This window comes from Armatimonadota bacterium (genome assembly GCA_013359125.1).
In the GTDB taxonomy this organism is placed as follows: Bacteria; Armatimonadota; Fimbriimonadia; order Fimbriimonadales; family GBS-DC; genus JABWCR01.
The window spans coordinates 1-113,815 of sequence record JABWCR010000001.1; the positions used below are offsets into that span (position 1 = coordinate 1).

112 protein-coding genes, 1 other RNA gene and 1 pseudogene (1 of these 114 cut by a window edge) are annotated in these 113,815 nt (G+C 58.7%); 60 read left to right on the forward strand and 54 right to left on the reverse strand.

Annotated features, from left to right (window positions below; genetic code table 11):
• Window positions 1-174 precede the first annotated feature (174 nt).
• Complete coding sequence (gene recR, locus HUU60_00005) at window positions 175-771, reverse strand: recombination protein RecR (GenBank protein ID NUL81090.1); 597 nt, start codon at window positions 769-771, stop codon at window positions 175-177.
• 12 nt (window positions 772-783) lie between these two features.
• Window positions 784-1,116 carry a YbaB/EbfC family nucleoid-associated protein gene (locus tag HUU60_00010; protein ID NUL81091.1) on the reverse strand — a complete coding sequence of 111 codons (333 nt, stop codon included), beginning with the start codon at window positions 1,114-1,116 and terminating at the stop codon, window positions 784-786.
• A gap of 108 nt (window positions 1,117-1,224) precedes the next feature.
• Here HUU60_00010 and HUU60_00015 point away from each other — a divergent pair, with 108 nt between their 5' ends.
• Genes HUU60_00015 through HUU60_00030 form a run of 4 tightly spaced genes read left to right on the forward strand, consistent with a single transcriptional unit; the run spans window position 1,225 to window position 5,532 of the window.
• Entirely contained in the window at window positions 1,225-2,010 is a 786-nt protein-coding gene (locus HUU60_00015) for a triose-phosphate isomerase (protein NUL81092.1), read from the forward strand.
• Between the two features lie 43 nt (window positions 2,011-2,053).
• Window positions 2,054-3,385, forward strand: a complete 1,332-nt coding sequence (locus HUU60_00020) for a UDP-glucose/GDP-mannose dehydrogenase family protein (GenBank protein NUL81093.1) — start codon at window positions 2,054-2,056, stop codon at window positions 3,383-3,385.
• 11 nt (window positions 3,386-3,396) lie between these two features.
• Window positions 3,397-4,314, forward strand: a complete 918-nt coding sequence (locus HUU60_00025; protein ID NUL81094.1) for a tetratricopeptide repeat protein — start codon at window positions 3,397-3,399, stop codon at window positions 4,312-4,314.
• Window positions 4,315-4,323: 9 nt separating this feature from the next.
• Window positions 4,324-5,532 carry an acetylornithine transaminase gene (locus HUU60_00030; GenBank protein NUL81095.1) on the forward strand — a complete coding sequence of 403 codons (1,209 nt, stop codon included), beginning with the start codon at window positions 4,324-4,326 and terminating at the stop codon, window positions 5,530-5,532.
• 1 nt (window position 5,533) lies between these two features.
• Here HUU60_00030 and HUU60_00035 read toward each other — a convergent pair whose 3' ends face one another.
• Window positions 5,534-6,724, reverse strand: coding sequence for an alpha/beta hydrolase (locus HUU60_00035; GenBank protein NUL81096.1), 1,191 nt, complete (start codon window positions 6,722-6,724; stop codon window positions 5,534-5,536).
• Between the two features lie 60 nt (window positions 6,725-6,784).
• On the opposite strand from HUU60_00035, the gene ssrA reads away from it, so the two are divergent.
• Window positions 6,785-7,133, forward strand: a transfer-messenger RNA (tmRNA) gene (ssrA, locus tag HUU60_00040).
• Window positions 7,134-7,144: 11 nt separating this feature from the next.
• On the opposite strand, the gene HUU60_00045 is transcribed toward ssrA, so the two are convergent.
• The 5 genes from HUU60_00045 to HUU60_00065 all read right to left on the reverse strand — a co-directional run bounded on the left by HUU60_00045 (window position 7,145) and on the right by HUU60_00065 (window position 9,694).
• Complete coding sequence (locus tag HUU60_00045) at window positions 7,145-7,387, reverse strand: hypothetical protein (protein NUL81097.1); 243 nt, start codon at window positions 7,385-7,387, stop codon at window positions 7,145-7,147.
• A 42-nt stretch (window positions 7,388-7,429) separates the two neighbouring features.
• Window positions 7,430-8,494 (reverse strand): glycosyl hydrolase, encoded by a 1,065-nt coding sequence (locus HUU60_00050; GenBank protein ID NUL81098.1) that lies wholly within the window; start codon window positions 8,492-8,494, stop codon window positions 7,430-7,432.
• A gap of 5 nt (window positions 8,495-8,499) precedes the next feature.
• Window positions 8,500-8,778 carry a MoaD/ThiS family protein gene (locus HUU60_00055; GenBank protein NUL81099.1) on the reverse strand — a complete coding sequence of 93 codons (279 nt, stop codon included), beginning with the start codon at window positions 8,776-8,778 and terminating at the stop codon, window positions 8,500-8,502.
• Between the two features lies 1 nt (window position 8,779).
• On the reverse strand, window positions 8,780-9,145 hold the full coding sequence (locus HUU60_00060) for a VOC family protein (GenBank protein ID NUL81100.1): 366 nt from the start codon (window positions 9,143-9,145) through the stop codon (window positions 8,780-8,782).
• Window positions 9,146-9,217: 72 nt separating this feature from the next.
• Window positions 9,218-9,694 carry a hypothetical protein gene (locus HUU60_00065; GenBank protein ID NUL81101.1) on the reverse strand — a complete coding sequence of 159 codons (477 nt, stop codon included), beginning with the start codon at window positions 9,692-9,694 and terminating at the stop codon, window positions 9,218-9,220.
• 94 nt (window positions 9,695-9,788) lie between these two features.
• On the opposite strand from HUU60_00065, the gene rfbB reads away from it, so the two are divergent.
• From rfbB to HUU60_00080, 3 genes are read left to right on the forward strand one after another with little or no spacing between them, the layout of a single operon-like run.
• Window positions 9,789-10,787 (forward strand): dTDP-glucose 4,6-dehydratase, encoded by a 999-nt coding sequence (rfbB, locus tag HUU60_00070; GenBank protein NUL81102.1) that lies wholly within the window; start codon window positions 9,789-9,791, stop codon window positions 10,785-10,787.
• Window positions 10,788-11,879 (forward strand): glycosyltransferase family 9 protein, encoded by a 1,092-nt coding sequence (locus tag HUU60_00075; GenBank protein NUL81103.1) that lies wholly within the window; start codon window positions 10,788-10,790, stop codon window positions 11,877-11,879.
• Window positions 11,880-11,914: 35 nt separating this feature from the next.
• Window positions 11,915-12,622, forward strand: a complete 708-nt coding sequence (locus HUU60_00080; GenBank protein ID NUL81104.1) for a DUF481 domain-containing protein — start codon at window positions 11,915-11,917, stop codon at window positions 12,620-12,622.
• On the opposite strand, the gene HUU60_00085 is transcribed toward HUU60_00080, so the two are convergent.
• Window positions 12,619-13,677, reverse strand: coding sequence for a hypothetical protein (locus HUU60_00085; GenBank protein ID NUL81105.1), 1,059 nt, complete (start codon window positions 13,675-13,677; stop codon window positions 12,619-12,621). The two genes, HUU60_00080 and HUU60_00085, sit on opposite strands and share 4 nt — an antisense overlap.
• 84 nt (window positions 13,678-13,761) lie before the next feature.
• On the opposite strand from HUU60_00085, the gene HUU60_00090 reads away from it, so the two are divergent.
• From HUU60_00090 to HUU60_00105, 4 genes are read left to right on the forward strand one after another with little or no spacing between them, the layout of a single operon-like run.
• On the forward strand, window positions 13,762-13,998 hold the full coding sequence (locus tag HUU60_00090; GenBank protein NUL81106.1) for a type II toxin-antitoxin system HicB family antitoxin: 237 nt from the start codon (window positions 13,762-13,764) through the stop codon (window positions 13,996-13,998).
• Window positions 13,995-15,614: a fibronectin-binding domain-containing protein gene (locus tag HUU60_00095; GenBank protein ID NUL81107.1), complete on the forward strand. Its 1,620-nt coding sequence runs from the start codon at window positions 13,995-13,997 to the stop codon at window positions 15,612-15,614. Before HUU60_00090 ends, HUU60_00095 begins: the two co-directional genes overlap by 4 nt.
• A gap of 46 nt (window positions 15,615-15,660) precedes the next feature.
• A complete protein-coding gene (locus HUU60_00100) occupies window positions 15,661-16,242 on the forward strand; it encodes a sigma-70 family RNA polymerase sigma factor (protein NUL81108.1) in 582 nt (193 codons plus the stop codon).
• A complete protein-coding gene (locus tag HUU60_00105) occupies window positions 16,239-17,024 on the forward strand; it encodes a hypothetical protein (GenBank protein NUL81109.1) in 786 nt (261 codons plus the stop codon). Before HUU60_00100 ends, HUU60_00105 begins: the two co-directional genes overlap by 4 nt.
• A 1-nt stretch (window position 17,025) precedes the next feature.
• Here HUU60_00105 and HUU60_00110 read toward each other — a convergent pair whose 3' ends face one another.
• From HUU60_00110 to HUU60_00125, 4 genes are all read right to left on the reverse strand, one after another.
• Window positions 17,026-17,718: a DUF1559 domain-containing protein gene (locus tag HUU60_00110; protein ID NUL81110.1), complete on the reverse strand. Its 693-nt coding sequence runs from the start codon at window positions 17,716-17,718 to the stop codon at window positions 17,026-17,028.
• 86 nt (window positions 17,719-17,804) lie between these two features.
• On the reverse strand, window positions 17,805-18,392 hold the full coding sequence (locus tag HUU60_00115; protein NUL81111.1) for a PEP-CTERM sorting domain-containing protein: 588 nt from the start codon (window positions 18,390-18,392) through the stop codon (window positions 17,805-17,807).
• A gap of 3 nt (window positions 18,393-18,395) precedes the next feature.
• Window positions 18,396-19,322, reverse strand: a complete 927-nt coding sequence (locus HUU60_00120) for a hypothetical protein (protein ID NUL81112.1) — start codon at window positions 19,320-19,322, stop codon at window positions 18,396-18,398.
• Window positions 19,323-19,401: 79 nt separating this feature from the next.
• Complete coding sequence (locus HUU60_00125; protein ID NUL81113.1) at window positions 19,402-19,689, reverse strand: hypothetical protein; 288 nt, start codon at window positions 19,687-19,689, stop codon at window positions 19,402-19,404.
• A 320-nt stretch (window positions 19,690-20,009) separates the two neighbouring features.
• On the opposite strand from HUU60_00125, the gene HUU60_00130 reads away from it, so the two are divergent.
• The 3 genes from HUU60_00130 to cax are packed head-to-tail and all read left to right on the forward strand — an operon-like array spanning window position 20,010 to window position 24,187.
• Window positions 20,010-21,938 (forward strand): ATP-binding protein, encoded by a 1,929-nt coding sequence (locus HUU60_00130; protein NUL81114.1) that lies wholly within the window; start codon window positions 20,010-20,012, stop codon window positions 21,936-21,938.
• Window positions 21,935-23,050 carry a metallophosphoesterase gene (locus HUU60_00135; protein NUL81115.1) on the forward strand — a complete coding sequence of 372 codons (1,116 nt, stop codon included), beginning with the start codon at window positions 21,935-21,937 and terminating at the stop codon, window positions 23,048-23,050. The genes HUU60_00130 and HUU60_00135 overlap by 4 nt, the downstream gene beginning before the upstream one ends.
• The gene (gene cax, locus HUU60_00140) at window positions 23,051-24,187 is read left to right on the forward strand and encodes a calcium/proton exchanger (GenBank protein NUL81116.1); all 1,137 of its coding nucleotides are present in this window, start codon (window positions 23,051-23,053) and stop codon (window positions 24,185-24,187) included. It abuts the gene before it with no gap.
• Between the two features lie 30 nt (window positions 24,188-24,217).
• Here the strand turns inward: cax and HUU60_00145 are convergent.
• Window positions 24,218-25,108: pseudogene (locus HUU60_00145) on the reverse strand (DUF1385 domain-containing protein).
• 11 nt (window positions 25,109-25,119) lie between these two features.
• Entirely contained in the window at window positions 25,120-25,341 is a 222-nt protein-coding gene (gene rpmE, locus HUU60_00150) for a 50S ribosomal protein L31 (protein ID NUL81117.1), read from the reverse strand.
• A 33-nt stretch (window positions 25,342-25,374) separates the two neighbouring features.
• Here rpmE and mutY point away from each other — a divergent pair, with 33 nt between their 5' ends.
• Window positions 25,375-26,472 carry an A/G-specific adenine glycosylase gene (mutY, locus tag HUU60_00155; GenBank protein ID NUL81118.1) on the forward strand — a complete coding sequence of 366 codons (1,098 nt, stop codon included), beginning with the start codon at window positions 25,375-25,377 and terminating at the stop codon, window positions 26,470-26,472.
• 212 nt (window positions 26,473-26,684) lie between these two features.
• Here mutY and argJ read toward each other — a convergent pair whose 3' ends face one another.
• On the reverse strand, window positions 26,685-27,863 hold the full coding sequence (gene argJ / locus HUU60_00160) for a bifunctional glutamate N-acetyltransferase/amino-acid acetyltransferase ArgJ (protein NUL81119.1): 1,179 nt from the start codon (window positions 27,861-27,863) through the stop codon (window positions 26,685-26,687).
• A gap of 63 nt (window positions 27,864-27,926) precedes the next feature.
• Here argJ and HUU60_00165 point away from each other — a divergent pair, with 63 nt between their 5' ends.
• The 6 genes from HUU60_00165 (at window position 27,927) to HUU60_00190 (ending at window position 33,507) form a co-directional block, all read left to right on the forward strand.
• Entirely contained in the window at window positions 27,927-29,135 is a 1,209-nt protein-coding gene (locus tag HUU60_00165) for a hydroxyacid dehydrogenase (GenBank protein ID NUL81120.1), read from the forward strand.
• 48 nt (window positions 29,136-29,183) lie between these two features.
• A complete protein-coding gene (locus HUU60_00170) occupies window positions 29,184-30,413 on the forward strand; it encodes a type II/IV secretion system protein (GenBank protein NUL81121.1) in 1,230 nt (409 codons plus the stop codon).
• Window positions 30,414-30,416: 3 nt separating this feature from the next.
• Window positions 30,417-30,854 carry a D-tyrosyl-tRNA(Tyr) deacylase gene (locus HUU60_00175; protein NUL81122.1) on the forward strand — a complete coding sequence of 146 codons (438 nt, stop codon included), beginning with the start codon at window positions 30,417-30,419 and terminating at the stop codon, window positions 30,852-30,854.
• 196 nt (window positions 30,855-31,050) lie between these two features.
• Window positions 31,051-31,731, forward strand: a complete 681-nt coding sequence (locus HUU60_00180; GenBank protein ID NUL81123.1) for a PEP-CTERM sorting domain-containing protein — start codon at window positions 31,051-31,053, stop codon at window positions 31,729-31,731.
• Window positions 31,732-31,785: 54 nt separating this feature from the next.
• Window positions 31,786-32,520, forward strand: a complete 735-nt coding sequence (locus HUU60_00185) for a hypothetical protein (GenBank protein NUL81124.1) — start codon at window positions 31,786-31,788, stop codon at window positions 32,518-32,520.
• Between the two features lie 63 nt (window positions 32,521-32,583).
• A complete protein-coding gene (locus tag HUU60_00190) occupies window positions 32,584-33,507 on the forward strand; it encodes a hypothetical protein (protein ID NUL81125.1) in 924 nt (307 codons plus the stop codon).
• Between the two features lie 49 nt (window positions 33,508-33,556).
• Here HUU60_00190 and HUU60_00195 read toward each other — a convergent pair whose 3' ends face one another.
• Window positions 33,557-35,485, reverse strand: a complete 1,929-nt coding sequence (locus HUU60_00195; GenBank protein ID NUL81126.1) for a protein prkA — start codon at window positions 35,483-35,485, stop codon at window positions 33,557-33,559.
• 244 nt (window positions 35,486-35,729) lie between these two features.
• On the opposite strand from HUU60_00195, the gene HUU60_00200 reads away from it, so the two are divergent.
• The gene (locus tag HUU60_00200) at window positions 35,730-36,617 is read left to right on the forward strand and encodes a sugar ABC transporter permease (protein ID NUL81127.1); all 888 of its coding nucleotides are present in this window, start codon (window positions 35,730-35,732) and stop codon (window positions 36,615-36,617) included.
• 276 nt (window positions 36,618-36,893) lie between these two features.
• Complete coding sequence (locus tag HUU60_00205; GenBank protein NUL81128.1) at window positions 36,894-37,304, forward strand: hypothetical protein; 411 nt, start codon at window positions 36,894-36,896, stop codon at window positions 37,302-37,304.
• Window positions 37,305-37,383: 79 nt separating this feature from the next.
• Here HUU60_00205 and HUU60_00210 read toward each other — a convergent pair whose 3' ends face one another.
• A complete protein-coding gene (locus HUU60_00210; protein ID NUL81129.1) occupies window positions 37,384-38,301 on the reverse strand; it encodes a type II restriction endonuclease in 918 nt (305 codons plus the stop codon).
• 55 nt (window positions 38,302-38,356) lie between these two features.
• Window positions 38,357-39,241, reverse strand: coding sequence for a site-specific DNA-methyltransferase (locus tag HUU60_00215; GenBank protein ID NUL81130.1), 885 nt, complete (start codon window positions 39,239-39,241; stop codon window positions 38,357-38,359).
• 537 nt (window positions 39,242-39,778) lie between these two features.
• On the opposite strand from HUU60_00215, the gene HUU60_00220 reads away from it, so the two are divergent.
• From HUU60_00220 to HUU60_00255, 8 genes are read left to right on the forward strand one after another with little or no spacing between them, the layout of a single operon-like run.
• A complete protein-coding gene (locus HUU60_00220) occupies window positions 39,779-41,611 on the forward strand; it encodes a hypothetical protein (GenBank protein NUL81131.1) in 1,833 nt (610 codons plus the stop codon).
• Window positions 41,608-42,405, forward strand: a complete 798-nt coding sequence (locus HUU60_00225; GenBank protein ID NUL81132.1) for a hypothetical protein — start codon at window positions 41,608-41,610, stop codon at window positions 42,403-42,405. Before HUU60_00220 ends, HUU60_00225 begins: the two co-directional genes overlap by 4 nt.
• Window positions 42,406-42,430: 25 nt before the next feature.
• Window positions 42,431-43,357 carry an ABC transporter ATP-binding protein gene (locus tag HUU60_00230; protein ID NUL81133.1) on the forward strand — a complete coding sequence of 309 codons (927 nt, stop codon included), beginning with the start codon at window positions 42,431-42,433 and terminating at the stop codon, window positions 43,355-43,357.
• 9 nt (window positions 43,358-43,366) lie between these two features.
• On the forward strand, window positions 43,367-44,857 hold the full coding sequence (locus HUU60_00235; protein NUL81134.1) for an ABC transporter permease subunit: 1,491 nt from the start codon (window positions 43,367-43,369) through the stop codon (window positions 44,855-44,857).
• 59 nt (window positions 44,858-44,916) lie between these two features.
• Entirely contained in the window at window positions 44,917-46,647 is a 1,731-nt protein-coding gene (locus HUU60_00240) for a hypothetical protein (protein NUL81135.1), read from the forward strand.
• A complete protein-coding gene (locus HUU60_00245) occupies window positions 46,644-47,651 on the forward strand; it encodes a MoxR family ATPase (protein ID NUL81136.1) in 1,008 nt (335 codons plus the stop codon). The genes HUU60_00240 and HUU60_00245 overlap by 4 nt, the downstream gene beginning before the upstream one ends.
• Window positions 47,652-47,653: 2 nt before the next feature.
• Window positions 47,654-48,490, forward strand: coding sequence for a DUF58 domain-containing protein (locus tag HUU60_00250; protein ID NUL81137.1), 837 nt, complete (start codon window positions 47,654-47,656; stop codon window positions 48,488-48,490).
• A 44-nt stretch (window positions 48,491-48,534) separates the two neighbouring features.
• Entirely contained in the window at window positions 48,535-49,359 is an 825-nt protein-coding gene (locus HUU60_00255; GenBank protein NUL81138.1) for a phosphate ABC transporter ATP-binding protein, read from the forward strand.
• Here HUU60_00255 and HUU60_00260 read toward each other — a convergent pair whose 3' ends face one another.
• From HUU60_00260 to HUU60_00275, 4 genes are read right to left on the reverse strand one after another with little or no spacing between them, the layout of a single operon-like run.
• Complete coding sequence (locus tag HUU60_00260; GenBank protein NUL81139.1) at window positions 49,360-50,739, reverse strand: NTP transferase domain-containing protein; 1,380 nt, start codon at window positions 50,737-50,739, stop codon at window positions 49,360-49,362.
• A 15-nt stretch (window positions 50,740-50,754) separates the two neighbouring features.
• Entirely contained in the window at window positions 50,755-51,972 is a 1,218-nt protein-coding gene (locus HUU60_00265; GenBank protein ID NUL81140.1) for a GNAT family N-acetyltransferase, read from the reverse strand.
• Window positions 51,969-52,919, reverse strand: a complete 951-nt coding sequence (locus HUU60_00270; GenBank protein NUL81141.1) for a hypothetical protein — start codon at window positions 52,917-52,919, stop codon at window positions 51,969-51,971. Before HUU60_00270 ends, HUU60_00265 begins: the two co-directional genes overlap by 4 nt.
• Window positions 52,912-53,805, reverse strand: coding sequence for a TIGR00159 family protein (locus HUU60_00275; GenBank protein NUL81142.1), 894 nt, complete (start codon window positions 53,803-53,805; stop codon window positions 52,912-52,914). Before HUU60_00275 ends, HUU60_00270 begins: the two co-directional genes overlap by 8 nt.
• A gap of 121 nt (window positions 53,806-53,926) precedes the next feature.
• On the opposite strand from HUU60_00275, the gene HUU60_00280 reads away from it, so the two are divergent.
• The 10 genes from HUU60_00280 to HUU60_00325 all read left to right on the forward strand — a co-directional run bounded on the left by HUU60_00280 (window position 53,927) and on the right by HUU60_00325 (window position 64,454).
• Window positions 53,927-54,607: a CPBP family intramembrane metalloprotease gene (locus HUU60_00280; GenBank protein ID NUL81143.1), complete on the forward strand. Its 681-nt coding sequence runs from the start codon at window positions 53,927-53,929 to the stop codon at window positions 54,605-54,607.
• Between the two features lie 8 nt (window positions 54,608-54,615).
• Entirely contained in the window at window positions 54,616-56,364 is a 1,749-nt protein-coding gene (locus tag HUU60_00285; GenBank protein ID NUL81144.1) for a family 10 glycosylhydrolase, read from the forward strand.
• A gap of 11 nt (window positions 56,365-56,375) precedes the next feature.
• Window positions 56,376-58,355, forward strand: a complete 1,980-nt coding sequence (locus tag HUU60_00290) for a hypothetical protein (protein ID NUL81145.1) — start codon at window positions 56,376-56,378, stop codon at window positions 58,353-58,355.
• Complete coding sequence (locus tag HUU60_00295; GenBank protein ID NUL81146.1) at window positions 58,352-58,975, forward strand: cyclase family protein; 624 nt, start codon at window positions 58,352-58,354, stop codon at window positions 58,973-58,975. The genes HUU60_00290 and HUU60_00295 overlap by 4 nt, the downstream gene beginning before the upstream one ends.
• Before the next feature lie 41 nt (window positions 58,976-59,016).
• Entirely contained in the window at window positions 59,017-59,391 is a 375-nt protein-coding gene (locus HUU60_00300) for a phage holin family protein (protein ID NUL81147.1), read from the forward strand.
• Window positions 59,392-59,399: 8 nt separating this feature from the next.
• Entirely contained in the window at window positions 59,400-60,281 is an 882-nt protein-coding gene (gene rapZ, locus HUU60_00305; protein NUL81148.1) for an RNase adapter RapZ, read from the forward strand.
• Window positions 60,282-60,287: 6 nt separating this feature from the next.
• Complete coding sequence (locus HUU60_00310; GenBank protein NUL81149.1) at window positions 60,288-61,589, forward strand: YvcK family protein; 1,302 nt, start codon at window positions 60,288-60,290, stop codon at window positions 61,587-61,589.
• Between the two features lie 23 nt (window positions 61,590-61,612).
• Entirely contained in the window at window positions 61,613-62,428 is an 816-nt protein-coding gene (locus tag HUU60_00315; GenBank protein NUL81150.1) for a transketolase, read from the forward strand.
• Window positions 62,429-62,489: 61 nt separating this feature from the next.
• Window positions 62,490-63,671: a hypothetical protein gene (locus HUU60_00320; GenBank protein NUL81151.1), complete on the forward strand. Its 1,182-nt coding sequence runs from the start codon at window positions 62,490-62,492 to the stop codon at window positions 63,669-63,671.
• Window positions 63,672-63,677: 6 nt separating this feature from the next.
• On the forward strand, window positions 63,678-64,454 hold the full coding sequence (locus tag HUU60_00325) for an RDD family protein (GenBank protein ID NUL81152.1): 777 nt from the start codon (window positions 63,678-63,680) through the stop codon (window positions 64,452-64,454).
• Here the strand turns inward: HUU60_00325 and HUU60_00330 are convergent.
• Window positions 64,445-65,842 carry a multicopper oxidase domain-containing protein gene (locus HUU60_00330; protein NUL81153.1) on the reverse strand — a complete coding sequence of 466 codons (1,398 nt, stop codon included), beginning with the start codon at window positions 65,840-65,842 and terminating at the stop codon, window positions 64,445-64,447. The two genes, HUU60_00325 and HUU60_00330, sit on opposite strands and share 10 nt — an antisense overlap.
• 139 nt (window positions 65,843-65,981) lie before the next feature.
• Between HUU60_00330 and HUU60_00335 the strand changes: the two genes are divergently transcribed.
• From HUU60_00335 to HUU60_00345, 3 genes are read left to right on the forward strand one after another with little or no spacing between them, the layout of a single operon-like run.
• Window positions 65,982-67,394 carry a hypothetical protein gene (locus tag HUU60_00335; protein ID NUL81154.1) on the forward strand — a complete coding sequence of 471 codons (1,413 nt, stop codon included), beginning with the start codon at window positions 65,982-65,984 and terminating at the stop codon, window positions 67,392-67,394.
• A gap of 4 nt (window positions 67,395-67,398) precedes the next feature.
• Window positions 67,399-69,573 (forward strand): FdhF/YdeP family oxidoreductase, encoded by a 2,175-nt coding sequence (locus HUU60_00340; protein NUL81155.1) that lies wholly within the window; start codon window positions 67,399-67,401, stop codon window positions 69,571-69,573.
• Window positions 69,563-69,946 carry a hypothetical protein gene (locus tag HUU60_00345; GenBank protein ID NUL81156.1) on the forward strand — a complete coding sequence of 128 codons (384 nt, stop codon included), beginning with the start codon at window positions 69,563-69,565 and terminating at the stop codon, window positions 69,944-69,946. Before HUU60_00340 ends, HUU60_00345 begins: the two co-directional genes overlap by 11 nt.
• 60 nt (window positions 69,947-70,006) lie before the next feature.
• Here the strand turns inward: HUU60_00345 and HUU60_00350 are convergent, their stop codons facing one another.
• Window positions 70,007-70,495, reverse strand: a complete 489-nt coding sequence (locus HUU60_00350) for a hypothetical protein (protein NUL81157.1) — start codon at window positions 70,493-70,495, stop codon at window positions 70,007-70,009.
• A gap of 76 nt (window positions 70,496-70,571) precedes the next feature.
• Window positions 70,572-72,728: a DNA polymerase gene (locus tag HUU60_00355; GenBank protein NUL81158.1), complete on the reverse strand. Its 2,157-nt coding sequence runs from the start codon at window positions 72,726-72,728 to the stop codon at window positions 70,572-70,574.
• A gap of 24 nt (window positions 72,729-72,752) precedes the next feature.
• On the opposite strand from HUU60_00355, the gene HUU60_00360 reads away from it, so the two are divergent.
• A complete protein-coding gene (locus HUU60_00360) occupies window positions 72,753-73,367 on the forward strand; it encodes an aminoacyl-tRNA hydrolase (protein ID NUL81159.1) in 615 nt (204 codons plus the stop codon).
• Here the strand turns inward: HUU60_00360 and HUU60_00365 are convergent.
• From HUU60_00365 to HUU60_00375, 3 genes are read right to left on the reverse strand one after another with little or no spacing between them, the layout of a single operon-like run.
• Complete coding sequence (locus tag HUU60_00365; GenBank protein NUL81160.1) at window positions 73,336-73,923, reverse strand: hypothetical protein; 588 nt, start codon at window positions 73,921-73,923, stop codon at window positions 73,336-73,338. The two genes, HUU60_00360 and HUU60_00365, sit on opposite strands and share 32 nt — an antisense overlap.
• Complete coding sequence (locus HUU60_00370; GenBank protein NUL81161.1) at window positions 73,917-74,321, reverse strand: zf-HC2 domain-containing protein; 405 nt, start codon at window positions 74,319-74,321, stop codon at window positions 73,917-73,919. Before HUU60_00370 ends, HUU60_00365 begins: the two co-directional genes overlap by 7 nt.
• On the reverse strand, window positions 74,318-74,863 hold the full coding sequence (locus HUU60_00375; GenBank protein NUL81162.1) for a sigma-70 family RNA polymerase sigma factor: 546 nt from the start codon (window positions 74,861-74,863) through the stop codon (window positions 74,318-74,320). The genes HUU60_00370 and HUU60_00375 overlap by 4 nt, the downstream gene beginning before the upstream one ends.
• Before the next feature lie 119 nt (window positions 74,864-74,982).
• On the opposite strand from HUU60_00375, the gene HUU60_00380 reads away from it, so the two are divergent.
• Both HUU60_00380 and HUU60_00385 read left to right on the forward strand, forming a co-directional pair.
• On the forward strand, window positions 74,983-75,810 hold the full coding sequence (locus tag HUU60_00380; GenBank protein NUL81163.1) for a PspA/IM30 family protein: 828 nt from the start codon (window positions 74,983-74,985) through the stop codon (window positions 75,808-75,810).
• A 3-nt stretch (window positions 75,811-75,813) separates the two neighbouring features.
• On the forward strand, window positions 75,814-76,248 hold the full coding sequence (locus HUU60_00385; GenBank protein ID NUL81164.1) for a hypothetical protein: 435 nt from the start codon (window positions 75,814-75,816) through the stop codon (window positions 76,246-76,248).
• Window positions 76,249-76,282: 34 nt separating this feature from the next.
• Here HUU60_00385 and HUU60_00390 read toward each other — a convergent pair whose 3' ends face one another.
• Window positions 76,283-78,028, reverse strand: coding sequence for a hypothetical protein (locus HUU60_00390; protein NUL81165.1), 1,746 nt, complete (start codon window positions 78,026-78,028; stop codon window positions 76,283-76,285).
• A 133-nt stretch (window positions 78,029-78,161) separates the two neighbouring features.
• Here HUU60_00390 and HUU60_00395 point away from each other — a divergent pair, with 133 nt between their 5' ends.
• From HUU60_00395 to HUU60_00405, 3 genes are read left to right on the forward strand one after another with little or no spacing between them, the layout of a single operon-like run.
• Complete coding sequence (locus HUU60_00395; protein NUL81166.1) at window positions 78,162-78,812, forward strand: hypothetical protein; 651 nt, start codon at window positions 78,162-78,164, stop codon at window positions 78,810-78,812.
• Window positions 78,812-79,756, forward strand: coding sequence for an ABC transporter permease (locus HUU60_00400; protein NUL81167.1), 945 nt, complete (start codon window positions 78,812-78,814; stop codon window positions 79,754-79,756). The genes HUU60_00395 and HUU60_00400 overlap by 1 nt, the downstream gene beginning before the upstream one ends.
• 10 nt (window positions 79,757-79,766) lie before the next feature.
• The gene (locus tag HUU60_00405; GenBank protein ID NUL81168.1) at window positions 79,767-80,588 is read left to right on the forward strand and encodes an ABC transporter substrate-binding protein; all 822 of its coding nucleotides are present in this window, start codon (window positions 79,767-79,769) and stop codon (window positions 80,586-80,588) included.
• Here HUU60_00405 and murJ read toward each other — a convergent pair.
• The 3 genes from murJ to HUU60_00420 form a co-directional block, all read right to left on the reverse strand.
• Window positions 80,556-82,121, reverse strand: coding sequence for a murein biosynthesis integral membrane protein MurJ (gene murJ / locus HUU60_00410; protein NUL81169.1), 1,566 nt, complete (start codon window positions 82,119-82,121; stop codon window positions 80,556-80,558). The two genes, HUU60_00405 and murJ, sit on opposite strands and share 33 nt — an antisense overlap.
• 43 nt (window positions 82,122-82,164) lie before the next feature.
• Window positions 82,165-84,570, reverse strand: coding sequence for an endopeptidase La (gene lon, locus HUU60_00415; GenBank protein ID NUL81170.1), 2,406 nt, complete (start codon window positions 84,568-84,570; stop codon window positions 82,165-82,167).
• Between the two features lie 62 nt (window positions 84,571-84,632).
• Window positions 84,633-85,046, reverse strand: coding sequence for a hypothetical protein (locus tag HUU60_00420; GenBank protein ID NUL81171.1), 414 nt, complete (start codon window positions 85,044-85,046; stop codon window positions 84,633-84,635).
• A 115-nt stretch (window positions 85,047-85,161) separates the two neighbouring features.
• Here HUU60_00420 and HUU60_00425 point away from each other — a divergent pair, with 115 nt between their 5' ends.
• Entirely contained in the window at window positions 85,162-87,339 is a 2,178-nt protein-coding gene (locus HUU60_00425) for an SBBP repeat-containing protein (GenBank protein NUL81172.1), read from the forward strand.
• Complete coding sequence (locus tag HUU60_00430; protein NUL81173.1) at window positions 87,339-87,917, forward strand: HEAT repeat domain-containing protein; 579 nt, start codon at window positions 87,339-87,341, stop codon at window positions 87,915-87,917. The genes HUU60_00425 and HUU60_00430 overlap by 1 nt, the downstream gene beginning before the upstream one ends.
• Window positions 87,918-88,088: 171 nt before the next feature.
• Here the strand turns inward: HUU60_00430 and HUU60_00435 are convergent, their stop codons facing one another.
• The 4 genes from HUU60_00435 to HUU60_00450 all read right to left on the reverse strand — a co-directional run bounded on the left by HUU60_00435 (window position 88,089) and on the right by HUU60_00450 (window position 91,725).
• Window positions 88,089-89,384, reverse strand: a complete 1,296-nt coding sequence (locus HUU60_00435) for an acetyl-CoA hydrolase/transferase family protein (protein ID NUL81174.1) — start codon at window positions 89,382-89,384, stop codon at window positions 88,089-88,091.
• Between the two features lie 195 nt (window positions 89,385-89,579).
• Window positions 89,580-90,131 (reverse strand): hypothetical protein, encoded by a 552-nt coding sequence (locus tag HUU60_00440; GenBank protein NUL81175.1) that lies wholly within the window; start codon window positions 90,129-90,131, stop codon window positions 89,580-89,582.
• Complete coding sequence (locus HUU60_00445) at window positions 90,065-90,745, reverse strand: hypothetical protein (GenBank protein NUL81176.1); 681 nt, start codon at window positions 90,743-90,745, stop codon at window positions 90,065-90,067. Before HUU60_00445 ends, HUU60_00440 begins: the two co-directional genes overlap by 67 nt.
• A 236-nt stretch (window positions 90,746-90,981) precedes the next feature.
• Window positions 90,982-91,725, reverse strand: a complete 744-nt coding sequence (locus tag HUU60_00450) for a hypothetical protein (protein NUL81177.1) — start codon at window positions 91,723-91,725, stop codon at window positions 90,982-90,984.
• A gap of 96 nt (window positions 91,726-91,821) precedes the next feature.
• Between HUU60_00450 and HUU60_00455 the strand changes: the two genes are divergently transcribed.
• A complete protein-coding gene (locus tag HUU60_00455) occupies window positions 91,822-92,388 on the forward strand; it encodes an antibiotic biosynthesis monooxygenase (protein ID NUL81178.1) in 567 nt (188 codons plus the stop codon).
• 164 nt (window positions 92,389-92,552) lie between these two features.
• On the opposite strand, the gene glmS is transcribed toward HUU60_00455, so the two are convergent.
• Genes glmS through HUU60_00475 form a run of 4 tightly spaced genes read right to left on the reverse strand, consistent with a single transcriptional unit; the run spans window position 92,553 to window position 97,474 of the window.
• Window positions 92,553-94,385, reverse strand: a complete 1,833-nt coding sequence (glmS, locus tag HUU60_00460; protein NUL81179.1) for a glutamine--fructose-6-phosphate transaminase (isomerizing) — start codon at window positions 94,383-94,385, stop codon at window positions 92,553-92,555.
• 3 nt (window positions 94,386-94,388) lie between these two features.
• Window positions 94,389-96,056, reverse strand: a complete 1,668-nt coding sequence (locus tag HUU60_00465; GenBank protein NUL81180.1) for a SurA N-terminal domain-containing protein — start codon at window positions 96,054-96,056, stop codon at window positions 94,389-94,391.
• Between the two features lie 10 nt (window positions 96,057-96,066).
• On the reverse strand, window positions 96,067-96,897 hold the full coding sequence (locus HUU60_00470; GenBank protein NUL81181.1) for a sugar phosphate isomerase/epimerase: 831 nt from the start codon (window positions 96,895-96,897) through the stop codon (window positions 96,067-96,069).
• A 4-nt stretch (window positions 96,898-96,901) separates the two neighbouring features.
• A complete protein-coding gene (locus HUU60_00475; protein ID NUL81182.1) occupies window positions 96,902-97,474 on the reverse strand; it encodes a response regulator in 573 nt (190 codons plus the stop codon).
• Between the two features lie 88 nt (window positions 97,475-97,562).
• Between HUU60_00475 and HUU60_00480 the strand changes: the two genes are divergently transcribed.
• Window positions 97,563-98,147 (forward strand): hypothetical protein, encoded by a 585-nt coding sequence (locus tag HUU60_00480; GenBank protein NUL81183.1) that lies wholly within the window; start codon window positions 97,563-97,565, stop codon window positions 98,145-98,147.
• Between the two features lie 3 nt (window positions 98,148-98,150).
• On the opposite strand, the gene HUU60_00485 is transcribed toward HUU60_00480, so the two are convergent.
• The 4 genes from HUU60_00485 to HUU60_00500 form a co-directional block, all read right to left on the reverse strand.
• Window positions 98,151-99,584 carry a SpoVR family protein gene (locus HUU60_00485; GenBank protein NUL81184.1) on the reverse strand — a complete coding sequence of 478 codons (1,434 nt, stop codon included), beginning with the start codon at window positions 99,582-99,584 and terminating at the stop codon, window positions 98,151-98,153.
• Complete coding sequence (locus HUU60_00490) at window positions 99,581-100,744, reverse strand: DUF444 family protein (GenBank protein NUL81185.1); 1,164 nt, start codon at window positions 100,742-100,744, stop codon at window positions 99,581-99,583. Before HUU60_00490 ends, HUU60_00485 begins: the two co-directional genes overlap by 4 nt.
• Window positions 100,745-101,119: 375 nt before the next feature.
• Window positions 101,120-101,308: a hypothetical protein gene (locus HUU60_00495; protein NUL81186.1), complete on the reverse strand. Its 189-nt coding sequence runs from the start codon at window positions 101,306-101,308 to the stop codon at window positions 101,120-101,122.
• Between the two features lie 435 nt (window positions 101,309-101,743).
• Complete coding sequence (locus HUU60_00500) at window positions 101,744-102,757, reverse strand: aminotransferase class I/II-fold pyridoxal phosphate-dependent enzyme (GenBank protein ID NUL81187.1); 1,014 nt, start codon at window positions 102,755-102,757, stop codon at window positions 101,744-101,746.
• Window positions 102,758-102,994: 237 nt separating this feature from the next.
• Here HUU60_00500 and HUU60_00505 point away from each other — a divergent pair, with 237 nt between their 5' ends.
• The 3 genes from HUU60_00505 to HUU60_00515 are packed head-to-tail and all read left to right on the forward strand — an operon-like array spanning window position 102,995 to window position 105,099.
• Window positions 102,995-103,243, forward strand: coding sequence for a zf-TFIIB domain-containing protein (locus tag HUU60_00505; protein ID NUL81188.1), 249 nt, complete (start codon window positions 102,995-102,997; stop codon window positions 103,241-103,243).
• Between the two features lie 5 nt (window positions 103,244-103,248).
• Complete coding sequence (locus HUU60_00510) at window positions 103,249-104,256, forward strand: TerC family protein (protein ID NUL81189.1); 1,008 nt, start codon at window positions 103,249-103,251, stop codon at window positions 104,254-104,256.
• Window positions 104,257-105,099: a universal stress protein gene (locus HUU60_00515; protein ID NUL81190.1), complete on the forward strand. Its 843-nt coding sequence runs from the start codon at window positions 104,257-104,259 to the stop codon at window positions 105,097-105,099.
• A 9-nt stretch (window positions 105,100-105,108) separates the two neighbouring features.
• Here HUU60_00515 and HUU60_00520 read toward each other — a convergent pair whose 3' ends face one another.
• Both HUU60_00520 and HUU60_00525 read right to left on the reverse strand, forming a co-directional pair.
• Window positions 105,109-106,476 carry a sugar ABC transporter ATP-binding protein gene (locus HUU60_00520; GenBank protein NUL81191.1) on the reverse strand — a complete coding sequence of 456 codons (1,368 nt, stop codon included), beginning with the start codon at window positions 106,474-106,476 and terminating at the stop codon, window positions 105,109-105,111.
• A 3-nt stretch (window positions 106,477-106,479) separates the two neighbouring features.
• On the reverse strand, window positions 106,480-106,743 hold the full coding sequence (locus HUU60_00525; protein NUL81192.1) for a septum formation initiator family protein: 264 nt from the start codon (window positions 106,741-106,743) through the stop codon (window positions 106,480-106,482).
• Window positions 106,744-106,829: 86 nt separating this feature from the next.
• Here HUU60_00525 and HUU60_00530 point away from each other — a divergent pair, with 86 nt between their 5' ends.
• Window positions 106,830-107,186, forward strand: coding sequence for a hypothetical protein (locus HUU60_00530; GenBank protein ID NUL81193.1), 357 nt, complete (start codon window positions 106,830-106,832; stop codon window positions 107,184-107,186).
• Here the strand turns inward: HUU60_00530 and HUU60_00535 are convergent.
• From HUU60_00535 to HUU60_00560, 6 genes are read right to left on the reverse strand one after another with little or no spacing between them, the layout of a single operon-like run.
• Window positions 107,183-107,599: a cell division protein SepF gene (locus HUU60_00535; protein ID NUL81194.1), complete on the reverse strand. Its 417-nt coding sequence runs from the start codon at window positions 107,597-107,599 to the stop codon at window positions 107,183-107,185. The genes HUU60_00530 and HUU60_00535 overlap by 4 nt on opposite strands.
• A 23-nt stretch (window positions 107,600-107,622) precedes the next feature.
• Window positions 107,623-108,300, reverse strand: a complete 678-nt coding sequence (locus HUU60_00540) for a YggS family pyridoxal phosphate-dependent enzyme (GenBank protein ID NUL81195.1) — start codon at window positions 108,298-108,300, stop codon at window positions 107,623-107,625.
• Entirely contained in the window at window positions 108,287-108,994 is a 708-nt protein-coding gene (gene phoU, locus HUU60_00545; protein ID NUL81196.1) for a phosphate signaling complex protein PhoU, read from the reverse strand. Before phoU ends, HUU60_00540 begins: the two co-directional genes overlap by 14 nt.
• 46 nt (window positions 108,995-109,040) lie before the next feature.
• Complete coding sequence (locus HUU60_00550) at window positions 109,041-110,189, reverse strand: homoserine dehydrogenase (GenBank protein ID NUL81197.1); 1,149 nt, start codon at window positions 110,187-110,189, stop codon at window positions 109,041-109,043.
• Window positions 110,176-110,589, reverse strand: coding sequence for an acetyl-CoA carboxylase, biotin carboxyl carrier protein (locus HUU60_00555; GenBank protein ID NUL81198.1), 414 nt, complete (start codon window positions 110,587-110,589; stop codon window positions 110,176-110,178). Before HUU60_00555 ends, HUU60_00550 begins: the two co-directional genes overlap by 14 nt.
• A 46-nt stretch (window positions 110,590-110,635) precedes the next feature.
• Entirely contained in the window at window positions 110,636-112,822 is a 2,187-nt protein-coding gene (locus tag HUU60_00560) for a hypothetical protein (GenBank protein NUL81199.1), read from the reverse strand.
• Window positions 112,823-112,908: 86 nt separating this feature from the next.
• Here HUU60_00560 and HUU60_00565 point away from each other — a divergent pair, with 86 nt between their 5' ends.
• Entirely contained in the window at window positions 112,909-113,667 is a 759-nt protein-coding gene (locus HUU60_00565) for a patatin-like phospholipase family protein (GenBank protein NUL81200.1), read from the forward strand.
• On the opposite strand, the gene HUU60_00570 is transcribed toward HUU60_00565, so the two are convergent.
• Window positions 113,650-113,815: the end of a hypothetical protein gene (locus HUU60_00570; protein NUL81201.1), read on the reverse strand. It continues 401 nt past the right edge of the window; the window shows 166 of its 567 coding nt (coding positions 402-567); the start codon falls outside the window, past its right edge — the gene reads right to left on this strand; its stop codon occupies window positions 113,650-113,652. The genes HUU60_00565 and HUU60_00570 overlap by 18 nt on opposite strands.

Below are 113,815 nucleotides of genomic sequence, written 5' to 3' on the forward strand. Positions count from 1 at the left end.
CTCCCCAAACTCTGGCGAGTTTAGGGAGGGGAGCGAAAGCCATCGGATCGGACGGGCCAGGCAGAAGCCTGGCGTTCCGAACGACGGGTGTGGGGATCGGACCGGGAGGGCGAGCGTCCCCGCGAGCCGAAGGGGAATCTGCGCGAATGTAGCACAAAACTGAGTACGAATCGGCTACATCTCGCGGCGCCATTCGAGGGCGGAGGCGATGGTGGCCGCGTCGGCATAGTCCAGATCGCCGCCCACGGGCATCCCGTAGGCAATTCGAGAGACCTTGACGCCCGTCGGCTTCAGCATTCTCGCCGCGTAGAGCGCGGTCGTGTCGCCCTCGACGGTAGGGCTGGTGGCAATGATCACTTCGCTCACTTCGCCGTCAGACGCCCGCGCTATTAGTTCGTTCAATCGCAGTTTTTCCGGGTTCACGCCGTCTTGGGGCGATATCAGCCCGTGCAGCACGTGATAGAGCCCGTGATACTCGCCCGCCCGCTCCAGTGCCACCACATCGCGGGCGTCCGCCACCACGCAAATCTGGTCGCGCCTTCGTCCGGGCGATTGGCAGATCTCGCACACGGCGCCCTCGGCCAAAAAACCGCACAGCGTACAAAACCCGACTGTCGAGCGCATGGTCAGCAGTTCTTCGGCAAACTCTTGAATCTCCTCGACTGGGCGGCGCAACAGAAAGAGCGCCAGGCGCTGGGCCGATTTGGGACCCACGCCCGGCAGGTTCTCCAATCGGCGCGTCAGTCGCTCCAGAGTGCGGGGAAAGAGCATTCTGCGCGGGCGCTAGAAAGGCAGGCCGCCGCCTAATCCGCCGGTCAGCGCGCTCGTCCTTTCGGCTCTCACTTTTTCGGCGTTGGATTGCGCTTCGCGCACCGCGCCCACTATCAGGTCTTGCAGCATCTCCACGTCGTCCGGGTCTACGGCATCCGGCTGGATAGAGAGCGCCACCAGTTCGCCCTTGCCGCTGACGGTCGCTTTGACGACGCCTCCGCCGGCAGTAGCCTCCACGCGCTCTGCGTCCAATTCTTCTTCCAGGCGCTGCGCGTCTTCCATCATCTTCTGCGCCTGTTTCATCAGGTCTTGCATATTGCCCATTCCGCCGGGCAGCTTTGGCATTTTCATGGTCGTCCTCCCGAGAGTTCGTTCAGATTTATACCCCGAACGGCCTCTCTCTCGAAGGATTCTTGCCAATGTCGCATAATAACGCTAACAGGAGACCCTTCTATGAGGAAGCGCTTGATCGCCGGAAACTGGAAGATGCATCTGACCCCGCCCGAGGCCGCGGCCTATGCCGAGCAGCTCTTGCGCCACATTCCGGACCTGGATCACCAGGATGTGGCCGTTTGTCCGGCGTTCCCGGCGTTGGGCGCGGTCTCGTCGGTCTTGTCGGGCACGCACATCGGACTGGGAGCGCAGAACCTGTTTTGGAAGGAGCAGGGCGCCTACACGGGGCAAGTCTCGCCCTCGATGATCGTCAGTTGCGGTTGTCGGTATGTCATATTAGGGCACAGCGAGACGCGGGGGCGGTTCGGCAAAACGGACAGCGAGGACGATTTGGCCTACTTTGCCGAGAGCGACGCGACGATCAACCGCAAGATAAAGGCGGCTTTGCCGCACGGTTTGACGCCGATTTTGTGCGTCGGTGAAACTTTATCCGAGCGAGAATCTGTCAAAACGGATGAGGTTATCGCGAATCAGTTGGAAGGCGCGCTGGCAGGGATCGACGGCGAGGAACTCTATGGCCTGGTCGTGGCGTATGAACCTGTGTGGGCTATCGGCACGGGCCAAGCGTGCGAGCCGGACGAGGCGGAGCGGATTTGCGGGCAGATTCGGGCAAAACTGGCAGATATGCTTGGAACCGAATGCGCCGAGTCTTGCCGGACGCTTTATGGCGGCAGCGTGAACGGCGCCAATGCGGGTTCGTACTTAAAACTGCCCAGTGTGGACGGGGCTCTGGTAGGCGGCGCGAGTCTGAAGTCCGAGGAGTTTGCTCGCATTGCAATAAGTTAAAAGAACGGGAATGCCGACAATCAATTAGCGTGGAGGAGCGTTTATGAACATCGCTGTCTTGGGCAGCGGTTACGTGGGCTTGGTTACGGGCGTTGTTTTTGCAGACTTGGGCAACGATGTCTGGTGCGTGGATACCGATCCGGCCAAGGTCGAGGCGATCAATGCGGGCCGGGCGCCTTTCTTCGAACCGAGCATTGAAGAGTTCCTTCAGCGCAACTTGGCCGAGGGCCGATTGCGAGCGACCACCGATGTGGACGGGGCTGTGGCCAAGTCCTCGGTCGTTTTCATCACCGTAGGCACGCCTCCCCGCGATACTGGAGAGCCCGATCTTCGATATGTCGAAGAAGCCGCGGCAACGATCGGACGAAATCTAAACGATTACAAGATCATTGTAACAAAGTCCACCGTGCCGGTAGGCACAGGCGACTATGTGCGGCGGATCATCGAGAAGCATCGCACCGACAGCATCGATTTTGATGTGGTTTCGAACCCAGAGTTCCTGCGAGAAGGCTCCGCCATTTACGACACGCTTTATCCCGATCGAATCGTGATCGGCGCGGACAATCAGCGCGCGGCGCTGCGGATCGTCGAACTCTATGCGCCGCTCGAAAGGCCGATGATCATAACCAACCTGCCGACCGCGGAGATCATCAAGTACGCCTCCAACATCTTCTTGGCCATGAAGATCAGCTTTGTCAACACCATTGCCGACCTGTGCGAGCGCGTAGGCGCGGACATTACGCAAGTGGCCAAGGGCATGGGTGCGGACAGTCGGATCGGCAATCAGTTCTTGCAGGCCGGGCTCGGTTTTGGCGGCTCCTGCTTCCCCAAAGACTTGAAGGCTCTCATTCACTCGGCCGAGATGTTAGGCGTGGACGTTACCTTGATGCGCTCCATATTGGAGATCAACGACCGCCGTCCGGCGGAGTTCGTGGACCGCATGGTGGCGGATATGAACGGCTTGGACGGCAAGACCATAGCCGTGCTAGGGCTGGCCTTTAAGCCCAACACCGACGACGTGCGCGATGCTCGGTCGATCGAGATCATTCGGGAGCTGTTAAAGCGCGGCGCAAAGGTTCGGGCCTATGATCCGGCGGCAACGGTAAATATGCAGGAGATTCTTCCGAAGATTACATATTGTAGAAACTCGTACGACGCGGCGGAAGGCGCAGACGCTCTCGTGCTGATCACCGAGTGGAACGAGTTTAAACAGTTGAACATGGAGCGGATCAAGAAAGTCATGCGGCAGCCGTATCTATTCGATGGGCGGAACATCTACGATCCGGTGCGCATGAGCAAGATCGGATTCCATTATCGCGGCATTGGGCGGCTCGCAGACGCACCTATACACGCCCACGCCGTGCAGCACATTTAGGGAGGCATCAGATGTCTTTTTTTCAGCGCTTCTTTGGGCAAGGTCGCAGTCCGGCCTACGATGAGGGGATCAAGCTTTTTGACGCTCAGCGCTTCTCGGACGCGCTGCCGCTGTTCCAACAGGCTGCATCGGAAGCCAAGGATCGCATGGTGGCCAAATTAGCCCGATTCTATGTGGCCGAGACGCATACGCACCTGGGGCAGACTTGCTTTAAGCACGGACAGTACGATCAGGCGGAGAAGCACTTCCTGCAAGCGCTGGAGATTCAGCCTCAATACGCCGACCTGCACTTTCAGCGCGCCGATGCCCTGAGGCGACTGAAGCGGTTTGAGGACGCTCAAACCCACCTGAACGAAGCGCTGAGCATCAATCCGCAGTTTGCCAAGGCGATGCTTTGCGACGCATTGCTAAAGTACGAGTCGGGCGATCGAGAGACTGGCCTTCAGCGTCTGTACGAGGCGATGGCGGTCGAGCCTTCGTTTAAGAACGGCCGATTCTCCGAGGCGCTTTCGTTGCACGAGGCAGATCGGTACGAAGAAGCCCTCTCCGTTTTCGAGACCATCCCGTGCGCCGCGGCGGACGACGCTCTGGTCCATGCCCAGCGAGGCGATGCTTTCTACCGTCAGCGCAACTTCGAAGAGGCGGCGGACGAATATCGGCGCGCCTTGGCGCTGAGCCCCGACTATGCCGACATTCGCAATCACTACGGCATGGCGCTGGCCGCGCTGGGAAAGGAGCTCGAGGCGATTGCTGAGTTTGAGCGGGCGGTCGAGATCAACCCGAAATTTGTGGACGCGCGCCTCAACCTGGCTATCACCCTTCGCGATCAGGGTAGACTCGAGGAGGCGAAGAGGCACTTCGAGGTCGTGTTAGAGCTCGAGCCGGACAATCCGCTCGCTCGGCACAATTTAGACTCCTTCGCCGCCTGAAGGAGGAACATGCTCGACGTTAAGACAGCCCAGTCGGTCGGCGAGATCGACCAGCAATGGGTGATGGGGACCTATTTGCGCCAGGCGCCGCTCTTTGTGAGGGGCGAGGGTGCTCGCCTTTACGACTCCGAAGGCAAGGAATATCTCGATTTCATTGCCGGAGTCGCCGTCTGCAGCATCGGCCACTGTCACCCAAGATTGGTCGATGCGATCTCGCGCCAAGCCGCAACCCTGATGCACGTCAGCAATCTCTATCTGACGGAGCCCCAGGCGAAATTGGCGGAAAAACTCTGCGCCATATCGGGCATGGACAAGGTCTTCTACGTTAACAGCGGCGCAGAGGCCGTGGAGACCTCTATCAAGATCGCGCGCAAACACGCCCAGACCCGGAGCATCGAGGAGCCGGAGATCATCGCCTTTCACGGCGCGTTTCATGGTCGATCCATGGGCGCGCTGTCGGCAACCGCGCAGCCCAAGTATCAGGACCCTTTCAAGCCGTTGCTTCCAGGCTTTCGATACGTCGATCCGAACGACGCCCGCGCATTGAACGAGGCTTTCAATGCCAATACCTGCGCGGTTTTGGTCGAGCCGATCCAAGGAGAGAGCGGGGTCAGGCCGATCAACCCGCTAATCCTGCACGAGGCCCGCGCACTGTGCGACAAGCATGGGGCGCTGCTGATTTTGGACGAGATTCAATGCGGGATGGGGCGCACCGGTCGATGGTTCGTTTGCCAAAAGTTAGGCATAGCGCCTGACTTAATGACGGTGGCCAAGGGCTTGGGAGGGGGATTCCCGATCGGCGCCTGCTTGGCGAGAGGAGAAGTTGCCGATCTGCTGAAGCCGGGAGAGCACGGCTCGACCTTTGGCGGCAACGCGCTGGCCTGTACAGCGGCTCTGGCGGTCATTGAGACTATCGAGCAAGAGAACCTGCTTGTCAGCGCAGAACGAGTCGGCCATGAGCTTCAATCGGGGCTCAAAAAGCTGACAGCGGCTGGCTTGCCCATATCGCAGGTGCGCGGCGCCGGGCTTCTCATTGGCATCGGTCTTACTCGCCCGATTGCTAAAGCCGTCTGCAAGGCTGCGTTAGAGCGCGGATTATTGGTGAATCCGGTCGGCGAGGATACGATTCGCATGGCGCCGCCGCTGATCATAACCGAGCGCGATGTCGCTCAAGCGATGGACATTCTGCAGGCGGCGTTCTCCGCGGTTTCTGATTGAATCAATCGGGCCATTTTAAAAGCAGCCTGACGCGGACCCTTGTCAACGGGTCGCTCGTCGCGTAAAAATCGATCTCGACCAGATTGCCGAGCGGTTCGGTGTCCGATGGATAAACCGCTTTGACATAAATCGTCTGGCTTTCGCCGGGGCTCAGCGATCGAGCAGGGTTGGGCGAAATGCTGACCAGCCAGCCCGAGTTGGCCGCTTGCGCCGCATAGTGGGCCGGCTCGCGCGCCGTGTTGGCAAGTTGTAGCGCGATTTCGCCTCGAGATTTTTTTATAATCTGGACTTCGGCCGATGACGGTTGCACAACGAGGCCGGGATTGGATTGTCGAACGACCTCGGCGCTGTTGGGCGCGCTCCAGACGTTTGCCGCCAAAGTCGCATCGCCCTTTAGATAAAGATTGAAAAACTCGGTCAGAAGCCTGCGCGTTATTTGAAGCTGAACCGCTCTTGAGAGCGGGCCGCTGTCGCATCCAAACGAAGAAGAATCCTCAAACCCGCAGTGCCATCCGCCTTGAATGACGGGCAGCGTCTTTGGCGCAAAACCCGCGTCGTACATTCTTTGTCCGTTGGTCGAGACGGGCACAATGGTGTCGCTGCTTCCCGAAATGAGGCTCACGGGCGCGCGAATGCCCGGCATGGCCGCAATCGCAGAGGGGTTCGTCTCCGCGGCGGCGAGGTTGGCAACCGCGCGAATCCGAGAGTCGCCCGATGCCGCCAATAGGCTGCATCCTCCGCCCATCGAGTGTCCGCTCAATCCGAATCGGTCGATCGCTAACTGGCCGAAAAGCCACGATGCGGGGTTGCCGTTTTGTTGCTCCAACCAAGTCAAACATAGCCGCATGTCGTTTGCAAAGTTCGCATGGCTTGGGAAGAGCGAGCCTTCCGACTCGGAGGCGATTACGAAATAGCCGTGCGTCGCCAGATGCTCCAAAGTCGATTGATATCTTGTAACCGGTTGCAAAAAACCGTGGCCGAACGAAATCGCCGGGTAGGGCGCGCCGTCCGACCGATACGCAGCGCCGGACCCCCTGGCGAGAGCCGGGTAGAACAGGTAGGCGGAAAATGTGGTCGAATTGGGGCGGGCGACGGAGACTCTCTGCCATCCGGCCGCGTAAGGGCCTGGCTGCGAGAGATCGGCCCAAGAGACGGCGGGCAACAGAGCAGCGAGCAGAAGAAGAACTCTCATAGGCAGATTATAGCCTTAGATTGGAACCAAAAGCGGCCAAGGATGGTATAATTATGTTGCGGGGGCGTCAGGGTTCGACAGAGACGCTTCAGGCGCAGGTTGCGAGCCGAGGCGCCGCTGGCCTCGTAAAAAAGCGGCAAACAAGAAGTGCGAATAACTATGCACTCGCTGCCTAATTAAGGCAGCCGTCTCGCTGTGCCCCGGTCGGCCGGGTACGGCTCAGGCGTGAAAAAGGTCGACTTGCTTCCAAAGGCTCGGCTCTTGGCCCAGGAAGGAGATCAAGAGGGCTGGCGACGCAAAGCCCCGTTCGTCGGGACAGCGGCGCGAGACAATAAAGGCGATCTACGCTCGTAGAGGCTTGCGAATCTGACGGCTTTGGAAGGGGGTTCAATTCCCCCCGCCTCCACCAATCTTCCGCCTTTACATCCGGCAGATTACGTCCAGTACCACGTCGCGCACGCCCTGCTTCTGGCGCAAAATGCGACGGATCAGCTCCATCTCGGCCTTTAGATCGAAACTGTGGCCGCGAATGCCGCGCACCGTGCCCCTCATATAGACCACGCCGTGCATCACCATCACGTCCATCAGAGAGGTATCGACGTGTCGTTTCGAAACTTCTCGCAAAACCATCCTTCTGATTTCAGCATCGCCTCCAGCTGCCATGTCTCTTCACCTCTGTACAGATGATAGCACGGATTGGCCCAATTACCACTCGGCAAATCGCACGGAATAGATCGGCGGGAGGTAGTTGCTCAGACATTTCCAACTTTCGCCTCCGTCCGTCGTGTAAAACGCGTTCCCTGTCGTGGTGCCAAACGCCAAGTGATCGCCCTTCAAATCAAGCGCATGTCGATAGACAATGTCGTACGCGCCTTGTTGGGGCAGGCCGTTGCTCAATGTCTGCCAGGACTGTCCGCCGTCGCGCGTACGGGCGATACAGATTCCCCGTTCGTAGGCCACGCGCACCTCGTCGCTCTTAGCCGGAGCCACATATGCAATATCGGGATCGTTGGCGTCCACACAGATAGGGAAGCCAAAATGCGCCGCATCGCCCGGCGTCGATACGCGGGACCAAGAGGCGCCCGCATCGTCCGAACGAAAGATGCCGCAATGGTTCTGCTGCCACATGCGCGACGGATCGGAAGGGGCGGCGACCAACAAGTGCGGATCGTGCCCCAGTTCGGCATGGGGGTCGGGCAAAAACTCTGCCAGCAAACCCTTGTTCTTGGCCGCCCATGTCTCTCCGCCGTCATAAGTCTCGTAAACGCCCGCGCAACTGACGCCGATGTAAAGATGATCGGGGTTCGCTTCGTCCACCACGACCGAATGAATGCCGGGGTCGTCGCGTCCGCCTCCAAACCAATGCTTGCCGTCCTTCTCCTTCTGCGCCCATTGGCCTGGGCAGAGGCTCCAATTGTCCCCGCCGTCGTTCGTAATGAACAGGCCCCCAGGACAAGTGCCCATGTACAGCCGATCGGGTTTGCTTTTTGGTCCGGGCTGGATGACCCACTGATAGGTCAGTTTTGTGCCCGTTTCTTCGGGATAGGCCGGTGTCGGAACTTCCTCCCAACTCGCGCCATAATCTCTCGAGCGTACTAACTTTGGCCCCCAATGCTCGTGGCTGGGCGCCGCCCACAGCGTGTGGTTCCGGTCGTCATAGCAGGCGTAAGAAACCGGATCGCCGACATACGCCTCGCTCTCCATCCGCCATTGACCGTCAAACCCGTATATCTGAACGCCTTTGCGCGTCCCAATAATCATCCTCAGCATTCCCGTTATCCTCCCGAAAGCGCCTGCATGATGACGACCTCTTCTGCCTTTTCTACGCTGTCGCTCAGTTTTGCCCGGTCCATCGCCATCTCGCCGTCGATAAAGACGTTTACATGCTTGCGCAGAGAGCCCTGCTCGTCTACCAAATAGCCCGCGATGCCGGGATAGAGAGCGTCTAGCGAGCGGATCAGCTCGGCTGCTGTGCTGCCGTCAACCTCGAATCCGGTTGACGGCAGATGGGGAAAGAACTTTTGCAAGTGGCGCGTGATTCGAACGACCGGCATTCTACGTCCTTGCTTCAAAGCTGATCAGATTGCCTTCCGGGTCGCGCGCGTTGACGATCCAGATGCCCGGCGCCACCTCGTGCGGTTCGTTGGGCGTTATGCCTAAGCCCTGAAGCCAGGCGTGCGCCGCGTGGATGTCCTGCACTTTGTAGACCAGTTCTGGATTGAAAGAGCCGTTGAGAGGCTGCTCCCATTTGTGCAGGCAAAGCGTGCATTGGCCGGTATCGAACATTATCCAGTGCTGATCGGCAAAATCCTCGACCCCCTGCGGAAATGTGAGGGTCAATCCCAGCGATCCGCGATAGAAATCGACCATCTTGGCCATGTCGTTGACGTAAAGCACTGCCTCGCAAAGCCCTTGAAGCATGATCGGCCTCCTTTAAGCCCGCCAATGTTCGGCAAGGGCGGAGGAGCTCCTGCCGCCCCGCCGCATTTGCGCTTAGTGCATATTCTTGTCGCCGTACAGCGTCTGGACATAGGCCACCTGCCCAGTGTGATAGGTCGTGTTCCAATGCTGAAGCATGGCGATCTGCTCGAAACTGAGGGTCATGCCCTCGCCGAAAGGCAACGTGATAGTCTCTTTGAGGCTCTCGACAGGAAAAGCCCGCAGAGCCGAGGCCAACTGGGCCATGTTCTCGTTGCACTTCTGCTCGCACGCTTCGAGGGTCGTCCATTGAGAACGTTCTCGGTTGTACTCTTCGAACATCGCCTCGTCGAACTTAGGCGCCTCGCGCGTGGCCAGCATTCCGGCGCCCCATGTTGGCGAATGGGCGACCTCTTGCGCCATGTCCAACACCGATCGGCCCTCGTCTAGCGGCTTCCAACCGATCTTGTCTGGCTTGGTCGCTTTGGCCATGCGGAAAAACGTCTTGTTCGCCTCTTCGGTCATCTTCAAAATCACTTCTCGAAAGTCCATCGTCAGCCCTCCTCCTGGTTACACAAATGTATTCTAAATTATACCCCGCCTCTGCGTCCAAATACAAGAGGTCGCGGCTGGTATCATCTTAGCGATGAGAAGGGTCGTGGTAACCGGGGGCGCGGGGTTTATTGGTAGTTGGCTCGTGCGCCGGCTCTTAAGCGACTACCCCGATTATCAAGTGGTCGTTTTGGACGCGCTGACCTACGCTGGACGACGAGAAAATCTTGCTGCAATCGAATCCCAGATCGAGTTCGTTCACGGCGATGTGAGAGACCGGGATTGCGTCCGCAAGACGCTGGCAGGCGCTACCGATTTGCTCCATTTGGCCGCCGAAACCCACGTAGACCGGTCCATCGTCAATCCCGATAACTTTGTAACCACCGATGTATACGGGACTTATGTGCTCCTAGAAGCGTCGAGAGAGATCGAACGCTTTGTCTACGTCAGCACCGACGAAGTGTACGGCTCTATCGAAGAGGGCGAGTTTACGGAAGAATCGCCTTTGCGACCCAACTCGCCCTATGCCGCCAGCAAGGCCAGCGCCGACCTCATGTGCCGCGCCTTTTTCGTCACTTATGACCTGCCTGCTATCGTAACTCGAGGCAGCAATACGTTTGGGCCAAGGCAGTACCCAGAGAAAGTCTTGCCCCTGTTCGTTTCGAATGCTATCGAGGGCAAACCCTTGCCCCTTTACGGCGATGGCAGGCAGCGGCGCGACTGGCTGTACGTGGACGACCATTGCTCGGGCATCCTGACCGCATGGCAAAAAGGGAAGCCGGGGGAGGCCTATAACATCGGCGGAGGCAACGAGCGCGAAAACATTGAGATTGCGAGGCGCTTGCTGACCGTATTGGGCAAGCCTGAAAGTCTGATCAAGAGCGTCGCCGACCGGCCGGGTCACGATCGTCGCTATGCTCTGAACTCGGATAAGCTGAAGGCGCTCGGCTGGGCGCCGAAAGCCGACTTCGAAAGTGCATTCGAAGAGACCGTGCGATGGTACGCCGAAAACCGCGATTGGTGGAAGGCCATCAAAGAGCGCCAGCCAGAGTTCAAGCAATTTGCCGATGCCTGGTACAAGGATAGAGCCTGAGTGGAAGCCTTCAACGATCACTCTTTGCGACCATCGCCCCACATCGCCGTGCTCTTTTACGATGCCCTGGGCGACTTTGTGATCATTACGCCGCTATTGAGGGGGCTTCGAGAGAAGTATCCCGGCTGCACGATCGACTACTTCGGCGGCGACCATACCAAGGAGTTCGAGGAAGCGTCCGACCTGATCGATTCGCGCGTTTCAGTCTTTGGCGCAGGCGACCGAATGAGCGAACTGATTGGCTACGTCGAACGCCGGAAGAGGGAGGCGGGCGAATACGATCTGGCCATCAATGCCGATTTTCATCCCGCGCTTGCTATGGCAGCCCGGCTGATCAACGCTCGTTTCGTGGTCGGCAACTGCTGGACGCAAGACCTGCGCGCCGAGATTCCAAAGCCCCCAGGCAAAGTCCACGAGCTTCATACCGCCTACTGGTCGGAGCTGGACTTTATGGAGAGGTTCGGCGATGTCTTGGACAGCAACTTCATCGGCGAGATTTGGTGCCGAATGTGCTTTGTCCAGACCGACTTTCATAAGTGCGAGCTTCCTCAGGCCGATCCGGAATGCGAGATTCCAGACGTGCTAATCTCGACCGGCGGTCGCCGCTCTGCCAAACTCTGGTCCGCCGATCATTGGATAGCGTTCCTTCGGCTCTGTTCTACGCATGGCTTAAGCGTCGGACTGTTGGGAAACAAGCCGGCGATGCAGAGCGCGGTCTACAACACAGGCGACGCGGAGACAAGGCTATTGGCCGAAACGGAGCTGATCGATCTGCGCGGTCGCTTCGCTCTGCCCCAAGTGGTCGGCGCATTGGCTCGTTGCCGAGCCTGCGTTACGGTTGACAATGGCATCATGCATATGTCCTATGCATCGGGCACAAAAACTTTGGCGCTGTTCGGAGCCAGCAACTACGAGCTTTGGACGCCTCGAGCGAACAACTTGATTGTTTTGCTGCCGGACGAACCGTGCGACCTGTGCCGACAGAATCGCTTTAAGAACGCGGACTGTCTATTGCCGGTTCATCAATGCATGAACAGTATCCGTCCCGAGGCTGTGATGGAAAGACTGCTGGCGGAGTTGGGCGCCAGGTAGAATCCTTCTCGCATCTTGATGATACGGAGGTCGTCATGAGGATTCTTCTCGCCGTTTCGCTCGTCGCGCTCGTCATCTGTTCCTATGCTCAGGACGGCCAGTGGAAAGGCTCGGTCGGTCTCAGCCTCTCCGTCAGCCGCGCCACCAAGAACAGCGAAGGTCTGGACTTGATCTTTGGCGCCCAGCGCGAGCAAGGCTCCACAAAAACCATCGTCTCGGCCGCCTATCTGTTTGCCAAGCAGGACGGTGCGACCACCACCGACGCCTGGTTCGCTAACGCCGATCAGAACTTTGCCTTGCGCGACGTTTGGTACGGCTTTGTGGCGCTGGGCCTTCGCAATGATCGGATCAACTTGCTGGATCTGCGAACTCTGATCGGCGGAGGGCTAGGCTATAGGGCGATCCGACGTTCCGACATGAACCTGAGCCTCGAAGCGGGCGCGACATGGGTCAAGGAGGACTTTGTCGGCGCCGCAGGCACCAGCACGCTCAATGGTCGGGCGGGCTATTTGTTCGATATGGCTTTGTGGAACGGCGCCATCCTCAAGCACGACCTGACCTTCCTGCCCAAACTGAGCGATTTTGACGACTATTACTCCATCGCTCGGGTGGTAATCGAGCAGGAGTTGGGCGGCGCGTTCACGGTCAATTTGCTGGCGATTTTCGACTACGATTCGACCCCGGCGCCCGGCGCAAAGAAGGCGACCAGCCGTTACATCTTGGCGTTGGGGAAGAAGTTCTAGAGGCCCTGTATCCTCTCCCGTACCTGGGCGTAGAACCAGTGGTTGTCGATGCGGCGGCGGTCCAGATCCATCTGAGGCGCGGGCAGGCCCAACAGATGCAAAAAGTGCGCCTCTAAAGCGCAGGCTGCCAAACGCAAATCCGATCGAACCAAGTACCGCGCCGAGCAGTCGGGCCATTTCACATCCCCCTCTGGCTTGGCGCAAGCCATAATCAGACGATAAGCTTCCTCCCGCCCCATCTTCAATCCGCCCCACTCGCTCTCAATGCGCAGGGCTGCCTCGTAATCTCGATCCAAGTACTCCCCAAAGCCCTTTTCAAAGGTGTCGATAAAGTCGGCCAGCGCAACGCCCGCCGCAACGCCAACTCCCCAAAGCATCCCGGCCGCCACGATCGCCGCATCGTCCGAAGCCCCGCGCCCGCGACGGTAGCGAACGAACATCGGCGCCACTCCGGGCTGCCCGTATTCGCCCAACAAGCCCTTCTGCCGATACTCGTCGATTCGGGCAAAATGCTCGCCGTGAGCCAGTTCTGCGCCGTCCAGCCCTAAACGATCCAGCGCCTCCAAAAAAACCGGCAGCATCCGACCCGCGCCGATGTCGCAGTGATAACGGCTCTCGGCCTCCGATCGCACCTCCGCCGCATCCCGCAAACCGCCCAAGTACAAGCCGCGCAGCACATCGTCCGGATCAACGTCCAAAAAGTAGAACAAAGGCAACCGAAACAGCGGCTCGCCGTCCGAGTTCAGCAAGCTCCGTCCTGCCTTCCCACTCATCGCCAATGTAGCGAACTGCTCTACTTCGTCGATCAAGTTGGCCTGCGCCTGCTGAACCGCCCGAGACGACAACCGTAGCGCCTCGGCAACGTCCCGAAAGGTCGTGTTCGGGTAGCGACGGTCGCCATATCGCACATGGCCCTCGTGCGAGTGGCTGAGCGCAGCGTACAGATGGATCATCTGGCGCGCCTCCTCGCCTATGCGCAGGTGCTCGGTCGCGGTCATCGCCTCGTAGTCCGCTCGGATCGCTTCGGCAGGGGCAATCTTAGAAGATCGGCGCACGTGGACGAGTCTACCTGTGCCGAAACGCCAAAACCGCTGTATAATCTATTGGGCAACGCGCCCGCTTGAGGGAGAAAACAAACAATGCGACTATACGTTCATATCCAGCCGGACATGGACGGCGGTTATATCGCCACAGTGCCGGGTCTTCCCGGATGTATCACAAAAGGCAATAGCAAGCAAGAGGCTATCGCGTTAGCCCAGCGCGCTATCGAAGGCTATATCGATCTGTTGCGCCGGAATGGCGAGCCGATCCCATTTGGCTTAGGAGAGAGCCATGTGGAAGAGGTGGACGTGCGCATTCCCCACATGCCTGCGTGAGCCCGAGACCGATCTTCGACTCCGTATCGCTCTATGCGATCGTCTGCGAGCTTCAGAGCTGGGCAGGCGGCGAGATTCAAGGCGTCGACCAGCCAAAGCCGACCGAAGTTTCGCTCGTCGTCAATTGCCAAAACTCTATCCGTCGCTTGCTGGTCTCGCTCGACCCCCGGCTGCCGCTTATGCTTGCTTCTACAATCCGTCCGCCCAAAGGAACCGGCCATCTTAGTACATTCCTGCACAAACGGCTAAAAGGCGCGCGCATCACGGCGATCCGACAGTTAGGATTCGATCGCATAACCCTCATAGACGTTGAAACAGCCGAGGGAGACAGAGAGCGATTAGTAGCGGAACTGACGGGAAATCGCTGCAATCTCTTCTATCTCGACTCGGAGGGCCGCGCGCTGGCGGCCGCCCGCTGGATCCCGCCCGCCAAGAGCAAACATCGTCCTATGCAGCCCGGATCGCACTACTCCCCGCCGCCCGGATACGACCCAGATCGCAAGACGCCCCTTGATGCGCAGACCTTAGAAGCGTGCAAAGGCTGGCTGAGCCCGTTCTCGATAGAGCAAGCAGAACAAGACTTCCAAGCCTGGCAAAATCGCTTGAAAAACCTCGAGTTCTCTCCAGTGGCCATCTATGACGAGGAAAAGAAGCGCATCATCGGCGCATACCCGTTCCCCGTCGGCACAATTCCAGCGCAGCAGCAAGTCTCCCGCGAATCGCTCAGCAATGCCTGGGAGCAAGCCGCTAAGGCCATCCTGACGGCGCGAGAATCCGAGCAAACCCTTGCAACGCTCGCTGGCCAGATTGCCAAAGCCCTCGATGCCCGTCAAAGCGCATTGCAAGACGTGCGCATGGCGGCGCAAGACGCCTCCGAAGCCGATAAATGGCAGCGATACGGCGAACTCATCCTTGCGTACGGCTATACGGCTAAGGCAAAATCCTTTCTCGAAGCGCCCGATTATGGCCTGGAGGGCTCGCCCATCGCCCAGATCGATCTAGACCCAGAAAAATCTACGCCCGAGAATGCCGCCTTCTATTTCGACAAGGCCAAACGATCTCGAGAGAACCTTGAAGGCCTCCAACGACGGGCCGAGGCCATCGAGCAAGAAATCGAACGCCTGCAAGCCTTCCTGCTCAAGCTCGAAGGCTCGACCGACCTGGACAAGCTGAAAGAAGAGGCCGAGCAACAGGGCTGGCTCAGAATCCAAAGGCAGCAAGCCAGGCGCGACGAAGAGAAGCCATTCGGAGGGCATCGCGTCAGGCAATTGCTAAGCCCGGACGGTTATCAGGTGCTGATGGGCGAATCGGCGCAAGCCAACGACTATCTGACCACAAAAGTCGCCTCGCCCAACGACATTTGGCTGCACGTTCGCCAAGCGGTCGGCGCGCATGTCGTCATTCGTACGGAGAACCGACCAGAGCGAGTGCCTCGTCGCACCATAGAATTCGCCGCACTGGCCGCCGCTCGAAACAGCGCCGACAAGCACGCGGGAGCGGTGCTGGTGGACTATACGCTCAAGAAACATGTTCGCAAGCCGAGGAAATCGGCCCCAGGCATCGCGCTCTACACGAGAGAAAGAACCATCACCGTGAATCCTCGCCAAGGGAACTAATCCGCCTCGTTCTGTGTTACAATTCCCCGTAGCCTGATTGAACCTGATGTCCCTTTTTAATCGAAACCGAGAGCACGAAGAGTTCGAGCGGCTCAGCGCCCGCGTCGCGCCCGATCTGTACAACATGGCGCTGCGCCTAACGCGCAACGTCGACGGCGCCAAAGATCTCTTGCAGGACGCGCTGCTCAGAGCCTTCGAAAAGTTCCATCAATTTCAAACCGGCTCGAATTTCAAAGCGTGGTCGTTTAGAATCTTGTTCACGATCTTTTACAATCAATATAAGCGGCAGAGGAAGGAGCTTCGCTCCGTCTCGCTCGATCAACTGATCGATCAACAAGACTCCACATGGGAGCCCCGAAGCTGGGAGCGGACTCCCGAAGAGTGGCTGTTAGCCTCGATGATGGACGAGCCTGTCGAAAGGGCCTTGCGCGATCTGCCCAATGAGTATCGCGACGTTGTGCTGCTGGTCGATGTGCAGGGATTGAGCTACGAGGATGCTGCCATCGCCCTGGACGTGCCTATCGGAACTATTCGGTCTCGCCTCTTTCGAGGCAGGCTTCAGCTTCGATCCGCCTTGCGCGAACATGCGGCTCGCTTGGGATACCTGGACGAGGGCGCGCGGCCATGAAAATCTGCGGATACAGCAACGAGCATCTTTCGGACTTTGTCGATAATCGGCTGACCGACGTTCAGTCGAGCCAAGTACAGTCGCATATCTACGAATGCGGCGAATGCCGAGCCATCGTAACCGACCTGGAAATGGCCAAGAAAGCCATGCTTCGGCTGACAGCGGCCACGCCCCTCCCATTAGATTGGGAGTTCTCGATGCCCGCGTTCGATCAGACGGTCTTCGGCCTGAGAAAGCCAAGGCTGATGACGGCGACCTTGATTCTGGCTCTGCTTACGCTCTTGTCCGCACTGGCCTACTTGAACATCGCAGACAAAGCGCCGCCGCCGGCTCTGCCTCTGGGATTCTTAGAGCAGGACTACCTTCGCACTCAGCTGAGCGCCGGGGCCTCGCCCGATCCTTATAGCCTGACGATGATGCTGACCCAGAAACTGAACGACGACCAAATCAACCTAGAGCCGCCGCCGCGCAAAGTCGGCGATTACGAACTCAACAGAGGCACCTGCGTCAAACTGCCCGAAGGCAGAAAAGCCGCAAAACTGATCTACCGCAAGGGCAACAGCGTGCTAACAGCCTACTGGGCGCCGGGAGAATGGGACTTTGGCGTCCTCAAACCGGTGAACGAAAACTATGCCAAAGAGGGCCCTTGGAACCACCCTTGTGGCGTGGCGGCCAGCATGGTCTGGATGCGCGAAGGCTATGCGATGGTACTGCTTTCGCGAACCGAATCAGCCAAACGACTGTTAGAGTTGGGCACAGAAATCGGCAAGCACTGCAAATAGGCTAATCGCGCCTCGGGTCAAATGCGTCGATCCTGCCGTCGTCCGTCCAGAGTTGGCTGAACTTTGACCACTTGACGTGCCCGTCCACATAAACATAGTTCGCGCCCTCGTCGTGCCATTGACGCGCCATCTCCTGCTCAAGATCGACATACGTGCCGCAGTTGTTGGGAAAAGACCATGCGGCGGGATGAAAGTGGTCCGCTCCGCCCGACATGTTCTCCTTAAGCTCGGCAATGTAGACCACGTTCGAAGCCGCCTTTATCAGCGCTAAGTGGTTGTAGCCCGTGCAGTGCGTGGTCATGTCGTCCACCATCAGTCGGGGCAGCATCCAAAAGTTGGTGCCGTACGAAGTCTTCCGCGTCGTAACATAGCCCTGCAACGGTTTCTCGAAGTTGATGCTCGGATCCGTCGGACATCGGTATAGCAGGCCTGTCTTGACATAAGGCTCGATCGCCCGAATCCAAACCCACGGCGCATTGGTGCCCGTGTGCGAATCGAGCGGAAACGTCTCGTCGTAATCCTGCAGATACATCTGCACACCGATGCCCATCTGCCGCATGTTGCTGGCGCATTGGGTCTGCCGCGCCTTCTCTCTCGCACGGGCAAAAACCGGAAACAGAATAGCCGCCAAAATGGCAATGATCGCGATCACCACCAACAGCTCGATTAAGGTAAAACCAACCTTCCTCTTCATTGGATACTCCCACCAACTATTATGGTTCTTAGGATTGGGATTCGCGGCCCGACGTCAGGAGCCGCCGGGCCGCGATTTTCCCTCCTTTACTTGCGGTTAAGGCGTCGTCGAGCCAGAGCCAAGCCTCCAAGACCCGTCGCAAGGGCAAACATCGAAGCCGGTTCTGGCGTTATGGCTATCCAGTAGTCTTTCGAATCGAACAGTCGGGTTCCATCGGCAGCAAGGCCGCCCTCCAATCGAAATCGAAACCATTTCTCGCCCAGTTGGGTTGTCGTAAAGACCACGTGAGCGTGGTCGCGGTTCTGGTCGAGCAGCAACGAGCCGGGCAATCCCTCGCCAAATATCGGGTCGATCTCGCCCTCGATCGTGCCGAACAATCCAGGCGCGATCCAGCGCTGCTGAACCATGGCGCGCTGCAAGGTCGGCAGGCCGTTGCTGTGAAAGATCTCGAAGCCGAGTTCGACGCCCCACAAAAGGCCGGGGATCAACTCCTCAAACTCCAGCTCCAGAATGTTGTCGTCGGTGATCTCGTCGGGTTCGACGATCTCCAGCCGAATGCCATCATGGCTCAGCTGCAGGTCGTCGTCGTGCTGGGCAAGCCCTGGCGAAACGGTCAAAGCCAGGGCGGTCAGTGCGGCCATAGCAATACGCATATGCATAGTGAACGTCCTCATTTTTTAACGAGCCTCCCCTGCCTGTCCAAAGTTAGATAGAACGATGGCCAGGTCTACGTCGTCCACCAAGCCGTCTCCATCGAGATCGGCGGTCGAGTCGTTCGTGCCGAAACTGGCCAAGACTGCGGCCAAATCGGCATCGTCGATGATATCGTCGTTGTTAACGTCTCCCAAGAAAGGAAACGCCCAGTTGAGAGAAGTTTCAACGTTGCCGAGGGTTTGAGCAGGCGCCAGTCTCGACAGGTGCTTGCTCAGCTTGGCAGCCACGTCGAACGTGCCCGATGCGTCGAATCCAACCAGATAGTCCCGTACAGCGTGCTTGTTGATCGGCTGAGAGTCGGAATGCAGCACGGTCGAGCCGTTCTTTAACTGAACGGTGATCCAAAGGTTGTATGGGTCGCCGCGATAGTGGCCGCTCGGATCGGCTTGGCCGCCGATTCGGGCCGTCCCAGGCGTCAGAAAGTAGACCCGATAAACCTGAGGGTCGTCCACCAACGGGTTGCCGCCGATGTCTCGCGCATTAACGGCGCGAAAGTCCCAAACGTAGACCTTGCGCTGACTGGTCGAAAAGATAAAGTGGTGGTGCGCCGTTCCGTTGAACGGTAGGACAAACTGGTTGGGGCAGCCGGACGCGCAGAACACGTTGCCCACGCCCGACTTGTTGCCCGTGATGCCCGGCGCAATGTAAACCGTCCGCACAGTGCACGTCTGTAGCATGGGTTGATTGGCGCCGTCGGGATAGTAGAAGTCCATCCCCACATCGGACAGAAAGAAGCCCTGCACGCTGCTCATGGTGCGAATCGGATGCGGCTGCGGCTGGACGACGCGAACGATCGCATTGCCTGCGCCAAAAAGTATGTCCGTATCGTGCTGAGCGATGCCAATGACCGGCGTCGACAGAGCCAATACTGCGATGAATGCTCGATGCATTGTTTGTTGCCTCCTTGTTAGAAAATCGCTGGTCGGTGGCCGCCGAGGCGGCACAGAGCGCTGTTAAGAAAACAAGGACTTAGGCAACCGGGGGCGCGCGGGGTACAGCCGGGCGAGCGTCTTCGACGCTCGCTTCTCGCTCATAAGCAAAATAGACGGGAGCGGGCTGTTCAATGAGGATCGTAAGGGCGCAGACATCGACGATAATGGGCGCGTCGACGATCTGGCTGTGAACGATACAGAGTTGGCACGAAGGCTTGGCCTCGTGGCCGTCATGATGGATGAGGCCGTGCGCCAGGTCGCCGCCCAACAGGGCGACCGCCCAAACGAACGTCCAAACGACCATAATCCGGCGAAGGCTACTCATGCCAAATGCATTATAGCACGATTTCGAGGATTTGTGGCGGCTGTCGGAGCGCGTTTTGAATCGCCGTGCCGGCAGTCATCCTTTGCGTATCTTAGTGCCCTTAGCGTGAAACAATACCGTTTCGAGCGGGCTTTCAGTCAGACTCAAGGTCTAAGCGCGCCTGCGTTGGCTGGAGTCAGAATCCGCCGCAAGCTTCTGAACGGCCTTTCGAGAAAATGTAGCGCAACCCTGTGCCGAACGCCGGGATCGAGAGTTGGGCCCTGTAAGACGACTTTGTGCAATCGTAGGTACAAGGCAGTCGGTATACTCTGCTACTCATCATGGACGAGCGACCTATCGGACGGGTCATAGGGACGGAGAGCAAACCCAACACCGCTTACCGCTTTTACTTCTGGGCGCCGCTCGACGCCCGCATCGGCATCGGTTCGCTGGTCGTCGTGCGCCATGGCGAATTGAGAGTTTGGGGCGTGGTGGAGGAAGGCCACGGTTACAACGACGCTCAGACGCCCTTTTACGACTATTTGGGTTTTGACGGCGACCCGAATGCGTTGCCGCCCACTCAAAGGCCAGAGATGCGACTGTACGAGGCCGCCGTGCTGCGGCGCGACCCCGATTCGCCCGTCCAGCCCGTACCCATCGCGCCCGTCTATCTCTCGAGCGGCGAGGACGTCTCGCTTTCGCTGCGCATGGACGACATCCCCGAAGCGCGGCGCATTCCCGTCGGTGCGCACGACAACGACGGCGTTATCTCGCCGATTTGCGTCGATGCCGATTTTCTGATCGGCCCGGAAGCCGGGCATCTAAACGTTACCGGCGCCAGCGGTTTAGCGGCGAAGACGAGCGCGATCCAATTTGTGCTGGCGTCCCTCTTTCAAAAGGCCGCTGGGAGCCTTGCTGTGGTCTGTTTCAACGTTAAGGGCGGCGACTTGCTATTTCTGGACCAACCGCCTGCGGAAGCGCTGCCGGAAGAGGACTTGAAGATTTACGAGGCGGTGGGAATTGATCCAAAGCCGTTCGAGAAGGTTCGCTACTATGCGCCGCTTCGAGAGGATTTGGTGAATCTGGCTTCTTTGCGAACCCATCCCGATCTTGTCGGCGATGTCAGGCCCTTGCAGTGGGGCTTGCGCGAGGTGATGCGATACGCCGAGATCACGATGAATCGGGACGATGTGGATGCCCGCGCCGATGCTTTTTTGAGCTTCTTGCGCCAGCGCGTGGTCGATCCGGGCGAGTATGAATTTGACGATGGGTTCAAGTTGCCGGTTACGAACTTCGAGGAGCTTAAAGTCTGGTTCGACCGGGCGCTGCGCGAGATCGAGCAGAGCCGCGACGAGCGCTGGCATTCTCACGCCGTGCAGACGATACGAAAGGTCTTCAATCGCGTCAACAATCTCACCGTTCGCTATGCGGGGCTGGTGTCTTCGGGCAACGAGACGCTCGACTTGCCGTGGGGCGAGTTCGAGGATCGTGCGATTTACGCGATCGATATGGCCAATCTTCGAGCCGAAGCCCAAGATTTGATTTTTACCCGCGTGATCAGCGAGCTTCGCGAGCGGATGGAGAATCAGGACTTGGGCGTGGATCGGGTGGTTGTGGTGGTGGACGAGCTGAACCAGTATGCCGAGTCGAGCGGGCAGGAGACTTACATTCTGCGCACTCTGCGCGACATATGCGCCCGGGGACGATATTTAGGCTTGACGCTGTTTGGCGCTCAGCAGTTTCGCAGCCGTATCGATCGGCAGATTGTGGGCAACTGTTCGACCGCCTTTTATGGCCGATCCGAGATGGAGGAACTGGCGCAGGCGCCCTATCAGATATTTACGCCCGCTATCAAGGAGAAGTTGGGCACATTGAGGGTGGGCGAGATGTTGGTGCGGCATCCGTACTTTGCTCAACCGGTTTGGGCGCGCTTTCCCAGGCCGCCGGTGATGTCGGGCAAGGACGGCATGGCCAAATATCCGCCTGAGAGGCTTCCGTTTGCCGATGCGGTCGTCGCGCGGCTTCGAGCGGAGTATCCCAACCTAAGGCCGAACGAGGTTTACGACGCATTGTCGGGAAGACAGAACGATCAGGCGGCGGTCAACGCGCTTGTCAAGACCCTGAGCGCCAAGCCAAAAGCGGACGAGGCGCTGCGGTTTTTTGCCGGTTTGTTAGGGAAGCCCATTGTAGAAACCTCGCCTCGGCCGCCCATTGCCGACTATCCGACGGACGACCCGACTTCGCTTTCGGAGGACGATCCGTTCAAATGAAGATCGCCCATCTGAGCGACGTTCATTTGGGCTATCGGGATTTCAACCGCACCGATCCGACCGGCATCAACCAGCGGCAAAAGGATGTGGAGCAGGCTTTTGTCAACGCGCTCAAAGTCTGTTTGGAGATCGAGCCCGACCTGATCATTATCGCGGGCGACCTGTTTCATGCCGTGCGCCCCACCAACTACACTGTGGTAGCGGCGTTCAACCATTTGGCTCGGTTTCAAGACCATCGCAACCATAAGCCGCTTCTCATCGTTGCGGGCAATCATGAGACGCCCAAGACGGCCGAGGCGGGCAATATTCTCGCCCTGTTTCGCAATATCCGGGGCATTACCGTCGTTACGGATCGAATTGAGCGGGTACGGCTCGAAGAGTTTGGCGCGTCCGTGCTTTGCGTGCCTTCTCGCGGCGTGCGAGACATTCAACCGACCTCGCTGGCGCCCGACCCCAAGTCTGCGGTGAATTTGTTGTGCGTGCACGGGCCTCTGCAGGATGTTGGGCGGTATCGATCCGACTCGTCGCTTCCCCAGAGCCATGTGATCAAGGCGGGATGGGACTATATCGCCCTGGGCGATTATCACGTGTTTCAGCAACTGTCTCCCAATGCCTGCTATTCGGGTTCGACAGAGTACACGACCACCAACATTTGGGAAGAGTTGACCGTGTCCAAAGTGGTCGTCGAGTACGACACAGACACTAAGGCGCTGACCAAGCATGAGATTCCCCAGGCTAGGAAGTTTCTCGATCTGCCGATCATCGATGCCTCGGGGCTAGAGCCTGCCGAGGTTTTGGAGGCGATGGTCGGCAATGCCAAAGAGATCGACGATGCGGTGGCGCGGCAAAAGATTGTCGAGATCGATTTTGAGAAGCGGCGGCGCGTATCGGGCGAGATTGTGCGTCAGCTCAAGTCTCGCGCGCTCCATTACAAGATGATTTTCGAGGCGCCGCACTCGCTCTCAGTGGCTGCCGGCCGTTCTCTTACGCACGGTCGCACGCTTGAGGAGTCATGGTCGGAGTTTATGGCGACGGCAGAGTTGCCGAAGACGATCGACCGTCGGGCTGTGGTGGCGCTGGGCACGAAGTATCTTCAGGAGGCTGCCGAATAGATGTTGAAACAGCTCGCAAGACCCTCGCTCAACTGGCTGCTCGTCTTCTTCCCTCTGGCTATCGTGTTGGAGGTCGCGCACGCTCGCTTTCATGCTTCTTGGTCGACGCCGACGCTCATCTTCGTCGCTTCGTGCATCGCCATTATTCCTATGGCCGGATGGATGGGGCATGCTACAGAACGGCTTGCGGCGCGGTTGGGAGAAGGCATCGGGGGGCTATTGAACGCGACCTTTGGCAATGCGGCGGAGATGATTATCGCTATCGTCGCGCTGATCAAAGCGGCCCAAGATCCCTCTCGCGCGGAGTTTATGCACGGCATCATCAAGGCGTCGCTCACCGGCTCGATCATTGGGAACGCGCTGCTCGTTTTGGGGTTAGGGCTGTTAGTGGGGGGCGTCCGGCATCCGTCTCAGCGGTTTAATCCGACAGCGGCTCGGGCGTCGGCCACTTTGCTGACGTTGGCCGTTGCCGCGCTCTTTATGCCTGCGCTGTTTCATCACTTTGGCAATCGCGAGGCGGCCGTCGTACAGGATTTGAGCCTCGAAATCAGTATTGTGCTTTTGCTGGTTTACGGGCTGAGCCTTGTGTTTGCGCTCAAGACCCACAAGCATCTTTATGTAGGCGAGACGGCGGAAGTGGAAGAGGGATTAGCGCATCATCATGGCGAGGCGCAATGGTCGGTCGGCAAGTCGATGACCGCGCTAGTGCTGGCTACTATCGGCGTATCGATCTTGGCGCATATGATGGTCGGTTCGGTCGAAAGCACGGCAGAGGCGGTCGGGTGGAGCGAACTGTTCGTCGGCGTGATCGTTGTGGCGATCGTCGGCAATGCGGCGGAACACAGCACGGCGGTGATAGCGGCCTATCGCAATCGTATGGATTTGAGCATGACCATTGCGCTCGGCTCGTCGATCCAGATTGCGCTCTTTGTCGCGCCGGCGTTAGTCCTGCTCGGGTACGCGCTGGGCCGGCCGCTCGATCTGCTCTTCACCGTGCCCGAGATCGCGGCCATCTTCCTTTGCGCTTTGGTCGTCAGCCAGATTTCCGTCGACGGGGAGAGCAACTGGCTGGAGGGGGTCATGCTGCTCACCCTCTACCTCATGATGGGCGCCCTCTTCTTCTACCTGCCGTCGTAGGAAGGGATCGACGTCGTTCTCCATATCGATCACGGCCTGCAGCGAGGCGACGGAGACCTCGATCTGGTCGTCCGTCGGTTCGCGCGTGGTCAGGTATTGGCTCCAAAGCCCCGGCGCCAACAGATATTTGGCCAGAAAGCCATCGCGGTACTTGCCTGCAAAGCGGATGATTTCGTATGTGAAGCTGGCGATCCAAGGTAGTACGGCCAGATGCATCGGCAGACGGATATAGATGGGGGGCCGTCCCATGAGCGAAAAGACGAAGATTGCGACCACCAGGACTAATAGCACGAAGCTGGTGCCGCAGCGCGGGTGCAGGCGCGTTTGGGCGCGAGCGTTTTCGACCGTGTTTTCTAATCCGGCTTCCAGCGCGTTGATCGCTTTGTGTTCGGCGCCGTGGTATTGAAAGACGCGGCGAATGTCGGGCATGAGGCCGATGGCGCCGACGTAGCCCAAGAAAATGCCGATACGGATCGCGCCTTCGGCCAGATTGATTTGAAAGTTGTCCCAATGCGCTCGTTTGAGCACATCGGCCAGATAGGTGGGCAGCGCGAAGAAGAGCAACAGCCCCAGCCCAATGCTGACAAAAATGGTCGCGCCGATGGCCAGGTCGTTGAGCGACTTGGGCATCGGTTTGGCGTCAGGGTCGTTTTCTAGTTGAACCGTGCTGGAGAAGTTGAGCGCCCGAATGCCCAGCGCGAGGCTGTCGATGAGCATCAGCGCTCCGCGCAGGAAGGGCTTATTGAGAAATTGCAACCGACCCAGCCAGCCTTTGGCGACGGGCTCGGCGCGCAATATGATCTGGCCGTCGGGCGCGCGGCAGGCGACGGCAAAGTAGCGCGGGCTGCGCATCATCACCCCTTCGATGACCGCCTGCCCGCCGTATCGCCAATAGGCTTGCTTACCGCTTTCTGCCGGCATTGACCGTGCGGCTACTTCTTGGCCTGGCCAAAGTTCTGATACTTCTTCATGAACTTCTCGACCCGGCCCTCGGTGTCCACAATGCGCATGCCGCCCTCGCCCCGAAAGACGGGATGGCACGCCGCGCATATTTCAACCCTCACCTCGTCCCGAACGGAAAGGGTCTGAAACGTATTGCCGCAACCGCAAGTAACCGTAACGGTTTGAACCGTTGGATGGATTCCTTTCTTCATTCTTGATCTCCGAGCGTACTATTATACACGACCATGGATCGGCTGCGCGCCTTGCTGTTGGATTGGTACGACCGCAACAAGCGGGCGCTGCCTTGGCGCGATTCGAACGATCCCTATCGCATTTGGCTGGCCGAGGCGATGCTTCAGCAGACGCAGACCGCGACCGTGCTTCCTTATTACGAGAGGTTCGTTCAGCGGTTCCCAACGATCCAAACTCTGGCCGATGCCGATCAGAGCGAGGTGGAGAAGGCGTGGGAGGGGCTTGGCTACTATTCGCGGGCGCGAAATCTGCGGAAGGCGGCGCGTATGGTGATGGAGGAGCTTGGCGGCGAGCTTCCCCAGGAGGCGAGCGATTTGCAGGGTCTGCCGGGCATTGGTCGATATACGGCGGGGGCGGTTTCTAGCATTGCTTTTGGTCGGCGTGAGCCTGTGGTGGACGGGAATGTGGAGAGGGTTATATGCCGGGCGTTTGCGTTGGACATGCCGGCCGGGAGCGCGAGGAATCGTCGGTTGTGGGAGATTGCCGCAGAATTGGTGGATCCGGAGCGACCGGGGGATTTTAACCAAGCGTTGATGGAACTGGGCGCGACGGTCTGTACCAAGCACAATCCTTTGTGCGGCGAATGTCCTTGGCGCGATGCGTGCAAGGCGTTTGCCGATGGGGTCGTTGAGGATTTGCCCAGGCCTAAGGAGCGGCCTGCAGGGGTGAGGATGACTGTGGCTTGCGCAATCGTGCGCCGAGGCGAGGAGATTGCGGTCGCGCGGCGCGTTGAGGGCGGGCTGTGGGGCGGTTTGTGGGAGTTTCCGCAGGCGAGCGTTTTTGAAGGGGAGGACGCTGAGAGCGCGGCGCGGCGGGCTGCTTTGGCTATCGGGCTGACGGCAGGTCGGTTGTCTGCAGTCGGACGGTTTCGGGCTCAGGCGACGCATCGGAGGATCGAGCTTTGTGCTTTTTTTGGGCTGATGGAGAGCGGCGAGATGGAGGCGGATTTCGGGCCGGAGTCTCAGAGAAGGCCGGACACTGTGCTGCCCGGGCCTTATTCGGATGCGCGTTGGGCATCTCTGGATGAACTCTCTTCGTTAGCGATGTCGGCTCCGATGCGAAGGGTTGTCAAGGCGATTTCAGGGGGCTGATTCGTACTCAAAATTGTGCTACATTTGCAAAAAATCCCGTTCGTTTGGCTCGCGGGGACGCTCGCCCTCCCGGACGGTTTGTGGCGTTTCGGCTCGCCCTCTCTTTGTTCTCGGTTGGAGTTGAACGGGAATCTCTCGATCTGTAGCACAATTCTAAGTACGAATCAGCCCAAGTCTTTTAGCTCGCGGGGACGCTCGCCCTCCCGAGCGCCCTAAGTTCTGTAGGCCGAGTTGATCGTTACATATTCGTGCGACAGGTCGCACGTCCAGTAGACCGCGCGGCCGTCGCCCGGGCCGATCGACAACTCGATCGCGATCTCGGAAGCTTTGAGCGCCTCGGCCATCGGTTCTTCCGCGCCTTCCACTGGCGTTCCCCGTTCCAGCGCCAAAATGCCCTGGATGGAAAGGCGGCAGGCGTTCAGATCGAAGGGCACGCCCGCTCGACCGGCCGCGGCCAGGATGCGCCCCCAGTTCGGGTCCTCTCCGTGCAGAGCGGTCTTGACCAACGGCGATTCGGCAATGGTCTTGGCGATCTGCTTGGCGGAGGCCTTGTCGGCAGCGCCCGTTACTCGAATCTCCGCCAACTTGGTCGCGCCCTCGCCGTCTCGCACAATCATCTTGGCCAATGCTTGGCAAACCTCCAGCAGCGACGTTACGAAGAGGTCGTGATTGGCCGCTGCGACGCCCGAAGCGCCGTTAGCCATCACAATCGCCATGTCGTTCGTGCTGGTGTCGCCGTCCACCGTGATGGCGTTGAAAGAATCGTCCACGGCGCGGCGCAGAGCGGCATCCAGCGCTTCTCGCTCTACCATGGCATCGGTGGCGATAAAGGCGAGCATGGTGGCCATGTTGGGCGCTATCATGCCGGCGCCCTTGGCCACGCCGCCAATGCGGTAGACGCCTTCTGGCGTCTCCACATCGATGGCGGCGCGCTTGGTGTATCGGTCTGTGGTCATCATTGCTTCGGAGAGAGCGGCGTCGTCCGTGCTCAACTTAGAGAAGAGATCGGGAAGCGCGGCTTCGATCTTTTCTATCGGCAAGGGCGCGCCGATCAGACCGGTGCTGGCCACGGCAACTCCCAAGGGCATGCAGTTGAGGCGCTCAGCCGTCGCCTCTGCCATTCGCCGAGCGCGCACCAGCCCCGATTCGCCCGTAACGCAGTTGGCGTTGCCGCTGTTGACGATCGCCGCATGGCAGCCGATGCCAGATCGAACGGCGCTCTCCGTCCAAATCACCGGCGCGGCGCGAGCAACGTTCTGGGTGAAGACTCCCGCGATCTGCGCCGGAGGTTCCGATACGATTAGACCGAGGTCCAGCAAACCCGGCTTCTTGATGCCGCACCAAACGCCCGATGACCGAAAGCCTTGCGGATGGCACACGCCCTTGTTCAGTATCACACCTGAGCGATTCGACAAGCCGTCCGCCGGTTCCTACGAGATTCGGTAGAATCGGTCATGCCTGTTATACTGGTCGCCGACAAGTTTGAGAAGTCCGGTCTCGATGGTCTAAACGCGCTGGGCTGCGAGGTTGTCTTTCGCCCGGATGCAAAGGACGATGAACTGGTGGAAGCGGTGCGTTCTTCAAGCCCGTCGATCCTGATCGTTCGGGGCACAAAGGTCTCCGAAGCCGCCTTGTCCGCCGGTCCGCTAGAGTTAGTCGTGCGCGCGGGCGCCGGATACAACACTATCGATGTGGCCGCCGCGTCGCGTTTGGGCATTTTGGTGGCCAACTGCCCCGGTAAGAACGCCATCGCGGTGGCGGAACTGGCTATGGGGCTGATTCTGTCGTTGGACAGGCGGATACCCGACAACGTCGCCGACTTGCGGCAGGGACGCTGGCGAAAGAAGGCCTACAGTGAGGCGAAAGGTCTCTATGGCAGAACCCTGGGGCTGATCGGCCTGGGGAATATCGGGCTGGAAACGCTCGCTCGCGCTAAAGCGTTCGGGCTGAAGTGCATCGCCTGGAGCCGTTCGCTGACTCCCGAAAAGGCGGAGCTCTTGGGGGTTGGGTTCGCAGAATCGCCCATTGACGTTGCCCGGAACTGCGACATCGCCAGCGTGCACCTTGCTTTGAATAACGAGACGCGCAATCTCTTGGGACGCGACTTTTTTGCCGCAATGAAACCCGGCGCGTTTTTTATCAACACTTCTCGCGCCGAGGTGATCGATCAGGCTGCGTTGACGGACGCCGTGCGCGAGAAGGGCCTTCGTGCAGGGCTGGACGTGTTCGACGAGGAGCCGACATCGGGCGAAGGCGAGGTCGATGCGCCGATCTTTCAGATGGAAGGCGTCTACGGCACGCATCATATCGGCGCCAGCACCGAGCAGGCGCAGGAGGCCATCGCCGCCGAGACCGTGCGCATTGTGCGCGAATATCTGACGACCGGCCATGCGCCTCACGCGGTCAATTTGGCCAAACGCTCGCCCGCGGTCGCAATGCTGGCGGTTCGCCATTTCGATCGCGTTGGGGTCTTGGCGCACGTGTTCGATTGCTTGCGCGATGCGGGGATCAACGTGCAAGAGACAGAAAACGTCGTCTTTGAAGGCGCGGAGGCCGCGGTCGCTCGGATTCACTTGGATCGCAAGCCGGACGAGCGGGCGCTGAGCAGCATCAAAGAGTGCCAGGACATCATCTCGATCAGCCTGGTCGATCTGAAGCCTTAGGTTATAATATCCAGCATGAATCCTGCCGGCACGCGCGGATCCGGCCGCGTGTTTCGCATCCTGATGCGCCAGTCCGGAATGCTGCGCGAGATGGGCGGCGAGCTGTCGCAAGCGGTCCAACGCGTCGATTGGATGTTTATACAGGCCCTCGAACAGGGCGTTTCGGACATTCACCTGCACCCCGAACGCACCGCGCTCCGCATTCGATTCCGAGTGGACGGGGCGCTTCATGAGTTTGAGGTCATCAACGACTTGGAGCTGACTCAGGCCATGCTGGCGCGCATCAAGCTGGCGGCCAACATGCACCTGGACGAGAAGCGCGACACGCAAGACGGGCGCATCGACATGGAGTATCTGGATCGCAAGCTGAGCGCTCGCGTCTCGTGCATTCCGTCGCTCAATGGCGAGCGGATCGTCATGAGAATTTTGGACCCGGCTCAGATGCGGGTCGATCTGGACAAATTGGGCATGCCGCCCGACGTGCTGCAGGGCTGGAAGCGGTCGCTGATGACGGCGCACGGGATGCTGGTTGTAACCGGCCCAACGGGTTCTGGAAAAACTTCGACCCTCTATGCATCGATCAACACGCTGGACAGAAAACGCCGTAACATTGTAACGGTCGAGGATCCGGTCGAGTACGAGTTTAGCGACAATATCATGCAGGTGCCGGTTTCGGAGAAGATCACCTTCCCCCGCGCCCTAAGGGCGATGCTGCGGCACGACCCGGACGTGATCATGATCGGCGAGATTCGAGACGGCGAATCGCTGGAGATCGGTATTCAAGCGGCCTTGACGGGGCACTTGGTGCTTTCGACTCTGCACACCAACGACGCCGTGGAGAGCGTCAGCCGAATGATCGACATGGGCGCCGAGCCTTACTTGATCGCCGCGGTGCTCCGCTGTGCGATGGCGCAACGCTTGGTGAGGATGATCTGCGCGGAGTGCCGCACTCAAGGCACGGCCACGCCCGAAGAGCTGGCCGCGCTGAAGATTCCACCAGAAGCGGCCGCCCAGACGAAGGTAGCGGTCGGTCGCGGCTGCCAATCGTGCCGGGGCACCGGTTTTCGGGGTCGAGTGGCGATTATGGAGCACATGAACGTTTCGGCGGCGCTGCGCGAGGCTATTGTAACCCGCGCATCGGGCGACGACGTGGCGGCGATCGCCAAGAAAGAAGGCATGACGACGATGCTGGAAGACGGGCGGGACAAGGTGTTGCGCGGCGTAACGACGCCGGGAGAAGTGATCCAGGCCGTCTATGCCGGTTTGGCGCCTGGTTAGCCCATGCGAGCGATCGTTCAGCGCGTATCGCGAGCCCGCGTGGTTGTGGACGACGATGTATCGGGCGAGATCGGGCTAGGCATTCTGGCTTTGGTCGGCGTGAGCAAAGAGGACGACGAATCGAACGCGCTGGCCTTAGCGCGAAAGGTGGTCGGCCTGCGCATTTTCAACGACGACCAAGGCAAGATGAACCTTGATCTGGCCGCTGTAGGCGGTGCGATCTTGGCAGTCTCCAACTTCACTCTCTATGGCGATACCAGTCGCGGTCGGCGGCCGGGCTTCGATCAGGCGGCGGGATACGAGCAGGGCGAGCGGCTGTACGAGCGCTTTTGCCAGGCTTGCATCGAGTTAGGGGCTGCTGTCGAGCGCGGCGTCTACGGCGCGGACATGCAGGTCGAACTGGTCAACTCCGGTCCAGTAACGCTGATTGTGGAGGGTTGATTCTTACTGTCAAAATTGCAGGAAACAATTCTCACGCGGGCATCGTCAGAGATGCTAAGTCTTATCATCTTTCGATAGGAGGGTATCTCGTCATGCGCGCACTTGCATTTGTCTTTTTTCTCTTGCTTGCTTTGCCCGCGCCGATTTGGGGCGCGTGTTCATCGACCTTTCTGGGCCTTTCGCAGAACCGCCCCCGTTGAGCGAGCAGACGCCTCATTGGGCGGGGATTCCTATCGACACGCTGCACGTGCTGCCCGGCTGCTACTTTCGAATCACGGTCGGGATAGAGTTCGACTTTCGCGCGTCCCGAACGCACTGGAACATCATGAACGTGTTCCTTGACTTTCGAGACGACTCGCCCGACGGCTCGCTCGAAGAGTTGCTGTCCGTTCATCAATACGACCCGACCAACGTAAGAGGCAACGCCCGTTTCCATACAGATATCGATCACATGGGAAGCAACCGTGTTGTGGCGGCAGCAGGCCGCCTTCATGCCGATTCTGTCAATCCTGGCAACACCGACGTGCCGATAGCGACTGAAAATGGAGCTGCCTTCAAGTTCATCTATCCGGGTACTCAGGCCATTTATCAACCGCCAGTTTTTGTCGGCCACTTCTTGGTGCGGGTCAGTCCTGATGCGCCAGAGTACGAGGAGATAACTATCTCGACCACTCGGCAGAGCCCTGTCGGCAGGCCGGGAGTTACACTGAGATCGTGCATGGTCAGCTATGATTCCACCTACTACTTCCACGACGATGGCATCGTCGAGTATGGCGGAGGAAACGTCGTGCCCGAGCCGGCCAGTCTGACGGCATTAGCAACGGCACTGATGCTGGCTGTGCTTCGAAAGAAACGGCTTCCGGGCATTGCAAAATAAGCGATTGCGTGCTATACTTAGTAATAGATCGTCAACTACTGTAAGGAGACCATCATGAATCTTGTCATTGCGGTGGCCGTCAGTAGCATCTGGGTTTCATCTTTTGCGGCTATCCTCCCTAGTCTATCGCTCACAAATCCTTCAGTTTGCTTTGCTACTAGCGCACATCAAATCCAGGCTAGTGCCGACTTGATTGCACTATTTGACTTTGAGCCAAAGATGCAAGTCGGCATCGGCGCTGACATGAACTTAAACTATGGATCGTTTCAGGATTACAGAGTCACGCCCAAACGCGAAACGGCGGAACCGCACGATCACTATGCGGACTTCAGAAGATCAGAGCCGCGGATTGACGATTTCGCTTGGGTTCATTTGCTATTATCTTCGCTTGACGATCCTATATGCGATGGTTGCGAGCCAGTGCAGTCGCAATTCTATGAATGCGGCCACTATACTCCTAATCCTTATGAGCCCTGCGACGACGAGAAGTGCATCATTAACACCATCGATTCTGCTACCTGCGAGTATAATCCGGCTGGCGATCCGGGTAACAACAAGTGTGAGGCGAACCCCATACCGAACACCATAGGCGTGTCCCAAGAACTTGTCCTCAATTTCTACTGGAAACCAGATTGCCAGGAAGTTGAATACCACCACTGGATAACTACTTATCAAGGATGCGATACATGTTCGTTTTCCTCATGGTTTGTTCGATGCGATGTATCGGGATGTTACGGCATCTCGCTGGGGAGCAGTATTCGGGCGGTCAAGAATGAGTGCGGCTGTTGATGCTATTTGGTTTGAGGCAAATATGACTTAGAAATAGTAAGCACAACCCATTAAGGAGGCTGAATGATGAGAAACCTTATGTCGATTAGTATCGCGGTAGCTTTGGCGCTGCCGTCTGGCGCAGACCTGCTCGACCAGCTTAAAGATGTCGATCGATCTAGCGTTACTTTGATCGGTCGCCTGACCCAGCCAGCGGACTTGCTCGTTGCGGAGTTCGGGCGCGTAACGTTCTCCGTGAGTTGGACCACGGACGGCAGTCGATACGGCTACTGTCTGTCCGATGCGACCTATCCAGAGCCGCCGATCTATTTGGCGCCTCAAAATCGGGCCGCCAAAATCACCTACGACAAGAACTCCGCCATGCAGATCTTCCGATCCGTCGAGGAAGCGGGCGTCTTGGAGATTGACGGCGGATACCACCTTCAGATCGCCCGATTCATGGCTGTCGAACCATCGGGCCAAATCAACGACTCTGGCCAAGAATCGAGGCTGCAAACTTGGCGCAGGCGCGACGAATTCGGATGGCTGGCCAAGAAGGCGCTCTGGATGGCCGGTCGCGGCTTCTCCGAGATGCTGAGCTCTATCGACAGCCAGACGATCGAGAATGGTCTGACCAAAGCGGAAGGCCCCGCATCGTGGGCCGGGATTGCCGGCAACCTTACGATCTGGGTCGAGCCGACGTCCTTCTTAGTCAGACGCGCCGAGTTTCGCCGCACTGGGCAGACCGAGGTCTCTATCAAGATGACTACCAGCGGCACGTTGAGCGACGGCGCGGCCAAGGCGGCGCAATCGGGCCGATTAGAGAACCGAATGGGCGCCGGAACTTGGTTCGTGGACGAAGCTTCTTTCACCGGTCTCCAGGCAAGGTTCGACGGCGAACTGATGCTGCGCGCGATCGATAAGACGCGAGGGACGCCCGAGCAGAAGACCGTGCGGCACGACTATCGGCACAACTCTTCCAAGCCGATGATCGCTCGCCTGCCTTAAGACGCAAAGCCGCCCGGCAAGCCACTAACTTGCCGGGCGGCTTTCATGCTTATCGATTCAGCAGGGTTCCGACGTATCTCAGCGCTTCGTTGGCGCAGGTCGCGCAGTAGCCGCCTTCCTCTGCCATACGGTTTACCACGTCGTTAATCTTTCTCAGTTGGTCGGGGTCGGGCGTCTTGGCCGAGGTCGTGATCTTGACGATGTCCTTTAGGTCGGCAAAGAGCTTTCGCTCGATCGCTTCTCTCAGGCGCTCGTCGCTGCCAATCTCGAATCGCGCGCCGCGTCGAGCCAGCGATGCCACGCTTCTTAGCACGCCCTCGCGAAACTCGCGCTTGGCGTTATCGCTGACGCCGATCTGCTCTTCGATGCTGCGCATCAGCTTCTCGTCGGGGTCCAGCTCTTCGTCGGTTATCGGGTCGTTCACCTTCGTCTTGTTGCAGTAGGCGTCCACGTTGTCCAGGTAGTTCTCTACTAGGGTCTTGGCCGCCTCTTCGTACGAGTAGACGAAGAAGCGCTGAACTTCCTTCTTGATCAGCTCGTCGTATTCTTTTCGAGCGTCGTCCAGCATGGTCAGAAGCTTCTTGCGCTCTTCCTCGCTGCTGGTGTGCTCTACCAGGCCGTCGCGCAAGGATCGCAGCACATCGATAGGCGTGATGCAGGCCTTGCTGGTTACCATCGATGCCGATAGCCGATTGAGAATGAAGCGCGGCGAGACGCCGTTCATGCCTTCGTCGCCGTACTCTTCTCGAAGCTCTTTAACGTGCCGCTGGTCCCAGTCGCCCACTTGTCGCTCGCCGTCGTACAGTTTCATCTTGGTCAGCAGCGACATGCCGCTCTTCTTGGGCGGCTTCAGTCGGCTCATGATGGCGAACATGGCGGCGGAGCGCAGCGCGTGCGGCGCGATGTGCACCTTGGCCAGCTCGTTGGTCTCGTCGTTCCATTGAGACTGGTGGATCAGCTTGTCGTAAATGCGCACCTCTTGGCCGACTTGCAGGTTGTAGGGCACCTTCACCACGAACATTCGGTCGATCATTGCCTCGTTCTCCTTGTTGGAGAAGTAGCTATTGAACTCGTATTCGTTGGTGTGCGCCACCACTACAGTGTCGGTGTAGATGAGCGAGAATCGACCGATCTTGATCATTTGCTCGCCCGCTACGGTGTTCAGCTCGTATAAGAATCGCTTGTCGGCCTTCAGCATCTCGATGAACTCCATGATGCCGCGGTTGGCCTTGTTCAGTTCGCCGTCGAAGTTGTAGACCCGCGGGTCCGATTCGACGCCGATCTGGGTCAGCAGGTTGAGGTTGACGCTGCCGGTGAGTTCGGAAACGTCCTGAGACTTGGGGTCGCTGGGCTTAAACGTGCCCACGCCGACTCGGTCTCGCTCGGAGAGCAAGATTCTCACGACGGGCACCGATTCGAAATTATCGCCCCATTCGTGGCTCATGCGCCAGCGGCACACAGGGCAGAGGTCGCCTTCGATGTGCACGCCGTATCGCTTCTTAAACTCGGCGCGAAGCTCCTCGGGCACTAGGTGGAGCGGCTCTTCGTGCATGGGGCAGTCCTTAATGGCGTAGACCGCGCCCGATTCTGCCTTGGAGAACTTCTCCAGTCCCCGCTTAAGCATGGTTACCAAAGTCGACTTTCCCCCGCCCACCGGGCCGACCAGCAGCAGAATTCGCTTCCGCACATCCAGCCGCTTGGCCGCCGGAGCCAGATACTCCTCGACCAGATGCTGCAGCGTACGATCCATGCCGTACAGCTCGGTGGTAAAGAACTTGTAATCCTTTGGGAGATCGTCCCCGCGCTCTATCATGCCGTCTGCCGCCACCATCTCGTAGAGGCGCGCATGGGCGAGGCTGGCGACCTTTGGATCTTTGGCCACAGCCTCCAGGTAGTCGGCAAAAACGCCTTCCCACTGGACCTGCTTGGCCAGCCGCCTCTGTTCGTCCATCTGCTTCAGAAAATCAGCAGTATTCATTTTCTTCCTTAAACCCCCTTGATTGACCTCCCGTGGGTGCGGGTTCCCCCATTGGGGGATCATCGGTCTGTCAGCGCCTCATGTTTTGCACAGCGTCGCCACGAACGGTTTGACGCTCGCCCGAGGTTTATGTTCCACATCCTTTGGGCGGGTTTGAGAAGCGTCCCATAATCTATATGCAACGGGCCAGAAGTTTGTAAAGCCTGCAGGGAGTCAACCTGGTTTAATAGAATGTTGGAGCTGGATGCGCTCCTCTATTAAGAACGATCTTTCGGGCTACGCGTTCGTCGCGCCGTGGCTGATCGGATTCTTCGCATTTGCGCTCTATCCCGTTTTGTCAACGCTCTATCTCAGCTTCACCGATTTCGACGCGCTGTCGCCGCCGCGATGGGTCGGCCTGGACAACTACATCGACCTCGTTGGAGACGCCGACTACTTCTGGCGCTCGTTATATAATACGGCCTTCATGCTCATCGAGGTTCCTTTGAGCGTGATATTGGGGCTGTTTCTGGCGATATTGCTGAACGCGAATCTGCGGGGACAGGCGGTGTTTCGAGCGCTGTTCTACGTCCCGGCGGTGGTTCCGACTGTGGCGGCGTCGTTTCTTTGGCTGTGGACGCTGAACCCGGTGAATGGTTTGGCGGCGCCGGTCAACCAGGCTTTGGGTTCCGTAGGACTGGAGCCTGTCAACTGGTTTACCGATCCGGCTACGGCCAAATGGGGCTTCATTGTGATGGACCTGTGGATGATCGGCGGAGCGATGGTGATCTATCTGGCCGCGCTGCAGAACGCGCCGATCGCGCTTTACGAGGCGGCGGCGCTGGACGGCGCGCGGCCCTGGCAGATGCTGCGCTATATCACGGTGCCGTTCATCTCTCCGGTGATCTTCTATATGTCGGTGATGGGCGTGATCGGCGCGTTTCAATACTTTGCGCAGACCTTTGTGATGACGCAGGGCGGACCGGAGAACTCGACCCTGTTCTATTCGCTCTATCTGTTTCAGAACGCCTTTTCTTACTTTAGGATGGGGCATGCCTGCGCGATGGCCTGGATGCTGTTTCTGCTGTCGGCGCTCTGCGTCTGGCTGATCTGGCGCTCCTCTCGACGCTGGGTCTACTACGCGGGGGAATGACAAGAGCGGGCGATTGTGCCCCTCCCCTGTATCCCCTCCCCAAACTCTGGCGAGTTTAGGGAGGGGAGCGAAAGCCATTTTGCTCCCTGAACAGGTCGCCGTTTGCGCGTTCAGGGAACCGTCGGACGCGCTAATCGGGAGGGCGAGCGTCCCCGCGAGCCGAAAGCGTTCCGAATGGCGGGCGCGGAGGGATTTGAAGAGGGCCGGCGAGGACGCCGGGGGCGTTTTATCTGGCTCGGGGCAGGAGCCGCCCTCCTTGCCTCCAATAATCCCTGCATGAGACCTGCGCGGAAATATCAATACGACGCCGTCGAGGAAGCGCTGCAGAGGCTCGGCGGTTATGCTGCGCTTGCCGACATCTATCGCGAGGCGCTGAAAACGCCCGGAATCGAATGGGGCACACAGACGCCTTTCGCCAGCATTCGACGCATCGTCCAGAAGATGCCCGATCGGTTCTTCAGAATTCGCTCAGGCGTTTGGGGCCTAGTTGATCAGAGGCAACGGATCGAAGGGCTTTTTGGCGCGGAAGCCGAGACGCCGACCCCATCGCAGTCCGAGTTCACGCACACTTTCTACCAAGGATTAGTCGTGGAACTGGGCAAGCTGAAGCAGTATCAGACCTATGTGCCGGCTCAGGACAAAAATCGAAGCTTCAAGGGCGCGACGCTAGTGCGGTCGCCGACATGACGGAGCTCCCGCCTTTTACCTATCCTTGGATACTCAACGAGGTGAAGAGCATCGATGTCATTCAATGCGCACAGCCACCCTAATACCACTCGCATTTAATTAGAATATCTTCTAAAAGCCCATCTTCGCAGAAATGCAGGTTTAAAATATACGGAAGTTGGTCAAAAGCTTCCCGCAATGGCTTTTGGCTGCTTTTCCAACCTTCCCCGTCGGTTATCCACACAAAGCCAACCTGCTGATTTGCAAGGTGATCGTGTAACACCTTCAACTCACCCGCTACGGCCTTTAGCTTGCTACCGCCTCCACTATAGTAATTGGTTTCTACTAATATCAGTTTTCCCATCGACTTTACTGCAAAATCAAATCTCCTGTTGGCTCTGTCAGGTTCCACCTTTATGCAAAACTTCTCCCATATAGCCGAGTAAGTCGCCCCGGAAAGGAAGTGAATATCTCCCTTGCATGCGATCTGATGAAGCTTCGCCTTGACCAATTCTTCCATTGAAGTGCCTGCCCGATTCTTTCGACCATTGGAGTCAAGTCCGACTTCAACACCTAAAACATAATCAGGAACATTTTTAATGTTAATTAGTAAGTCAATAATGCCTGTCTTCCTGGAAAAGTAAATCGCCTCGTCAACAGACAAGTTCGAATCAAATTTATACGCTAATTGTTGCTCACAGCCAGCACTATCAATATCAGTCACGAGAACACTTTTGTTCTGGGATCTGAGTGCTACAAGCACAGGTAGCACTTTAGACACACTAGGGTGGTTTTTGATGACATAACGCAGGCGCGATTCGGCATCTGGATGTCCTGCCGCATAATTGAGAATGTTTAGATCCAAGTCTAAATCAGATAATGATTTATATACTTTTTTCCAATTTACGAAGTACTCCCAGGTCATAATTGATTTGCGAAGCGTTGAAATCAGCTTATCAAACACAGCGTTGGGATCGTCTGTTCTCAAGCGTGATACCCATAGATCGGTCCGGTTCATATCTAAACTCTAAGCCCCCAGAGTTGACGCCGAATTAAGCTCCAATGCAACTTGGCTATCGATAAGCGATATCGTCTCTCAGCCTAGCAACGGCCACGGCTGTAAAATCTTCTTCTATTTCAAATCCCACAAACCTGCGACCAAGCCTCACCGCTGCGACGCCGGTCGTGCCGCTGCCGCAGAAGGGGTCCAGCACCAGGTCGCCTGGTTTGCTGGCGGCCTGCACGATGCGCATCAAGAGTTCCTCCGGTTTCTGGGTCGGATGTTTGCCGTATCGCTTTTCCCATGGTTTAGGCGGCTGGATGCGCCAAAGGCTCAGCATCTGCTTGCCGGGCGCCGGGTCGCCGATCGACTTCATCGTTTCGTAGTCAAAATAGTGCTTCGCTTTTTTGTCCTTCTTGGCCCATAGCACCGTTTCGGTAGCGTGGGTAAAGTAGCGGCACGAGAGGTTGGGCGGCGGATTGACCTTGAACCAGGCGATGTCGTTTAGGATCGCGTAGCCCAGCTGCTGCATGGCAAAGCCGACGCTGTAGATGTTGTGGTGGGTACCCGAGACGAAGATCGTGCCGTTAGGCTTCAAAACCCTTCTGCACTCGCGCAGCCACTGCACGTTAAAATCGTGCACCTCGTGGAAGCTTCGCGCGGCGTCCCATTGGCCTTTGTCCACCGAGACCATCTGGCCCGCATGGCACGTGATGCCGCCATCGGACAGAAAGTAGGGCGGATCGGCGAAGATGAGGTCGAACGCCTCGCTGCGGCACTGTTGAAGCAGTTGAAGCGCATCGCCCGCATAGAGCCGGACGCCCTTATCGGCGTGATAGAAGGAGGGCTTCGGCGCGTCGTACTGGGCGTTCCCGTCCGCCAGGATCAGCGCGCCTTTGTCCAAAAGTTCTTCTTTGGAAAGGAAAAGGTCGTCCGCGGGCGGGGCAGTCCCAAGCATCGGGATCGATCCTACCAGATCGGATCAAGGGGGGTGAAGATCGTTGCGACGCCCAGTTTCCCCTAGGCCCTCGGCTCGCGGTCTCTGGACCTCGTCCGTCTTCAGTCCCCTCCCCAAACGCGGAGCGTTTGGGGAGGGGATATAGGGGAGGGGCGCCTTTCATCCCTCAACAACCGTTCGAACCAGACTGGGCGAGCCGAGGCTAGCCCACTTGACTTTTCAAGACGGTATCTCCACACCTCTGGGTGTCGAGGGATGCCAGGCCGGCGGGGACGCCGGCGGTACTTTTTGTCTCTCCGCGCCCACAGGCGCGGAGGGGTCGGGAACCTTTCGACCACCATTTGTCGGGCGTTGCGAACGGTCTAGACGGGAGGGCGAGCGTCCCCGCGAGCCGAAAGCGCGGGCCAGGCGGGAGCCTGGCGTTCCGAACGGCGTTCCGTTTGAACGGGATTTTTTGAGAATGTAGCACAATTTTGAGCACGAATCGAGCCCCAGATTCGGCCATAAGCGCGATTCGGCTATAATGGCGCATCGATCATGCGACGCATCGCGATGGCGCTCGGCTTCTGTCTGTTCGCCTGTTCGGCAACGCTCTCGCAGCAGGTTGAGATCAGCGCTCAGCCGGTCTTCGGTCGCGCTCATATGGCCGTATTCAGAGAGCCGATGGAGCCGCTCTGGATCGTCCTCCAAAACAAGGGGCCGAGCCTTAAGGGCTATATCGAGGCAAACTCCGGCTCGAACCTCTATCGAATGCCCGTCGATCTGCCTTCCGGTTCGACCAAGCGCGCGCTCATCTATCCTCCGGGCGGCCTCCCCGACAGCGTCGCCTATGTCGCCGGGCGCCGGCGATTCGTCGTTAAATCGGCCTACGCTCCGCCTCAATTAGGGATACCGTTAGTGGCGATCGGCGATGAGTTCGGCGGTTTGGAGGCTTTTGCGGCGTCGTCCGTTGGGACGGACGCATTTGCAAAGTGGATTCCCGATTATGTGCGGCCAGAGAACGCGCCCGATCGATCCATCGGCTATGCCGGCCGTCCCGTACTGATCGTCGGCGCTGGCGCCGAAAGGCTGGCCGAGGCTCAATGGGGCGCGATCCTGCTTCATACGGCGAGGGGAGGCAGGCTTTATCTATTGGGCGGTCCGGGCGCGGTCTATTTGTCGGTGCCCGGGTTGGCCGACGCGCTCCCGGTCGAAAGGCTGCGCGTAAAGAGCGGCCTGAATCTGGCGCCCTTGGCGCGAGCTTTGCAGGGCCGACCGTTTTCCGACCGGGCGACCGGCACCGTCGGCGCGTTGCGTTCGGGAGCGGCGCTGCTGGCGGGGACGGATGAAGAGTGTTTGATGGCCGTTCGATCGTATGGTCTTGGAACGGTTTGCTTTGTAGCCGTCAGCCTTTGGGATCGCCCTCTGAGCCAGTGGCCTGACAAGCACAAACTGATCGATGTCGCGAACTGGAGGGAAGCCGAGCGCGTTTCGATCGAGAGTCTGGCAACCGCTACCTATTGGTCGACTAGCGCCGACACCGTCGCCTCTAAAATCACCTTGCCGTCGGCCAATACGGTCGTGGGGGCGCTCTTTGCTTACTTTGTGCTCGTCGTGCCCGTGAATTACTTTGTGCTAAAGAGACGAAAAGCCCTTCATAAGAGCTGGCTCACGGCGCTGATCTGTTCGCTGGCGTTCGTCGGGGTTGCGTATGCCCTGATGGCCGATCTGCGCTCTCTGCATACAATGGTCAAGACGCAAGGCGTTCTCATCGTTCCGACTGGGGCCGAGATCGCGCTGCTTTATGCTACGGGCACGATATTCTCGTCTGCGCAGGGTCGATACGAGCTGAAGGCGCCTGCCGCAGAGATGTATCGAGCTGATGATTCGGCTTACGCGCCTGTGCTCGCCAGTGTCCGCGTGATCGACGACGGGCGCGACATCTCTGCACAGGTAGACGCTAGAAACCTCTCCTTTATGCGGATGCATTTGGACGGCCGCATCGATTTGGGGGGCAAGGTTTCGGCCACGGTACGGCACGTCTCTGGAAAGCGGTATCGAGGGAGCATCGTCAACGGCACGACTTTTGAACTGCAAAACGCGACCGTTATCTATCCGAACGTTTCTATGGGCTCTCGGCCATTGACTATTCGCCCTGGAGAGACCGTAACGTTCGAGGCTGATCTAACCTGGGCGAGCGGGGCGCAAGTCGATCGACAGCATCCTTCGAGCCCTCAAGAAGCGTTTGGCGCGGCAGGCGATCGGCTCCCGCGCTTCGTCGCCCTTCGCGCAAACATCAATCTGAGCGATCCCTTGGTCAAAGCGGAAGGCCACTATTCGGAACAGGAAGTCGTCGCCTACCTTGTTGTGCCCGTGGGGCGAACCCAGTGATACCTATCGACAATCCCCTGCTTTGGTATCACTTGGTCGGCCAAAGCGCTGGAAAGTTGCGGAAAGAGCCGGCCTTGGCGGTCGCGGCGCTGGCCATTGTCGTCATCGCGGTCGCTCTGATCGCCATCCCGCTCAAGCAGTCGGGCGGGTTTGAGCCGGGCGCGCTGGTTGTGCTTCAATTAGCGATTGCCACAATCGCGGCGCCTCCGCTCTGCGGCCCGATATTTGCCGCCGATTACGAAAAAGGCTCCTGGGACGCCATCGTCGTTACGCGGCTGACCGCTAAACAGATCCTTATCGGCAAGGTCGGATCGCGCTTCTTTCTGATCGGCGCGCTGCTGGCCTGCTTTTTTGTCTTTCAGGCGTTGAACTTAGGGGCGGCAGGCGGGCAGCCGCCATTCTTGAAAGTTGCTTTGGCAAACCTCGCTGTCTATTCTTGGACGGCGTTGGTTGTTAGCTTCTGCTGCTGGATTTCTTACCGCTCGCGCACCGCTATCAGCGCCCTTATCGGCAGCTATTTAACGCTTTTCATTCTCTTGCTGGCTTTGCCGTTCGTCGTTTCGCTGATCGAGGCGATCTTCAGCGGCTTCGGCGCGAGCGAGTTTGCGGCTAGCCGTATCGTCGAGAGCGCCCATCCATACAACGTCGCAACGGCCGCGATGGACAGATACAGCGATCCTATCAAGCAACCGATCGACAGCGGGCTCCTGCAGTCGCCCGCCTATGCCGGTCTATCGATGCTGTTCGCTTATTCGACCCTTCGTTCGATTCGACGGCAGTGGAGAAAGTCATAATCATGCCGTTGGGAGGCTTGCCCGCATGTTAGAGGTTCAGAAACTACGCAAACAGTACGGCCTATTGGAAGCCGTCCAAGGCATCGAGTTTCAGCTTCATCCTGGAGACGTTTTCGGCTTTATCGGACCCAACGGCGCAGGCAAGACCACCACCATCAAGATGCTGGCGACCCTGTTAGAGCCGACCTCGGGCACGGCAACGTTGAACGGCATTGACATGATCGCGCATCCCGAAGAGGTGCGCCCGTTGCTGGGCTACATGCCCGATTTCTTTGGACTTTACGAGGGTATCACGGTCGAAGAGTATTTGGAGTTTTTCGCCGCCGCCTATCGCCTGCCTCGCGCGGACCGGCCACAGATCATCGATAACGTTTTGGAGCTGACCGACCTGACGGTGAAGAAGACCGCGTATGTAGAGACCCTCTCTCGCGGGATGCAACAGCGGTTGTGCCTGGCCAAATGCCTGGTGCACGATCCGACTCTGCTGCTTCTGGACGAGCCGGCATCGGGGCTCGATCCTCGCGCGCGGATCGAGATCAAGGAGCTGATTAAGGAGTTGGGCGCGATGGGCAAGATCGTGCTCGTCTCGTCGCACATCTTGCCCGAGCTGGCCGATTTTTGCAACAAGATCGGCATTATCGAGAAGGGCGAACTGTTGGTGTGGGGGCCGGTGGATCAAATCGTCCGACAGCTTCAAGCGCATCGCACAATAGAGATCCGGTCTTTGAGCGACAGGGACGCGCTCGTCAAGCGACTGGAATCGGCGCCGCACGTGCTGTCGGCCCATCCGCGAGACGGCGCCATCGAGGTGAGCTTTGAAGGCGCCGTGGAGGATCAGGCGGAGCTGCTTTCGACGCTGATCGCCGACGGGCACAAGATTATCTCGTTTAGAGAGACCGAACTCGACTTGGAGGACGTCTTTATGCAGGTTACCAAGGGCGTGGTGAGCTGATTGCGCGGAATGGCCGCGCCGATTCGGGCGGTTTTTGCCAATCCGATCGTCGGCCGGGAGTTTAAGACTCGGCTTCGGTCTAAGCGCACCTATGTCGCTCAGGGCGTTCTGATCGGACTGCTGTTCGGCATCGTCGGTATCGTCTATATGTTGGCGCTTGGCGTTCAGCGCGATTTTGGGATGACCGACGTGCAGATGGTGTTGCAGACGCTCTATCTGGGCATTTTGTCCGGCCAAACGGCGCTGGTTTGTCTGGCCGCGCCGACGCTGACGGCGACCGCGATTGTGGGCGAGAGGGAGCGAAAGACCCTCGATCTGTTGACCAGTTCTCCGGTTCGGGCGGGCGATCTGCTGGTCGGCAAGCTGATGGCGGCAGCCTCTTACATGGCGCTGCTGTTGGCAATGACGCTGCCCGCCGCGAGCATCGGCATTTTGGCCGGTGGCGCCACGCCGATCGAGGCGGCTTTAGCCTACCTGATTATCCTGACGGACGCGACCCTGCTGGCCGCGATCGCGCTGTTTATCTCCGTCTACGCCAAAAGCAGCGGCAACGCGATCGCGTTCAGTTTCTTCGCGGCGTTCGTCTTTTTGGCGGCTACTTTTCCGTTGGCGGCGATGTCTTTCGGTAGTGCGTTCTGGGGCATGGGGTACGTCATGGCGCCTTTGGCCTCGCTCAATCCATTTGCGGCGGCCATGATCGCCGATACGCAATCGGACATTCTTGGTCTCTCCGTGCCGGTTTGGGTCGTAACCGTTGTCGTTGCCTTGGCGCTGATCAGGCTTCTGGTAACGTTGGGGAGCATTGGCACGGGGTTGCAGAGCGGCAACGCCGTTGGGAGCGCCAGACGACAAGGGCTTTTAGTTTTTCTGTTGCTGATATTGGTCGGCGCGGCGCCGATCATGCGGACCCATTATGCAGAAACAGCGACGACGAGCGCGGCGGTCGGCATTGGACTGCTGACGGCCGTTTCGCCTTGGATTGCATGCCATGCCGAGCGACGGCCCGGGTGGTTTCGAGGGTCGGGCGCTTTTCGAGCGGACCCGACGGGGTCGCTGCCCTTTTTGCTGATTGCGGCGGCTTGGTTGACGTTTTGGTCGTTTGCCATCCCTAGCATCGGGGCGGGCAAGATTGTGGACTCGCCATTAGCGTCGTTCATGTTGGGAATGGCGCTCTTTGCTTGGGGGCTGTGCCGGTTTATTAGCGCGTTCGATTTGGGGTTGGGGGTTAAGCGTTTTGCGGCGCTGTTCTGCTTAACGGCGATATCGGCTTTGCCGGCGACTATCGCATCGGCTACGGCGGGCTATCAATGGCGAGAGCAGTGGCTGTATCAATGGTCCGTGGTCGGGACGATCGATAGGGCGCTGGAAGCGGCCTATAGCGGCCCTATCTCTGTCGGGCCGTCGATCGGCGGCGAGATTTGGTCGGTGTCGATAGCCTACGCCCTGGCAGGGCTGGGGATGGCGCTCTTAGCCCAGCGCGTTAGGATGCATCAGGCCTAAGCCGCGAGTGGCGCAACTCTCGTCCCATTCCTTGCGTATAATCAGGTAACCTCAGGCTCATGGCGATCGATTCGCAGGCAGTCGCGCTACAGGATCAGCTGACCCCTTTCAGAAGGCGGGTGCGGTTGTTGCTGGTTTGGCGTTATGGCGCGTTTATGGGCGCGGGGGCGGCGATTATAGCGATCATTCTCGAAGCGATCGACCTTAGAGGCGCGTTGTTGCTCCATCCGCTCATCTCGCCGCTTGTCGTCGCTTTCGGCGCAGGCGTTGGCATCCTTTGCGCGATTTTGAGGCCGATTTCGAGCCAATCCTTGGCCATGTTGCTGGATCGCCGCGCCGGCCTCAAGGATCGCCTTGCGACTGCGCTCGATCCCGACCGGCCGCCCAGCCCTATGGACGGCGCTCTGATCATCGACGCCAGTATCGCCGCGCAGGCCGCCGACCCCAAGAGAACGCTGCCCCTTCGCTTTGGCCTGCCCCAGACGCTCTTCGTTGCCGCGCTGCTCTTGCTCGCCCTCGTCCGATTTCTGCCGTCTCTTATTGCCATCGTGCAGCCCGAAATCAAGAAGGCCAACGCCGAGGTTCGCCAACTCAGCGAGGATGTGAAGCGCGTCGCCGCTCCTGTGTTAGAGGAGGCCAAGAAGCCCGACGCCACCGAACTGGAAAAGCGGATCGCCCAGAACATCGAGATGATGTCGCGAAAGGCCCAGGCGGGCAAACTCTCCAAAACCGATGCGCTGGCGATGAAGAACGAACTGGCCGAGCAGATGAAGAAATTGGAAAGCCAGCGCGCTGAGACCCTCAAACAGAGCGCGCAAAAACTGCCCACCGGCGCAGACGCCATGAAGAAACTGCAGGAGATGCAGCAAGCGTTGGCCCAGCAGCTCCAGAACATGCCGGCCAGCAAAGCCGAACAGAAGGAGACGCTCCAAAAGACGCTTGAAGCCGCCCAGCCCAATGCCAGCCCGCAACAGACGCAAGAACAGATAAAGCGCATTCAAGAGAACATTGAGGCGCTGAAGCGGCAATTGGAGCAACAGAAGTCGCTAACGCCCGAACAGCGACAGGCCTTAGAGCAACAGATGGAGTCTCTGCAGCAGCAACAGGAGGCGCTGGAACTCTCTCAGCAAGCCAGGGAGTTCATGCAAAAGTTAGCCAACAATCCCGAGCTTCAGGAAGCGATGCGCGAGTATGCCGAGTTTCTTGAGCAGATGATGAAGCAGGCTGAAAGCAACCAACAAGAGAGAGAGCAGAATCAGCAGAATCAGATGTCGGCCGAGGAGCTCCGCGAGATGGCCGAGCAGCTTCGGCAACAATTGGAAGAGTTGGCCGCTAACAACCAATCGGACGAGCAGATTCAACAACTGGCACAGGAAATGGCCGATCAGATCCGCGAGATGATGGCCAACGCGCAAGGGATGCGGGCCGCGCAAGGTTTTAACTTTCGGTTCGGCGCTGGCTTGGGTCGGGATGGTCAAGGCGGCAGCGATAAGGGCGACTATAGCGGCCAGCGCGACCGGCTCAATCAGGGCGATCCCCAGGAAGAGCTGAAGATCAAGATGAAGGACGCGCCCGTGGCCGGCCATGTGCCCAAGGACGCTAAATCGACCCAATACATGGAGTTCGACGCGCCGCCCACGCCCGGCGGCAGCAACGTGCCGCTCAGCAAAGCGCTTCCCAAATACCAGAAGAGCGCCGAGCGAGCGGTCAACAGGCCCAATGTGCCGCCTGCCGAGCGACAGCGGGTCAAGCGATATTTCGAATCATTGTCAGGAGGCAAACCAGAGTGACGGACGGACGAGAGGACGCGGCTTGGTTCAGGGACAAGTTCAACACCTTGCAAAACGAGGTCGGCAAGGTCATTGTGGGGCAAGAAGAGGTCGTCGAGGCGACGCTGGTCGCGGTGGCGGCCGGCGGCCATGTTTTGTTAGAAGGCGTGCCGGGACTGGGCAAGACCATGCTCGTGCGGACGCTCGCTCAGGCGCTGCATCTCGACTTCAACCGAATCCAGTTCACGCCCGATCTGATGCCCGCCGACGTTACTGGCTCGAACGTATTGGCCGAAGGAGACGACGGCCAGCGCGCGTTCGTCTTTCGCCCTGGGCCGATCTTTGCCAACATCGTGCTGGCCGACGAGATCAACCGCGCAACGCCCAAAACCCAGTCCGCTTTGTTAGAGGCAATGCAGGAACAGGCCGTTACGACCGGCGGCGCGCGCCGACCGCTCGGACCGCCATTTTGGGTAATGGCGACTCAGAATCCCATCGAGCAAGAGGGCACTTATCCTCTGCCCGAGGCCCAACTCGACCGGTTCTTCTTCAAGATTCTTGTCGGCTATCCGTCGTTGGAGGAGTTGCGCGACATCATAGCGCGAACGACCGGTACCGAAACGCCAATCGCCGAAGCCGTTGCCGATAGAGAAGATCTGTTGCGGATGCACCGGATCGTGCGCGAGGTGCCGATAGCGAGCCAAGTGCAGGACTTCGCGCTACGTTTGGTGGTCGATAGCGATCCGGCCTCGCCAACTGCGCCAGAGGCCGTGAGGCGGTATGTGCAGTACGGTTCCAGCCCCCGCGGCGCTCAGGCGCTGATCTTGGCGGCTAAAACTTTTGCGCTGATAGAAGGCCGCTACAATGCATCGCAAGAGGATATTATCAAGGTTGCCAAGCCCGCTCTCAGGCATCGAATTCTGTTGAACTTCGAGGCGGATGCCGACGGCAAAACGCCGGATCAGATTGTCGAAGCCTTGGTCGATCATGCTCGGCACGGCCAGCCCGAGCCGCTTAAGGTGTAGCCATGTCCGACTGGTCGCCGCCTTCTGCCGAACAGTTAGCCGCGCTCAACCGCTATCGCCTTAAACCCGGCAAGAGCATGGCCGGTCGCATTCGCGGCGAACGCATCTCGCCTCGGAAAGGCGTTTCGATCGAGTTTGCCGACTATCGGCATTATGTCCAGGGCGACGACTTGAGGCACCTGGATTGGAACATCCTGGCGCGGCACGATCGCCCGGTGATGAAGACTTACCGAGACGAGCAAGAGCTGCTCGCGCATCTCTATGTCGATTCGTCGGCATCGATGGGCTTTGGCGCGCCGTCAAAACTGGACCATGCCCGGTCGATCGCGGCGGCATTGGCCTATATCGCTTTGCTTGGGGGCGATGCGGTCTTTCTGGGTTCGGGCCCGGGCATTCGAGGACGGGCGGGCTATCGCAAGCTTGCGGAGATGCTGTCCTTGCTAAAAGCAAAGGGCGCGGGCATTGAAGAGAGACCGAACCAGGCGCCGGGGTTGACGTTCGTTCTCACCGATGGACTTGATCCGAACATGGCCGACTTCATCCGACGATTGGCGGGACGAGGACATCAGATAGCATTCGTCCAAATCCTTTCGGACATTGACCTTGACCCGGATTTAGAAGGCGATCTGCGCCTTATCGACAGCGAATCGTCTAGCGCTATGGAGATCACCGCAACCAGCGGCGCGCTCAAGACGTACAAAGAGAATCTATCGCGCCACTGCGACGAGTTGAGCGCAGTGTGCCGACGGACAGGAGCGACCTACGTCCGTCTCGACGCGCCGGAAGAGCCGATACGCCAAGCCGTGATCGCGCTCCGTCGAGCGGGTCTGATCGCTTAGCCTTTAACAATTCCTTAACAATTGCGAAGGGTAGACTCGATTCGATGGTGATCGCCGACGCGCCTCCGCCTATGGTTATCGACACCGAACTCGAGACGCGCCATGCTCCGGAACCGCCCGTAATGGCGGCCGCGGTGGGCGTCAACGTTTTTTACGGCAACTTTCAGGCGCTCAAGAGCGTCAACATCGAGATTCGATCCAACCGTATCACCTCGCTGATTGGCCCCTCCGGATGCGGCAAGACCACGTTTCTGCGCTGTTTGAACCGCATGAACGATCTGATAGAAGGCGCTCGCGTCGAGGGCCGCGTGCTGATCGATGGCATCGATGTCTACCACTCGTCGGTCGATGTGGTCGAGCTTCGAAAGAGCGTCGGCATGGTGTTCCAGAAGCCCAACCCCTTTCCGATGAGCATCTTCGACAACGTTGCCTATGGTCCGCGTCTGCACGGGTTGAAGGAGAAGAGCCGTTTGTCCGAGATCGTAGAGACCAGCCTGCGGCACGCGGCCCTATGGGACGAGGTCAAGGACAAGCTGAAGGAATCGGGTTTGAAGCTTTCCGGCGGACAGCAACAGCGGCTTTGCATCGCGCGCGTTTTGGCCGTCAGCCCGCAGGTCATCCTGATGGACGAGCCGACCTCGGCGCTCGACCCGGCAGCGACCTACCGGATAGAAGAGCTGATGCAGACGCTGAAAGAGGATTACACCATCGTGATCGTAACCCACGGAATGCAGCAGGCAGCGCGAGTTTCGGACTACACGGGGTTCTTTTTGAACGGCGAGATGCGCGAGTTTGGCACCACCGAGCAGATCTTCACGGTGCCCGCATTGAAAGAGACCGAGGACTACATCCGCGGTCGATTTGGCTGATTACCAGCCGTACTTCTCCGGTCCCCATTCCTTCTGAACCAGTTCTTGCTTCACGGTCAGCAGCGTGCGATTGGGCACGTCTTCTGTTACGATCACGCCCGGGCCGACGCACGAATAGGCTCCGATCTTGCGTCCCGGCAGCGTGATCACGTTGACCCCCGTGCGGCAGTAATCTCCAAAGTAGGTGGCGTTGGAGAAGTTGGGCGGCGTCTCGCGCCGACCCTGCACCCAATGGCTCGTCTCGCCGTCGTCAAATCGCAGCGTGCCGCAAACGGTCGCCGCGCCGATATCGACCTTCTCGCCCACCACGCCCGAAATCTCGCAATAGTGATAGAGATAGGCGCCGTCGAACATCGCGCCGTCCATCTCGGCGCCGTGTCCCACGATGCAGTCGGAGCCAATGACAGTGCCCGCATCGATAAGGCAGTAGTCCTTTAGAACCGAGTTGCGCCCGACCGCGCAGGCGCCGTTGACGATCGCGCCGTTGATAGCCTGCGCGCCTTCCCCTAGAAACAAAGGGCCCTTGATGACGGCTCGTTTGCCGATTCGGGCGTTCTTGCCCAGCGAGACGAAACCGTCGATTTCTGCAGAATCGTCGATTTGGGCGCCGTCCGCTATTGGGTTCTGTGCCAGGCTAGCCGCCTCGTGCTCAAGCCACTTTCGATTGGCTTCCAAAATGTGCCAAGGCTTATCTAAGTCGATCCAGAAGCCTTGAGTCTCGATCGCTTGAACGTGCTCGCCCTTTTCGATCAAGAGTTGGATCGACTGCGCCAGTTCGGGTTCGCTCGGCGGCATTCCGCCGATCGGAACCGATTCCATACGGCCTGGATTGGCCTCCAGATGCGCTATGGCTTGCGGCGTTAGAAAGTAAAGCCCCGCCAACCGATGATCGTTATCGGTCGAGTGGCCTTCGATCTTACCGATCTCCCCGTTAGAGACCACTGCGCCGATCCAATCCCTCGGGTCGTCGTTCGGTCCAAGTTTGCACACGACCGCGCCTGCAATCGCGCCCGAACTCGCAAACGCCGCCAATGCTTGGCGCATGGCCTCGGGCGGACAGCAAACGTCTCCATAAGCGACAGCGATCGTCTCGCTTGCGACCAACGGCCAGCCAGAGAGCACGGCGCCATTGGTTCCGCCCTCTTGTCCGGGCCGATAGAAGGCGATCTTGGCCTCCGATCCTTCCAATGCGCTTCGCACCGAGCCCTCTTGATGTCCTACGGCGACCGCGATCTGGCTGATACCTGCCGAAACGAGCGAATCGACCAAGCGGCGGACGTTGGGCACGTTCATCACGGGCGTGGCGACCTTGTTTCTGGCCTCGTCGTAAGGCCAGATTTTTTTGCCTCGTCCGCCTGCCAGCACGATTGCTCGGGTCATGTTTATGATTGTGGCCTAAAAGTAGTCGGCGAGCGTCAAGCAGGTCGGCAGTCGCGGAAAGAGCCGATCGATCGCTTCGACTGCTTCTGCATCGCCTCTTATCGCTCCCTTCGCCATCGCCTCCACAGGCGTTAGCCCGCCGCCCAGCATCGCCGAAAAGGCCCCTATCTCCATACGAATCTGCGCCCGTCCGTCGACGCGCTCCACCTGGTCCGACAGCGCCCACGGCCCTGCATTGTGATTAAGCAACGGGTCCTTGATCTCGATCGTAACCGTCTGAGAAGGCGCCCCGCGAACCGCAACGGCCTGCTCAAGCGCGGCGCGCGCGTTGAGCGTTCTCAGCATCAAGTTCGGCATTGCCTGGTAAGCCGACATCGCCTGGTCTGGAGCCGCGTGCCGAGCGTCGACTAATTGGGGGAACGTCTTTGAGACGGCCTCTATTGAACCGACCATTGAAACCTCTTTCGCTCTTTCTGGGTTTCTTGCGAGCCAGCCGATCAGCGCCCTTCGAGCAAACTCGCTGGTATAGAGAAACTCCCGCGCTCGAAGCCGCTGGCCATGCTCGACGAGATCGTAAAGCAAATACCCTTCGATGCCTTGGCCTCGCTCGGCCACCATGCGGCGCCGATTGTTCCAGATGATGTAGTTCCAGCGTTCGCCTCGTCTTTCGACCGCGCCTGCGCGACGAGCGCCGACCGCCGCATGAACGGCTTTCAGCCCAGTCAAATGCTTGTTTTCCCAAATTTGCGCACAGGCAGCCTCGGGATATTTGGGCAGTGTTTCAGGCTTGATCCTTGCTTCATAGGCGACGGCGCACATTTCGAAGCCATGCTTTCGATAGAACGCATAGTCAAAGGGAATCAGTCCCGCTGCAACATAGCCCGCTTCGGCCATGCGGGTGAGCGTTGCGTCCATCAATATCCGGGAAAGGCCTCTGCGACGATGATCTGGATGCGTCGTTACTCCCGAAATGCCCGCAAGATCGATGCGGAGACCGCCCAACTCCATTCGACAGGGCAAGACAGTCAGGATCGAGGCCAAATCCCGACCCTTCGAAGTTGGCTTCCATAGCCCTAAGCGAATGTAGACGTCCCGTTGCGGGTCCTGCTGAAACAGTTGAAACGCCATGTCTGGATTCAGACCGAAACCCTCGCTCAGCACGTCCACAAACTCGCGAAAGTCGGCCGTCTCGATCAGTTCGACCTGGTTCGTCGGCGCGCGACGACCGATCATGGCTCTGGGGGCGGCTCGACCGTTGCGATGCGCACCCGAATCGTAACGCTGCGGCGACCCTCGATCTGAACTCCCGGTGGTGCAACGAGGGGGGCGGTCAATGTTGCATCGGTCTTTAAGCTGGCCAGGGAGACGGGCATCGTTTCGACCACCGAGACCTTTGCAACTGCGTTCGGCTCGCCTCGCACTCGAACTTGGCTGGGTTCGACAAGGGTTGAGACTATCCGATACGGGAAGGGCGGCGCGTCTCGCCACTGCACGCTGACCGGCGCGATCTTGGACGAAGGTTGAGGCACCATCCGCACGCGCAGTCGCACGGTCTGTGGGTTGGTCTGCAGTCGGCTGAGAGGTTCGCCCTTCGCATCGACGCAGGTTGGGGCTAAGTCCATCTCCAAATCGCTCTGGAGGTTGGCCACGTCGAAGGAGACCAAGACTTGCGCCGTTTTTCTCACCGCTTCCGACCAACCGCTGATGGTAACGGAAGAGGGCTCGACCCAGGCTTCCGGCATCGCCTGATCGGGAGACGGCGCCCCGGTCAGCTGTATCGAAACGTCCATTTTGCGATCGGCGCGAGGATAGAGGTTGACCTCTATTTCGCCAGGAACGGCTTTCAGTTCTATCTCCTGCTTCCAACTGGCCGGAAAGGTCAGCTTGATCGGAAGCCTTTTTGTCCCAGCCACCATTTTGGAGAGGTCCACTACTGCTCGGATGTGGTTGGCGCTGATGGCTTCGACGGTCTCTCGGCTGCCCTTGGCCACAACCGTGATCGATGGAAACGGCAAGGCGTCCAATTCCAGTCCGCTCGGGCGATTGACCGCTTGGATTGCGACGGAAAACTCTCGGTCGATGATGGGATGAAGTTGTGCCTGAACATAGAGGGTCATCACCGTAGCCACCAGTACGGCGACCACTTTCTCGGTCAGGTTATTGCGCCAATTTCTAAGCATCGGTCGTCTCGGCAGGTTGTTGAGTTCGCTTTACGGCGGAGTTCTTTCGGTTGAACCGAACTCTGCCTAGCGCGGTGCCCATCTTTCGATAGAAGGGCGCGTCTTCGGGCCCTATGAACAGGTCCTCCAGCGACCGGCGCAGCCGGCCTGCGTCCAGTTCGGTCGTCCACGATCCGCCTTGAGCCATAGTGATGGCGCCGCTCTCTTCCGACACGATAATCGCCACACAGTCGAAATGTTCGGTGACTCCGATGCCGGCTCGGTGTCGAGTATGAAAGTAGTCGGGGATCTGTTCGTTCTTGCTCAGTTCGGGAAAGTAGACCGCGGCCTGCACGATCTTGTTCTCTCGGATCAGTACCGCGCCGTCGTGCAGCGGCGAACCCGGATGAAAGATCGTTCTGAGCAGCGGCGCGGAGACCTCGGCATCGATGGCCGCGCCCTTTCCGATCTCTATGGTCTCCGATCGTTCCCAAACGATCAGCGCGCCAATGCGATCTTTGGACATTCTAGTAGCCGCCTGAACGCACTCTTGAATCGCCTTGCGCATGGGGTCCAACTCGCCGACGGAGAAGCTGGTGCGCCAAAACTCCATGCGGCCAAAGCTCTCCAGCACGCGTCGAAGTTCTGGGAAGAAGAGAATGACCAGCGCGACCGGGCCCAAGGTGGTCGCTCGATCCAGCACCCAGTGGAGCGTCTCCAGTTGAAAAACGTCGGTCAGATAGAGAGCGAGGGTAAAGACAATGAGGCCGACCATAAGCTGCCATGCCCGAGTGCCCCGAGCCAGCAACAATACACGATAGACGATAAAGGAGACGATCGAAATGTCAACGATCGTCAAAAACCAGCGGGACGCGACCTGGCGCCCAAGCTGGATAAGCTCTTCCAAGATTCTCGACCCCTTGCTTGAACTAATACTATTATGGCCGACCGAGAGCGCGAACCCGCGCGACCTAAGTCCCGAACTTTGGCAGGACAGGCCGGTCGGACGGACGAATCGGTCTGAAAGAATGGATCGAGAGCCGAACGCAAACCGTCCGCAGTCGCCCTATCTAATCGCTGCGCTCGGTTTGCTAACCCTGGTCTTTCTCTTTCTTTACAACCGTCAGCCGATGTCCTTTGCCAGTTGGATCGCACCTGGCGGAGCGCAAAACTATCGCACGTTGGAGGAATACCTGCTGATCAACTGCATCGCGCTGCTAGCGCCCATATTCGTGTGCTGGCGGTCGAACGAACAGGCTTTTGGTTTGCAGGCGTTCGATCCTCGAACGGGATGGGGGTTGGCGGCGGTCATGGTTGCCGTCATGTTGCCCATTGTCTGGTTCGCAGCGGGCCGTCAGGAGTTTCAAAATTACTACCCGATCGACCGCCGCGCGCTGCAAGGCTGGCAATTCGCGATATACTTTTGGGCAGTCTACGGATTTTACATGTTTTGCTGGGAGTTCTTTTTTAGGGGCTTCCTAGCGCTTGGACTGTACCCATCTTGGGGCGTTTGGGCAGTGTTGGCGCAGGCCGTTGCATTTGCCGTCATGCACATCGGCAAGCCGTGGCTGGAAGTTTTCGGCTCCTTTGGCGCCGGGCTTGTGTTGGGGATGGTCGCGGTAAGGACCAAGTCGTTTTTGCCCTGCTTTATCGCCCATTGGGCGGTCTCGATCTGGATGGACGTTTCGGTAATGCTGCAGCGCGGTTAGGAGGAAAAATGAAAACGGTTATCGTCTCTTGTATTTTGCTGTTGGTTTCGGCGGTCGGCCATGCACAGCCGCCGGAGATGCGCGCTTTTTGGGCGGACACCTGGCACGAAGCCTTGAACAATGCGACCCAAGTCGATCAGATGCTGCAGCGGGTGCGGTCGGCTAACTGCAACGCGGTGGTCGTGCAGGCCCGTCGCCGAGGAGACGCCTTCTACAACTCGCTCTACGAGCCCAAGAACTCCAACGTCGCCTCGGGCTTCGATCCTCTAGCCTACTTAATCTTAAGAGCTCGCACAGGCTTTCCTCGAATCGAAGTCCACGCTTGGTTCGTCGTTCATCTCGTTCATAACACAACGACTTGGCCGACCCAAGCGACCCATGTGCTCAATCGAATCCCCGAGGCTGTAACGCAGAACAACGCGGGCAGCACAGACACGGGTTCTGGCCTTGCAATCGATTTTGGCCATCCGGCGGGCGCCGATCAGTTCTTTCGCGTCGTGATGGACGTGCTGCGCCGATACGACGTGGACGGCGTCCATATGGACTATATTCGATACATGGGCACGGCTTGGGGCTATAACCCCGTTAGCGTCGCTCGGTTCAACGCCAAGCACGGTCGATCCGGCTCGCCCGCGACCAACGATCCGCAATGGCTACAGTGGCGGCGCGACCAAGTAACCGCGCTGATGCGCCGAATCTACGCCAACAGCCTCGCGATCAAGCCCTATGTCAACGTCAGCGCGGCGCTGATCACATGGGGCAACGGACCGACGAGCGACAATGGCTGGCTTTCTTCTTCGGCCTACAGTTCGGTGTTTCAAGATTGGCGATCCTGGATGCAAGAGGGCATCCTTGACACCGGAATGCCGATGTGCTACTACAATCAGAGCCAGTATCCCAACTACTACGCCAACTGGATCGCCTTCATCAAGGACCGGCAATACGGCCGCCAAGCGACCATTGGGCTGGGGAACTACCTGAACACGATCAGCAACACCATGACGCAGATCGACCAGGCGAGGCTGCCAACGGCTGGCGGCAATTCGCCCGTTGGCCTGACCTTCTACTCCTATGCCGCGTGCAACACTTTGAACGGTAACACGCAATGGTACAACTCGACCTTCTACTCTGCGCTGGCGCAAAAGTTTGGCAGCTTTGTTCCGACGCCCGAGATGCCATGGAAGACCAGCCCGACGAAGGTCGCGCTAAGGGGATGCGTCGTGCAAGCCTCCGACATGAGCTGGGTCGATAACGCGACGGTAACGCTCTATCGCAACAGCGTAGCCGTTCGGACCCTGACGACCGACGGATGCGGCCAATACGCCGCGGTCGATTTAGAGCCGGGCAGTTACATGATCTCGGTTACCAAGGCCGGGGTCGGATCGGCCATCGCCACCAAGAACGCTCCCGAGCCGGGGCAACTATGGAACACCGACTTTGTCATAGGTTCGACCGGCAGCGCCATTCGGGCAGCGAGCCTCAAAGAGGCTGAGCTTTTATCGGACGGGACGCGCGTTATCGTAGCGATGTGCAACGTCATGACGGGCAATAACGGTTCGGGCGCTATCTGGGTCAGCGATCAGTATAGAGGACGGAATGTCCGAGTTTTGCCCCAGGCAACCGCTTTGCCTTGGGTGGCGGGAGATGTGGTCGCTATTTCGGGCGTGCTGGCGACGGACGGCCAAGGCGCAAGATACCTGACCAGCGCCACGGTAACGTACACAGGAGCCACAGCGCCCTTGGCTTTGCTTAGATAAGGAGATGAGGAATGCTGCTCGCATGGATGCTGGCAATGGCGATTGATCGCGCGACCTTCAAGACGGAGCCCTTTCTTCAAGACATCGCGGCGATCTACACCATTCGCGATGGGCTGCCTTCGAACGTTTGCTCCGGGATCGGCCTTGCCGAAGAAGGCGTGATTGTTCAGACGGACGCTGGACGAGCGGTTTTGAAGGGCGATCGGTGGCAACCGACTCAATCATCATTGCCGGCGCCTCTCGTTGCGTCGGGCAAGCTTGTTTGGGAAGGGCGAGAGATCGCGCCGCCGGACAAGCGCGCCTACCGATTTGCCTTTACCGACCATCGTCAACGGCTCTTCGCTTTTTGCGAAGGCGAACTGATGAAAGAACTGTACCGAAGGGACGGCGAGGATTGGGTCTTAGTCTCCATCAACGACCATCGCAATCGCTTTTACGACGACAACTTTCTCTGCGCAGCGGCCGACCCGGCCGGCTTCGTCTGGATCGGCACGCGAGACGGGCTTCTGATGGCGGATGGAGACGGTTGGTGGAAGACGTTTCGCGGCGAGGACGGCGTACCTATCAAAGAAGTTAGATGCATTGCCGTCGGCCCGAACGGCGACGTGTGGATCGGATCGTCCGACGGAGCGGCGCGGCTGCGCAACGGGCGCTGGAGCTTCTTCTGGGGTCGCCGTTGGATGCCGGGGAACGATGTGCGCAGCATCGCGATAGACTCCTCGGGCGTCGCCTACTTGGCGACCGAGGGCGGCGTCGCTCGCATCGAATCTCGCCCCATGACGCTGCAACAAAAGGCCGATCATTACGAAGCGATCACCGCAGCCCGCCACAATCGCAACGGCTACGTTACCGTTTGCGAGTTCGAAAACGCCGACGACCCGTCCAAGTTCAAGATCGAAGCCAGCGACAACGACGGCCTATGGACGGCGCTCTATTGCGCCGCTCAAAGCTATCGATATGCCGTAACGGGCGACCCGACGGCCAAAAGCCTAGCGCAAAAGTCGATGCGGGCGATCCGGGATTTGGAGCGATTGACCGGCATCTCCGGCTTTCCCGCCCGCTCCGTCATCCGCAAAGACGAGACTAACTACTTTCAGTCTCATGGCGAGTGGCACGAGTCGCCCGTCGACCCGAACTACATTTGGAAGGGCGACACCAGTTCGGACGAGTTGGACGGGCATTTCTACGTATTAGGCGTCTATCATGATCTGGTGGCCGATGATCGTGAGAAGTCGGAGTTGCAGGCGCTGGTCCGGCGCATCATCGACCATCTGCTATCCAACAACTATCGATTGATCGACAAGGACGGCAAGCCCACGCGCTGGGCAATCTTCGACCCCGAATCTATCAACGACGACCCGATCTGGGAAGAGGAGCGCGGGCTCAATTCGCTCTCCATGCTCAGTTATCTGTTGACCGCGCATCATATGACCGGCGATCCCAAGTATCGCGCCGAGTACGAAAAGCTTATCCACAAGCACCGCTATCTGCTTAACGCTATCCATCAGAAGGCGCTCGCGCCGTTCGAGATCAACCACTCGGACGACGAGCTGGCTTGGTTGGGCTACTACCGAGTCGGCCTGTCTGAGAAAGCCCCGGCTTATCGAAAAATCTGGATGATGAGCTTAGAGCGAAGCTGGCAGATCGAGCGGCCCGAGCGCTCGCCCTTTACCAACTTTATCTTTGGCGCCATTACCGGCCAAGCGTGCGATGTTGAAGCCTCCGTGCGAACCCTGCAAGAGTGGCCTTGGGACTTGCGCGATTGGGCGGCCAAGAACAGCCACCGCGCCGACGTTACGGTTGCCAACGGTCCGGGCCGATTTGGAGAGAAGCAATCAGTCGTTCCCGTTTCCTATGCCGAGCGCGCCGTTATGCAATGGAACGGCAATCCCTATCGACTGGACGGCGGCGGCAGCGGCAAGCGCGAGCACGACGGCGCGGCCTTCTTGCTGCCCTATTGGATGGGTCGCTATTACAAGATCATCGAATGAACTGGATCGACATCACAGCGCTACTGAGCGGAGAAACCCCGCTCTATCCCGGCGATCAGCAGTTTGAACTGATTGAATCGATGAGGATTGCCGACGGCGACATCTGCAACCTTTCGGCGCTCAAGATGAGCGCTCATGCGGGCACGCACGTCGATGCGCCGTTCCACTTCGATGATTCGGGCATCAAGATGCACGAACTTTCTCTGGACGCTCTGATCGGACCGGCCTATGTCCTGGACGCTCGGGGCCGAATTGAGATTGACGCGGAGAGGATAGAAAAAGCGCCCGAATGCGAGAGGCTACTGTTGAAGACGGACAACGAGGGCGGGATGTCGCGCTCCGAATTCGACAAAGATCACGCCTATCTTTCGCCCGATGGCGCGGCGCTGCTGGTCGAGCGCGGCATTCGTCTGGTGGGCATCGACTATCTGTCCGTCGAGAAGTTCGGCGCGCGTCCTGAGACTCATTGGACGCTTTGCAAGGCGGGCGCAATTATAGTCGAGGGATTGGACCTGGGCCAACTGAACGAAGGCTGGCACGACCTGATCGTCTTGCCCCTTAAATTGAAAGACGCCGACGGGGCGCCCGCGCGCGCTGTGGCCAGGCCGATACAAGGTTGACCCTGCGCGGGTAAAATGCCCTGTTAGATGGGGGAAAAGAGTTGAAAACCATTCTAAAGTGGATCGTAATGGCCGTTGCCGTCTACGCCGCATTCTGGATCGGGGAGAAGATCGGCCTCGACATGCGGCCCAGCGAAAAGTGGCAGGAAAACTTACTGGTCGCTTTGCTTTTGGGATTGGTCAACGCGTTCGTTGCGCCCATTGTCAAACTGCTAACTATACCGATCAACTGCATGACTTTCGGCATCGCGGGATTGATCATCAACGTGCTGCTCTTTTGGATGGTGTTCGCCGTGAGCCCGTTCGATTTCAAGATCGGCAACTTTTGGGCTGCGCTGTTTGCCTCGATCATGGTTACCGTGATCAACGGCATCCTGAAGAGCATTCTCGGATTCGACGACGAAAAGAAACAATAGGAGCCTAAATGCCAAAGAAGTCGGCGGCGACAATATCGGGCGGTCTGGTTGTAACGGGCGTCTCTGGAGCGGGCAAAACAGCCGCGCTGCACGTGTTGGAAGACCTGGGCTATTACTGCATCGATAACCTCCCGCCCGCGCTGCTGGCCTCTTTGACCGTAAGCGCAACCGACAAGACAGGAATCGCCGTCGTGGTGGACACGCGCAGCGGCAGCGATCTGGATCGGTCGCCCGACATATTGGCGCAGTGCCGCGCCCTAGGCATCGAATGGAAGGTGCTTTTCTTGGACTGTGCGGACGACATCCTTTTGCGCCGGTTCAAAGAAACGCGCCGCCCCCATCCATTGGCGGCCGAGCAACCCGATATTTTGAAGGCGATCGAGCTAGAGCGCGACCGTCTCGCTCCGTTGCGCAGCATCTCCAATTTGGTCATCGACACCTCGACTCTATCGCTCCAAAAGTTGCGAGAGATCATGCTCGCTTTTCTCTCGCCGACCAGCGCGCTCCATCCGCTTCGAGCGCGCATCGTCTCGTTTGGCTTCAAGCACGGCTTGCCGCTCGATGCCGATCTGATCTTCGATGTTCGTTTTCTCAGCAACCCGTACTACGAGCCTAAACTCTCGGCGTTAAACGGCACGCACGATTCGGTCGTCAAGTTCGTCATGAAAGACCCGCGCTCGCGGGCGCTCTTGGACAAGTTGATCGATCTTCTGAACTTCACTCTTCCCGAATACGAGCGCGAGGGCAAGGCCTATCTGACCATTGCGGTGGGATGCACAGGCGGCAGGCATCGCTCGGTCGTCATAGCCGATAAACTTAAGAAGCACATCGATGAGCGCGGCTATCCTGTTACGGTCGAACACCGAGACGCCGACATGGACGGACGGTAGGCTCTCATGCGCAACGTCGAATGGCGCTGGCTACTGCCCGGCACTGGCGTTAAGCGATGGCTAGCGCTGGTGATCTTGGGCCTGGCCATCATGATGGCCGGGCTTTTCTTGAGTCTGGGCGATGCCGCACAAAACCTGATCCAGCAGACCTCTGCATCGTTGATCAAGAGCGTTGCGGATACGATGCCGGGCGAAAACCCGATGCGCAGCGCTCGGATCGCGGTCGGTGCCACCTTCATTCTGGCCGGACTGGCGCTCGCCTGGTTCTCGACTTTGCGCCTCTGGCACGCCTTTGTCAGAGTGCTCAATCCTCGATCGCCCGGCAAGCCGAGCGAGATAATGGCGCGTCATGGCTTGATCGCCCAGGGAAAGCGCATCGTCGCGCTGGGCGGCGGCACCGGCATGAGCACCCTGTTGCGCGGTCTGAAGCGCCATACGGCCAACATTTCGGCCATTGTAACGGTTACGGACGATGGCGGCTCGTCGGGCAAATTGCGAGAGGAGCTAAACGTCTTGCCGCCGGGCGACATTCGAAACTGTTTGGTCGCGCTGGCCGATGTGGAGCCGACCATGACCGCGCTCCTGCAGTTTCGATTCGACGCCGGCTCGACGCATCTGGCCGGGCACAGTTTTGGCAACCTGCTGATTGCGGCGATGACGCAGATCACCGGCGACTTTGATCTGGCCGTGCAGGAGATCGGCAAAGTTCTAGCCATCCGAGGCCGTGTGTTGCCCACCACGGTGGACCATGTAACGCTAAGGGCCGAAATGGAGGATGGAGCCTTTGTAGAAGGCGAGACCCGAATAGTGGCCGACCCTCGCAAAATTCGCCGCATGTATCTTAATCCGCCCGACGCCAAAGCCGTCGATCAAGCCGTCAAAGCCATCCGTCAGGCCGATCTGGTCGTCATCGGCCCGGGCAGTCTCTTTACGAGCGTCATCCCGAACCTCTTGGTGCAGGGCGTGGCCGATGCGCTTGCTTCGTCCGATGCGATTCGCGTCTATGTGTGCAACGTCATGACGCAGCCGGGCGAGACCGACAACCTGACCGCCTCGGATCACGCTCGAACCATCGAGGCGCACGCCGGCAAGCGCGTGTTCGACTATGTGTTGATGAACAGCGCCCAGCCGAGCCAACAGATCCTCCAAAAGTACGAAGACGTAGGCCAGCGCCTGGTCGTCGCCGACCAAGACCGGGTGCGCTCGATGGGATGGCGACCGATCGCGGGCAACTTCATATCCGAAAGCGACCTGGTTCGGCACGACCCTCTGCGCGTCTCCGAAGCGCTCTTGAGGCTTGCGCGTTGACGCAGCGAGTAGAATCAAGCCCCATGTCCATCGCCGAACTCCAAGAGACCGCCCGCCGCATGCGCGTCCACTGCATCCGTATGATCGCCAACGCCAACTCCGGTCATCCGGGGGGCTCGCTTTCTGCCGCAGACATTGTAGCCGCTCTGTTTTTTTATGCCATGCGCTGGGATCCAAAAGACCCGCACTGGTCCGCTAGAGACCGCTTTATTCTCAGCAAGGGGCATGGATGTCCGGCGCTTTACGCCGCTTTGGCCGAGGCAGGCGTGCTGGCCGAGCAGGAACTGCTTACCTTTCGAGTCATCGATAGTCGATTGCAGGGCCATCCTTCTAGAAAAGATTTGCCCTATTGCGAGGCCTCCACCGGCAGTCTAGGTCAGGGGTTGTCGATCGCGATTGGCGAGGCATTGGCCGCGCGAAACATGCCGGAGCGTTACCGCGTCTACACGCTTATTGGCGACGGCGAATCGCAAGAGGGCCAAATCTGGGAAGCCGCCGCGGCCGCATCGCACTTCAAAGCAGACAATTTGACCGCGATCCTTGACTACAACCGATTTCAGCTGGACGGCGCCATCGGCCAGATCATGTCGATCGAGCCTGTGGCCGATAAGTGGCGCGCCTTTGGATGGAGCGTGAAAGAGATCGACGGGCACGATATGGAGCAGATCGTCGAGGCGCTCGACTGGGCAAAGACCGTCTCTGACAGCCCCCAAATGATTATCGCCCACACGGTCAAAGGCAAAGGCGTCAGCTTCATGGAAAACGATAACGAGTTTCACGGCAAAGCCCCCACGCCCGAGCAGACCGAACGAGCGCTGGCCGAGCTGGGCGCGGAGTGATTCGTATTTGCCGGAACGATAGGCCGCACTGGGGCGTCATAGAGTGGACGGAGGTCGATTGATGCGTTTCTTTCTTTCCCTGATCGCGATCGTTGCAATATTGGCCGTGACTGGCTGCACCACCGATGGCGGCGGTCGCGCGCCAACCGGCTCGACCTGGACGATCATGGTGTTTCTGAACGCAGCCAACGATCTGGACGAGTTTAGCGATCTAAACGTTAATCAGATGGAACGGGCCGCCATCAACGACGAAGTCAAGATGGTGGTGCAATGGAAGCGCGCCAGCCGATTTGTAAAGCCCGGAACCTGGACTGGAACTCGCCGCTACCTGGTTAAGCACGATCAGACCGACGCGATCGGATCGCAGTTGTTGCAGGACATGGGCCAGGGCGTGGACATGGGCAATGCCGATGTGCTCAAAGAGTTCGTGCTTTGGGCCAAGACCAATTTTCCGGCCGATCGGTATATGCTGGTCGTTTGGAACCACGGCTCCGGTTGGCGGTCGCATCGTCCTGCTCCGCTTGGGCGCGGCGTGTCGTTCGACGACGAGTTGGGCACTTCGATCAACACATGGGAGCTGCCTGGCGCTCTGGCCGATACAAAACCCTTGGACATTTTGGCCTTTGACGCCTCGCTGATGCAAATGCTGGAGGTCGCTTACGAGTGCAAGGACGTTGCCCAACTGATCGTCGGCTCCGAAGAGAGCCCCCCTGCAGCCGGTTACCCGTATGACCTTTTCATGCGTCCCTTGGCGCAAAACCCGGCCATGTCTACCATCGAGTTTGCCGAGACGATCGTCAACAAGACCATCCAGCACTACGGGCAGAACAGCAACATCACGCACTCGGTGTTGGACGCCTCTAAGCTTCAGAGCGTTGCCGACGCGCTGGATCAGTTGGCCAGTCTGCTGATTGCAAAAAGGCCCCAGTACCAATCAGAGCTGGCGCTGGCGCGTCAGCAGGGACAAAGCTACTCGTCTTACACCGAATATAAGGACCTTCGGCACGTTACCGACTTGGTCAGACAGCGCACAGGAGATGCCCAGATCGGTGTTGCGGTCGGCATGTTGCATCAGCGCATCGATGCCGCAGTGTTGGCCGAAGTTCATGGCAACAACGGCGTTCAGAACTCTCATGGAGTCTCCATCTATTTCCCATCTGCCGGCGAGTTCTTGCGACGATATAAGAATTTGGCGTTAGCAAGGGCGACCTTATGGGATGAGTGGTTGGAGATTGCGCCATAATCTGGCGTGCCTTACTACTACACGATACTAAGCCCCGAACGGGTTGAGATTCGCTATCGTTTGGCCGGCTTGGGCACTCGCGCCATTGCCGCCGCAATCGACGATACCATTATCGCGCTCGTCGCCGGCCTTGCTTTGGTTGGGATCGGCCTATTCTTAGGAATCTTTGAGAGTTTGGCCTGGGACGCGCCGACGCAGGCGGTATTGGCCTTCTGGACGATGGGCGCCTTTGTTGCGTGGTTCGCCTATTACATCGGGTTCGAGATCGCCTGGAACGGTCAGACGCCCGGCAAACGATGGATGGGCCTGCGCGTCATCCGCTTGGACGGCAGCCCGATCGAGCCTTTCAACGCATTTAGCCGCGAACTGTTGCGACTGGTGGATTTTTTTCCGCCCTATTATGCCCTGGGCGGCACGGTCGCGTTCTTTAATGGCTACTGGCAACGGATTGGCGATTTGGCCGCTGGAACCATCGTCGTGCGGGAAGGTCGCGAAGTCCAAACGAGCAGTGTCTCGATCTGGCGATTGCCGCCCGAGCCGACCCCGCAAGAAACGACCGTTTACTCGGTTTCAGGAATATCGCCTCAAGAGTATCGCGCGCTTCGAGACTACCTGAATCGCCGTAGCGAACTGAACCCGGAGGCCGATGTGCGTCTGGCTCGCCTGTTTTGGGACGACGTCAAGTCCAAGATTGTGCTGCACGGATCCGAGCAGTTCTCGCCCGCCCTCATGATCGAGGCGGTGGTCGCCAAGTACGAGCGCTCGATGAGCGATCAGCGATAGACCAGATAGTTCCGCATCATGCCCTGATCCTCGTGCTCTAGCATGTGGCAATGGTAGAGGAACAGGCCGTCGTAAGGACCAAAGTTGATCAGGATCTTGGCCGATTCGCCCGGCATGAGCAGGATCGTGTCCTTCCATCCTTCGTCCGTATAGCCTTCGCGCATGGCCTCCCAGTTTGCCCGGTGCACGTTTTGAATCGTGCGCTCGATAACGCGGAACGACGGTCCGTGCAAATGGATCGGATGCGGCATGATCATCGTGCCCGTCGTGTTGGCAAACGTCCAGACCTCGGTGTCTTTTAGTCGGACACGCTCGTTGCTGGCCACTTCGGTCAGCCGGAAGGCAGCGCCGTTTAATAAAAACCGCCCGCGGTCGAAGCTGATGGGCAAGGCCCTTGGATTCGTATAGTTGACGGCTTCCTTCTGATCGGGAGTCGGAATCTTCGATGCGAGCGGCCGAGGAAGTCGCGTATAGCCTCGGTGTCCCGGCCGGATGTCGAACCGCATAACTTCGAATCCCGCGCCGTTTGGCAACGGGCCCTGTCCGATGCCCGTCGCGCTAAAGGGCAGGCTCCGGAGCGGCACTGACTGCCCGGGATGGAATCGACTGAAATCGACCCAGAGATCGACTCGTTCGCCAGGCGCGAGGGCGATGTACGGTTTCTCTACCGCCTGGTGGAGCAAGCCGCCGTCCGTCCCGATCGCCACCATCGGCATGTTATCAAAAGCCAGTTTGTAAATCCGCGTGTTGGAACCGTTTAGAATCCTAAGCCGATAGCACGATGGAGTTACCTTTGCGGCGTAGTTGGGGCGGCCGTTGACCAGGATGCGGTTGCCCAGAGCGCCCTCCATGCCAACGATGCTGTAGACGATCTGATTGCTGGCGTTGAACGTGCGGTCTTGCAAGATGATCGGCATGTCTTCCACATCGTCCAGTTGCTCTATGGGCTCTTCGTCGTCGCGCACGATCAGCATCCCGGCCAAACCGTTCCAGACGTGCCGACCTGTGCGCATGTCGGGGTGCGGATGGAACCAATAGGTACCGGCGCGATTGATGATCTCAAACTCGTAAACTCGCTGGCCGCCCGGAGGCACGGAGTCCTTAGGATGGCCGTCCGCGTGCTCCGGCACGTTTAGCCCGTGCCAATGCACGGTAGTGGTCTCGGAAATCTGGTTGATGAACCGAGCAATGAATCGTTGACCCCGTCGAACCCGAATAACCGGCCCGACAAACGAGTCTAAATGCTTGATCGATACGTCGCCGCGAATGCGGCGAGCTTCGTACGTCCAGACCGAGGTCGGCTGACCGGACAGAAGCTTCACCTGCCGCTGGACGGCTCTCAACTCGATCTCGACGGTGTTGTCCTGGCGCAACAGAGTTTTAACCATATGGCGTCGAGTACGATCTCCCTTTCAAAAAGATGCTCCCAATATTATAGGCGAGATTCGCGCCAAAAACACTGGGGCTTGTGATGGATTTCACAAATTCATCGGCGAGCGCGGTCGGAGGCAGGAAGCGCCTGCCCTCTTGAGGAACTATAAGGCCGTGAAGAACCGTGTCGCATTCGTTGTTTCCATACTCCTTTTGGTCGCAACCTGGGCCGTTGCCGACTGGCAAGCGAGCGAAAAAGTGCGCCAAGAGGTCGCCGCGTCTCTGCTCAGCGATGTCAAAGAGGCCAAAATCGGCGCGCTGGACTGGCTATTGAGAGATGCTAAAGCACGGTCTTCCGAAATGGGCGCCCGGATTCTAGAGCTTTGCAGCGATCCGGCGCCCGAAGTGAGATCGAGAGCGGTCAAGAACCTCCGATGGCTGGCCGAATCGAACCCGGAAGCGAAGAAGAAGGTTTATCAACTGCTGACCGGCGAAGACAAGACCGCCCGTCTGGAGGCTCTCTCGCTAGCCAGAGAGTGGGCCAAGCAAGGCAGCGATCTGACGGCCTATTTGCCCGCTTTGATCCAACATGCCGATGCCGATACCGCCATTGCAGGCCTTGCCGCAATGCGAGAACAAGCAGGATTTCATCTCGATCCCGACCTGCCGGCCGCCGCGATGGTCGCTTCAAAGTCCAATGATCCTCGCGTGCGCAATGCCGCGGCCGAGACGCTCATGGAGTACGTTCGGCGATTAGACGCCGACAGAACGAAAGCCTTTGAGGCTTTGAGCGACACGGCCAAGGTCGAGCCGAGCCTAGGCCCAAAGATCGCTGCGCTAGCGCCGAAGACCGATCAGGCGCCGCCGACCGAAAGCGCGCCGCTTTTCGTTACCATTCCTAGCGACGCGCCCGACCTCACCTACTTTGCGGCCTTCATCCAGCCCGATTTGGCCGCAGAGCGCGATGGCGAGAGTTGCATGAGCTGCCACGGTGAGCGAGGCAAGGGAGGCCGGTATCTGATAGCGGCGCCGGACGAGCAGGGCCGCTATAGCCTTCAGCAAACGCTGACCAATTATCAATCGACCCTGGCTGTTAAGGCCAAATTCCGGGAGATGGCGACTGCGCCTCACGGCGGTTCGAAGGTTGTCTGGTCGGCCGAAGCGCTGGACGCCTGGATCCAGGGCGAGAAGCTGACAGCCGCCTTGCAGGGACTTTTGGACTACGACTACTATCGCGAGAAGGTCGAACCGCTCTTTGTCGAGCTGGGTTCGGACGGATCCTCCTGCGCCACCTGCCACAACACGCACGCCGTCTTCAATCTCAAGCCGCTGCCCTCTAACGGCCAGTATGGCCTTGCAGAAAGCCGCCATAACTACGCCAACGCGCTGAAAGTGATCGATGTGGACGACCCCTCCCGCAGCCTGATGCTGCTCAAGCCGATCTCTCCCCGGCAGACAGACGAGGATACTGGATTTGGCCATGCCGGAGGCGTCAGATGGCAGCAAGGCGCCAACTCGGAGCAGTGGAAGTTGGTGTACGAATGGATTCGCCGGCGCACCGTGCGCTAAAGCCATGAGCCTCAAGCGCGCCTTCGAAAGGCGTTATGGTTCTTTCTTCGAGATCGTTTCCACCGCTTGGGAGAATCGCGATCGACTGCCCTACGCTTGGCGCATTCTGAACCAAGGCGTCTGCGACGGTTGCGCTCTGGGCACGGCCGGAATGAAGGATTGGACAATCCCCGGCATTCACCTTTGCTGGATTCGGCTGAACCTGTTGCGGCTGAACACGATGCCCCCGTTCGAGCCGGAGATTCTATCGGACGTTTCGCAGATGGTCCGCCTTAAGGAAAAGGATCTGAGAAAACTGGGTCGGTTGCCCGCCCCCATGGTGAGGCGCAACGGAGACGCAGGCTTTCGACGGATCGATTGGGACGAGGCGATCTCGATAGGGGCTGAAAGGCTTGCTCAGACCGATCCCCATCGCATCGGGTTCTACGTCGTTTCTCGCGGTACGCTGAACGAGTCGTATTACGCGATACAGAAAGCCGCGCGAGCGCTGGGTACGAACAATGTCGATAACTCCGCTCGCATCTGCCATGCTCCCAGCTCTGTCGCGCTCAAGCAGATGATCGGCTACGGCGCCACGACTTGCAGCTACACGGACTTGTTCGACACCGATCTGATCGTGCTGATCGGTAGCGACGCTGCGAACAACCAACCGGTCTTCATGAAGTATCTGGAACAGGCCAAGAAGAAAGGCGCGAAAGTTGCAGTGATCAACCCCTATCGCGAGCCCGGGCTGGATCGATACTGGGTTCCTTCCAGCGTCAAGTCGGCCCTCTTGGGCACAAAGATTGGCGATTTCTTCTTTGGCATTCGGGTCGGCGGCGACATCGCCTTTATGACCGGGGCGCTGAAGAGTCTGATCGAAAGCGATCTGATCGACCAAGGCTTCATCCAGTCCCGCACCCAAGGCTGGGAAGAGATTCGTGCGAGCATAAGTTCAACGCCGTGGGAAGAGATTGAGCGCGGTGCAGGCTGCTCTCGTTCGGAGATCGAGCAGTTTGCCGAGGTCTATGGCAGGGCGGAAAAGGCGATTCTTGTCTGGTCGATGGGCGTTACTATGCATTCGCACGGTACCGACAACGTGCGCTCGATCGTTAATCTTGGTCTTAGCCGCGGCATGGTGGGGCGTCCTGGATGCGGGCTGATGCCGATTCGCGGACATTCCGGGGTTCAGGGCGGCGCAGAGATGGGTGCTGTGCCCAACGGATTGCCCGGCGCGATCTCGCTGAACGAAAGGGCCCATTTGGAAGCGCTCTGGGGCTTTGACATCCCGTCCGAACCCGGACTGTTCGTGGCCGACATGGTGGACGCCGCGCACAACGGCGATCTGGACGTTCTTTACTGCGCGGGCGGCAATCTCACCAGCGTTTTGCCCGACCCTGGCCATTGCCGCAGGGCGATCGGCAACATCCCGCTGCGAATCCACCACGACATCGTGCTCAATCCGCAGATGCTGGTCGATCCCTCCGACACTGTGCTCCTGCTGCCCGCCACCGCTCGATACGAGACCTATGGCACCGAAACTTCTACCGAAAGGCGGGTCATATTCAGCCCAGAAGTCTCCGGGCCGCGCGTGATCGAAGCCCGCGAAGAGTGGAGAGCCGTCTGCGCGATGGTCTCAAAGGCGCGCCCCGAGATCGCCAAGGCTCTAGCCTTTTCGTCGCCGGCCGAGATCATGGCCGAGATTGCGCAAGCCGCCCCTATGTACGACGGCATCCAGCATCTAAGCAAGGCGGGCGATCAGTTTCAGTGGGGCGGACCGATGCTCTGCGAGCGCGACTTCTTTGGCCGGGCAGACGGCCGAGCTCGGTTTGTCGTCATATCGATGCCGCAAAGCGAGGCGCGTCCTGGCATGCTTCGCCTGACCACGCGCAGAGGCAAGCAGTTCAACAGCATGGTGTTCAAAGATCGCGACTCGACCGCCGGCGCCGATCGAAACTCTATCCTGATGAACGAGCAGGATATGATGAGCAAGGGTATCGAGCAAGGCGATCTCGTCAAAGTCTCGAACGAACAGGGAGCGCTGCGCCTAGCCGTGCGGGCCTCTGAGATTCAACCGGGCCAGGTCATGGCCTTCTGGCCCGAAGCCAATGCGCTCATTGCAAGGGGCGAGCGAGACCCCGAGTGCGGCATTCCCGCATACCGCGATTGTTGGGTTACAATTGAGCGAGATGATCTCTGAAAGCCCGCCCCTTTTGCTGCCGGTCGATTGGAAGCACCCGCAGTGGCGCGGAGCCCCCGATTATTGCAGCCGATGCGGCCAGTGCAAACCGATGATCTACATGCGCGTCGGCTTCGAGATCTGCCTTTTGGCCTTTCGAAAGGGGCGATTGGAACGCCGATGGCTCTGTCGAGAATGCGCTCTGCGATTGTGCTACCGCTGGACCTGGGCGACATGGCTATTAGGCTGGTGGGGGCTTCCAGGAATCTACCGAGCGGCCATCTGCATTGCGTGCAACTGGGATGCCATCGACTTGGCCAAAAAACTGCCTATCGAGCCGGTTTCGGCCAAAGCGGCGATCATTGAGCGCCAATGCCCAACCGGCAGAAACTAAGAAGGCCGCTCAACGCCTTTATAGCGCGGAGCGGCCGATGCTTGAGTCTGATCTCTGGTCTTAGCGGCTAAAGGTTCGATGGAACACTTCGATGTTACCGCGAACGACGGGGCCGCGGAACGCATACGGCTCGCCGCGCTCAGGCGTAAAGGTGAATCCCAGATAATCCGGATCATCGCCCTCGCCGGCATCATGGGCTCGACCTTGAATGGCTCCGGTCGTTCGTCGAACGCCCTGAGGGGTTCGAACGACCATCGTGCCATGGCCCGTCCACTCGGCTGTGTCCTCGCCAACGCCCAATCGACCCAGACGCACCATCGTAATCTCGATGGCGGCTCGGCGGTCTCGATTGACTGTTCGGAACACAAAGTGCCCGTCGATCTGCGACCGATCGCCACAAGTTACTCGCTTGGCGGCCAGACGAAACTCGCCATGTCGATCTTCCGTTCCCGCCACGCCAAAACCGTGCACGCCGTCAACATTGCACTCGATGGCGAAAGCGAACGTCGCCATGGCCACAAGGCCCAAGACTAAGCTTTTTCGAAACATAACCTACCTCCTTTGGTGTGGGGACAAAAATTCTCCCATGTTGGGTAGACGATGAGTTCGCCTGTTTGTTCACTAATTATAACTCGAAAAGGCTCTGTTGCTCCGAGAAAAGCGCTTTGGGCGGCGGAACCCGCTTGTCGAACTCAGGGATCGCCTCCTCCAGCCGCTTGGCGAAACGGTAAAGCTTATCCAGATACTTTTCGCGATCCTCGTCGTTCTTGTATTCCTCGATCCTTGCCAGCACGTTGCCCTGCCGCACATAAACCCTCAAAAACTCGCCTACGCTGGCATCGCCGACCACGGGTCGAGACCGCTTGCTTTGAAAGGTCTTGGCCGTAACCCTCTCTCGCTTGGCCAAGGAATCGACTGGAAACTCGCCATTCTTGATCTTGGTCGCATAGTTGCGATAGATAGTCGTAATTCCGTCAAGGTCCTCTCGAAAGATCGCATCGACCATCTCGGCGATAAAGTCCCGTCCAAATCGCTCGTCTGCTCGGTTTCGCAACGAGGCGCCTTTGAAGATCTTGTGGCCCAAGTAGCTTTCTAAAACGTAGTTCTTGATCTTTAGCGAGAGCATGCCTTTGTACCGCCCGTCGTGAACCAGCCGGATGGACTCAGGCAAGCCTTCCGCCGCCTTGGCGATGAGTTCTCTTTCTTGCGCCTCTGTCGTTGCAGCGTCGGGCGGTCGGAAGTAGATGCCGTCCGTATCGATTTCGACCACCTGACAACCCAGTTTCTCTAGTCGCTCTGCCGCGTCCTTAACGATCTGCTGGCCGTGCACGGTAACTCGCGCTGCCGCGTTGTAATCATTAAACCGAAAGGGGCCGCCCAAGTAGCCATAGAAGGAATTGATCAGAACCTTCAAAGAGCCTTGCAACCCGTCCCAATAGGCTGCCTGCTCGCCTTCCTCCTTGGCCTTTCGCTTGGCTTCCAATCGCTGCTGGGTCAGAGTCTTAAGAGCCGGCAAGAACGCGTCCAAACTGTCCACGCTCGGCTTGATTCCGTACTCCAACATGATGCTGGGATACAGGCTCTCCACGTCGGCTTTGACGATCGGTCTTGCGAGGCCGATGATCCGCGCCTCGGTGTATCCGCCCGGAAATCCTCTTGGAACATCCGGCAGCGGCATGGCGGTGCCTTGGCTCAAGTAGGCTCGGGTCAGCAGGAGATCGACCTTCTCGCCCGTGCCCGTAACCGCGACGTTTTGCAGACTCTCGGGCAGCGCTTGGGTTTGATAGAACTCTGTGGCCAGCGTCAGCTCGGCCAGTCTTGCGGTCTCTCTCACGTCTTGCACGGCGTACTTTGTAACCTTGTCCGGGTCGCTCTTGTAGATAGCGGCCAGTTCGGCGCCTTCCAGATAAACCCGATCGGGTTCGGCCAGTCCCAAGGCGATGGTCGCCGGCTTCAAGCCATAGGACGCCAGGTCGCCCCGCGCCGCATCCCATCGCTGCAGCGATAAATAGGTATCCAAGAGATGCCGGCCGTGCACGTATGCAGGCACGAAAGAACGAGTGTACGGCCCGATCGGGCAGTTGCGTCGTTGACCGAAAGTCATGGCCGAACCGTCTCGCCCCAAGGCGAGCGGCACGCCGCACTGTCGCGCCCGCTCGGCCAGATACCCGACATCGAAACCAAAGAGGTTGTGCCCCTCGATGGTATCCGGGTCGCGCTTCTGTATCAGGTCGACAAACCTTTCCAGAATCTCGGTTTCCTCGCCCACGAGCGCTTCTTCGAACCCTTGAGTATCGCGAACAGCGATCATAAAGATTCGGTTTTGGGGCGGTTTGGGGTTTAGATCGACCGTCTCAAGATCGACTTGCATACGAAGCAGATTGTCGAACGCCATTCCCTTGAACAGCGTGATGCCTGTTCGCGCCAGGAAGTTGCGGGCGGGCGAGGCATAAGCGATCATCTCCGCGCGCAGGTCGCTCAGAGCGCGGCGCCCGTTCAAGAATGCGTCCCAATCTTCGAACTCGGCCAGCTGTGCGATATATCCACGGTCTGGTACAGGCGCAGTGGGCATTGACAGCTCCGTCCAGGCGCACTTGGGCAGGTCGGTTCTTCTGTCCGCAATCAGCCAAGGCACGAAGCGCGCCGTTTCCTTCGAAACAACCCCTTGCTCGCGCCGATAGAGAATCGCCTCGCTGCCGTTTGGCTCGACCGCGACGATTCGCTCGCTCGAATCCTGACCGTACAAAAGCGCGTCGGGGTTCATATCGCCAAGTGTACCCATGGCCGCCTCGGTATAATCGCCGCCATGCGCCTTGGCTTCAAACGACGCGAGACTGTCGATCGCCTCATTGTGGGATTGGGCAACCCCGGCCCCGACTATGCGGGCACGCGGCACAATGTCGGATTCTGGGTCGTTTCCGCTTTGGCCAAGCGTCATGGGATCGCTTTAGACCAACATCGATGCCGCAGCCGATATGGCCTGGGCAAGATTGGCGACAATAAAGTAATCCTTGCTCAGCCGATGACCTTTATGAACCTGAGCGGGGAGGCGGTTTCGCAATTGATGAAGCATTATTCGGTCGGCCTGGACGCGCTTCTAATCGTTTACGACGATGCGGCGCTGCCCGTCGGTACGCTTCGCATCCGCGCATCCGGCTCGTCCGGCGGACAAAAAGGCATGAAGTCGATCATCTCTTGGGTTGGCGGAGAAGAGTTCGCCCGGCTGCGGGTCGGCATTGGCTCTCCGGGGCAGTCCGATGAGATGGTCGATCATGTGCTGTCGCAGTTTTCGGAATCGGAGCGCCCCATTGTAGAAGAGACGATCGAGCACGCCGCCGATGCCGTCGAAGCCTGGCTTTCGACGCCGATCGATCAGGCGATGGGTCGATTTAATCGTTCGTTTTTGCCGGAATCGGATTAGAGCGCCCGCCCCACCAAGCGCCCGCGGCCAGACAGAGCCAGTAGGCCATCAACGCCCAGCCGATCACCGGTACGCCGCCGATCAGCGCGGGCACTATCGAGCCTAACAGAACCAGTGCCCCGGTCGATGCGTCGGATCGCCCAAACGCCCGAGCCATCCCCTCGCCGATCGCGGTGGCTACTGCGCCCCAGCCCATCAAGACGATGCTCAACGCCCCGAACCACGTCGCCAGACCGAACAGCGCGGGTAAACCCGAATTGCCGCCCTGCCCCTTGATCTGTTCCGAAACCATGATAAGCGCGATTCCGATCAAGATCAGCACGGCGAGCAGACCCAGGCCTACGTAGAAACTCTTGCTGCCGTCCTGAACGACGCGCTTGAACTCGAGATGGTGGCGCTCCGAACGCAATGAAACGCTTAACAGCCCAAAGCCGACCATGATCGGATAGGCCAAGAATGGGAAGAGCCAGATCAGCGCCCCCGCGCCGTCGGATTGGGCGTTCGCGCTCGAAACAAACCCGGCAAAAGCCACCACCAGTAGAAGTCGGTTTACCATTGAGAGATCAACCTCCAGGCGTGATTGGCGCCGTTGCTGACCCATTCGAAGGGCGCAGCGACCGATCGTTGAGGGTCTGCCGCTATCCCGGCGATCATTTGGCGATCTGGCGCAAACTGTATCGACAACGCAACCGGCAAAGCAACTAACAGCCAAAGCGCGGCGGCTCGCATCGGTGCCCAAACTTCTGATCTTGCTGTCCAATATGGCCGTGCGGGCGGAGCGTTCAATACGGGCATGCCCGCGATAAAGTCGGACACGGCTTGCCACTCGCGCATTGCCTCGCGACAGCTCTCGCACGATCGCAAATGCTCGGCTGCTCGCGCTACCTCGGTCGGGTCGAGATATCCTTCGGCGTAGTCGTGAATGCGCTGCAAATCGCATCTATCGTTCGTCATTCTTGCCACCCTTCTTCCTTCAGCCAGATTCTCAAATTCTCTCTTGCTCGGAACAGCCAGGTCTTGATCGTTCCGACCGGCGCGTTCAGCGCTTGGGCTACTTCTGCCACGTCCAAACCCTCCCAATATCTCAGCAGAGCGGCTGCGCGATGATCCGGCTGCAAGCGAAGCAACAACCTCTGCAGAGTTCTTTCCCGCTCGCGCTGCTCAACGCGCTCGTCCACGCCTGTTTCGGGCCGCCAAGCCTTGCCATATCGCTCGACTTTGGCGATGTCCGACTTGCGATCCCTGATCGCGTTCAAGCACAGGCGCGCCGTCAGGTTTAGAAGCCACACTCCGAACGGCCGCTCGGGATCGTACATAGCCAGCCGTGTGTACGCCCGCATCAGCGCATCCTGGGTCAAGTCCTCGGCTTGACTCGCCGAGCCTAACATTCTGAACGCCAGGGTGTAAACCCGGTCGCGATAGCGTCGCGCCAATTCGTCAAAGGCTTCCCTGTCCCCATTGGCGCACAGTACGGCCAAGGCGCGGTCGTCTTTCATTCTCTGTCGCTAAGTCTACACGGCGTCGCCCGGTCGGGTTTCACCCTCAATAGCGCCGGATTCAAAGCGCCCATCTGCCATACTATCTGGGTTATCTCGCTTCAGAGGAGCATCGATGCATGTTTAAGGCGATTGGAAGGCTGTGGCGCTACTTAGTAGCGTGGTTTACGGGCAAGGTGGAGAGCCTGGAAGACCCGGACGTTTTGTTGGACCAGGCACGGCGCGAAATGCAAGAGGCCCTGGCCAAGAATCGCGAGCGCGCAATCCAAGCGATCACCCAGAAGAACCTGTTGCAGGCCGAGGTCGAGAAGCTTGAGAAGGTAACGCGCGACCTAAATGCTAAAGCCGAACTCGCGCTCAAACAGGGCAATCGAGAGCTTGCCATGCAACTGGTGAGAGAAAAGAAGGCTCAAGAGGGCGCGCTGGTCAGCATGAAGGAATCGCTCCAGACGGCCGCCCAGACGGTCGAGTCGGTCAAAACCGCGATCAGACGACAAGAGGAAGAAACCCGCGTCAAGACCGCTCAAGCCTTGGCCATGAAAGCGCGTTGGAAGCAAGCTCAGGTTCAGACCGCGATCAACAAGGCATTGGAAGGACTGAGCGTCGAGAACATCGAATCGAGCTGGGAGACCGCTTCTCAAAAGATTCAGCGCGCCGAAGCCGAAACAAAGGCTCGCTCCGAAATGGCGTCTAACAGTCTGACCGGCCGCCTCGCAGAGCTTCAAGACGCTCAAGTCGACGTCGAAGCCGAGGAAGAACTGAAAAAGATGGAAGAGCGGCTTGGTCTCCGAACCGCAGAAGCGGAGGCCGTCGTCGAGCAGACCGTCAGCGTTGGCGGCGACGCTCCGGCAGCGGCTCCCAACATCGCCGAATCGGACGTGCTGAAGGAATTGGACGAGCTGGAACAGAAGATTCAGAGCGGACAAAGCGAAACGAAAGAGCCATAGAAAATGTCGATAGGCAAGCGCATCGGCCGGATCGCCTCTGGCTACTTGGATCAGACGTTGCGTCGTCTTGAGGACTTAGACTCTGCCATGGACCCGACGGGGATCCATCGCGCCGAGGCCGAGAAGGAGTTCCTCGATTCGATGGAACAGCCTCGACCGTTGCCCGAAAAGCCAAAGACTGTCGAAGCTCCCGACCCAACGACCACCGAGACGCTCTGCTACAAAACCTTAGGGTTGAAAGAGGGCGCCGCGCTGACCGAAGTCCGTACGGCCTATGCCGAGATTGCGCAACGAGCCGACCCATCGAAGTATGAGGAAGGAACGGAAGAGCGCGCGAAGGCCGAATCGATTAGGGATCGGGTGGATAGAGCCTATCAGTACCTGTTAAAAAAGCTCGACCCTTCGGTCGAGCGATTTAGCGAAATCGACATCCCATAGCCCGGAGCTATTAGCCCCGGGCCATGGATTTCTCTTAGTCTCCGGACGTGCCGAAGTTCTCTAGAACGATCGCCAGGTCCGTGTCGTCCACAATACCGTCTCCATTCAGATCAACCGGATCGCCGGTAACCTCGCCAAAGCGCTCCAACACCAAGGCCAGATCGGTGTCATCGATGACGTTGTCGCCGTTCACGTCTCCCAGAATCAGCGACAGATTTACGACAACGTTGCCCAACAGGGTTACCGAAGAGAAGCGCTTGATCAAGAAGCGAGGCGCGCTGTACTTGAGATTGTACAGTCCCGGATCGTTGACGTTGACCGAATAGCCGGCAGAGCCGTTCAGCGCTCCGCTCGCCGTCTGACGAACCGAGTTATTGAACGGGTTGATCATATCGACCGTCAGGTTAACGGTCGTCGGGCTGGCTGCATAGCCGTCCATCGTTACGGTACCGGACAAGTTGGTGGCCGCTTTTGGCGTAGACAGCCACACTTGGAAGGAGCCGTCGCCCATCATCGCGCCCCACAGCATCTGTCCAGCGGCGTTGATCGCCAGAGGGAACGATTCGACGCTGACGCCGATGGCCGCCATGGTCAAGTTGGTATTGGCGCTGCCGTTGAAGAAGAACAGGTGATACTTTTCGCCTGTGGTCGGCAGGCTCTTGCCTTGCCACAGCACGTTGCTACCGGTTCCTAGCCAAAGGCCGTAAGCGTCTCGCGCGTTGGTGCCCAAAGTTGGCCGAGAGATGTTTACCGTAGTTGTGCTTCCTGCCGCTGTAATGAGCGCATCCCAGTAGTAGGAGGTATTGGCGCCGGAGCCGTCCCAAATCGCAGCGCCGGCGGCGTTTAGCATCACGGGCATTGCGTCGTGGTCGGCGGTGCCCAAGGGCGTTCGGCTGATATTGGTCGAGCCGCGAAACACGTCAAAGTAGTTGGTCGTGGCGGTTCCGAATCCGCGCCAAAGCGAGGTGCCGTCCTCCGAAATCATGCCGCCTTGCGCGTCTCGCGTCGTGCCGCCCAGAGGCGTTGATGAGACGTTGGCCGCATCGACGAACACGTCGTTAAAGTTCGATGTGGTCGCTCCAAAGCCCTCCCACATCATTTGACCGGCCGTGTTCACATCGATCGCCCGGCTGCTTCTTCCGGCGCCCAGGCCAGAGCTCATATTCGTCGTACTAGAGCTTGCCAAATTGGTCTTGAAGGCGTCTCTCAAGCCCGAAGTGTTTCCGCCGTAGCCGTCCCAGGCCAAAAAGTCGCCGGCTATCGAGACGGGAAAAGCGTCCCGATTGTTGCCCAGCACAGCCGACGAGAGGTTGGTAGAGCCTACGAACACATCGTAGAAATTGCCGTTGTTCGCTCCCCGTCCGGACCAGATGGGCGTCCCGTCAGACTTGAAGCCAAAGGCCAGGGCATCGCGGTTGTTACCCAGTACCGTTGCAGATACGTTGCTGGCGTTCACAAACACGTCGAAGAAACTGGAAGTCGCAGGGCCGCGGCCTTCCCAGATCAAATTGCCGTTCGGAGCCATCTGGATAGGCCGAGCCTCTCGCGATCCCGAACCCAAAATCGACTCGGTGTAGTTGTTATTCTGGGTAATCCAATAGATATCGAAGGTCGTGGGCGTTGTCGAGAGCGAAGCGGACCATGCAGGGATGCCACTCTCGCTCAGGACGCCGTTCAGCACGTCAAACAGGTTCTCCCCAAGTTTTTGGTGGGAGTAGGGTTGGGCACAGACGGAGGCGACTAAAGCGCTCGCGCACGCACAGACAAGGGCAATTCGCATTCCTTTACACCTTCCTTTCCGGGTCAAGTTGGTACAGGATAGTATATCACAGTTTGGGCCGATGCAGGCCCGTGGCCTTGACGGGATTCTTCACAAATGCGCTCCTCGGGTACACTTGCCCAGGGGTCGCGGGTTGCAAAGAAAGCGAACGGTCAAGATAGTCTTCGGAGTCGTCCTGATCCTCATCATTGTTTGGGTGGCGGACGCGGGCCTTGCCGTCCGAAGGATGCAGAGCGCAAAGTTTGAAGCCCTCGAACCGTCAAACTTTACAATCCTTGGATTTGACGCGCAGATCGCAGAGGAGAAGAAGTGGCGCGTGATCGTTCAGAATGAAGTTCCTGCGATCTACGAAGCGCGCGAAGAGGACTTTCGGGCTCCGGACAATCCCGACACACGAGGGGACGCCGAGCGCAAGCGAATAGAGGCGAACGATGTGCTGCGAGCTATGCCGACAGTTCTGACCGAAGCCCACATCGCATCCGGACGAACCAAACTGAAGGGTCGAGACGCGCTTAGAGGCGAATACTACGCGCTTTCGCTCCGTTTGACCGAGGAGGGTCGCAGCCGCCTCTGGACCTATTGCCGAAACCGGGTCGGCCAACAGATGCTTCTATATGTCGGCGATCAAGCATGGTCCGCGCCCGTCATCACCAACGAGATCGCCAGCCAACTTTGGCTCATCTCGCGCTTCTCTCCCTTCGAATCGTCCGATCTCGAGATCGGCCCCTTCTTCGACGAGGAGATTCCCGAAGAACTTCTGAAAGCCGCGCTCAAGAAGCCGTGATGCGAACGCTGGCGCGCCTTTGGGAGCGACACCAAACATGGCTCGCGCCTCTCTCCTCGCTCTTGATCCTGATGACGGCGTTTGCCATCATCGAGCCGCGATTCTCCGACCCGGACAACTTGCGCACGGTCGCCCTGCAGACCGCGACCGGCGGCGTTCTGGCTATCGCACAAACTCTGCTGATCGTCTGCGGCGCGATCGATCTCTCGGTCGGCTCGGTCATGGCGCTCAGCGCTGTGATGGGCGGCCTGACGCTCAAATCCGGCCATCCCGCTTTTGTCGCGGCGCTTGCCTGCCTAGCCACGGGCCTTGCCTGCGGCTTTGTCAATGGTTGGATCACGGTCAAGCTGCGCGTGCCCGCCTTCATAACGACATTGGGCATGATGGGCGCCGCGCGCGGTCTCGCTCTTCAGTTTTCTGGCGCTTCCACGGTCTACTGGTCGCAGCCGGCGCTCTCGACCTTAAGCGACGATACTTATCTCGGTCTTGCTCTGCCCGTTTGGATGCTGATCGCGGTCGCCTTGATCATTGGCGTCGGGCTTGCGAAAACGGTTCCGGGCAGGTACGCTTATGCTATTGGGAGCAATGCCGAAGCCGTTCGGTTGGCCGGAGTGCGCGTCTCCCGTTACCAGATCGGGTACTTCATGATAGCCGGTTTGCTGGTCGGACTGGCGGGTCTCATGACCATGGCCCGCACCGGCGTGGCCGAGCCGACCGCGGGCGAGGGCGACGAGCTAAAGGCCGTCGCCGCTTCCGTTATAGGGGGCGCCTCGTTGATGGGCGGACAAGGAACCGTGCCCGGCGCTCTGTGCGGAGCATTTTTGATGGAGGCGCTGCGCAACGGATGCAACTTGCGCGATGTGTCGGTAGAGTGGCAGAAGGTCGTGATCGGCGCGCTCATCGTGGCCGCCGTCGCAAGAGACCGTTTTAGACGAAAGGAATAGCGGAGGAGCGATGACCATAAGAGTGGGGCACAGCCCCGATGCAGACGATGCTTTCATGTTTTGGGCGCTGGCCAACGGCCAGGTCGAATCGCCCTTTCAGTTCGAGCACATACTGAAAGACATCCAAACGCTGAACGACTGGGCGCGCGAAGGACTATTGGAAACGACCGCCGTCTCCGTTCACGCTTATGCCCATGTGGCGGATAAATACGCCGTGCTGCGGCACGGCGGCAGCTTTGGAGACGGATACGGACCGATGCTGGTCAGCCGCGAGCCGCTTGACAAAGAGGCTATCGCCGGCCTGGAAATCGCGGTTCCCGGCCCGCTCACCAGCGCTTATCTGGCTCTGCAGCTCTATCTTCCCAATCCCAAAGTCAAGTTCCTGCCGTTCGATCAAATCGTGCCGGCTGTGCAAAGGGGCGACATTCCGGTCGGCCTGATCATTCATGAAAGCCAATTGACTCACCAACAAGAAGGGCTTCATTTAATCGAGGACTTGGGCGCATGGTGGAAGCGAGAGACCAACGGGTTGCCCCTGCCGCTCGGCGTTAACGTTGTGCGAAAGGATTTGGGCGACGAGGCAATGCAAGAGATCGCCCGCTGTATGAGAGAGACCATCCGCCTTGGACTGGAGCGGCGAACCGAAGCGCTGGCATACGCCATGCAGTTTGGACGAGGACTGGACGTTGAGACGGCCGATCAGTTTGTCGGGATGTACGTGAACGAGCTGACCCAGGACATGGGCGAGCGCGGACTGCAGGCTATTCGCCTCTTCCTCCAGATGGGCGCAGAGAGAGGCTTAGTCCCTCCCGTCGCCCTCCGCCTGGCCTGAGCCTTTTCGAGCCAAGAACTTACGCACGTACTGGGCTTCGGACAAGCCCAGTCGCTGGGTTGCCTGCCAATAGAGCGCCATGCCTGCGCCGCCCAGCGCAAGCAGGATAAAGAGCGAGGCAAGATTCGGCTGGAAATCGCTCAGCCAATCGGCTACGGTATCACGGGCGAAGAAGCAGCCGCCGCCGATCAGAAGCGACGCTCCGGCGCATATGCCGATATGCCTGAGCAACGGTTGGGGCTCGACGCTCCCCTCCGACGCGGGCACGCGCCGCCCCAGCACGATCAACATGCTGACCATCTGCATCGTCGCGGCGATCGAGACCGCCAATGCCAAGCCTGTCGGCCCCATCTCCATCTTGATCATCAGAAGCCATGCCAAAGGCACAAACGCCAATGTTGCAATGCTGCCGATAAGGGTCGGCGTCAACCCGTCTTGAAGAGAGAAAAACGCCCGCGCTACCAAGGCTTGGCCCGCCCAGGCGAACAGCCCCAGCGAAAACGCGCGCAGCGCTGAGGCCACCAACTCGGTGTCCGATGGCTTAAACTTTCCGTACTGCAAAAACAGCCGCCCTACATCGTCCGCCAGCGCAAAGAGCAGAGCGGTCGCCGGAAGACAGAGATACCAAACCAAGCGCAAACCGTTCCGAAGCACAAGCCTAAACGTCTTCCAATCCTGCTCTGCCGCCAATCGAGACATCACCGGAAAGATCGCCAACCCGACCGCCTGGCCCACAATCCCCAACGGCGCCTGCATTTGACGGTTGGCGTTGTCCAATGCAGAGATAGAGCCTTCTGGCAAGTGCGAGCCGAACATCCGCAAGATCAGCATGTAGATGCCCGGTAATGACAGCCCGAACATCACCGGCAGCATCATCTTGAAGACTTGTCTTGCGCCGGGGTCCTTCAGATCGATTTTTCGGTTCAATCTCGACCCGAGCCGGCGCATCGCCCACAAGGGCAACAAGACGTTTCCGACAAATGCCCCCAGTAAGGCGCCCCAAGCCAAACCCGCAATGCCAAACGGTCCGGCCAGCGCCAGTCCGCCAAAGATGATGCCGACATTGTAAACGTTCGGGCCTAGCGCGGGAACAAGATACTCATTGCGGGAATAGAGCGTGGCCATCATCAGGCCGCCCGCCAAGAAGAAAATCTGCGAAGGCAGCACGATCCGCGTGAGCGATGTCGTCATCTCCAAACGTTCCGAATCAAAGCCCGAGAACATGACCGACACCAACCATGGCGCGAACACCTCTGCGACGACGACCAACACGCCGACGACCGACATCATCAGGATAGCGACCGTTGAAAAAATCCTCCAGGCGGCCTCTTCTTGCTTCAGCTGCAAATGCCTGGAAAAGACTGGAATCAGCGCAGACGAGAGCGCGCCGCCCGCAACCATAAAGTAGAGCAGGTCGGGCAATTGAAAGGCTGCGCGATAGGCGTCGGTTTGCTCGTTCTGGCCGAACTGAAACGCAATGACGGTATCGCGCAGTTGGCCGAGCACGCGGCTCATAAAAATGGCGAACATCATGAACGCCGACGCCCTTAGCCAACCTTTGCCGCTATCCGGCATCTCAGCCGGTCTTCAGCGCAGGTCGCTTCGTTCCGCCGGCCAGCGCCAGCGGCAAGACCTGATCCATGTGCTTGACCAAGTGGAACGTCATCGCGCTCTTTACCTGCTCTGGGATCTCCTCCAAATCGCGCTCGTTCTCAAAAGGCACGATCACCTCGTAGATGCCCGCTCGATGTGCCGCCAACGACTTCTCTTTCAGCCCGCCAATCGGCAGCACTCTACCGCGCAAGGTGATCTCGCCCGTCATCGCCACATCTCTCCGAACGGGCCGCCCGGTAAGCGCCGAGGCCAATGCCGTCGCCATGGTGATGCCTGCCGAAGGGCCATCCTTGGGCACCGCGCCCGCCGGCACATGAAGATGAATGTCGTACTCGCGGTAGAAATCCAGGCTAAGCCCCAAGGATTCCGCTCTCGATCGAACATAGGTGATCGCAGCTTGCGCCGATTCCTTCATCACGTCGCCCAGTTGACCGGTCAGGGTGAACTTGCCCTCGTGCCCCTTTACCAGCGTAACCTCGATCGAGACCGTGTCGCCGCCAAACTCGGTGTAAACCAGTCCGGTCGCCACGCCCACCTCGTCCTGCTCTTCTTTAGCGCCGTATCGAAACCGACCCGCGCCCAAGAACTCCGGTACCATATTCGCCTTCACTCGCACCGCTTTCGGTCCGCTTTCGGCTACTCGGCGTGCCACTTTGCGACAGATCGACGCCAATTCTCTTTCAAGATTTCGGACGCCCGCCTCACGAGTGTATTCTCGGATCACCCGCATGATCGCGTCGTCGTCGAACTTGAGCAGTTTGGCCGTCAAACCATGCTTCTCCAGATTTTTCGGCACTAAGAAACCCTTAGCGATCATCAGCTTCTCAGCCTCGGTGTAGCCAGGGAAGGAGATAACCTCCATTCTATCGCGCAACGGCGCAGGGATGGTGTCCAATAGGTTCGCCGTAGTTACGAACATCACGTCCGAGAGATCGAACGGCGCCTCTAAGTAGTGATCGGAGAACCGGTCGTTCTGCTCGGGGTCCAAGGCCTCCAACAGCGCCGCTGTCGGATCGCCGCGAAAGTCGTAGCCCAATTTATCGATCTCGTCCAGCATGAACACGGGGTTGTTCGATCCGGCCTGGCGCATACCCTGAATGATTCGGCCCGGCAAGGCTCCGATATAGGTGCGCCGATGGCCGCGTATCTCCGCCTCGTCGCGCACGCCGCCCAACGAGACTCTCACAAACTTCCTGCCCAGCGCTCGCGCGATGGATCGTCCAAGGCTGGTCTTGCCAACGCCTGGCGGCCCGACAAAACAGAGAATCGGTCCCTTCAGCGACCCGGAAAGCTTCCGCACGGACAGAAACTCCAAAATGCGCTCCTTCACCTTTTCCAATCCGTAATGGTCTTCGTCCAATATCCTCTGCGACTCGGCGATATCGACCATGTCCTCGGTCTTGACTTGCCAAGGCAAAATGATCAGCCAATCGAGGTAGGTGCGAATGACCGAGCCTTCGGGCGAGGCGAACGGCATCTTCTCCAGTCGATCGACTTCTTTGTACGCTCGCTCGGCGACTTCCTCTGGCATCCCCGACTGCTCGATTTTTTTGCGATACTCCTCAACCTCGCTCGCCTTTTCGTCGCGCTCGCCCAACTCTTGCTGGATCGCCTTCATCTGCTCGCGAAGGAAGTACTCGCGCTGGGTGTCGCCCATCTCCTCTTCGACTCGGTCGCGAATCTTCTGCTGAACCTCGATCACTTCCAACTCGCGGCGCAATATTCGAACTAAGGCGTCCAGCCGTTCGCGCACGTCCAAAGTCTCCAAAACTTCTTGCTTAGACTGGAATTTGAGCGGTAGAAAGTGCGCGATCGTATCGGCCAATCTTCCGGGCTGCTCGATATACATGACGGCGGGAATCGTCTCGGGCGGCACGCTTCGTTCGTTCTGCACGATGTTCTCGAACAGAGAGACCGCCATTCTCATCCGCGCCTCGATCTCTGTCGCGCTGCGCGGCTCGCGAGCGTGCATCGGCTCGATGCGCGCTCTTAAAAAGGGATCTGTCTGGGAGATGCCGATCAGCCTCGCGCGCTCTAATCCGCGAAAGACGACGCGCAAAGTGCCGTCGGGCACCTGCAGCACCTGAATGATCTCGGCAACGATCCCTACGGGATAGAGATCGCCTTCGGACGGTTCTTCGACTCCGACCTCCATCTGGGCGACCATAAACATCAGCTTGTGCTCTTCTAAGGCGGTTTCGGCCGCGCGCAACGACTTTTCTCTTCCGACCAACACCGGCGCCAGCATCTGGGGAAAGTAGACGTTGTCCCGAATGGGCAGAAGCGGCAGATCGGTCGGTATCGAGGGTCGGCGGCTGCGTCGAACCGGCTTCTTGGCCTTTTTGACCTCAGTCTCAACTTGGCTCATATGGTAGGTAGAGATTACCTCATGAGTCGCTGGTCGCTTCTTGACGAATCATTTCGTCGTTCCTATTGCCAGAAATGACGATCCAGCCGCTCCAGATTGCAGAAGCGAGCGCGAGAAAGGGGCCGACGCCCCTTGTAGCCTCGATCGATAAGATAAACGAAATCGAGTGCGCCGCTGCGAGAATCGGAAGAAGCACTAGAGCCAATGGTCGCTGGGTCTGCTTGGCCAACAACAAGCAGTATGGCAATTGGAACGAACGCGATCGCCGCAACGCCGAGCCAGTTAGGGGCATAAACATTGAATAGTTCGACCGACTCTCGCGCAGTGAGTTCGACAGTCAAATCTGGGCCCACAAGCCTGTTGGTAATCTCCCCCAACGCCCCGCCAATTTCTATCGGAACTACCGCCCATGTCGTAAACAGCGCAACCAACGCCGGTACTGTCGCCAACAATGCATTGACGAAGAGGCTCTTCATGATACGCTTAATTCGGCCTATTTGCTTAGAATCCCGCCGCCCCGATTCGCCTTGTCAGAGTTGTGTCAGACCCCTTTGGCAAACTATCGCCAAACGACAAACGGAGGCATCTGACATGCAAAGAAACCAATCGGCGATCCTCGCCTTAAGCATCACCGTCGCGACGCTCATCGCGTCTGCGGCCAACTCGCAAGCCGTCCTCGCCTGGGCCGGAAGAGAAACCGGCCCCGGCAACGACTTTGACATCGTAACCGACATGGCCGTCGACTCGCAAGGCCATGTCTACACGACCGGGTATTCCGCCGGACCTAACGGCCACGACATGTTCACCGTCAAATATCATTGGAACGGCGCCCGACTCTGGTCGCATCGCTACAATGGTTCGGCCAACACCAACGATTACGGCCGCGGCCTCGCTATCGACTCGCAAGACAACATCTACGTGGTCGGCAGCACGAACGAGGTTGGTCAAGGCTCTATCATGCGCATCGTCAAGTACAGCCCTCAAGGCTATGCGCTGTGGTCCAATGCCTACAACTCGCCCGATGGCGGGGATGCGTTCTACGATGTTAAAATCGGCCCAGACGATAAGCCCATCGCGACCGGCACGGGCGGCACAGGCAGCTGCATCACGATCAAGTACGACCAGAACGCCTCGACGGAGTGGCTGGATGGCTACAACAATACCGGCGTGCCCAGCGGCCTTGACATTGGCCTTGCTCTGACCATCGATGCAGCCGGCAACTGCTACGTCGTCGGCAACACTTACAACGGAATGCGCGGCGACGACATGCTCTTCCTTAAGTACAATGCCGCAGGAACCAGACAGTGGGTGCGGCTGTACAACGGGCCGTACGGCGCCAACTCCAGCATCAACCTCGGTTTCTACATCGAAGACAGCGCGCTCGATTGTGCCGTGATGAACGTGAGCGGCACAAACTATCTCTACGTCGCCGGTTATGCGACGACCGCTGTTGCGAACAACGTTGCCACGGTCGGCCAGGTCATCCTCAAGATGGACGCGGGCAACGGCTCGAACCTCGCGACCGTTGTGGGCAACCCGGCCAGCGGCCAGTTCGATTTCAAGCGACTGGCGGTCTGGTCTTCGGATCAGCGCGTCTACGCAGCAGGTTCCCGCGGATGCTATGCGTTCGACGCCAACTTGAACGTCGTCTGGTTCAATCCGACCGCCAGCGCAGATGTGGCGACCGACATCGATGGAGAGCCGGTTTTCCTAGACGGAGCCACTAGCGACGCTCGCGTTACTAAGATCAACAAGTTCAACGGTCAAGTTCGATGGTCGGCGGCCTATGACGGCGGCGGCAGCGAGAGCCCGGTGCGCGTCGCTTTGGACAGCCTCGGACGAGTCTACGTCGGGACAACCTCGCAAGGCGCCGGTCAAGACATGGTCGTCGCCCAGTTCGTCCAAGCGCCCTATGCCAAGATCAGCTTTAGCCACCCGATTCACGACCTCGCCGATGTCTACATCGGCCTGGGCAATCCCGACAATCCGATCTTTTTGAAAAAGGTCTGGGACGGCGAGAATCACGGCTCGGGCGAGCGCACGGTCTACCTGCCGTTGCGCGACAAGCACTGGTTCTACCAAACGCCGAGCGAGACCGTGGTCTACTTTGGCAAAGTAACCGATGCCAACGGCGACGCAGAAGGCGCGCTAACCGGCTTTAGTATCGTCAGCGGCGGCGCGACGTATGCGAGCGGCAATGCGCCGACCGACGTGCCGGCCAACTCCAGCGCGATGGCCTACATCCCCACGCGCCAGAGCAAAACCGCGCTTGTCCGCATCGACCATCCAAATCGAGGCGACCTGAGAGTTGAAGTCGGCGCGGGCGACCCCGATTCGCCGTCTTATGTCAAGTTGGTAACCCAATACACCGGCAGCGGACTGCCGGGCATGTGGTGCCAAGTAGACCTGACGGCGGCCTCCGCAATGCTCCCGCCTAGCTACCAGAATCGTTGGTGGGTGCGCGTGTTCGACGGCGGTCTGGGCAATCAGGGCCACATCACCGTGTTCAAGACCTTGACCAACAATCTGATGCACTCGGCCAAGTGCCTGCCCGCGGCGATCCTCGACAATCAGCGAACCCTGGTCAGCATCCCTGGCGCCCCGGGCGATCTGAACTGCGATGGCTGCGTGGACGACTCGGATCTGGCGATCGTGCTCGGACAGTTTGGCGCTTACGGCCAAAACCTGAACGGCGATGCGAACGGCGACGGTGCGGTCGACGATGTCGATCTGGCTATCGTTCTGCAACATTTCGGAGAAGGTTGCTGATGGCCGCCCAAACCGAAAGCCAGCGAATGATCGACGCCCTGGAGAGCGACGACTGGCGCGAGAGGTTCGACGCGACCTACGCTCTCGGGATGATGAGCGAGGAGGACAACGTCCTCCCGCTCATCCGGGCGCTGGACGATCCGCACGAGATGATTCGAGGCGCCGCGGCAGGGGCGCTCGGCGTGATGCGCGACCCCAGAGCCTTCGAGCCGCTCTCCAAAGCGCTCAAGGACCCGGACAAGCATGTGCGCATGGTGGCCGCCGCAGCATTGGGCGAGACCTACGATCGGTTGGCCGTCGGCCCGCTGATCGAGGCTCTGCAGGACGAAGAGCCGGGTGTGCGAACAGCGGCGATCTATGCCCTAGGCTGGCTGAGCGACGAGCGCGCCATGCCAGCGCTGCTAGCGTCGCTCACCGACGATTGCGAGCATGTGCGCTTCCTGGCCGCCAAAGCCGTGGCCAACATCTGGAGCCCGGCTGCCGTTGAGCCGCTGCTGCCCATGATCGAAAGCGACGACCCCGCCGTCCGCCAAGAAGCCTCGATGCTTCTCAGCCGCCGCTACAGGGGAGAGTCGTAGACGTGGAACGCCGCCCTTCCGCCTGGCCCAAATGGCTCCCTGTATAGGCCGAGGGGCTCCGGGCTGGGTCTTCGCTTTGGCTCTCCGATCCCTCCGCGCCTGCCGTTTGGTGCGGAGGGCCCAGAGGAAGGCGCCTATCAGCATTGGAGCGTCCGGGGCGACTTGACCATCTCAAATCAGCTTCCGCTCTCGCGCCGCTTGCTCTAGCTCGTCCTGAAAGGCCGGGTCCGCAATAGCGATCAGGGCTTCCGCGCGTCGACGAAGGCTCATCCCAAACAGCCGCGCCGTACCGTGTTCGGTAACCACGCAGTCCACGTCCGCCCGCGTAGTCACCACGCCCGCTCCCTGTCGCAAAAAGGGCACAATGCGAGAAAACTGGCCGCCCTTGGCCGTGCTGGGCAACGCAATGATTGCCCGCCCTCCTTGCGACGCCGTAGCCCCGCGCACAAAATCCACCTGACCGCCTACGCCCGAATAGATCTCCGTACCGATCGAATCGGCGCACACCTGCCCGGTCAAATCGATCTCCAGCGCCGAGTTGACCGAAATCATCGAAGCGTTCTGACTGATAACGCTCGGATCGTTGACGTAATCGACCGGATGCGATTCGATCCCCGCATTGTCGTGCAAAAAGGCGTACAGTTCGGCCGAACCGAGCGCAAAAGTAATGACCGCTTTGCCCGGATGCAGCGTCTTCATGCGGCCGTTCGCAATGCCTTTCTGGATCGCGCGCATGGCGCCGTCCGACAGCATCTCGGTATGAATGCCCAGGTCGCGCGCGTCCTCCAGGGCTTCAAAGAGCGCGTCGGGCACGCCGCCAATGCCCATCTGCAGCGTCGCCCCGTTGGGGATCAAGCGCCGCGCGTGCTCGCCGATCCGCCGCTCCACATCGGTAACCTCGACCCGTGGCAATTCGGGCAGTGCTTGCTCGGCCTCCACAATAGCGTCCACATCGCCGACGCTCACAAAGCAATCGCCTAAAGCACGGGGCATCCGAGAATTGACCTGCGCGATAACCCGGCGCGCCGAGCGTATCGCCGCATTCGTGATGAGCGATTCGACGCCAAAACTCATCAAACCCTGGTTGTCGGGCGGGCTCGCCATAATCAAAGCGGCATCCAGCGGCACGATGCGGTCGTCGAAAAGACGCGGAATCTGATGCAGATGGATCGGCACATAATCGGCCCGGCCCTCCCGCACCGCCTGGCGGTCGCCCTTGCCCACAAACAGGCAGTTGTGCCGAAAAGCGCCCTCGCATTCGGGACTGGCCAGAGGATTGTCCCCCAACATTAGCATATGGGTGATTTCGACGCCGATCAGGTCGCCTGCCCGCTGGGCAAGAGCCGTCAACAGCGCCGTAGGCGTGGCGGCGTTGCCCGCTACGTAGAGCCTATCGCCCGAACGAATCGCCTCGACCGCCTGCTCGGCTGTTTGGAGCTTCGATCGGTAATCGTCCTGCCAGCGCATGGCGGTCGCTTAGACAACCTTCCTAAGACGATCGGACGAAACGAACCGGGCGGCGCGATCCCTCTTGGGCATAAATGGGATTATAGCGCCGCTCGCACAATCATGGACATACAGATCCGAACGCCCAAAGCATGGCCGCCAGGTCGGAATCGTCGATCCAGCCGTCCGCGTTGACGTCGCCCGCCGACCCCGGGTCTACCGATCGCCCGAATTGTTCAAGAACGATGGCCAAGTCCGCATCGTCAACATAGCCGCGTCCGCCCAGCCTTGGCAGTATCGAGCAATGATCCATGGATACGCGAGCGTGAGCCAAATCCCACCAACGGGATCGATCCAAACGTCTCGCGCAACGGTTACGTTGGTGCGAGGCCCTTCGTAGATGTGCTTCTCTATCAGGCTGCCGTCCAATGTATAACGCATCAGGTAAATGCTATGTTGGTTGCTGTGCGGCCCCCCTCCCATCGTTGCCGTTATCTGGCCTCTAGCATCTACCCTCGCCCGACCGAAACCGCCCAAGAAGCGATAATACGGTCTATAACTGATCTCGCGTTGAATCTCTCCGTCGGTCGTTACGGACAAAATGAGCGGCCGCCCTTCGTTCCAGTCCTTGATCCAAGAGACGCCGCCCGACGCTAAGATCGTCGTGCCGTGCACCTCCACATCGCTTGCCGAACCTTGGTTCAGGATTCCGTACGGAGCATAAAGAAAACTCCATCGGATCTGACCGTCAGGGCCGACCCGAGCCATGGGCAGGGCGGTGGATGGACCCCCAACATTGCTATTGCCTTGAGTGGCATGGCCGACAAAGACCAAGTCTCCTTCGTAGGTTGCAAGGCCGTATGCATTAAGACTCCCATCGAACTGATGGGGCGGTAGAGTTCGAAGTAGGGCCTCTCCGTCCCATCTGGAGCGTAGGCGCGACCTACCAGCGATGAGACATAGGGAGTCGCGTGGTCTAGCCTGCCGTTGCTCTTGCTGCCCAAGACGAAGACAACGTCCGATTCCGCGGAATAGATAATCCTCGACGCCTTGTTGCTGTGCCGTCTCAACTCTGCAGGCAGTCTCCTCGCCCACTCGAGTCGTCCATCAGGGCTCAATTTGTACACCGGCCAATGACTAACAAAGTTCATGTCGTCCGAATAGCCGCAGACATAGACGCCCCCTCGATCATCGACGGCGATGCGCCGAGGATCCTCAAAGAGCCACTGGCCGCTCGGCATCGACTCGAATTGGTGGGACCAAATCAGGTTGCCCTCTTTGTCGTGCTTAACGACGCAACTTGCCGAGATTCGCTCCGGATATTCCGTCCCGTAATCCACCATCCCGAGCGAAACGATCGAGCCGTCTTTGCCCTGCGCCATAGACCTCCCGTCAATTCTGCCGCGAGGAGGACTATAAGTCGAGCGCCAGATCAGCCGTCCGTCAGGAGCGTGCTTAGAAACGGAAAGGAATCTTCCCGAGGCATTGTTCCCATAGGACGAGTTGACGAGGTTCCCTGAAGAATCGGCCGTTGAATCAGCATAGTCGCTGGCAACGGACTGACCAGCGCGTTCGGTCCAGTGTAATCGAAACTGCCCGAAACTCGCCGCCGCGGCCATCAAGGCCGCGCACACAAACATTGAGCGCATCCTTTCTGGGCCTCCAACTCTTTGGTTTCAGCAGTTATCGGTTGGCCGTCAAAGACGCGAACTCGCAGAATCAGCTCCAATGCGCGCCCTTTTCCATCAGTGGCGGTTCCGGTCGCCCAAATGCCGCCGCTCTCGTCCAGCGCTAGCCGATCGAACAAACCGGAAAATCCTTCCGGCAAACGCATCATCCGCGCGCCGTGCAATGGACCGTATGCAAACTCGATTTCCCAGTCGTTTGACGGAACGCCTTCGCGGGCATCCATCTTGACAATAACGGGCGCGGCGACCGGACCAATAGCCAACGAGCCAGCCGCATAGAGATTTCCGAATCGATCGAGCAGGATGGCCGAAGCCTGTTCCGCGCCGTCTCCCATATCCATTCGCCTTGTCCACTCAATCCGATAATCGTTCTCCGAATGCCGCTTGTACTTGCGGACCACAAAGTTCCCGTCCGTGCCCGCAACGTAAAGATTGCCAAGCGGATCGGTGGCAAGGCTGTTTCCGCGACTGCCCTGGACATTCCAGGTGTCGCTCCAGACAACGTTGTCTTCCGAGTTTCGTTTGGCTATCCAGAGCGTCGGGTTTTTCCCATGGCTACCGGTTTCAAAGATGTTTCCATGTCGATCGACTAGGGTAGAGCGAATCTGAGGCGGCTGCGCCAAGGCGCACAATGCAAAAAGCAATGCGAGCGAAACGCCGACTTTGCGAAGCATGGCGATCCTCCAGTACGGATTTAGTGATTACCGCTATTTTGACAGCATGAAGCGGTGAATAGGTTTCGGCAGTTTCAATCCCGGTATAATCGCGCTATGCAAGAGATCATGGTCATCGGGCACGCGCATAGCGATCCGGCCAAGCCGGAGCTGGCGATGGAGGTCTTTCGGCAATATCAGACCATACTGAGCGAGTTGGACGGTTTTCGATCCATGACCTGTTGGCAAGCCGTAGAAGACCCGACCGAGTTTCGCGTGGTGCGCCACTATCGGGACGAGGCTTCGGCAGAAGCGGGAGAGGCCGCGCTGATCGAGAGCGACGCTTTCGAACTGGTTATGGAAGCCTTTATCGATACGGCCGACGTCCGCCGCTACATGATCGACGGCCGGTCGTCGCCCAATACCATGCCGGTGGGGGCTTACGCCTCCTTTAGCGTGACCCAAAGCCCCGCGGGCGAAGAGACCGAAGTAGAGCAAGACCTGAGCCTGATTTTTGAGAATCTGAAGGCGATCCCGGGCTATCGGGGCGGCATGTTCGGGCGAAACGTATCGCTGACCTCGGAGGTCTTGGGCTTGGCATTTTGGGACAGCATCGACGCCTTTGTCAAGTCGTTGCCAGAGAAGCCGGTCTTCGTAGTGAAGGCGTTCCGCCGCGTGGCATAGGCGCTCTTCGTGCCTGTTCTTGTGCTACATTTTTCTAGAAGGCCGCTACAGTGCGCTCCGCCGCATTTTCTGAACGTGTCGCCGGGAGGGCGAGCGTCCCCGCGAGCCGCTGACCGGAACGCCAGGCTTCCGCCTGGCCCGGCAGAAGCCTGGCGATCCGAATACTACTCCACCGTTACGCTCTTGGCCAGGTTGCGCGGCTGGTCGATCTCGCAATCGCGCAATCGAGCGACATGATAGGCCAGAAGCTGCAATACGGGCGCCGCGCTGAGCGGGGAGAGCGCCTCGCATTGCGCCTTAGGCAGATAGATCGTGTGGTCCGCCTCTTGAGGCAATAGGTCGTCGCCCTCGTTCGTCAACAGCAGCACCGTGCCGCGCCGCGCGCGCACCTCTTTGATGTTCCCCAGAATTTTCTCGACCGTGTGGTCTTGGGTCGCCACAAAGACGGCCACCACCCCCGGCTCTATCAGCGCCAGCGGCCCGTGCTTCATCTCGCCGGCAGGGCAATCTTGCGTGGGCACATAGGCAATCTCCTTGATCTTCAACGCGCCTTCCAATGCAGCGTAGGCGTCCACTCCGCGCCCTAGGTAGAACGCCAAGGGCATCTCCTTGATCGCCTTAGCGATCTCGATCACCTGTGGCTCGGTCTCCAATGCGCGGCTGATATCGGACGGCGCGTGCATCAGCGTCCGAACAGCGCGCTTGTACTCCAGACTGTCGATCGAATCGCTCAGTCGAGCGGCGTGCAACCCGATTAGATAGAGCAGCGCCAGCTGAGTGGTATAGGCCTTCGTCGAGGCCACGCTGATCTCCGGCCCGGCTTGGGTATATACCGCCTGATCGCATTCGCGAGCGATGGCGCTGCCGACCACGTTGACCACGCCGATGGTTGTAACGCCCGCCTCCTTGCAAAGCCTTAAGGCCGCCAGCGTGTCTGCGGTCTCGCCCGACTGGCTGACGAAAATGCCCAGCGTCTCCGGCGTCAGAATCGGGTCTCCATATCGAAACTCTGAAGAGAAGAAAGTCTCGACCGGACGGCGCAGCCACTTTTCGTAGGCCGCCTTAGCCGCCAAGCCCGCATGATAGGCCGTGCCGCAGGCGACGATGATCCAACGGTTCCAGCGCGTCCAATCCTCGGGTTGCAGGCGCATCTCCGAGAAGCGAATCTCGCCCGTAGGCATCAAGCGGCCGCGCAGCGTGTCTCGCACGGCTTGCGGCTGCTCGTTGATCTCTTTGAGCATGAAATGCTCGTATCCGCCCTTCTCCGACGCTTCCGACGACCAATCGATATATTGCTCCGGTCGCTCCACTGGGCTTGCGTCGCGGTCGAACACCCTGGCGCACTGAGCGCTGAGGCTGGCAATGTCGCCGTTCTCCAAAATCACCACTCGCCGCGTATAGTTGAGCAGGGCGTGAATGTCGGACGCCAGAAAATTCTCGCCTTCTCCCAACCCCATCACCAAGGGCGAATCGTGCTTGGCGGCGATAATGCGGTCGGGCTTGTCCCTAAGCATCACGGCGATCGCATAGGAACCGCGTATCTTCTTGAGCGCGGCGGCCACCGCTTGCTCGGGTTGGTCCCACTGATCCAACTGCTCCTCGATCAGATGGGCGAACACCTCGGTATCGGTGTCAGAGGCGAGCGTGTGTCCGCGCTCGGCCAGTTCCTTTCGAAGCTCCAGGTAGTTCTCTACAATGCCGTTGTGCACCACGGCCACCCGACCATCCTCGTTGGTGTGGGGATGCGAATTGGGGTCGTTGGGGATGCCGTGCGTTGCCCATCGGGTGTGCGAGATCGCCATGCCATGGCCTTGCACGCCGTCCAAAAGCTCGGTCAGCTGTTTGATTTTGCCCGCGCGTTTCAAGACGTTCAGCTCTTTGCCGCTCCAAAAGGCGACCCCCGCCGAGTCGTAGCCCCGATACTCCAATCGTTGGAGCGTATCGAGCGCGACATCGACGGCCGAGCGAGGGCCGACGTAACCCGTTATCCCGCACATGTCCTATTTCGCCTGGTTCGCTTTGTTGGCCTTGGCCGCCTCTTCGGCCATCTTCTTCTGTTGCGCTTGTTGCTCCATCATCGCCTTCTGCTCTTCGGCGCGCTGTTTAACCATTTGATCGAACAGATCCTTGCGCTTGTCGGTCGCTTCTTTGGCCAGTTCGCTCATGTTGTGCTTCTTGGCGACCTCGCCGATTCGCTCGGCCAAACCGAAGTGCTCGGGCTTGTAGGCGTTGGCCAAGGCGATCTCGAGCGAATCTTTGGCCGCTTTCTCCTCTTTGTTCGCCAACAGCCTCTCGGCAAAGAGGATTCTCAGCTCGGCGTCTTCTGCTCCGCCCTCGTTGAAAAAGGCCCGAAGCGCGCCTAAGAGTTGATCGTTATATTCAGCCTTCTGCTTTTCGTCGGCAGGCAGGGCGGCTAGCTCCTTCAGCACTTCAATTTGAAGGAACCGAGCCATGATCGACCAGCGAGGCTGGCTGAGCGATTCGTCGATCGCCTTGAGCGCGGCGGTGCCGGCCTTCATCTTCTCGGCGGCCATCGGGTGCGGATTCATCTTCCAGTCGCGATAGGCCTTGATGAGCGGAATCTTGATGTCGGTCTTGTACTCTTGGGTAGCCGTTGAAGTCGACTTGAAGAACTCCTGCTGAGCGCGCTGGTTGGCGTACTGCTCGGCATATTCCTTTTTCTTCTCCTCAAAGTCCTTCGGTAGGTTGGGCTTGCGACTGACCATCTGGTAGAGGAAGAACGACTTACCATCCGAGGCCTCGATCAAGTCCGACGTGCCGTTGACCGGAAGCGCAAGAATTTTGCCTACATCCTCGGGCTTCAGGCGATAGCCCAGCATGTTCTGCACGTCGCCATACCGCCCCTTGTCGATGATTCCCTTCTGATTCTTGATAAAGTCCACGTCGTCGCTGAATTTCTTGACCGCCTCTTCAAACTTCATGCCGCCTGCGACAGCGGCCTTCGCCTCTTCGGCCTTCTTCTTCGCCTCTTCGACCGAGCGCTTATCGCTATTGAGCACGATTCGCGCCGTCTCCACCTCGTCGTAGCTCAGCTTGAGTTGCTCGTCGTTGGGCAGATACTTGGACTTCAGCGAATCGATCCATTTTTGCTGGGTGGCTTGCAACACGAACATGGTCTCGTCCTGCTCCATAAATCGCTTTTCCAAATCGGCCAGAGACATGCCGTACTGCTTCTTCATCTCCTTGTCCAAGTCGGCGTCGGTGCCCTTGCCGTCCTTTAGCAGGCTGGCTCGATAGCTGGCCAGTTGGTCGCGGAAGGTCTTCTCTTTGAACGCGTCGACCTCGCGGCCGCTCGCCAGCATTCCGGCTTTCTTGGCGGCCTGGACGAAAGCCTTTTGATAGGCTAACTGATTGATGGCCTGATCGATCGACTGAAGCTCGCTCGCCGGGCCGGAAGAGGGATTGAACTGCTGGTTCTGGCGAACGATCTTCATCACCTCTTCGCCATAGATCGACTCTTTGCCAACGGTGGCGATTACCTCTCGATCCTGAATGGCGTTGCCGTTTTGGCCGCCCATCAGATCGGTAGGGCCCGACCAAAGCGAGACCATGCTCAGCGCAACGATCAGCGCGCCAATGACGACGAGCCACCGAACGCCCTTCTTTCTCAGCGTGTTTCTTATCGAACGAACTGTTATTCCAGCCATTATTGCCTCCTCAGTTAAGCCGTCTTCTGACGGCATTTAGGCACAGGTCGGTTACATCGGCCTGACTCATGCCATCTTTCTTGGCGTGCGTCTCTATGGAGACCGCGCCCTTGTAGCCCGCCTCTTTGAGACGCGCAAACTGAAAATCGAAATCGATCTCGCCTTCGTCGATCCCCGCCCATTCATAGCCTTCGTCTGTCTTGCGCGCGTCCTTGACGTGCGCGTGCGCGATGAAGGGCAGGGCCGCCAGCAACCCCTCGTTCGGATCGCCTCCCGCGCAAAAGGCGTTGCCCGGATCCCACACCATCTTCAGCCAATCGCCGACGCTTCGCACAGCCTTGGCCGTCTCCTCCCCCGTGCCGAGCCAGCACGAATGCTCGTTCTCCAGTGCGAAAACGATCCCATATCTCTCTGCAATTCCTTCCAATTCCGCCAACTTTTCGACAATCGAACGAAAAATTTCATGCGATAGATCGCCTCGCTTCCAGAAACTAAATATTCTTACGATTGGGCACTCGAACGAGTTCGCAATTTGACAGGCGCGCTCGGCAAGCGCGAGTTGCTGTTCCAAAGCGACGTTCGATGCGCCATGAGTCGCGCCGACCGGCTCGGCCACTGCCTCAAGATCGGCCTTGTAGACCGGAGAAGCGAGGCAACAGACCGAAATGCCACGCTCCTTGACGAGCGCTCGGGCCGATGCGAGCTGTTCGTCGCTGGCTTCGCAGAGGTTGACGCCCCAGGCCGAGCGAAGCTCCACGGCATCGAGCCCGCGAGATTGGGCGTAATTGAGCGCCTCGCTCAAATCTTGGCTCACCTCGTCCGTGATGATCGACAAGCGCACCAGACTAATCTCCGTGAGCCAGCAGAATCGCCTCGGCGACCTCGCGCATGGTCTTGCGCGAGTTCATGCTTTGATCCTGAATCCGTTTGAAGGCGTCCGGCTCCTTTAGATTGTATAGGTCCATCAAGATTCCCTTGGCGCGCTCGACCAATTTGCGCGTTTCGAGCCGCTCTTCCAGCGTCTTCACCTCGCTTTCCAATGCCAAGTTCTCTTGAAACCGCGAAAGCGCAATCTCGAGAGTCGGCATCACGTCTCGCGAACTGAAGGGCTTGCCCAGGTAGCCGTAAACGCCCGCGTGCGCCGCGCGTTGGATCGTCTCCGAGTTGCCAAAAGCGGTCAAAAGCACGACGGGCGCCAAACCGTCTTTGTGCAGCGCCTGAGCCGCATCGATTCCGTCCATCACGGGCATCCGCACATCCATCAGCACGATGTCCGGCTTAAACTCGCGCGTCATCGCAATGGCTTGCTCGCCGTCGCCCGCCTCGGCATGGACGATATGCCCCAAAGCCTCTAACTGTTGCTTTAGGTCCATCCGGATGATCGGATCGTCGTCGGCGACCAGAATGCGATAGGGCAATAGGTTCGATTCTCCTGCGTAAATTGGCCTTTGATGATACCTGAACGGGAAGGAGCCGTCCGTCCGGGCGCGAATCGGTTAGGCCGGTATGAGCTTCCAACATTCGCACTATCAAATTCATCAAAAGCCTTTTGTGCTTGCGGGCGGCGAGTTTAGGGCATACGATCCTACTGGCGCATTGTGCTTCTTCGTGCACAAGAAGGGCTTCAAACTCAAGGAAGACATCCGGTTTTACGCCGATACGACCAAGCAAAAGGAGCTCCTAAGCATCCAGGCCCGGCAGATTATCGACTTTTCGGGCGTGTACGACGTAATGGACTCGGAGACCGGCGAGCGGCTAGGCGCGGTTTCCAGAAAGGGCTGGAAGTCGATGATCCGCGACGAATGGGCCGTGCTGGACGCCAACGACAATGTAATCGCCACCATGCGCGAAGATTCGACTTCGCGGGCGCTGCTCAGGCGCTTCATCGGCGGCCTGATCGCGATGATCCTTATGCCGCAGTCCTTCAGAGTGTTGAACGAACAGGGGACGATCGCCGAGGCATATCAAAATCGCAATCCGCTCGCGCCGAAGCTGAGTGTTACGTTTTCACCCAGCGGGCCTCCCGTCGATCGACGACTCGCGCTCTCGGCCATTCTCCTACTAATGTGCATTGAAGGTCGAGAAGGATAGAGCCTACTTGGCGATGTGAGTAACCGACTGACCGTCGCAGATGATGACGATCTCTTCGTCGTCGGCCACGGTCTCTAATCGCACAGGCCGGCCCCAAAGCTGCGCTATGCTGCGCAGGCAGCGGCTTGTTCGCGCCATGTCCAACGGCTTGCCGTCATAGTGGTGCCTTAGATAAAGCTCGCCCCTGTGCTCGTAGTCGCCGTCCTCCACCGTGATGATAGGCACGCCAAAATTGGTCAGTTGCTCGGCCAATGCGTTGCGGACCTTGCGCCAGTCGGTCTCGTCCACCACCCAGACCAATTCGCCCTCGCGCTCCTCTATGCGATAGGTGTAGAGATCGAGCTCCTTGACCAGATTGGAGGTCAGATACTTGTGCAGAAAGCTCTGGTCGTTTTCCGCCTCGCGCACCTCAAAAATCTTGGACATGCCCTCGCCGGTCGGACGGTCGATGCGCTCGCCCATCCAGTTCTCTTCCGGATCGTCGGCCTCTTCGCCGTTCCAACGCCGTTCGATGCTACGGAAAATCTTGTAACCGACGTAGTACGGGTTCATGCTGGTGCGCGATCCCGGCTGGAGCACGCTGGAATGCATCCGGCGAAACTGCAAGTGCTCCTCGGCGGTCAAGGGCAAGTTCTCCAGAATGCGCTCGTGCCAAAACGATGCCCAGCCTTCGTTCATGATCTTGGTCTTGATCTGGGGCACAAAGTAGAGCATCTCCTCCCGCACGATCTCGACCACGTCGCGCTGCCAATCCTCCAACACTTTCGAATGGTCGCGGATAAAGAGCAACAGGTCTTTCTGGGGCGATGCGGGAAACCGGTCTTTGTCAACAGGCGTCTCAGGCTTTGGATCGACCATGTAGATCAGGTCGTCGTAGGAGGTTTCGCTTTTTCGAGCCTCTTTCTTCTTTTCTTGGGCCTTGGGCTGTTCGATAATCGGATCGATATGCTCGTCGATGGAGAGCAGCGCGTCCAACAGACTCTCTACCTCGGCTGGGCCGTGCTTCATCTCGTACTGTCGAATCCGCTCCGCGTGAAGCCGGCATCGTTCGATCATCTGGCGATTGGTGTGACGAAACGTCATGTTGTGCTTAAAAAAGTCCGAGTGGCCGTAAACGTGCGCGATGACCAGCTTGTGAGACAGCATGTCGTTCACATCGAGCAAAAACGCTTGAGAAGGATCCGCGTTGAACACCAGTTCGTAGATTTTGCTAACCCCATACTCGTACATCGTCTTTTGCACGTGGTAGTCGCGGCCGTACGTCCAATGCGAAAATCGCGCGGGCAGGGCGTAGGCGCCCAACTCGTAGATGACGTGCGCCGGCGCGACCTCAAAATGGACAGGGAAGGGATCCAGGCCCAATTCGTGCGCCTTTTCCCAAATGATGTCGATCCATCGCTCCAATTCGGCATGTTCGGTCTGCGTCAGAGCGCTCATAGGCTGGCCACTTCCTTGTGATTGCTGAAGAACAGCTTCAGCGCGGGCCAAACGTCCTCTTTGTTGGCGATCTTGACAATCACTACGCGGCCGTCCTCGCCAAAGGCGTCGTTTAGCGACTGTCCGAGCGGCGCCAGAGCCCCCGCCTGACCCCAAAGATCGTTCGCAATTTCGCCGTAGCCGACCAAGTTGCTATAATCGACCAACTTCTTCATGTACTCCACGACCTCGCTGTCGCCCCAGTTGTAACCGTCCGAGAACATGAACGGATAGATGTTCCATTCCCTCGGATTAAACCGCTTCTCGATCACCTCGATGGCCAATCGATAAGCGACCGACAAGCGCGTGCCGCCCGAATCGCCCGCGGCGAAAAACTCGTGCTCGTCCACTTCCTTTGCTTCCGTGTGGCAAGTGATAAAGACGATGTCCGCGCTGGCATACTTCTTCTTAAGAAACCTCAGCATCCAATAGTAAAAGCTCCGGCAGATATAGGCTTCGAATTCGCCCATGCTGCCGCTCACGTCGCGCATGGCCAGGATGACCGCGTTCTTTTGCTTTTCGGGCACGATCTCCCAAGATTTGAACCGCTTGTCCTCGTCCTCGATGTTCCAGCCCGGAGCGCCTTGCGCCGCATTGCGCTTGTAGGCGTTGATCAATGTGCGCTTTCGATCCAGATTAGACTGCGGCCCGCGCCGCGCCAAAGTGTCGAACCGAACCTGATCGGACAGGATGTCTTTGGTGCCTTTGTCCCGCAAATTGGGCAGGTGCAGGTCTTCGAACACCATCTCGGCGATCTCTTCGATCGTGAACTCGGCTTCGTAAAAATCGACGCCCGGCTCGGTGCCCGCTTGCTTGCCGGCCCCTTCGCCCGGTTGCCCCGATCGACCGATCACGTCGCCCGGCTTGGTGTTGCCTTGCCCTTGCCCGACGCCTTTCTTGCCATGAGGATCGAAGCGTATGTGGGGCAATTCCAGCCCGCGAATGGGAATCTTGACGATTTTGCCGTCGTCCGCCGTGATGATATCCTGATGGCTGACCAGATCGCCTAAGTTTTCTTTGATCACCTCTTTGATCTTGTCGTTGTGGCGAAGGCGATCCTTCTCGGCGCGGCGATGCAAATCCCAAGAGTCGGCGGACAGCCAGGGATCGGAAACGCCCATTTTTGTCGTTTTTTCTTCTCTGCTCATGTTAAGCACCCTCAATGTTGGATACGAACGAGGCCGCGTCGCCGTGCCCTTGCCAACTATTAGTATTGTCGGCGGCGGTCAAAGGTTCTCTCTATAGAGAGAGGCGATGGGAGGGAGCAGTGGTCAACCCGGCGGGCGCGCGCATTTTGGGCGTCCCCATTGCTATCGCGCCACAAACGTATGAGGATTTGAATCAAACGCGCGCTTGAACATCGTGCGAGCACGATCCTCTTCGCCTCGTTGCCTGTGAGCATCGCCAAGGCAGTAGCAGGCAAGAGCAGTCAAGCGGAGCGATGCTGTAGAGCCGCCTCCCGGTCTCCGGGTCGTACCCTCTCGCGCCAATGTGCGTCAAACCGCCCGTGCGCCCGACACCGACGCGCCATAGGCGTCGAACACCGGCGCAGTCGAGTACGTGCCCAATCCGTACCCGATGGGGATTAACTGGCCTTCCCCAGCTTGGAACGCCAGGCTCCCGCCTGGCATCTCGCCCGGAGTTCCCTTGGAGCCGCTCCTAAACTTGATCCCTCCTCGTTTCATCGTTATCATCTAACTACCTATTGTCCGCATTGTGTCGAGTTTCCTGCCTTGTGCCCTCGTCCCTCTCTAAGGACGCCAGGCTGCAGGCTGGTCAACCGGTCTCTCAATGTACCGCCAGCGCCCTCGCCGGCCGATGTTCGGGCCGCCGGGACGGCGGCGGTACTGATGCTCCCTGTACAGGCCGCCTATTGCCTGCGCAGGGTCTGATTCGTGCTCAAAGTTGTGCTACAGATCGAAAAAATCCCATTCGCAACAGGGGGTGGAAGGGAGGGCGAGCGTCCCCGCGAGCCAAACTCAAAGTTGTGCTACAGATCGAAAAAATCCCATTCGCAACAGGGGGTGGAAGGGAGGGCGAGCCAAACGGGAATCTGTGCAAATGTAGCACAATTTTGAGTACGAATCGATCCCTGGAGGCGTAAGCAATGTTCGCGTTTTCTACCTTCCCGCCAATCGCTCGAACCCCTCCACCGCCTTGTCGATGTCCTCGTCGCTCACGTCGAAGTGGGTGACTAAACGCAGGCGGCGGGCGTCGAGCGCGAGGCAGAGAATGCCTAGATCGCCCAAGGCGCGCTCAATCTCTAACGCAGGCCGCTCCGTCTCCACATAGACCAGGTTGGTCTGCACGCTCGAAAGATCGACCCGAAAGCCGGGCACGTTGGCGATTCCCTCGGCCAGTCGCCGCGCCCGAGCATGGTCCTCGGCCAATCGGTCGATCATGCTCTTCAACGCCACCAAGCCGGGAGCCGCCAATACGCCTGCCTGCCTCATGCCGCCGCCGAAGAGTTTGCGAACCCGATGCGCGCGAGCGATAAAATCTTGCGGGCCGACCAGCAGACTGCCCACCGGACATCCGAGTCCCTTGGAGAGGCAGAACATCAGCGAATCGACCTCGGCGGCAATCTGGCAAGCCGGCACGCCCAAAGCTACCGCCGCATTGAAGACCCGAGCGCCATCCATATGAACGGGGATTCCCTTGGCAGTTTGCCGGACATTGCGGAGGCTTTCCAAAGGCCATACCGTGCCGCCGCAACGGTTGTGGGCGTTCTCCAGGCAGATCAGGCTTGTGCCGGGCGTATGGTCGTCTTCTGTGCGGATCATCGAGCGCAGCGTGTCGGCATCGTATTGGCCGTCTGCGGTCGGAATCGCCTCGACCATGACGCCGGAGAGCGCGGCCGGGCCGCCTAGCTCGTAATGGATGATATGGCTCTCGCTATCGGCCAGTATCGCGTCGCCCGGCTTGGTCCAAACCTTGATGGCGATCTCGTTCGCCATGGTGCCGCTGGGCACGAAGAGCGCCGCCTCTTTGCCCAAAATCTCTGCAGCGCGGTCTTGCAGGCGATTGAGCGTCGGGTCCTCGCCATAGACGTCGTCGCCCACTTCGGCTTCGGCCATGGCGCGCCGCATTTCGGGCGTCGGCTTGGTTACGGTGTCGGATCTCAGGTCGATCATAGGAGGAATCTTAGCAGAGGGGTACAAGCCATTGGGTATAATGCCGCCGACCCCGAAGGGGAGTAGCGCCTGCGATCAGCAGAGCCGTCGTCGTCAATACGCTCCAAAAGAGCCGGCCCGGCCCAAAGCGCAAGACCTTCACCGAGCTGAAGGATTCTTGTCGCGCGGCACGGGTCGGGAGGGGCGAAACCTCCGATATATAGAGTGGCGATTTGCCATGTGTGGAGGCGACAGGCGATGCTTTGTCCGAAGTGTCACGACCAAGTCTTGGTCGTATTGGAGCGGTCTGGATTAGAGATCGAATATTGCGGCGGGTGCCGCGGCGTTTGGCTGGATAAGGGCGAACTGGAGAAGTTGATCGCGCTGGAAGGCAGCCAGCCAGTGCGTCAAGAGCGACCTCGACAGAACCGCGAAGATTGGGACGACGACGACCGGCGCGAAAGGAAGCGCGGCGGGTTCTTGCGCGATCTGTTCGATTTCGACTAATCCCCATGGAGCTTGCCAATATCTCGCTGTGGATCTGGGGCACATTCTTAGGCGTCATTTTTGGCTTTCTAGCGCTCGATCTGGGCGTTTTTCATCGCCAGGCGCATGTCGTGCGGATGCGCGAGGCGCTGATCTGGAGCGTCGTTTGGATCATCGTCGCGCTGATCTTTAACTTGGGCATCCTGCTTTACTGGGATCGCATACAGCCCGACAGCGCTTACAAGAACTCCGAAGCCGCGATAGCTTTCTTTGCGGGCTATCTGGTAGAACGCGCGCTGAGCATCGACAACATTTTTGTGTTTTTGGTCGTCTTTTCCTACTTTCGCGTTCCGCCTCAGTATCAGCACCGGGTGTTGTTTTTGGGGATCATTGGCGCGCTGTTCTTTAGGGCGCTGTTTATTGCGCTTGGCGCGGCGCTGATTTCGGCTTTTGCCTGGACGATGGTCGTTTTTGGGCTGTTTTTGATCGTTACAGGCATCAAGATGATCAAGGTGAGCGGCAAGACCATCGATCCGGGCAAGAATCCTGTCATCCGGATATTTGCAAAGATTATGCCCACCAGTCCCGACTATCACGGTCAGAAGTTCTTCGTTCGGCAGAACGGCGTTCTTTTCGCGACTCCTTTATTCGTCGCGCTCTTGGTGGTCGAGTTTACGGACATTATCTTCGCGGTCGACTCGATCCCAGCGATCTTTGCGATCACGCAAGACACCTTTATCGTCTTTACGTCCAACGTCTTCGCAATTTTAGGGTTGCGGGCGCTGTTCTTTGCCGTAGCCGGGCTAATGGAGCTGTTTCATTATTTGCATTACGGCTTGGCCGCGGTGTTGGCGTTTGTCGGCGTCAAGATGCTGTACGGCTATGCAGAGAAGGCCATCTTCCCAGGTTGGCCGCACTTTCCCATCATGGTATCGTTGCTCGTCATCGTGATTATCTTGGCGGCGTCCATCATCGCGTCCGTTGTCAGGCCGGTTGCGCAGGCAGAGGAAGAGAGCGTCGCCAAAGGAGCCTAAATGGTCAAGGTCGTCGTCGGAATCGATTTTGAAAACTATCAGAAAGCGATCGCGCTTTTGAAGGCTTTGCGATTTGAACAGGCTGAAGCGCACTTGCTGCACGTCGTGGAGTCGATTTTTCCGGACAAGAGCTTTCCGTCCTTGTCAGAGGGCCATCCGATGGCCGAGGTGTTTGCCGAAATGGAGGAGCGCGGTCAAGCCGAGTTGGCCAATGCTGCGGCTCTGATTGCAGGCTCCGGCTACGTCGCGACCACCGAGCGTCTAAAGGGCGATCCGGCTCGGCGCTTGATCGAGACCGCAACGCGTCGAAACGCCGATTTGATCGCTGTCGGCGCGCAGCCCAAGACGGCCTGGGAATCGCTTTTCTATGGCAGCATCTCCAAAGCGCTTTCGTCATCGGCAGAGCAGTCGATCTTGGTTGCCAAGAGCGAACCCAAGTCTACGGAGGCTTTGACGGCGGTTTTGGCGACCGACCATTCGACCTACTGCGACCAATCCATTGAGAAGTTCATGAGTTGGAAGGCACATGGGGTCGGTCGATTGTTGATCCTGACCGCCATCGAAGCAAAAGCAGTCGCCGATGCCGGCGAATGGAAGGAGATGGCCGTTGACAAGAACCAAGCCCTTTGCGATCGGTTCTCGGCTCTGGGGATCGAATGCCAAAGCAGGGTTACGGAGGGCAGGGCGCAGCAGGTTATCGCTTCGGCGATGAAGGAGACGGCGTCCGATTTGCTGATTATGGGCGCGCGCGGACATGGTTTTTGGGATCGCGCTCGCTTGGGCAGCGTCTCTCATTTCGAACTTGTGGCCTCGCCGCACAATGTGCTCGTGATGAGGGTTTAAGGCAGCGGTTCACCCCAGCAGCGCTTGCCAAACTTCGTCTTGGGCTTGGGGGTCGTACTCGCCCAGAATCCGTCCATCGCGCATGGCCAAAATCCGGTCCGAAAGCGCGAAGACCTCTTCTAGCTCGGAAGAAACCAGCACAACCGCCTTGCCGTCATCGGCTAATTGGCGTATAAGGCGGTGGATTTCGACCTTTGCCCCTGCATCGACGCCTCTGGTAGGCTCATCTAACAGCAGAAGGTCGTGTTCGGCGAGAATCAGCCTGCCAAGGAGCGCCTTCTGTTGATTGCCGCCGGAGAGCGACGAGACCGGTTGTTCGACGCTTTGCGATCGGATGGCCAGTCGTTCGACTATGCGTTTTGCGGCTCGGCCTTGAGACTTTTGGTCGATCCATCCAGCGCGACCGTGCCGATGAAGCGAGCCGAGGGTGAGATTGTCCTTAAGGCTCCTGGACAGAGCCAAGCCGAACCGCTTGCGATCTTCGGGCAGATAGCCCGCGGGATGTCGATGAAGAATGGACCGAAGCAAGGAGGTGCGGCCAGAACCCACCAAGCCCGCAATGCCCAGTATCTCGCCACGGTCGATCGCCCATCGAAAGCCTCGATGATCGTGCTCCAGCACGGGTTGCCTCTCTTTGGGGCGGGCATTCCGATGGCTTTCAGTCTTTTCCGGTTTGCGACCCAGCATGTGTTCTATGACTTGCTCGGGAGTTGTTTGGGAGGACTCGAAAACCGTCCTGCCGTCCCTCAGCACGACGATGCGGTCGGCGATCTCGAACGCTTCGCGCAAACGATGGGTGATGAAGACCATTCCGACTCTTTGGCCTTTGAGCTCGCGCATGAGTCCGAAAAGCCTCTCCGATTCTGGCTGACTGAGCGCGGCGGTCGGCTCGTCGAGAACTAGGAAGGTTGCCGCCCGGCCAAGCGCCTTAGCGATTTCTGTCAACTGTTGCTGGGCGACAGTAAGGCGCGCAACGGGCCGATCAAGGTCGGCTTGTAGTCCCGCGCGCTGCGATAAAACCGATGCTTCGGCGTACTGGCGTCGCCCCTTAAGCCAGCCCCAGGCGTTCGGCTCGCGTCCCAGAGTCAGATTTTCGGCTACGGAGAGGTGCGGACAGAGGCTGAACTCCTGGCAGATCATCGCGATACCGAGGCGCATCGCCGTTTGTGGGTTTAAGCGGTTTATCCTGCGACTATCGATCTCGATCGTTCCAGAATCGGGCTGTTCTGCGCCCGAGATCACTCGCATGAGGGTTGATTTTCCCGCGCCGTTCTGCCCGAGCACGGCAACAATCTCGCCTGGCTTTACGACGAGGTCGGCCTCGACCAGCGCTTGGGCGCTGCCGTAGCTCTTGCTGATCTTGCTGAGTCGAAGCAACGGTTATCGATCGATGATGGCCGGTTTCTCGCCCGGCGGCACATAGCCCGCTTCTTGCGCTTTTTCTTTGATGACTTCGGGATCGTTGACGCGCTGCAGAGACGCTTCCGCATCGGACTGCTTCTGCTTCAACTCGTTGTATTGTCGCTCTTTTGCGGCCAAGAGGTTCTTTTCTTGTTGGAGCCTTTTGTATCCCGGAGCGAAGGCGCGCGCAAAGAGGATGAGGGCAATCAGCGCGATGGCAATCACTAGAGCGCCTCGGTTCACTTTTCTTTTCCTGCGCGGTCTCCGGTTCATTTTTTGTCTGGTTGGTCGATAATTAGGGTAGATTATGGCGCAAGTGGAGCAACGGCTTGTCGGGTTCTAAGAGGGTTCTCTTCGCTCATAAGAGCGAGGAAGAGTTTGCCCGCCTGTTGGACTTTTATCAGGTTCGATGGGAGTACGAGCCTCGGACGTTCGTATTGGAGGCTGCCGACGACGGAAGCCCCGTGGAATCGTTCACCCCTGATTTTTACTTGCCCGATCATGATCTTTACCTTGAATTGACGACGCGGCGCGGCAATCTATCGCGCCGCAAACTGCGCAAGATCGAGAAACTGATGCAAGCCTACCCCAGCATCCGGGCGCGGCTGATCGATCCGGCTCAGTTTGACGCTATCATGCTGGGCCGCGAGAACGACTGGCGCCAGCCCGAGGACGAGACGCCTTAGCCCAAGTAGTCCGGCGCTTTGGTGATCTGTCCCGTGATTCGGACGACCGCCTCGTGCGGAGCGTACAGGAAGACGTTCTCTCCAATCTTCTCCACGGTTCCTTCGAGCGTATAGACCACGCCGCTCATAAAGTCGACGATTCGCTCTCGCTCGTGGGGCGCCGTCAGAGACAGGTTTAGGATCTGCTGGCTGCCGCTCTTAAGGCCGTCTGCCGCCGATCTCGCGTCGGCCAGTTCTTGCAGATCTTTGTGCACGTGCACCTCGTAAGGGTGGACGCGCCGCACCTTGGGCGTCATGATGTTCGGTTCGTCTTCGAACTCCGTCTCGTCGTCGCCTCTGCCAAAAAAGCCCTTGACCCAACCGATCGGGCCTCGCCGTTCTTCAGTTACATCGACATCATCATGATAATGCATCTTCATCCCTCCTGGATGATCGACTATCGATCTCTCGGTCCAAACAGCGCCGTGCCAATACGAATCTGGGTAGCGCCCTCCGTGATGGCCGCTTCCAAGTCGTGGCTCATGCCCATCGAAAGCGTTATACGCTCCGTTCTATGTAGCCGCTCGAACGTCTGACGCGCCATGGCAAAGGCCGGACGGACTGCTTCTGGGTCGTCGGTATAGGCTGGAATCGCCATGACGCCGCCAATCTTCAAGTTTGGCATTGCGCGCGCGCTGTCGATCAAACGGTCGAAGACTTCGACCGTCGCGCCGCCTTTAGACGGCTCCTCGCTGACCTTGATTTGGATCAGGATCGACTGAATGTGTTCAAGTTTCGACGCCCAAAGTTGCAATTCCTGCAACTGTCGGAGCGATTCGACAGAGCATACCCAATGAAATCGTCCGATCAGGTATTTTGCTTTGTTCGTCTGAAGCCTGCCGATAAAATGCCATCGGGAATCTGAAGGCATTTGTTCAAGTTTCGCTTTCGATTCTTGCCAATAATTCTCGCCAAAATCGCGCAGTCCCAAAGCATAGGCTTCTGCGATTCGGTCGATCTGGACGCCCTTTGTTACTGCGAGAAGCTGAATCTCGGACGGGTCTCGTTGGGTTCGGGTTGCGGCTTGGGCGATTCGGTCTTGAAGGATTAGGAGCGATTCTCTAACGGATGCCATCTGAGGTCTGGTCTTCCAGGCTGCCGCTCTTGTGCGTCTTGGCCAGATGATCCAGCTTGCCGGTTTGCATGAACCAAACGCGCTCGACGATGTTGGTGGCATGGTCGGCCACTCGCTCCAGGTAGTGCGCGACGAGGAGGAGCCACGAGCCGGTTACGACCTTGGCCGGGTCGTCTGTCATCTGCTGAAGGAGCTGGCCTCGCATTTCTCGATAGAGAGCGTCTACCTCGTCGTCTTGATCGCACACGCGCTGAACCATCTCTAAGTCGCGATTGACGAAAGCCTCAAGGCTCTCGCGCAGCATCTTTCTGGCCACGTGCGCCAGTTTGGGCACATCGATCATCGGTTCGTAGCCCGGCTCTCGCGCCAGTTTGCGGGCCGATTTGGCGATATCGACGCTGTAATCGCCCACGCGCTCGATGTCGGTGATCATCTTCATGGCGGTGCCGATGATGCGCAGGTCGCTGGCCATAGGTTGTTGCAGGGCGAGCAGTCGGAGGCAGTGATGCTCGATGTCGATGTCCATCTCGTCCACCTCGTCGTCGCGGAAGATCACCTCTTCTGCAAGATTGAGGTCGCGCTTGACCAGGGCTTCGACAGAATCGGCCACCATGCCTTCTACCACCGCGCCCATTTCGAGCAGTTTGTTCTCGAGCTGCTTCAGTTCGCTGTCAAACGCCTGACGAGTAAACACGATACCCCCTAAGATGATTCGGCTATTGTACCCGCCGCGCCGAACTCTAACTTAGGAAACGGGCGAAGGCAGGCGGCTGTTCCCAGCAGGGCAAGCCTCGCAGTTCTTCGAACTTGCCCAAGAACGAAAGGGCCGACATGCTGGCCACTATCGAGCCTTCCATCGCCTCTTCTATAACCGCACCGGCGATGGCCAGGGTTTCGAGAGGGAGCGATTCGCCCGGCCTCAATCGACCCGCAATAAGCCACCGCGCGGTCCATTCCTGTCGGTCAATCTGGGCTTGAGCGGTTGGCAATCGATAGGCGGAGCCGTTGTTCAGGGCGTCGCCCAACATTGCGGTCGCAGTGGCTTCGCCCCCTGCGCCGGGTCCGGAAAGAAAGAGGTCGCCGAACGTCGGTCCGCTCAGGAAGGCTCCGTTCAAAACGCCGTGCAGGCTCGCCAGTGGAGAATCTTGCGGGACCAAAGTCGGCAACACGCTGAGTTCGTCCGCTCGATACCGGGCAAGCAGTTTGACCGCGCAGTTTCTTCTTTGTGCTTCTGCCATGAGTTCAAGATTGACCTCCCGAATCCCATGACACAGTACGTCCGCGGGGTCAACCCATTGGCCTTGCGCTAGCGAAGCAAGAATGGATATTTTGTAGACCGCGTCCAAGCCGTCCACGTCGGCAGAGGGGTCGGTTTCGGCATAGCCTTTCTGCTGAGCGTCTCTCAGCGCGGCGTCAAAATCCATCTCGGGCATTTGGGTCAAGATGTAGTTGGTCGTGCCGTTCAATACGCCGCTCGCCTCGGTTATCGGCACGCTGGCCAAAGCGCCTCTCATCGTGGAGACGATCGGGATCGCGCCTCCGACCGCCGCATCGAAGTAGAGCGACCCGCCCAAGGCCGACAGTTCCGCGCCTTTCTTGGCGATCAATTCCTTGTTGGCGGTTACCACCTTCAAGCCCCGTTTGAGCGCGGTCGAAACGAGTTCGAAGGCTGGATGCAGTCCGCCCATCGCTTCAAACACGATGCTCAGCGTCGTATCGTCCAATAGATCGGCGGCTCGGACGGTCAAAGGTAAACCATTCGATGGTCGATTTGCATTTCTTACAAAAGCGCCTGAAAATTCGATTTGAGGAGCGTGTTCGAGGATTAATCGATGAAGAGCGCGCCCGACCGTGCCGTAGCCGAGGAGCGCGGCTTTAAGGTTGCTCATCAATGTACATCAGCGGCTCGCCTGCATGCACCAGAGAGTTGTTTCCGGCGACGATCTTCGTAATAACGCCAGAACAAGGCGAAGGCAGTTCGTTAAACACTTTCATTGCTTCGATGATGCATATCGGCTGGCCTTCTTGCACCATGTCGCCTTCTTTCACGTAGGGCGGATCGTTGGGCGAGGGGCCGCGGTAGAACATCCCCATCATGGGCGCTTCGATGGCGCGACCGTGCGATGGCGATTGGGCCGTCTCTTTTGCGGCTATGACGACGGCCGGATTGGCATCGGCATCTCGGCGCAATTCGACAGAAAGCTCCGAAGTTTCGATGGACAACTCTTCCAGCCGCTGGCGCTCCATGATCTCGACCAGTTGCTGGACCGTCTCGAAAGAGGGTCGCATAGAGAGATTATAGCGGATGGGCGCCAGGGCCCATCCGCCTAATCGATTATTGCGGGCAGCAACCGAGGCCGAAGTTCATAAGGACGGTGGCCAAGTCGACGTCGTCCACCCGGAAGTCGCGATTGGTGTCCTCGGTGAGACTTGGGCCAAAGTCTCCGAAGCGCATCAGCACGCGCGCCAGGTCGTAATCGTCGATGCAGCCGTCTTGGTCCACGTCGCCTTGCCAGTATCCTCTCGGATTGACCGCGCAAACCACTGCGCCGTCGCCTCGACCATAGACCATTTGGATTTCGTCCTTTGCGAACGACATGGCCGTTACGCCCTGGAATCCGCCCGTCTCCAAGTCGATGCGATTAGTGAGGGTTCGCAGGTTGAAATCCCAAAAGTTGAGAGAACCGAAGTAGGAAGAGCCGTCAAACTCGAACACGCCGGTGGCCAAGGTGCTGCCGTCATCGGAGAACTTGACGACGTTCACCCCGCCCGTATGCGGCAGAGCCGCCTCCTGTTCGCCCGTCTGGATGTTCCAGACAGTGGCTTGGCAACCGATCGGGTATCGATCTGGGGACTCGTCGCCCTGGCCGATGATCACTCGAAGACCGTCCGGCGAGAAATCGACCGAATTGGCCTGTGCTTCAGAGAGGAGAAAGCGCCGAGTAGGATCGAAGCTATCGAGCGTCCAGATTCGCGCGCCGCAATCGTAGAGGGTGCCTTCGGCGACGTAACCGCTGGCTGTGGCGATCATCGTACCGTTCCGAGAGAAGGCAACGGAGCGAATGGGCGATGTGTGGCCTTGATATTCGGTGTAAAGTTCGCCCGTATCGACGATCCAAAGACGCAACATGCAGTCGGTGAACCGATAGCCTTGAGTCGATTCGTACGAAGCGTCGCCGCCGGCGGATGCCAGCATGGTTCCGTCGGGCGAGAATGCCAAGCCCCGGACGGTCGCATAGTGGCCATAGAGAGTTTGAACGAGTTGTCCGTTCGACGATCGCCAAATGTGGATATCGGCGATGCCATCGATGGGGTCGCCGCCGGTTGCGATCAGAGAGCCGTCGGGCGAGATCGCGATCGCTCGGATCCGCGATTGAAATGGTCCGAGCACAGCTTGGGTCTGGCCGGTACAGACAGAGATGATCCTGAGCAAGTCGTCCCCGGCGGCGACGGCGGCGATGTCGCCGCTGGGCGACACAGCGATCGCGCTGATGGGGTTGTGGTATTCGGCGTAGTCTCTAATCTGGACGCCTGTGTTTGCGTCCCATTCGAACACGGCGCGGTCGTCGCCCGAAGTGTAGAGCCGCAGACCATCGGGAGAGTAGAGCGCCTGGGTTGCACGCCCGCGATGAGCGATGACCGAAAACGCCGGAGCGTGGGGGATGGTCAGCCAGACTCGAACGGTGCCGTCCGAACTGGTGGAGACCATGCGTCCGCCATCCGGCGCATAGGCAATACTGGTAATCTCGTCCGTATGGCCATGGAACGAACCGATCTGCGTGCCGGTTAACGTGCTCCACTCACGAATGACGGGATCGGCCGAACTACCGCCGGAGCAAAGCCGAAGACCATCAAGCGAGTAAGCTAAAGATCGAACAGGACCTTCAAACGGTCCGATCTCTTGAACCATTGCGCCGGTCGTTGCGTTCCAAACGCGAATCGTGCCGTAGTTGTTGGGAAACGTTCCGTCTAGTCCGCCCGTAGCGATAGTCTGGCCGTTGGGACGAAATGCGAGCGCGGTCAGGTTTGCGCTGTGGACGAGAATCTGAGCAATGGGGGCTCCAGTCTCTACATCCCACAACCTGACTCGTCGGTCGTCGTGGGCGGTGGCCAGCCGAGAGCCGTCGGGCGAGAATGCGACTGCCTTGACGCCGTTGACAGGCGCAGCGAGGGTGCGGACATAGTTCCCTACTCGCGGCTCCCATATGTGCGTCTGGCCCCATGCCTCGCCCGCCGCTAGCAGTGAGCCGTCGGGCGAGAATGCGAGCGTTCGAACGCATCCAAGGTTGAATCGGGCCAGCGTGCGCTCGAGTCGACCGGTCAGGGTGGACCAGATTTTGATCGTTCGGTCGCAGAAACCGGCCGTGGCCAGCCACAGACCGTCCGGCGACTGTGCTATCGCCTCGACTCCGTTGGCATGGCCGCCCGCCATCCACTTGATAGTGGGCGGGTTCTGCGCCAGAGAAGCCCCAAATATCAAAACGGCAAAAAGCGCCGTCAGCAAAGCTCTCTTTCCTGCCATCGACACACCTCCGGGAGTTGCCCAAACAGAAGGAACTCTTCCTGAGAAAGTATAACACGGATTTTGCCGGGTATGCTATGCCTCTTATGGAGTTGGCATGTCGGACCGAGAAGTTGGGGCTGCTATTGCCGGGCGGCAGTTGTCGGGGCGCGTTTCAAATCGGGGTGCTGCAGGCATTCAAGGAGCGGGGGATCGCGGCAGAGGTGGTTGCGGGAGTTTCATCGGGATCGTGGAACGCGGTCGCCTGGGCTCTGGACGAGGTGCACCGGTTGGAGGAGCTTTGGCTGGACGCTTTGTCGGCTTCTTTCTACAGCAAGTCGTTAAGGCAATGGGCGACGAATCTCTCGCCGTTTAACTACAAGTGGATTCACAAAACGCGCTCGAAGTTTCATCTTGATTGGGACTTAGTCAAAAATGCGGCGGTCGAGGTAGTGATCGGGGTGGCGACGTTTCCGCTGATGCGGCTCAAGTTGTTCAGCAATCGAGAGCATCCCAATGTGGACTTCTTCAGCGTCGTGCTGGCGTCCAACACCCTGATGCCGTTTCACACGCTGCCCGTGCGGGTGGGGACTGGGTTCTACGTTGATGGCGGGTTTGCGGACAATGCGCCGGTTCATGCTTTGTACGAGAAGGGATGCGACCGGGTGATCGCGGTCGTGTCGAGGCCGACCGACCGTCTGCACCACAAACCGATGAGGCCGTGGGGTTTTTCTTATCCGAACGACCGGCTCGCTCTGGTTTGTCCAGAGGAGCCCTTGCCGCTCAACTTCAACGATTTCGACCCTGGGCGATTGAGAGAAGCGATCCGTATCGGCTATGAGACCGGCCTAAAGGCTGCGATCTGAACCGGGCGCGACCTTGAGGCTTTGTATGACTCGGTCGGCCGTCCTGGCCACTACCGGATCGTCTGACGGCCCTGCACAGACGACCTGCCACATCTCATTGTCTTTTACGAGAATGATGTGGCGATAGATGGTCTTGTTCTGTTTGGCT

Coding starts and splice junctions, on each gene's coding strand:
- recR (NUL81090.1), bottom strand. CDS start 771: ATGCTCTTTCCCCGCACTCTGGAGCGACTGACGCGCCGATTGGAGAAC.
- HUU60_00010 (NUL81091.1), bottom strand. CDS start 1,116: ATGCCAAAGCTGCCCGGCGGAATGGGCAATATGCAAGACCTGATGAAA.
- HUU60_00015 (NUL81092.1), top strand. CDS start 1,225: ATGAGGAAGCGCTTGATCGCCGGAAACTGGAAGATGCATCTGACCCCG.
- HUU60_00020 (NUL81093.1), top strand. CDS start 2,054: ATGAACATCGCTGTCTTGGGCAGCGGTTACGTGGGCTTGGTTACGGGC.
- HUU60_00025 (NUL81094.1), top strand. CDS start 3,397: ATGTCTTTTTTTCAGCGCTTCTTTGGGCAAGGTCGCAGTCCGGCCTAC.
- HUU60_00030 (NUL81095.1), top strand. CDS start 4,324: ATGCTCGACGTTAAGACAGCCCAGTCGGTCGGCGAGATCGACCAGCAA.
- HUU60_00035 (NUL81096.1), bottom strand. CDS start 6,724: ATGAGAGTTCTTCTTCTGCTCGCTGCTCTGTTGCCCGCCGTCTCTTGG.
- HUU60_00045 (NUL81097.1), bottom strand. CDS start 7,387: ATGGCAGCTGGAGGCGATGCTGAAATCAGAAGGATGGTTTTGCGAGAA.
- HUU60_00050 (NUL81098.1), bottom strand. CDS start 8,494: ATGCTGAGGATGATTATTGGGACGCGCAAAGGCGTTCAGATATACGGG.
- HUU60_00055 (NUL81099.1), bottom strand. CDS start 8,778: ATGCCGGTCGTTCGAATCACGCGCCACTTGCAAAAGTTCTTTCCCCAT.
- HUU60_00060 (NUL81100.1), bottom strand. CDS start 9,145: ATGCTTCAAGGGCTTTGCGAGGCAGTGCTTTACGTCAACGACATGGCC.
- HUU60_00065 (NUL81101.1), bottom strand. CDS start 9,694: ATGGACTTTCGAGAAGTGATTTTGAAGATGACCGAAGAGGCGAACAAG.
- rfbB (NUL81102.1), top strand. CDS start 9,789: ATGAGAAGGGTCGTGGTAACCGGGGGCGCGGGGTTTATTGGTAGTTGG.
- HUU60_00080 (NUL81104.1), top strand. CDS start 11,915: ATGAGGATTCTTCTCGCCGTTTCGCTCGTCGCGCTCGTCATCTGTTCC.
- HUU60_00090 (NUL81106.1), top strand. CDS start 13,762: ATGCGACTATACGTTCATATCCAGCCGGACATGGACGGCGGTTATATC.
- HUU60_00100 (NUL81108.1), top strand. CDS start 15,661: ATGTCCCTTTTTAATCGAAACCGAGAGCACGAAGAGTTCGAGCGGCTC.
- HUU60_00105 (NUL81109.1), top strand. CDS start 16,239: ATGAAAATCTGCGGATACAGCAACGAGCATCTTTCGGACTTTGTCGAT.
- HUU60_00110 (NUL81110.1), bottom strand. CDS start 17,718: ATGAAGAGGAAGGTTGGTTTTACCTTAATCGAGCTGTTGGTGGTGATC.
- HUU60_00115 (NUL81111.1), bottom strand. CDS start 18,392: ATGAGGACGTTCACTATGCATATGCGTATTGCTATGGCCGCACTGACC.
- HUU60_00120 (NUL81112.1), bottom strand. CDS start 19,322: ATGCATCGAGCATTCATCGCAGTATTGGCTCTGTCGACGCCGGTCATT.
- HUU60_00125 (NUL81113.1), bottom strand. CDS start 19,689: ATGAGTAGCCTTCGCCGGATTATGGTCGTTTGGACGTTCGTTTGGGCG.
- HUU60_00130 (NUL81114.1), top strand. CDS start 20,010: ATGGACGAGCGACCTATCGGACGGGTCATAGGGACGGAGAGCAAACCC.
- HUU60_00135 (NUL81115.1), top strand. CDS start 21,935: ATGAAGATCGCCCATCTGAGCGACGTTCATTTGGGCTATCGGGATTTC.
- cax (NUL81116.1), top strand. CDS start 23,051: ATGTTGAAACAGCTCGCAAGACCCTCGCTCAACTGGCTGCTCGTCTTC.
- rpmE (NUL81117.1), bottom strand. CDS start 25,341: ATGAAGAAAGGAATCCATCCAACGGTTCAAACCGTTACGGTTACTTGC.
- mutY (NUL81118.1), top strand. CDS start 25,375: ATGGATCGGCTGCGCGCCTTGCTGTTGGATTGGTACGACCGCAACAAG.
- HUU60_00165 (NUL81120.1), top strand. CDS start 27,927: ATGCCTGTTATACTGGTCGCCGACAAGTTTGAGAAGTCCGGTCTCGAT.
- HUU60_00175 (NUL81122.1), top strand. CDS start 30,417: ATGCGAGCGATCGTTCAGCGCGTATCGCGAGCCCGCGTGGTTGTGGAC.
- HUU60_00185 (NUL81124.1), top strand. CDS start 31,786: ATGAATCTTGTCATTGCGGTGGCCGTCAGTAGCATCTGGGTTTCATCT.
- HUU60_00190 (NUL81125.1), top strand. CDS start 32,584: ATGATGAGAAACCTTATGTCGATTAGTATCGCGGTAGCTTTGGCGCTG.
- HUU60_00195 (NUL81126.1), bottom strand. CDS start 35,485: ATGAATACTGCTGATTTTCTGAAGCAGATGGACGAACAGAGGCGGCTG.
- HUU60_00200 (NUL81127.1), top strand. CDS start 35,730: ATGCGCTCCTCTATTAAGAACGATCTTTCGGGCTACGCGTTCGTCGCG.
- HUU60_00205 (NUL81128.1), top strand. CDS start 36,894: ATGAGACCTGCGCGGAAATATCAATACGACGCCGTCGAGGAAGCGCTG.
- HUU60_00210 (NUL81129.1), bottom strand. CDS start 38,301: ATGAACCGGACCGATCTATGGGTATCACGCTTGAGAACAGACGATCCC.
- HUU60_00215 (NUL81130.1), bottom strand. CDS start 39,241: ATGCTTGGGACTGCCCCGCCCGCGGACGACCTTTTCCTTTCCAAAGAA.
- HUU60_00220 (NUL81131.1), top strand. CDS start 39,779: ATGCGACGCATCGCGATGGCGCTCGGCTTCTGTCTGTTCGCCTGTTCG.
- HUU60_00230 (NUL81133.1), top strand. CDS start 42,431: ATGTTAGAGGTTCAGAAACTACGCAAACAGTACGGCCTATTGGAAGCC.
- HUU60_00235 (NUL81134.1), top strand. CDS start 43,367: ATGGCCGCGCCGATTCGGGCGGTTTTTGCCAATCCGATCGTCGGCCGG.
- HUU60_00240 (NUL81135.1), top strand. CDS start 44,917: ATGGCGATCGATTCGCAGGCAGTCGCGCTACAGGATCAGCTGACCCCT.
- HUU60_00250 (NUL81137.1), top strand. CDS start 47,654: ATGTCCGACTGGTCGCCGCCTTCTGCCGAACAGTTAGCCGCGCTCAAC.
- HUU60_00255 (NUL81138.1), top strand. CDS start 48,535: ATGGTGATCGCCGACGCGCCTCCGCCTATGGTTATCGACACCGAACTC.
- HUU60_00260 (NUL81139.1), bottom strand. CDS start 50,739: ATGACCCGAGCAATCGTGCTGGCAGGCGGACGAGGCAAAAAAATCTGG.
- HUU60_00265 (NUL81140.1), bottom strand. CDS start 51,972: ATGATCGGTCGTCGCGCGCCGACGAACCAGGTCGAACTGATCGAGACG.
- HUU60_00270 (NUL81141.1), bottom strand. CDS start 52,919: ATGCTTAGAAATTGGCGCAATAACCTGACCGAGAAAGTGGTCGCCGTA.
- HUU60_00280 (NUL81143.1), top strand. CDS start 53,927: ATGGATCGAGAGCCGAACGCAAACCGTCCGCAGTCGCCCTATCTAATC.
- HUU60_00285 (NUL81144.1), top strand. CDS start 54,616: ATGAAAACGGTTATCGTCTCTTGTATTTTGCTGTTGGTTTCGGCGGTC.
- HUU60_00290 (NUL81145.1), top strand. CDS start 56,376: ATGCTGCTCGCATGGATGCTGGCAATGGCGATTGATCGCGCGACCTTC.
- HUU60_00295 (NUL81146.1), top strand. CDS start 58,352: ATGAACTGGATCGACATCACAGCGCTACTGAGCGGAGAAACCCCGCTC.
- rapZ (NUL81148.1), top strand. CDS start 59,400: ATGCCAAAGAAGTCGGCGGCGACAATATCGGGCGGTCTGGTTGTAACG.
- HUU60_00310 (NUL81149.1), top strand. CDS start 60,288: ATGCGCAACGTCGAATGGCGCTGGCTACTGCCCGGCACTGGCGTTAAG.
- HUU60_00315 (NUL81150.1), top strand. CDS start 61,613: ATGTCCATCGCCGAACTCCAAGAGACCGCCCGCCGCATGCGCGTCCAC.
- HUU60_00320 (NUL81151.1), top strand. CDS start 62,490: ATGCGTTTCTTTCTTTCCCTGATCGCGATCGTTGCAATATTGGCCGTG.
- HUU60_00330 (NUL81153.1), bottom strand. CDS start 65,842: ATGGTTAAAACTCTGTTGCGCCAGGACAACACCGTCGAGATCGAGTTG.
- HUU60_00340 (NUL81155.1), top strand. CDS start 67,399: ATGAGCCTCAAGCGCGCCTTCGAAAGGCGTTATGGTTCTTTCTTCGAG.
- HUU60_00345 (NUL81156.1), top strand. CDS start 69,563: ATGATCTCTGAAAGCCCGCCCCTTTTGCTGCCGGTCGATTGGAAGCAC.
- HUU60_00350 (NUL81157.1), bottom strand. CDS start 70,495: ATGTTTCGAAAAAGCTTAGTCTTGGGCCTTGTGGCCATGGCGACGTTC.
- HUU60_00355 (NUL81158.1), bottom strand. CDS start 72,728: ATGGGTACACTTGGCGATATGAACCCCGACGCGCTTTTGTACGGTCAG.
- HUU60_00360 (NUL81159.1), top strand. CDS start 72,753: ATGCGCCTTGGCTTCAAACGACGCGAGACTGTCGATCGCCTCATTGTG.
- HUU60_00365 (NUL81160.1), bottom strand. CDS start 73,923: ATGGTAAACCGACTTCTACTGGTGGTGGCTTTTGCCGGGTTTGTTTCG.
- HUU60_00370 (NUL81161.1), bottom strand. CDS start 74,321: ATGACGAACGATAGATGCGATTTGCAGCGCATTCACGACTACGCCGAA.
- HUU60_00375 (NUL81162.1), bottom strand. CDS start 74,863: ATGAAAGACGACCGCGCCTTGGCCGTACTGTGCGCCAATGGGGACAGG.
- HUU60_00380 (NUL81163.1), top strand. CDS start 74,983: ATGTTTAAGGCGATTGGAAGGCTGTGGCGCTACTTAGTAGCGTGGTTT.
- HUU60_00385 (NUL81164.1), top strand. CDS start 75,814: ATGTCGATAGGCAAGCGCATCGGCCGGATCGCCTCTGGCTACTTGGAT.
- HUU60_00390 (NUL81165.1), bottom strand. CDS start 78,028: ATGCGAATTGCCCTTGTCTGTGCGTGCGCGAGCGCTTTAGTCGCCTCC.
- HUU60_00400 (NUL81167.1), top strand. CDS start 78,812: ATGCGAACGCTGGCGCGCCTTTGGGAGCGACACCAAACATGGCTCGCG.
- HUU60_00405 (NUL81168.1), top strand. CDS start 79,767: ATGACCATAAGAGTGGGGCACAGCCCCGATGCAGACGATGCTTTCATG.
- murJ (NUL81169.1), bottom strand. CDS start 82,121: ATGATGTTCGCCATTTTTATGAGCCGCGTGCTCGGCCAACTGCGCGAT.
- lon (NUL81170.1), bottom strand. CDS start 84,570: ATGAGCCAAGTTGAGACTGAGGTCAAAAAGGCCAAGAAGCCGGTTCGA.
- HUU60_00420 (NUL81171.1), bottom strand. CDS start 85,046: ATGAAGAGCCTCTTCGTCAATGCATTGTTGGCGACAGTACCGGCGTTG.
- HUU60_00425 (NUL81172.1), top strand. CDS start 85,162: ATGCAAAGAAACCAATCGGCGATCCTCGCCTTAAGCATCACCGTCGCG.
- HUU60_00430 (NUL81173.1), top strand. CDS start 87,339: ATGGCCGCCCAAACCGAAAGCCAGCGAATGATCGACGCCCTGGAGAGC.
- HUU60_00435 (NUL81174.1), bottom strand. CDS start 89,384: ATGCGCTGGCAGGACGATTACCGATCGAAGCTCCAAACAGCCGAGCAG.
- HUU60_00440 (NUL81175.1), bottom strand. CDS start 90,131: ATGGCTCGGGTCGGCCCTGACGGTCAGATCCGATGGAGTTTTCTTTAT.
- HUU60_00445 (NUL81176.1), bottom strand. CDS start 90,745: ATGGCGCAGGGCAAAGACGGCTCGATCGTTTCGCTCGGGATGGTGGAT.
- HUU60_00450 (NUL81177.1), bottom strand. CDS start 91,725: ATGCTTCGCAAAGTCGGCGTTTCGCTCGCATTGCTTTTTGCATTGTGC.
- HUU60_00455 (NUL81178.1), top strand. CDS start 91,822: ATGCAAGAGATCATGGTCATCGGGCACGCGCATAGCGATCCGGCCAAG.
- glmS (NUL81179.1), bottom strand. CDS start 94,385: ATGTGCGGGATAACGGGTTACGTCGGCCCTCGCTCGGCCGTCGATGTC.
- HUU60_00465 (NUL81180.1), bottom strand. CDS start 96,056: ATGGCTGGAATAACAGTTCGTTCGATAAGAAACACGCTGAGAAAGAAG.
- HUU60_00480 (NUL81183.1), top strand. CDS start 97,563: ATGAGCTTCCAACATTCGCACTATCAAATTCATCAAAAGCCTTTTGTG.
- HUU60_00485 (NUL81184.1), bottom strand. CDS start 99,584: ATGAGCGCTCTGACGCAGACCGAACATGCCGAATTGGAGCGATGGATC.
- HUU60_00490 (NUL81185.1), bottom strand. CDS start 100,744: ATGGGCGTTTCCGATCCCTGGCTGTCCGCCGACTCTTGGGATTTGCAT.
- HUU60_00495 (NUL81186.1), bottom strand. CDS start 101,308: ATGAAACGAGGAGGGATCAAGTTTAGGAGCGGCTCCAAGGGAACTCCG.
- HUU60_00500 (NUL81187.1), bottom strand. CDS start 102,757: ATGATCGACCTGAGATCCGACACCGTAACCAAGCCGACGCCCGAAATG.
- HUU60_00505 (NUL81188.1), top strand. CDS start 102,995: ATGCTTTGTCCGAAGTGTCACGACCAAGTCTTGGTCGTATTGGAGCGG.
- HUU60_00510 (NUL81189.1), top strand. CDS start 103,249: ATGGAGCTTGCCAATATCTCGCTGTGGATCTGGGGCACATTCTTAGGC.
- HUU60_00515 (NUL81190.1), top strand. CDS start 104,257: ATGGTCAAGGTCGTCGTCGGAATCGATTTTGAAAACTATCAGAAAGCG.
- HUU60_00535 (NUL81194.1), bottom strand. CDS start 107,599: ATGCATTATCATGATGATGTCGATGTAACTGAAGAACGGCGAGGCCCG.
- HUU60_00540 (NUL81195.1), bottom strand. CDS start 108,300: ATGGCATCCGTTAGAGAATCGCTCCTAATCCTTCAAGACCGAATCGCC.
- HUU60_00550 (NUL81197.1), bottom strand. CDS start 110,189: ATGAGCAACCTTAAAGCCGCGCTCCTCGGCTACGGCACGGTCGGGCGC.
- HUU60_00555 (NUL81198.1), bottom strand. CDS start 110,589: ATGCGACCCTCTTTCGAGACGGTCCAGCAACTGGTCGAGATCATGGAG.
- HUU60_00560 (NUL81199.1), bottom strand. CDS start 112,822: ATGGCAGGAAAGAGAGCTTTGCTGACGGCGCTTTTTGCCGTTTTGATA.
- HUU60_00565 (NUL81200.1), top strand. CDS start 112,909: ATGGAGTTGGCATGTCGGACCGAGAAGTTGGGGCTGCTATTGCCGGGC.